Consider the following 93,862-nt stretch of genomic DNA (forward strand, 5'->3'; position numbering starts at 1 on the left):
CACCCGCACCAGCCCGTCCCACCAGCGGTACGCGGCCCCCAGCAGCGCGGCCGCCGCCAGCAGCGTCACCGGGGCCGCGGCCGTCGCGGACCACGCCGAACCGGTCACGCCCAGCGCGCCCCGGACACCCCCGTCGGGCGCCCCGGACCACACCCGGCCCAGCTGCGACACCGGGCCCAGCAGCGACAGCCCGGCCAGCGGCGCCGAGACCAGTACCGCCGCCGTACCCACCGACGCGGCGGCCCAGCCCAGCCCCCGCCCGACCGGCTCCGGCAGCGGCGCGCGCACCGCCGTCAGCAGGGCCGCGCCGCACAGCAGGTACACCGGCACCGACCAGCCCCGGTCCATTCCGGCGCAGAGCACCCCGCCCACCGCGGCCACCCCGCACAGCCCGGCGAGCACCCCGCCCGCCACCGCGAGCCCCCGGGGAGCGCGCCACGCCCCGAAGAGGGCGATCGCCGCCCCCGCGAGCAGCAGTGCGGCCGGCTCCAGCGCGTCCGGCACCGAACGGGCCGCCACCGACTGCGCCAGCGCCACCAGCAGCCCCCAGAGCCCGGTCGTCCAGGCGCCCGCGCAGGCCGTCATCCGGACCGCGTCGCCCCGGCCGCGCACCGCGATCACGCAGTCCAGCGCCGCCGTCCCCAGCAGCGCCCAGCCGAACCCCGAGGCGCCCGCGCCCGCCGACCACGCCCACAGCACCAGCGGCAACTGGGCGGTCACCACGGCCAGCGGCAGGGGCAGCCGCAGCCGTCCGAGAAGCAGTCCGTACCCGCCCCACAGCACCGCGAGCACCGCCGAGGAAGCCGCGGTGAACCCCGCCGCACCGGCCTCCGGCACCGCCACCCGGTGCAGCGCGTAGGCGTCGAGCACCATCAGCAGGCACGCCAGCGCACCGAGCGACTCCGCGGTCGCGGACAGCCCGCGGCGCAGCAGCGCGACGGGGGCGGCGAGCGCCGCGAGCGTCACCGCGCCGAGCACCGCCGAACGCCCGGCGATCCCCATGTGCCCCCAGCTCACCAGGGTGAACGCGATGGCCGCGACGGCCAGCAGGAGACCGCCGAGGGTCAGCAGCACGTTCTGCGCGCCGCCCGGGGCGTTCCCGGCGCGGGCGGCGGGGACCGCGAACGGCGCCGGAGGGGGCGGTCCGAACGGGGCGAAGTGCGGTGCGGGCGGCGCGGCGGGCGGCGTCAGCACGCTCAGCAGCCAGGCCCGGCGGACCAGCAGGTGGGACCGGCGGGCGTCGAGCCGGGCCAGTTCACGGTCGAGGAGCGCCAATTCCTCGGCGGGCGGCGGCACATGTTCCATGGACGTGAGTGTGGCGCCGGCCACGGTTTCGTACATGCGCTCGGATACTCAGTTCCCCGGCTGAGTATCCGCAGACTGGGCCCATGGACTGGAACCACTACCGCTTCATGAGCACCTGGGACCTGCCGGCCCCGCCCGACACCGTGTACGCGATCCTCGAACAGGCCGACCGGTACCCGTGCTGGTGGCCGCAGTTCCGCGCGGTGGCCACGGCCGACGGGGCCACCGGGACCACCCGGATCCGCGCCTTCCTCCCGTACGAACTCGTCGTCACCGTCCGCGAGAGCCACCGCGACCCCCGGGCCCGGGTCGTGGAGGCCGTGCTCGGCGGCGACCTGGTCGGCTGGGCCCGGTGGACGGTGACCGCGCACGGCGGCGGCAGCCGGGCCGTCTACGAGCAGGAGGTCGAGGTGCGCAGGCGGCTGATGCGGCTCCTGGCGGTGCCCGGACGGCCGGTGTTCCGGGCCAACCACGCCCTGATGATGCGCGCCGGACGGCGCGGGCTGCTGGGCAGGCTGGGCGCGGTTTGAACCGGAGCCGCCGAGCCCTGTATGGTTCAACCCGTTCCCGGGCGATTAGCTCAGTGGGAGAGCGCTTCGTTCACACCGAAGAGGTCACTGGTTCGAACCCAGTATCGCCCACACCGGGAGAAGCCGGTCCGTCAGCAGCATCGACGGACCGGCTTCTGCGTGTCCGGATCCGGGTCCGGTCCTGTGCTCGTGGGACGGGCAACCGGACGGCCGGACGGTCCCGGATCCGTCACGCGGCGGTCGGGAGCGCCGGGCGCAGCGGCCACGCCGGGTCCACCGTCTCCGCCGCACCGTTCTTCGCGAACCACGCCTGCAGCCCGCGCGCCTGCGCCGCGTGCCAGACCGCCTGGAGGGTGTGCAGCTCCGACGGGCTCAACCGGTCCAGGCGGGCGGAGAACCGCCGCCCCACCGCCCGTACCAGCTCCAGCGCGGCCGTCGCGTCGGCCTCGGCGTCATGGGCGCCGTCGAGGGCGACGCCGTACAGCGCGCAGAGGTCGGTGAGGGTGCGGCGGCCCTTGCGGTAGCGGTCCAGGTGCTTGTCGAGCACGTACGGATCGAGCACGCACAGCGGGGAGTTCTGCACATACGTCCCCAGCGAGGAGGCGCGGTGGCGCTTCAGCTCGCGGTCCAGCAGGGTCAGGTCGAACGGCGCGTTCATCACGACGAGGGGGCGCCCGGCCGCGCACTGCTCGGCCAGGGCGCGGGCCACCTCCTCCATCACCGGCGCCGGCCAGCGCCCGTGGTGCTGGAGGTGCTCGTCGGTCAGCCCGTGGATCGCGGTCGCCGCGGGCGGCACCGGCACCCCCGGATTGACCAGCCAGCGGGTGACGCGCATCCGGCCGCCCGCCATGTCCTGGACGATGAGGGCGGCCGAAACGATCCGGTCCCCCTCCACGTCGATGCCCGTCGTCTCGGTGTCGAATGCGGCCAGTGGTCCTTCGTACCAGTACGTCATCCCCGAACTCCTCGCAGCCGAACGGCAGATGGTGCTGTTCCTCCGCCCGGTTCGGTGATACCCGCGCCCTTTGCCTGATACGCCGTTTGCGGACCGTCCGGTGCGGTGACAACACAGGTGCGGGACAAGGCAGTTGCCCGTCGTCCCGAGAACCGAGAAACCGGTCGTCACAGCCCGGAAGGCACCCGCAGCCATGGCGCTCGCGAAGCCCGAACCGAGCGGGCTGCTGCCCCAGCGGACCGAACCGCTGCGCGGCGCACTCGCCACCACCGCCTGCATGGAGACGCTCCAGGTGGGTTATCTGCACGCGGTCGCGGCGGCGGCGGGGTGCTCCCTGTCGCAGCCCTTCCCCGACAACGGCATCGACTGGCACGTCAGCCACGGAGCCCCCGGCCATGCCGTGGACGACGAAGTGACCATCAAGGTGCAGCTCAAGTGCACCTATCAGATTCCGCCGCGACCGCCGCGACCGCCGCGACCGCCGGGACCGACGTTCGCGTTCACACTCGACAACGCCCATCTCGTGAAGCTCGCCCGGACCCCCGTGTCGGTCCACAAGATCCTCGTCGTGATGATCGTGCCGCGCAGCCGGGACGACTGGCTGCGGGCCGGGCACGACCGGCTCGACCTGCGGCACTGCTGCTACTGGACCAACCTGGCCGGTCACCCGGTGACCGGGCGGCGGCGGACCACCGTGCGCGTCCCGACCTCACGGATCTTCGACGAGCGGGCGCTCTGCGGGATCATGGCCCGCGTGGGGGCGGGAGGGAGGCCCTGATGCGCCGGCCGACGGACGGGAACCGCGCGGCACCCCCGGTGGGCGTCCCCGACCCCGCCGGGGTCGACCCGGCCGTCCTGGGCGCCCTGCTCGGCCGGCACGGCTGGCTGCGCCGGGGCGGCACCCCGGGACGCTACGGCCGCCGGGCCCCGCCGGGGGCGCGGCGAGCCTCCTGGTCCCCGACACCACCGCCTTCCCCGACAGCGAGGACCTCCTCGCCGAGGCGCTCACCGCGCTCGCCCGCTGCGCGCTGCCCTCCGCCCGCGGGATCCTGCTCTCCCTCGCCGTGCCCAGCGACGAGATCCGCTGGTGGCGGGAGGCCCCCGAACCGGTCGCGGGCGCGACCGCCTGGACCGGCGCGGAACGGCTGCACACCGCCGCGCGGCAGATCCTGCTCGCCGGGGCCCTCGCTGTGCGTTCCACCACCGGCTACCACGGCGCGCGCCACCGCCGCCGGGCGCGGGCCGCGCTCGACGGCGTGCTGGTCGAGCCCGCGCCCGGCGGCCGCGAGCTCGCCGCCTTCGTACCGGTCGCCTCCGGGCGGGCCGTCGCCGTCCGGCTCCACCGGGCCCTGCACGCCACCCGCGAGGCCGTGGACTACCAGCGCGCCACCGGCGGCTTCGAAGCCTTCGACACGGCCGTCGCGGCGGGCGTCAGCCGGGAGCTGACCCAGGCCCTCGTCGCCCTCGTACGGGGCTCGGAGGGGGCGGGCATCACGCTGGACTGGGCGCCCGTCGCCGGACCGCCCGGGGGCTGCCCGGCCCGGCCCGAGCCGGTGGAGTTCTCCCCGGGCGACCTGCCCGCGCTGCGCCGGGCGGGCGCCCGCTACCTCAGGGACGAGCCGCCCGAGACCGTCCGCGTCACCGGCGCCGTCGTCCGGCTGCGGAGGGCCGCGCCGGGCGGCCCCGGGATCGTCCGGCTGCGGGTGCTGGCGGGCGCCGAGGTGCCGCACGTACGGCTGGAACTGGACGAGGAGGCGTACCGGATCGCCGGCCACGCCCACCTGGTGGGGCTGCCGATCCGGGTGGAGGGCAGGCTGGAGAGCCACGACGGGTTCCGCCGGCTGACCCGGACCGCGCAGGTCGTGCCCGTACGGGTCGACGACGCGGAGCGGGACCGGCTGATGAAGTCCCTCCACGAGAACCTCGACTGCTTCGAGGAGGCCTGCGGCGGCGAATGAAGGGGGCGGCCCCGGCCCTTTTCGCACGGGAGGCCGTCGGCTCGGTACGATTCCCCTGGCACGCGCTAGAGGAATGCGGGTGCGCCCCCTGAGTCAGGAGAGACCGGTGTCAGACGTCCGTGTGACCATCCAACGCGATTCCGAGCGGGAAGAGCGCGTGGTGACGACGGGCACTACGGCAGCCGAGCTCTTCGCCGGCGAGCGCACCGTCGTCGCCGCCCGGGTCGCCGGTGAGCTGAAGGACCTCGCGTACGCCGTCGCCGACGGCGAGGTCGTCGAGCCCGTGGAGATCTCCTCCGAGGACGGTCTGAACATCCTGCGGCACTCCACCGCCCATGTGATGGCGCAGGCCGTGCAGCAGCTCTTCCCCGAGGCCAAGCTGGGCATCGGCCCGCCGGTCAAGGACGGCTTCTACTACGACTTCGACGTCGAGAAGCCGTTCACGCCCGAGGATCTCAAGGCCATCGAGAAGAAGATGCAGGAGATCCAGAAGCGCGGCCAGCGTTTCTCCCGCCGGGTCGTCACGGACGAGGACGCCCGCGAGGAGCTGGCCGCCGAGCCGTACAAGCTGGAGCTCATCGGGATCAAGGGCTCCGCCTCCTCGGACGACGGCGCGGACGTCGAGGTGGGCGGCGGCGAGCTGACCATCTACGACAACCTCGACCCGAAGACCGGCGAGCTGTGCTGGAAGGACCTCTGCCGGGGTCCGCACCTGCCGACCACCCGGTTCATCCCGGCGTTCAAGCTGATGCGCAACGCCGCGGCGTACTGGCGCGGCAGCGAGAAGAACCCGATGCTCCAGCGCATCTACGGCACCGCCTGGCCCACCAAGGAAGAGCTGAAGGCGCACCTGGAGTTCCTGGAGGAGGCCGCCAAGCGCGACCACCGCAAGCTCGGCAACGAGCTGGACCTCTTCTCCTTCCCCGACGAGATCGGCCCCGGCCTCGCGGTCTTCCACCCCAAGGGCGGCATCATCCGCCGCGCCATGGAGGACTACTCGCGCCGCCGCCACGAGGAGGAGGGCTACGAGTTCGTCTACTCCCCGCACGCCACCAAGGGCAAGCTCTTCGAGAAGTCCGGCCACCTGGACTGGTACGCGGACGGCATGTACCCCCCCATGCAGCTCGACGACGGGGTGGACTACTACCTCAAGCCGATGAACTGCCCGATGCACAACCTGATCTTCGACGCGCGCGGCCGCTCCTACCGTGAACTCCCGCTGCGCCTCTTCGAGTTCGGCACGGTGTACCGGTACGAGAAGTCCGGCGTGGTGCACGGCCTGACCCGCTCGCGCGGCTTCACGCAGGACGACGCGCACATCTACTGCACCAAGGAGCAGATGGCCGAGGAGCTCGACCGGACGCTCACCTTCGTCCTCAACCTGCTCCGCGACTACGGTCTGACCGACTTCTACCTGGAGCTCTCCACCAAGGACCCGGAGAAGTTCGTCGGCTCCGACGAGATCTGGGAGGAGGCCACCGAGACGCTGCGCCAGGTCGCCGAGAAGCAGGGTCTGCCGCTGGTCCCGGACCCGGGCGGCGCCGCGTTCTACGGCCCGAAGATCTCGGTCCAGTGCAAGGACGCCATCGGCCGCACCTGGCAGATGTCGACCGTGCAGCTCGACTTCAACCTGCCGGAGCGCTTCGACCTGGAGTACACCGGCCCGGACGGCACCAAGCAGCGCCCGGTCATGATCCACCGCGCCCTGTTCGGTTCCATCGAGCGCTTCTTCGCGGTGCTCCTGGAGCACTACGCGGGCGCCTTCCCGGTCTGGCTGGCCCCGGTCCAGGCGGTCGGCATCCCGATCGGCGACGCGCACGTCCCGTACCTCCAGGAGTTCGCGGCCAAGGCCCGCAAGCAGGGGCTCCGGGTCGAGGTCGACGCCTCCTCCGACCGGATGCAGAAGAAGATCCGCAACCAGCAGAAGGCCAAGGTGCCCTTCATGATCATCGCGGGTGACGAGGACATGGCCAACGGTGCCGTCTCCTTCCGCTACCGCGACGGTTCGCAGGAGAACGGCATCCCGGTCGAGGACGCCCTCGCCAAGATCCGCAAGGCCGTGGAGGACCGCGTCCAGGTCTGACCCGACGACGGCCCCGAGGCCCCCGGAGCGCTATCCGCCCTCCGGGGGCCTCGTCTCGTCCTCCCGCCGGAACACCTGCATCAGCCACGACGAGAACGAACCCGTCACCGCCCCGAGCAGTGCCAGCCCGCACAGCATCAGCCCCGACGCCACGGTCCGGCCGCCCGCCGTGACCGGCACCGCGTCCCCGTACCCCACGGTCGTCAGCGTCTCGCAGGCCCACCAGACGGCGTCCCCGAAGGTGTGGATCGTGGTCCCGGGCGCCCGGTGCTCCAGGTGGTAGACGGTCAGCGCGGCGGAGAACCCGAGCAGCAGGGCGGCCGTCCCCGCGTAGCCGATCACCCGGGCGTACAGGCTCAGGCGCGGCTTCTCCCGGCCCTGCTGGACCACCGTGTAGATGTGGATCAGACGCAGCGGCCGCAGCAGCGGAAGCAGCAGCACCAGGGTGTCCAGCCAGTGCACCCGGACGAAACGGTGCCCGAGGCCGCTGAACCGCAGCCGTACCACGTAGTCCGCCGCGAAGACCAGCCAGCAGGCCCCGACCAGGGCGAGGCCGAGATCCCGCAGGGCCCCCAGGCTCTCGGGCGCGAGGACATGGAGCGCGTAGCCGAGCAGGAAGAGCAGCGAGACGCCGAAGAGCGGCACCTCGCTGCGCTGCTCCCAGCGCCGGAGACGGGGCGGGGCGGAGTCGGCGGGCGGGGCGCTCATCGCCTCAGCATCGCCTCGCGACGGTGGGTGCGCCCCCGACGACACGCGCCCGGGGAGTGAAGCAATATGCTGATCCGCATGACGAGTGAGCCGGAACAGCAGATCGGAGTGGGGACGCCCGACGCGTTCCAGCGCCTGTGGACGCCCCACCGGATGGCGTACATCCAGGGGGAGAACAAGCCGACCGGCCCGGAGGCCGGCGACGGCTGTCCGTTCTGCGGCATCCCGTCGGGTTCGGACGAGGACGGGCTCGTCGTCGCCCGCGGGACGCACGTCTACGCGGTGCTGAACCTCTACCCGTACAACGGCGGCCACCTGATGGTGGTGCCCTACCGGCACGTGGCCGACTACACCGAGCTGGACGGGCCGGAGACCATGGAGCTGGCCGACTTCACCAAGCGGGCCATGGTGGCGCTGCGGGCGGCCTCCGGGGCGCACGGATTCAACATCGGCATGAACCAGGGAGCGGTCGCGGGCGCGGGCATCGCGGCCCATCTGCACCAGCACCTGGTGCCGCGCTGGGGCGGGGACACCAACTTCATGCCCGTCGTCGGGCACACGAAGGTGCTGCCGCAGCTGCTCGCGGACACGCGCAAGATGCTGGCCGACGCCTGGCCGGTCGGCTGACGGGACCGGCGTACGAAAGGCCCGGAGGCCTCCCCCCGGGGGGAGGGGGACGGCCTTCGGGCTTTTCGTCGTGCCTGCTACGCGTCGTACAGGTCGGCCTTGCGCGGGCTCGGGTCCTGCACGGCGCCGCTGAGCACCATCGAGCGGTTGTCGAAGCGCTCGGTGTCGACGCCGTTCTCCGAGAGGACCCGCAGCGCGGCGTTGTGCACGGCGCGCAGCACGGGCGTCGCGGCGCGCATCGCGTCGTCCGCCATGAAGCGGTGGCGCCACGGCTGCTCGGCCCAGGCGTGCCGCAGGCCGAAGGGCTCGGGCAGGGCGATCTTCCCGCCCAGGTAGTCCAGCAGCGGCGGATACCAGGTGAGCGGGGCGCGCAGGGCGAGGCGGACCACCTCGCTGGACTCCACCAGCGGCAGCTTGATGTCCCGGGTCTCCCAGAAACGCACCGTCTTGTTGACCGTCTTGGACGGGGCCGAGGGCTTGCTGGTGAAGAGCGAGTGGACCGGGCCGAGCGCGTGTCCGGTCACCTCGATGCGCAGCGTCTCGTGGAGCACCGTGACCGTGATCATCATGGTGATGATCAACTGCCCGTCCCAGAGGACGAACTGGACGCCCAGGTAGTGCCGGTTGCCGCCGCCGAACTGCTGGTGGTTGCAGATCCGCTGTATCTCGTGCGGCTTGACCTGGAAGGTGGCGACGTCCTCACCGGCCGGCCGGGAGACCGAGTCCGCGTTCTCGCCGACGGGGGAGACGATCCAGTGGGTGACCGACGGCTTGGGGAACCCCCCGGTGTTCAGCGGGCCGCGCTCCAGCATCTTGAGCTGGTCGTGGATCGCCCGGATCACGTCCCAGCTGCGGAACTGGTGGAACTCCTTGCCGGGCTCCTTGGAGACGAGCTCCTCGGCCAGCTGCCAGCTCCCCCAGCGGGTCCCCATGCCGAGGATGCCCTTGGGGCCCGCGTAGAAGACCGAGTTGGAGTGCTGCTCGGCGGTGAGCTTCTCCAGGCCCTGGCGGAGCGCCTCGCGGGAGGTCTCGCTGGGGTTCTTCGGCACCGCCTCGGGGATCTTGGCGGTGACGCCGCCGCCGGAGAGCAGCCCCTCCCAGCGGGCCCGCATGTCCTTGGCGGACGCCTCGGCCACCTGCTTGGCGAGATACCAGCCGACGACCGGGGCGACGATGGCCAGCAGGACGTAGATCGCCAGGAAGTTGTGGAGATCCACGTTGACCACGGCGATCAGCGCCACGATCCCGATGATCGGGAGCATGGCGTTGCCCAACGCGGAGAGCACCTTGTCCGAGGTCTTGGCGAGGGAGTCGCGCAGCCGGAACGCGATGATCCACATCAGCATGCCGGGGAGGAAGAGGAGGCCGAACACGGCTGTGATGACGGTGAGTTTGGTGTCGCGGCTCTTGCGGAGACGGGACGCGGCCAGACAGTGCTCGACGACGGTCTGCGGGTCGGTTCCGAAGGACTGGATGAGGGCCTTGCGGGCGCCGCCCAGCATGCGCTCCTGGACGGCGCGGGAGAACGCCTCACCGAAATTCGGCTTGAAGTAGTCGGACTTGAGGAACTTGGAACGGCCCACCTTGACTTCGGACTTGTGCCACTCGTTGTTGGCTTCAAGGATCTTCTCCACCGGGCTGTCCCGGTACGCCGCCGAGGCGAGGGCATTCGTCACCACTGCCTGCCCGCCCGATCCCTGGAGCGGGATCTGCGCTCCGGGAGAGAAATCGAATCCGTCGCTGGCCACTGTCGCCCCCACTCGCCGCCGAGGAACTGCTCCTGCGGCTGTTTCCCAACTGCCGTGCTCGGCACACTTTCTGAGCTGGGACCACAGAGTATCGTCCGGATCGCCACGCCGTCCGCCCCGTGGACAAAGGCGGACGGCGCGGCCGGTTCAGTTGTCGCCGGGGGCGCCCGCCCGCTGGTCCCGGAGGCGTTCGGCGAGGTGCGGGGGCATCGGTTCGTGTCGGGCGTACGCCCGGTCGAACCGGCCGGCGCCATGGGTGAGGGCTCGCAGGTCGACCGCGTACCGGTCGATCTCCAGCTCGGGCACCTCGGCCCGCACCAGGGTGCGGCCCGGCCCGGACTGCTCGGTGCCGACCACCCGGCCGCGCCGCCCGGACAGGTCGCTCATCACCGGCCCCACGTAGTCGTCCGGGACCAGGACCGTGACCTCGGCGACCGGTTCGAGCAGCTGGACACGGGCCGCTGCGGCCGCCTCGCGCAGCGCCAGCGCGCCCGCCGTCTGGAAGGCGGCGTCGGAGGAGTCCACCGAGTGGGCCTTGCCGTCCCGCAGCGTGATCCGTACGTCGACGAGCGGATGGCCGCTCGCCACCCCGCGGGCCGCCTGGGCGCGCACCCCCTTCTCGACGGACTGGACGAATGGGCGGGGCACCGCGCCGCCCACCACCCGGTTCACGAACTCGATGCCCGAGCCCGGGGGCAGCGGCTCCACCTCGATCTCGCAGACGGCGTACTGGCCGTGGCCGCCGGACTGCTTCACATGACGGCCGCGCCCAGCCGACGGGGCGGCGAAGGTCTCGCGGAACGCCACCCGGTGCGGTACGGCGTCGACGTGGACCCCGTAGCGGTTGCGCAGCCGGTCCAGCGCCACGTCCTGGTGGGCCTCGCCGAGACACCACAGGACCACCTGGTGGGTGTCCTGGTTCTGTTCCAGGCGCATGGTCGGGTCCTCGGCGACCAGCCGGGCGAGCCCCTGGGACAGCTTGTCCTCGTCCGCCTTGCCGTGGGCCTCGACGGCGAGCGGCAGCAACGGGTCCGGCACGGTCCAGGGCTCCAGCATCAGCGGCAGGGCCGGGTCGGTCAGGGTGTCCCCGGTCTCGGCGCCGCCGAGCCGGGCGACCCCGACCAGATCGCCCGCCATGCACCTCTCACGCGGACGCTGCTGCTTGCCGAAGGGGGTGGAGAGGGCACCGACCCGCACCTCCGCCTCGTGGAAGGGGAGGGGAGCGTGCCCCGGACCGGTGAGACCGCGGCCGAGCACCTGGACGGTCTCGTCGGCGCGGAGCGTGCCGGAGAAGACCCGGACGAGCGACATCCGGCCGACGTACGGATCGGTGGCCGTCTTGACGACCTCGGCGACCAGCGGGCCGTCCGGATCGCAGACCAGGTCCGGCCGCGCCGCCCCGTGCAGCGGGGTCACCCCGGGCAGCGGGCGCTCCGGCGGGGCCGGGAGGCCGCCGGTGATCAGCTCCAGCAGCTCCACCGAGCCGACGCCCTGGCGGGCCCCCTCGGCGGCCGGGGCCGCTGCGAGCACGGGGTGGAAGGTGCCCCGGGCCACGGCGCGCTCCAGGTCGCCGAGGAGCGTGGCGACGTCCACCGGGGCCCCGTCGAGGTAGCGGTCCATCAGGGTCTCGTCCTCGCTCTCCGCGATGATCCCCTCGATGAGCCGGTCGCGGGCCTTCCGCAGCGTGTCCCGGCGGCCCTCCTCGGGCGGGCGCTCCAGGCGCTCGCCCGAGGAGTAGTCGAGGAACCGTTCGGTGAGGAGCCCGGTGAGCCCGATGAGCGGGGCGTGCCCGTCGGCGCTCTCGGGACCGTGGACGGGCAGATAGAGCGGGAGCACCGCGTCGGGGTCGTCGCCGCCGAAGATCTCCCCGCAGAGCCGGGTCATCGCGTCGAACGGGGTCCGCGCCGTGTCGAGGTGGGTGACGACGACGGCGCGCGGCATCCCGACCGCGGCGCACTCCTCCCACGCGGCGCGGGCGTTGTCCCCCACCGCCTGGGCCTCCTGGGCGGCCGACACGACGAACAGGGCCGCGTCCGCCGCCCGCAGGCCCGCCCGCAGCTCCCCGACGAAATCGGCGTACCCGGGGGTGTCCAGCAGATTGATCCGGTACCCGCCCCACTCGACGGGGACCAGGGAGAGCTGTACGGAGCGCTGCCTGCGGTGCTCGATCTCGTCGTAGTCGGAGACGGTGGCACCGTCCTCGACCCGGCCGGCCCGGTTGACCGCGCCGGCGGTCTGCGCGAGGGCCTCGACGAGGGTGGTCTTGCCCGAGCCGCTGGGGCCGACCAGCACCACGTTCCGTACGGACGAGGGCCGGTCGGCCGCCGTCGCCCTGCCGGCGGCCCCGGTGTGCGCGTGTCCTCTGTCGCCCATGATGCGTACCTCCCGGCTGATGGCGCGGAGCGGGGGAAGATCCGATGCGGAAAGGTCCGGGAGCGCGGTTCCGCCGCGGCGGCCGGACGGAATCCGCGGTAATTCGAGCTTTCCACTCGGACCGGTACGCGTCCATCCAAAGCACCCCGCGGCGCGCGGCCGGGTGCCCGGAGGGTGGAGCCCGGCGGGCGTGACTACGATGGGCCAGCCGGTGGCCGTAGGGGCCGCTCGGCCCACCGACCCTCGGGAAGGCCATGCTGAACAAGTACGCGCGTGCATTTTTTACGCGTGTCCTCACACCGTTCGCCGCACTGCTGCTCCGTCTCGGCGTGAGCCCCGACGCGGTCACTCTCATCGGCACGGCCGGGGTGATGGCAGGTGCGCTGGTCTTCTTCCCCATGGGGGAGTTCTTCTGGGGCACGATCGTCATCACGATCTTCGTCTTCTCCGACCTCGTCGACGGCAACATGGCCCGTCAGGCCGGGATCTCCAGCCGCTGGGGCGCCTTCCTCGACTCGACGCTCGACCGGGTCGCCGACGGAGCGATCTTCGGCGGGTTCGCGCTCTGGTACGCGGGCAACGGCGACGACAACACCCTCTGCGCCGTCGCGATCTTCTGCCTGGCCAGCGGCCAGGTGGTCTCGTACACCAAGGCGCGCGGCGAGTCGATCGGCCTGCCGGTCGCGGTCAACGGTCTCGTCGAGCGCGCCGAGCGGCTGGTGATCTCGCTGGTCGCGGCCGGGCTCGCCGGTCTCCACGCGTTCGGTGTCCCGGGCGTCCAGGTGCTGCTCCCGATCGCGCTGTGGATCGTCGCCGTGGGCAGCCTGATCACGCTCGTGCAGCGGGTCGTCACGGTACGCCGCGAGGCCGCCGAGGCCGATGCCGCCGACGCGGCCGCCGCCCCGGGGAGCGGGACCGCCCGGTGAGCGAGGATCCGGACCACGGGCGCTCCGGCCTGCGGGACCGGCTGACCGACGGGCTCTACGGGCTCGGCTGGACGGCCGTCAAGAAGCTCCCCGAACCGGCCGCCCGCACCCTCTTCCGCACCCTCGCCGACCAGGTCTGGAAGCGGCGCGGCAAGGGCGTGCTGCGACTGGAGTCCAACCTCGCCCGGGTCGTCCCCGACGCGTCCCCGGCCCGGCTGGCCGAGCTCTCCCGCGCCGGAATGCGCTCGTACATGCGCTACTGGATGGAGTCCTTCCGACTGCCCACCTGGAGCCCGGAACGGATCAAGGCCTCCATCGACGTGACCGGCGCGCACCGGCTCACCGACGGCCTCGACGCCGGGCGCGGCGTCATCCTCGCCCTGCCGCACCTGGCCAACTGGGACCTGGCGGGCGCCTGGGTCACCACCGACCTCAAGGTGCCGTTCACCACCGTCGCCGAGCGTCTGAAGCCCGAGACGCTGTACGACCGCTTCGTCGCCTACCGCGAGGGCCTCGGCATGGAGGTCCTGCCGCACAGCGGCGGCGCCGCCTTCGGCACCCTGGCCCGGCGGCTGCGCGCGGGCGGGCTGGTCTGCCTGGTCGCCGACCGCGACCTGTCCGCCTCCGGCGTCGAGGTGACGTTCTTCGGCGACACCGCGCGGATGCCCGCAGGCCCCGCGCTGCTGGCCCAGCAGACCGGCGCGCTGCTGCTCCCCGTGACCCTCGGCTACGACGGCACGCCGGTCATGAAGGGCCGCATCCACGAGCCGGTCGAGGTGCCGGACGCTGGCACCCGCGCCCAGCGGACGTCCTCGATGACCCAGGCGCTGGCCGACGCCTTCGCCGTCGGAATCGCCGACCATCCGGAGGACTGGCACATGCTGCAACGGCTCTGGCTCGCCGATCTGGAGACCCGGGAGGACCCGAGGTGAAGATCGGCATCGTCTGCCCGTACTCCTGGGACGTACCGGGCGGCGTGCAGTTCCACATCCGCGACCTCGCCGAGCACCTGATCCGGCTGGGCCACCGGGTCTCCGTCCTCGCCCCCGCCGACGACGAGACCCCGCTGCCGTCGTACGTGGTGTCGGCGGGCCGCGCCGTGCCCGTCCCGTACAACGGCTCGGTGGCCCGGCTGAACTTCGGCTTCCTGTCGGCGGCCCGGGTGCGCCGCTGGCTCCACGACGGCACCTTCGACGTGATCCACATCCACGAGCCGACCTCGCCCTCGCTCGGGCTGCTCGCCTGCTGGGCCGCCCAGGGGCCGATCGTCGCCACGTTCCACACCTCCAACCCGCGCTCCCGGGCCATGATCGCCGCGTACCCGATCCTCCAGCCCGCCCTGGAGAAGATCAGCGCGCGCATCGCGGTGAGCGAGTACGCCCGCCGCACCCTGGTCGAACACCTCGGCGGCGACGCGGTGGTCATCCCGAACGGGGTCGACGTCGGCTTCTTCGCCGGTGCCGAGCCCCGGGCCGAGTGGCAGGGCGGGACGATCGGGTTCATCGGCCGGATCGACGAGCCCCGCAAGGGCCTGCCCGTCCTGATGCGGGCGCTGCCCGCGATCCTCGCCGCCCGCCCCGGGACCCGGCTGCTGGTCGCGGGCCGGGGGGACGAGGAGGAGGCGGTCGCCCCGCTGCCGAAGGAGATGCGCGAGCGGGTCGAGTTCCTCGGCATGGTGAGCGACGAGGACAAGGCACGGCTGCTGCGCAGCGTCGACGTGTACGTCGCGCCCAACACCGGCGGCGAGAGCTTCGGGATCATCCTGGTCGAGGCGATGTCGGCCGGGGCCCCGGTCCTCGCCAGCGACCTGGACGCCTTCGCGCAGGTGCTGGACCAGGGCGCGGCGGGCGAGCTGTTCGCCAACGAGGACGCGGACGCGCTGGCCGCCGCCGCGATCCGGCTGCTCGGCGACGAGGAGCGGCGCGCCGGCCTGAGCGGGCGGGGCGCCGCGCACGTACGGCGGTTCGACTGGTCGACGGTCGGCGCGGACATCCTCGCGGTGTACGAGACGGTGACGGACGGGGCGGCCTCGGTGGCCGCCGACGAACGCACCGGCCTGCGCGCCCGCTTCGGCCTGACCCGCGAGTAGGAGGCGGGCGCGGGCCGGGGCCTGGGTCGGGGCCGCCCCGGCACGCCGCCCGCGCCCCGGCGGTAGCCTTGCCGCCCGTGATCGAAACCCTCTTCTGGATCGTGGTCGCGGTCGTCGCGACCGGCATGTACCTCAGCTGGACCGCCGGCCGACTGGACCGCCTGCACACCCGGATCGACGCCGCCCGGGCCGCCCTCGACGCGCAGCTCCTGCGCCGCGCCTCGGTGACGCAGGAACTCGCCACGTCCGGCGTCCTCGACCCCGCCGCCTCCATCGTCCTGTACGAGGCCGCGCACGCGGCCCGCCAGGCGGAGGGGGAGCAGCGCGAGGTGGCCGAGAGCGAACTGAGCGCCGCGCTGCGGGCGGTCTTCGGTGAACCGGAGCAGGTGGAGGCCGTCAAGGAGATCCCCGGCGGCGAGGAGACGGCGCTCGAACTGGCCGCCGCCGCCCGCCGCGTCCCGATGGCCCGGCGGTTCCACAACGACGCGGTGCGCGCGGCCCGCGCCCTGCGCCGCCACCGCAAGGTGCGGTGGTTCCGGCTGGCCGGCCACGCGCCCTTCCCCCTGGCCTTCGAGATGGACGACGAACCCCCGACGGCCCTGGCGGACCGACCCGGCAGCTGACCGGACGGCCACTTCCCGCGTGACGGGGGCCACATCGCCGTCCATGCCCGGCCAAAACGATCCACCGGCCCACTATTGGCCCTTGCAGTGGACTGTTCCCGGAGAGTTTGCTCAGGACCGCACCAACCCGTGCGTTTCGGCAACTTTTCTCCCAGTGAGGTCGACCCATGTCCACGCTTCCCGCCACCCCGCAGTCCGCCGACTCCCCGGCCACCGGCACCGCGCGCGTCAAGCGCGGCATGGCCGAGCAGCTCAAGGGCGGCGTGATCATGGACGTCGTCGACGCCGAGCAGGCGAAGATCGCCGAGGACGCGGGCGCGGTGGCCGTCATGGCCCTGGAGCGGGTGCCGGCCGACATCCGCAAGGACGGCGGCGTGGCCCGGATGTCGGACCCGAACATGATCGAGGAGATCATCGGGGCCGTCTCCATCCCGGTCATGGCGAAGTCCCGTATCGGCCACTTCGTCGAGGCCCAGGTGCTCCAGTCCCTCGGCGTCGACTACATCGACGAGTCCGAGGTCCTCACCCCGGCCGACGAGATCAACCACAGCGACAAGTTCGCCTTCACCACCCCGTTCGTCTGCGGCGCCACCAACCTGGGCGAGGCCCTGCGCCGGATCGCCGAGGGTGCGGCCATGATCCGCTCGAAGGGCGAGGCCGGCACCGGCAACGTCGTCGAGGCCGTCCGCCACCTGCGGCAGATCAAGAACGAGATCGCCCGCCTGCGCGGCTACGACAACAACGAGCTGTACGCCGCCGCCAAGGAGCTGCGCGCCCCGTACGAGCTGGTCAAGGAGGTGGCCGAGCTCGGCAAGCTGCCCGTCGTGCTCTTCTCCGCGGGCGGTGTCGCCACCCCGGCCGACGCCGCGCTGATGCGTCAGCTCGGGGCCGAGGGCGTCTTCGTCGGCTCCGGCATCTTCAAGTCCGGCGACCCCGCCAAGCGCGCCGCCGCGATCGTGAAGGCCACCACCTTCTACGACGACCCGAAGGTCATCGCGGACGCCTCCCGGAACCTGGGCGAGGCCATGGTCGGCATCAACTGCGACACCCTGCCCGAGGCCGAGCGCTACGCGAACCGTGGCTGGTAAGCACCGATGAGCGACACCCCTGTGATCGGCGTCCTGGCACTCCAGGGCGACGTACGGGAACACCTGATCGCCCTGGCCTCGGCGGACGCCCTGGCCAGGCCGGTCCGGCGTCCCGAGGAACTCGCCGAGGTGGACGGCCTGGTCATCCCCGGCGGCGAGTCCACCACGATGTCCAAGCTGGCCTCCCTCTTCGGCATGCTGGAACCGCTGCGCGACCGGGTCCGGGACGGCATGCCCGTCTACGGCACCTGCGCCGGGATGATCCTGCTCGCCGACAAGATTCTCGACCCGCGCGCGGGCCAGGAGACGGTCGGCGGGATCGACATGATCGTGCGCCGCAACGCCTTCGGACGGCAGAACGAGTCCTTCGAGGCGGCCGTCGAGGTCGCCGGGATCGAGGGCGGCCCCGTGGAGGGCGTCTTCATCCGCGCCCCCTGGGTGGAGTCGGTCGGCGCCCGCGCCCGGGTGGTCGCCGAGCACGGCGGCCATATCGTCGCGGTACGTCAGGGAAACGCCCTGGCGACGTCCTTCCACCCGGAATTGACCGGGGACCACCGTGTTCACGCGCTGTTCGTGGACATGGTGCGCGCAGTCGGCTGACTCGATCCCGGTAGGATCTCTCGGGTTCGAATCGTTTTGGGTGACGCGAAGGAGAAGGCAGATGTCCGGCCACTCTAAATGGGCTACGACGAAGCACAAGAAGGCCGTGATTGACGCCAAGCGCGGCAAGCTCTTCGCGAAGCTGATCAAGAACATCGAGGTGGCGGCCCGTACCGGCGGCGCCGACCCCGATGGAAACCCGACCCTTGTGGACGCGATCCAGAAGGCGAAGAAGAGCTCCGTCCCGAACAAGAACATCGACTCCGCGGTCAAGCGCGGCGCCGGTCTCGAAGCGGGCGGCGTCGACTACCAGACGATCATGTACGAGGGTTACGGCCCGAACGGTGTCGCGGTGCTCATCGAGTGCCTCACCGACAACCGCAACCGCGCCGCTTCCGACGTACGTGTGGCGATGACCCGCAACGGCGGTTCGATGGCCGACCCCGGGTCGGTCTCGTACCTCTTCAACCGCAAGGGCGTCGTGATCGTCCCCAAGGGCGAGCTGTCCGAGGACGACGTCCTCGGCGCGGTCCTCGACGCGGGCGCCGAGGAGGTCAACGACCTCGGTGACACGTACGAGGTCGTCAGCGAGGCCACCGACATGGTCGCGGTCCGTACCGCGCTCCAGGAGGCCGGCATCGACTACGACTCCGCCGAGGCCAACTTCCTGCCCACCATGCAGGTCGAGCTGGACGAGGAAGGCGCGCGCAAGATCTTCAAGCTGATCGACGCGCTGGAGGACAGCGACGACGTGCAGAACGTCTTCGCCAACTTCGACGTCTCGGACGAAGTCATGGAGAAGGTCGAGGCATAGGCCGAGCTCGGCACAGCCTCCACGTGCGGGCCGACGGGGACACACCCCCGTCGGCCCGTCGCGTTGTCAGTGCCGGCCGATAGCCTGCGGGAACACTTGACCGACCGGTACGGAGGGGGTGCCCCATGAGGGTGCTGGGCGTGGACCCGGGGCTGACCCGGTGCGGTGTCGGCGTCGTCGAGGGCGTCGCCGGCCGCCCGCTGACGATGCGCGGCGTGGGCGTCGTACGGACCCCGCCCGACGCGGAGCTCGGGCACCGGCTGGTCGCCATCGAGCGCGGCATAGAGGAATGGCTCGACGAGCACCGGCCCGAGTACGTCGCCGTGGAGCGGGTCTTCAGCCAGCACAACGTCCGCACGGTGATGGGCACCGCCCAGGCCAGCGCGGTCGCCATGCTCTGCGCCTCGCGCCGCGGCATTCCCGTGGCGCTGCACACCCCCAGCGAGGTGAAGGCCGCCGTCACCGGCACCGGCCGCGCCGACAAGGCACAGGTCGGCGCCATGGTCACCCGGCTGCTCCGGCTCGACGCCCCGCCGAAACCGGCCGACGCGGCCGACGCCCTCGCGCTCGCCATCTGCCACATCTGGCGCGCCCCCGCCGTCAACCGCCTCCAGCAGGCGCACGCGGCCGCCGCCGCGGCCCGCGCCCCCCGCACCCCGGCGGCCCGCCCCGCCGCAGCTCCCGCCCGGAAGGTCTCCCGATGATCGCTTTCGTCAGCGGCCCGGTGGCCGCCCTCGCCCCGACCACGGCCGTGATCGAGGTCGGCGGCATCGGCATGGCCGTCCAGTGCACGCCGAACACCCTCGCAGCCCTCCGGATCGGCCAGGACGCCCGGCTCGCCACCTCGCTCGTCGTACGGGAGGACTCGCTCACCCTCTACGGCTTCGCCGACGACGACGAGCGGCAGGTCTTCGAGCTGCTCCAGACCGCCAGCGGGGTCGGGCCACGGCTCGCCCAGGCGATGCTCGCCACCCACAGCCCGGACGCGCTGCGCACCGCGGTCGCCACCGGCGACGAGAAGGCGCTCACCGCCGTCTCCGGCATCGGCAAGAAGGGCGCCCAGAAACTCCTCCTCGAACTGAAGGACAGACTCGGCGAGCCGGTCGGCGCCCACATCGGCCGCCAGGGCATCGGCACCGCCGTCACCTCCTCCTGGCGCGACCAGCTCCAGGCCGCCCTGATCGGCCTCGGATACGCCACCCGCGAGGCGGACGAAGCGGTCGCCGCCGTCGCACCACAGGCCGAGGCGGCCATCGCCGAGGGCGGCCAGGCCCCTGTGCCGCAACTGCTCCGCGCCGCACTCCAGACCCTCAACCGCGCGCGCTGACCCCAGCGCGCGCCACCCCGACGCCGGGCCGGGCACCGCACGGCACCGAGACATCCGAGGCGGGACAGACCGAATGAACTGGGACGAGACCGGACCCGACACCGACGAGCGGCTCGACGAGCGCCTCGTCCGGGCCGACGCGGACGGCGAGGACACCGCCGTGGAGGCCGCCCTGCGCCCGAAGGACCTGGACGAGTTCGTCGGCCAGGAGAAGGTCCGCGAGCAGCTCGACCTGGTCCTCAAGGCGGCCAGGGCCCGTGGCGCCACCGCCGACCACGTCCTGCTCTCCGGTGCCCCCGGCCTCGGCAAGACCACCCTCTCCATGATCATCGCGGCCGAGATGGGCGCCCCCATCCGGATCACCTCCGGCCCCGCCATCCAGCACGCGGGCGACCTCGCCGCGATCCTCTCCTCCCTCCAGGAGGGTGAAGTCCTCTTCCTCGACGAGATCCACCGCATGTCGCGGCCGGCCGAGGAGATGCTCTACATGGCGATGGAGGACTTCCGGGTCGACGTCATCGTCGGCAAGGGCCCCGGCGCCACCGCCATCCCGCTGGAACTTCCCCCGTTCACCCTGGTCGGCGCCACCACGCGCGCGGGCCTGCTCCCGCCCCCGCTGCGCGACCGCTTCGGCTTCACCGGGCACATGGAGTTCTACGCCCCCGCCGAGCTGGAGCGCGTCATCCACCGCTCCGCCCGCCTCCTCGACGTCGAGACGGACGCGGACGGCGCCGCCGAGATCGCCGGCCGGTCCCGGGGCACCCCCCGTATCGCCAACCGGCTGCTCCGCCGCGTCCGGGACTACGCCCAGGTCAAGGCCGACGGACGGATCGACCGCCCGATCGCCGCCGCGGCCCTCGGGGTGTACGAGGTCGACGCCCGCGGGCTCGACCGGCTCGACCGCGCGGTGCTCGAAGCCCTGCTGAAGCTCTTCGGCGGCGGACCGGTCGGGCTGTCCACCCTCGCGGTCGCCGTGGGGGAGGAGCGTGAGACCGTCGAGGAGGTCGCGGAGCCCTTCCTGGTGCGGGAAGGACTGCTGGCGAGGACGCCGCGCGGGCGCGTCGCGACCCCCGCGGCCTGGGCCCACCTCGGGCTCGTACCCCCGCAGCACGGCGGAAAGGGACAACAGGGCCTGTTCGGGGCGTGATCCGTCACAGGTTCGCCGGAGCCGGAACCACGGACCGGGTTCGGGCGTTGTTCCATCGATGCGGACTCGCTTAGACTCCGCCGATGCCGCCCTTATCAGGTCGGTGTACCCACCCCCGTAGATACAGGCCGCTCCCCGGACGCGGTCGTGCGAAGGAAACTCGTCCCGTGAATCCCGTGACTCTCCTCCCCTTCATCGTGCTCATCGGGGCCATGTTCCTGATGACGCGGTCCGCCAAGAAGAAGCAGGCGGCCGCCGCCCAGATGCGCGACGAGATGCAGCCCGGCACCGGCGTCCGGACGATCGGGGGTATGTACGCCACCGTCAAGGAGCTGCACAACGACACGGTCCTCCTCGAGGTCGCGCCCGGCGTCCACGCCGTCTACGCCAAGAACGCCATCGGCGCCGTCCTCAGCGACGAGGAGTACAACCGCATCGTCCACGGTGACGACGAGAGCGGCCTCGACGGCACGGTCGTCCCGGACGACGCCTCCTCGCTGACCGAGCGTGACGACGACACCCGGATCGACCTCGACAAGAAGGCCGACGAGGACGAGCCGAAGGACGCCGAGGCCGGCAAGAAGTCCGAGGGCAAGGACGACGGCGAGTCCGACGCGAAGTGACCCACGCCCGGGGATGCCGTGAGCCCACCGGCGTCCGGCACTCCCCGGTCCGTGCGATCTTCTGCGGGGGCGGGTCCCCACTACACTTCGTGGCCGCTCGGGTGCGTACCCGGCCCGGGGCGGTTGGACAGGGAGAAACGAGAAGGTGGCAGCACCGAAGAAGAGCCGGGGACCGGCCGGCGGTCAGGGCAGGCCGGGGCGTTCCCTGGCTCTGATCCTGATCGCCATGGTCGCGCTCACCGGCGGGATGTTCCTGGCGGATCAGCCCACCCCGAGGCTGGGCATCGACCTGGCGGGCGGCACCTCGATCACGCTCGAGGCGAAGAGCGAGCCGGGCCAGGAATCGGCGATCAACAAGACCAACATGGACACGGCCGTCCAGATCATGGAGCGCCGTGTCAATGGTCTGGGTGTCTCCGAGGCCGAGGTCCAGACCCAGGGCGATCGCAACATCATCGTCAACATCCCCAAGGGCACGAACTCCGCCCAGGCCCGTGAGCAGGTCGGTACGACCGCCAAGCTCTACTTCCGGCCGGTGCTGACCGTCGCCCAGGGCACGCCCACTCCGACGCCCAGCGCGTCGACCTCCGGCAAGCCCGACCCGTCCACCAGCCCCACCGCCCCCAAGGCGGAGAACGGGAAGGGCTCGGCGAGCCCGGACCCGAGTGCCACCACCCAGGGCCGCGCGGTCACCGGCGGCCTGAAGGCCGACTCCACCCCGGACCCGAAGGCGAGCACCACGCCCAAGGGCGACGCCTCCCCGTCGGCCTCCACCGCCGACCAGGCGGCCGCGGCCGCGCTCCAGAAGAAGTTCGAGGCGCTCGACTGCTCCAGCGCGGCGTCCCGCGCCAAGGCCACCCAGGGCACCAAGCCGACCGAGCCGGTCGTCGCGTGCGGCTCCAAGGAGGAGGGCAGCGCCAAGTACATTCTCGGCCCGGCCGAGGTGTCCGGCACTGAGGTCGACAACGCCAAGGCCGGTTTCGACCAGCAGCGCGGCATGTGGATCGTCAACATGGAGTTCACCAAACAGGGCTCCAAGCAGTTCCAGGCGATCACCAAGAAGCTCTCCTCGCAGCCGTCCCCGCAGAACCAGTTCGCCATCGCCCTGGACGGCGAAGTTGTCTCGGCCCCCCAGGTGAACACCACGCTCAGCGGTAGCGCCGAGATCTCCGGCAGCTTCACCCAGCAGTCCGCCGAGGACCTGGCCAACGTGCTCTCCTACGGCGCGCTCCCGCTCTCGTTCAAGGAGCAGAGCGTCACCACGGTCACCGCCGCGCTCGGCGGTGAGCAGCTCCGCGCCGGTCTGATCGCCGGTGCGATCGGCCTCGCCCTGGTCGTGATCTACCTGGTCGCCTACTACCGGGGCCTGGCGTTCATCGCGCTCCTCAGCCTCCTGGTCTCCGGCATCCTGACCTACACGCTGATGTCGCTGCTCGGCCCGGCCATCGGCTTCGCGCTGAACCTCCCGGCCGTCTGTGGTGCCATCGTGGCCATCGGTATCACCGCGGACTCCTTCATCGTGTACTTCGAGAGGATCCGCGACGAGATCCGCGAGGGCCGCACGCTCCGCCCCGCGGTCGAGCGGGCCTGGCCGCGCGCCCGACGCACCATCCTGGTCTCCGACTTCGTGTCGTTCCTGGCCGCCGCCGTCCTCTTCGTCGTCACCGTCGGAAAGGTGCAGGGCTTCGCCTTCACGCTGGGTCTCACCACCCTGCTCGACGTGGTCGTGGTCTTCTTCTTCACCAAGCCCGTCATGACGATCATGGCCCGCAAGAAGTTCTTCGCGAGCGGTCACCCGTGGTCCGGCCTGGACCCGAAGCGGCTCGGCGCCAAGCCGCCGCTGCGCCGCTCGCGGCGTGCCACCGCCCCCACTTCTGACCCGAAGGAGGCGTGAGATGTCGCGACTCGGCACGCTCGGCGCCCGTCTCTACCGAGGCGAGGTCGGCTACGACTTCATCGGCAAGCGCAAGATCTGGTACGGGATCTCGATCCTGATCACCATCACGGCCATCGTCGGCCTGGCGGTCAGCGGCCTGAACATGGGCATCGAGTTCAAGGGCGGCGCGGTCTTCACCACCCCGAAGACCTCCGCCACCGTCGCCGAGGCCGAGGACCTGGCCACCAAGGCCTCCGGGCACCAGGCCATCGTCCAGAAGCTCGGCAACGGCGGTCTGCGCATCCAGATCACCGAGGTCGACACCGCGAAGTCCGACCAGATCAAGGACACGCTCTCCAAGGACCTCGACGTCCCGGCCGAGAAGATCGCCGCCGACCTGGTCGGCCCCAGCTGGGGCGAGCAGATCGCCAACAAGGCGTGGACCGGGCTCGGCGTCTTCATGGTCCTGGTCGTGATCTACCTGGCCATCGCCTTCGAATGGCGGATGGCCATCGCGGCCCTGGTCGCGCTGATCCACGACATCACCATCACGGTCGGGATCTACGCCCTGGTCGGCTTCGAGGTCACCCCGGGCACCGTGATCGGTCTGCTGACCATCCTCGGCTACTCGCTCTACGACACCGTCGTGGTCTTCGACAGCCTCAAGGAGAGCACGGTCGGGATCACCAAGCAGACCCGCTGGACCTACAGCGAGATCGCCAACCGGTCCATCAACGGCACGCTGGTGCGTTCGATCAACACCACCGTCGTGGCGCTGCTGCCGGTCGCCGGCCTGCTCTTCATCGGTGGCGGTGTCCTCGGCGCGGGCATGCTGAACGACATCTCGCTGTCGCTCTTCGTCGGCCTCGCGGCCGGTGCGTACTCCTCGATCTTCATCGCCACGCCGCTCGTCGCCGACCTCAAGGAACGCGACCCGCAGATGAAGGCCCTGAAGAAGCGGATCCTCGCCAAGCGCGCGGCGGCCGCCGCCAAGGGCGAGTCCGCCGAGGACGAGCCGGAGGACGACGGCTTCCCGCAGGACGCCGCCCCCGCCGCGGCGGTCGTCGGTCAGCGCCAGCAGCCCCCCAGGGGCCACGGCCGGACCCCCGGGAACCGCCGATGACCAGCACCACCGACACCACCCGCGAGCTCCTGCTCAGCCGGATCCGTGACGTCCCCGACTACCCGAAGCCGGGCGTGCTGTTCAAGGACATCACCCCGCTGCTCGCGGACCCGGCGGCCTTCACCGCCCTCACCGACACCCTCGCGGAGCTGTGCGTACGGCACGGCGCCACGAAGGTCGTCGGTCTGGAGGCGCGCGGCTTCATCCTGGCCGCCCCGGTCGCCGTCCGGGCCGGGCTCGGCTTCGTACCGGTCCGGAAGGCGGGCAAGCTCCCCGGGGCGACGCTCAGCCAGTCCTACGAGCTGGAGTACGGCACCGCCGAGATCGAGATCCACGCGGAGGACCTGTCCGCCGACGACCGGATCATGGTCATCGACGACATCCTCGCCACGGGCGGCACGGCAGAGGCCTCACTGGAGCTGATCCGGCGAGCCGGCGCCGAGGTCGCGGGCGTCGCGGTCCTCATGGAGCTCGGCTTCCTGGACGGGCGTGCCCGTCTGGAACAGGGGCTGCGCGGTGCGCCGCTGGAAGTCCTGATCACGGTCTGAGTCGTACGCACCGACACGGCCACGCACGGAACGGGCACCCGGGAACAACCGGGTGCCCGTTCCGCGTTGTCGGGAGTCTCCACGGTCCCCGGGGGAAGAGCGGGCGCAGGCTCGATACGATGGCCTTTCCGGGTACCCGGATCCGCACGAGGAGCACTCTTGCCAGACGAGGCCCAGCCAGTCGCCGCCCCGCAGCCCGACCAGCCCGCGGCGGCCCCAGCCGCGCCCGGGAAGAGGCAGTCCGCGGAGAAGCCGAAGCCGATGCCCGGCAAGGGCCCCGAGGCAGGTCCCGTCGCCCCCGGCCCGCCCGTGCAGCCGGCCGCCGCGGCGCCCCCCGCCGCCTCCGCCCCGAAGCCGCCGTCGAAGCCCGCGGCCAGGCCCGTGCAGCCCACCGCTCCCGCCACCCGCTCCGGCGGCTCGTCCAACCGGGTGAGGGCCCGGCTGGCCCGGCTCGGCGTGCAGCGCTCCAGCCCGTACAACCCGGTGCTCGAACCGCTGCTGCGGATCGTCCGCGGCAACGACCCCAAGATCGAGACGGCCACGCTCCGCCAGATCGAGCGCGCCTACCAGGTCGCCGAGCGCTGGCACCGGGGCCAGAAGCGCAAGAGCGGCGACCCGTACATCACCCACCCGCTCGCCGTGACGACCATCCTCGCCGAGCTTGGCATGGACCCGGCGACCCTGATGGCCGGGCTGCTCCACGACACCGTCGAGGACACCGAGTACGGCCTCGACACCCTGCGCCGCGACTTCGGCGACCAGGTCGCCCTGCTCGTCGACGGCGTCACCAAGCTGGACAAGGTCAAGTTCGGCGAGGCCGCGCAGGCCGAGACCGTACGCAAGATGGTCGTCGCCATGGCCAAGGACCCCCGGGTCCTGGTCATCAAGCTCGCCGACCGCCTGCACAACATGCGCACCATGCGGTACCTCAAGCGGGAGAAGCAGGAGAAGAAGGCCCGCGAGACGCTGGAGATCTACGCCCCGCTGGCGCACCGCCTGGGCATGAACACCATCAAGTGGGAGCTGGAGGACCTCGCCTTCGCGATCCTCTACCCCAAGATGTACGACGAGATCGTGCGCCTGGTGGCCGAGCGCGCCCCCAAGCGCGACGAGTACCTCGCCATAGTGACCGACGAGGTCCAGGCCGATCTGCGCGCCGCCCGGATCAAGGCCACCGTCACCGGCCGGCCGAAGCACTACTACAGCGTCTACCAGAAGATGATCGTGCGGGGCCGGGACTTCGCCGAGATCTACGACCTGGTGGGCATCCGGGTCCTCGTCGACACCGTCCGCGACTGCTACGCGGCGCTCGGCACCGTCCACGCGCGATGGAATCCGGTCCCCGGCCGGTTCAAGGACTACATCGCGATGCCCAAGTTCAACATGTACCAGTCACTGCACACCACGGTGATCGGGCCCAGCGGCAAGCCCGTCGAACTCCAGATCCGCACCTTCGACATGCACCGCCGCGCCGAGTACGGTATCGCCGCGCACTGGAAGTACAAGCAGGAGGCCGTCGCGGGCGCCTCCAAGGTCCGCACCGACGTGCCCAAGAGCCCCGGCAAGGGCGCCCGCCAGGACACCGTCAACGACATGGCCTGGCTGCGCCAGCTCCTGGACTGGCAGAAGGAGACCGAGGACCCCGGCGAGTTCCTGGAGTCGCTCCGCTTCGACCTCTCGCGCAACGAGGTCTTCGTCTTCACGCCCAAGGGCGACGTGATAGCGCTGCCCGCCGGAGCGACCCCGGTCGACTTCGCGTACGCGGTGCACACGGAGGTCGGCCACCGGACCATAGGAGCACGGGTCAACGGCCGGCTCGTCCCGCTCGAATCGACGCTCGACAACGGCGACCTGGTGGAGGTCTTCACCTCCAAGGCGGCCGGAGCCGGACCGTCCCGGGACTGGCTGGGCTTCGTCAAGTCGCCCCGCGCCCGCAACAAGATCCGTGCCTGGTTCTCCAAGGAGCGCCGCGACGAGGCGATCGAGCAGGGCAAGGACGCCATCGCCCGGGCCATGCGCAAGCAGAACCTGCCGATCCAGCGCATCCTGACCGGCGACTCCCTGGTCACCCTCGCCCACGAGATGCGCTACCCCGACATCTCCTCGCTGTACGCGGCGATCGGTGAGGGCCATGTCGCGGCCGCCGGGGTCGTGCAGAAGCTGGTCCAGGCGCTCGGCGGCGAGGACGAGGCCAACGAGGACATCGCCGAGAGCTCGCCGCCCTCCCGCAGCCGTAGTAAGCGGCGCTCCAACGCCGACCCGGGCGTGGTCGTCAAGGGCGTGGAGGACGTCTGGGTCAAGCTGGCCCGCTGCTGCACGCCGGTGCCCGGCGACCCGATCATCGGCTTCGTCACCCGCGGCAGCGGCGTCTCCGTGCACCGCGCCGACTGCGTCAACGTCGACTCGCTGTCGCAGCAGCCGGAGCGGATCCTGGACGTCGAGTGGGCGCCGACCCAGTCCTCGGTCTTCCTGGTCGCCATCCAGGTCGAGGCGCTCGACCGGTCCCGGCTGCTCTCGGACGTGACGCGCGTCCTGTCCGACCAGCACGTCAACATCCTGTCGGCGGCCGTCCAGACCTCCCGGGACCGGGTGGCCACCTCCCGCTTCACCTTCGAGATGGGCGACCCCAAGCACCTCGGCCACGTACTGAAGGCGGTCCGGGGCGTGGAGGGCGTCTACGACGTCTACCGGGTGACCTCGGCCCGCCGGCCGTAGCGGCGGGCCGGTACGGGGCACGGGGCACGGGGCTCCGCCTCGGCCTCGTACCGGCCGTACGGCACGGCACTGCCGCATCCCGCCAGTTGCCGCGCCGCACCCGCCCGGACGCGGAAGGGGCCTTCCCGCGCGAACACGGAAAGGCCCCTCGGGCGTACGTCGGCTCCGCCGACTCAGCCCCCGAACTCCTCCAGGCCCTTGAGCGCCTGGTCCAGCAGCGCCTGACGGCCTTCGAGCTCCTTGGCCAGCTTGTCGGCACGGGCGTTGTTGCCCGAGGCGCGGGCGGCGTCGATCTGCGTACGCAGCTTGTCGACGGCCGCCTGGAGCTGACCGGTCAGCCCCGCGGCGCGGGCACGCGCCTCGGGGTTCGTCCGGCGCCACTCCGCCTCCTCGGCCTCCTGGAGGGCCCGCTCCACCGCGTGCATCCGCCCCTCGACCTTCGGGCGGGCGTCGCGCGGTACGTGACCGATGGCCTCCCAGCGCTCGTTGATGGCCCGGAACGCGGCCCTGGCCGCCTTCAGGTCCTTCACCGGCACCAGACGCTCGGCCTCGACCGCGAGCTCCTCCTTCAGCTTGAGGTTGTCGCCCTGCTCCGCGTCCCGCTCGGCGAAGACCTCGCTGCGGGCGGCGAAGAAGACGTCCTGCGCACCGCGGAAGCGGTTCCACAGGTCGTCCTCGGCCTCGCGCTGGGCGCGGCCCGCCGCCTTCCACGCCGTCATCAGGTCGCGGTAGCGGGCGGCGGTGGCCCCCCAGTCGGTGGAGCCGGAGAGCGACTCCGCCTCGGCGACCAGCTTCTCCTTGGCCTTGCGGGCGTCCTCGCGCTGGGCGTCCAGCGAGGCGAAGTGGGCCTTGCGACGCTTGGAGAACGCCGAGCGGGCGTGCGAGAAGCGGTGCCACAGCTCGTCGTCGGACTTGCGGTCGAGCCGGGGGAGGCCCTTCCACGTGTCGACGAGCGCGCGGAGCCGTTCGCCGGCCGAGCGCCACTGCTCGCTCTGCGCCAGCTCCTCGGCCTCGGCGACCAGGGCCTCCTTGGCGTGCTTCGCCTCGTCGGTCTGCTTCGCCTTCTGGACCTTGCGCTCCTCACGACGCGCCTCGACGGCCGCGACGAGCGCGTCGAGCCGCTTGCGCAGCGCGTCGAGGTCACCCACGGCGTGGTGCTCGTCCACCTGGACACGCAGATGCTCGATGGCGGTCGTCGCGTCCTTCGCCGACAGGTCGGTCGTCTTCACCCGCCGTTCGAGGAGGCCGATCTCGACCGCAATGCCCTCGTACTTGCGCTCGAAGTAGGCCAGAGCCTCCTCGGGGGAACCCGCCTGCCACGATCCGACGACCTGCTCGCCGTCGGCTGTCCGCACGTACACGGTGCCGGTCTCATCGACACGGCCCCACGGGTCGCTGCTCACAGCGTCTCCTCCACCTGATGCCCGCGAGGGGGTTTCACCCCCCTGGCATCGTCCACAGTTTCCTGGGGCGGGCAGCGCCCGCCCTGCACAACGTCAATCTAGGCGACCGGCCGCCCGGCTGTCCGCACTCAGCGCGACCGAAAAAAATCAGTCCCGCACCCGGCGGCGCCGGAGGCGGTCCGGCCGGTCACGACTTGTCGACAGTGGCCTTCGTGATCTTCACTTCCTTCTTCGGCGCGGCGTCGGGCGCACCGCCCACCGCGCCCGCCGCCCCGATCTTCTCCAGGGTCTTCAGCGAGGCGTCGTCCATCGTGCCGAACGGGGTGTAGTTGGGCGGCAGCTTGCTGTCCTTGTAGACCAGGAAGAACTGGCTGCCGCCGGTCTGCGGTCCGGCGTTCGCCATCGCGACCGTACCCGCCGGGTACGTCACCGTGCCGTCCTTGCCGGGCTTGCCCAGACCGTCCAGGTTCTCGTCGGGGATGGTGTATCCGGGGCCGCCCGTGCCGTCGCCCTTGGGATCGCCGCACTGCAGGACGAAGATGCCCTGCGTGGTGAGCCGGTGGCACTTGGTGCCGTCGAAGAAGCCCTTGTCGGCCAGCGACTTGAAGGAGTTCGTGGTGTGCGGCGTCTTCGCCGCCTCCATGGAGAACGAGATGTCGCCCTGGCTCGTTCCCAGCGCCATCGTGTACGCGGCCTTCTTGTCGATCTTCATCGCGGGCTCGGGAGCCTTGCTCTCCTCGCTCGGCGACGGGCTCGCGCTCGCGGCGGCGTCCGCGGTGTCCTTCTTGGTGTCGTCGCCGCTGAGGGCGAGGTAGGAGGCCCCGCCGATGACCGCCACCGCCACGACCGAGGACGCGATGATGATCGTCAGCCGCTTCCTGCGGTTGCGGGCCTCCTCCCGGCGCTGCTGCTGCCGCTGGAACTTGTCCCTGGCGAGCTGCCGTCGCCGCTGATCGCTGCTGACCACCGGGTGATCTCCTTGCTGGGTCGTGGGTTCGGGCCTTGGCTGCCCCGTACCGTATATGGGTTAGCTGTGGAATGAGGAGCGCCGGTAGGCTCTGAACTGCCGCGACCCCCTCCGTCGCGTTCCGCCGTCGGACGACCATTAAGGACGATCGTGCTCATTGCCGGGTTCCCCGCAGGGGCCTGGGGGACCAATTGCTATCTGGTCGCCCCGGCCGCGGGCGAGGAGTGCGTGATCATCGACCCGGGCCACCAGGCCGCCTCCGGAGTCGAGGAGGCGCTGAAGAAGCATCGGCTGAAGCCGGTCGCCGTCGTACTGACCCACGGCCACATCGACCACGTCGCCTCGGTGGTCCCGGTGTGCGGCGCGCACGACGTCCCCGCCTGGATCCACCCCGAGGACCGGTTCATGATGAGCGACCCGGAGAAGGCCCTCGGCCGCTCCATCGGGATGCCGCTCATGGGCGAGCTGACGATCGGGGAGCCGGACGACGTCAAGGAGCTGAGTGACGGTGCCCGTCTGGAGTTGGCCGGGATGGAGTTCTCCGTCGCGCACGCGCCAGGCCATACCAAGGGGTCGGTGACGTTCAGGATGCCCGAGGCCGCGGATGTTCCGCAGGTCCTCTTCTCGGGCGACCTGCTCTTCGCCGGCTCCGTCGGACGCACCGACCTGCCCGGTGGCGACCACGCCGAGCTGCTCGAGTCGCTGGCCCGCGTGTGCCTGCCGCTCGACGACTCGACCGTGGTGCTGTCCGGCCACGGCCCCCAGACGACCATCGGCCGCGAGCGCGTCTCCAATCCGTTCCTGAACGGACTGGACGCGCCCCGACGAGGAATGTGACGAGAAAAACCCCGTGAGCACCTTCAAGGCCCCCAAGGGCACGTACGACCTGACCCCGCCGGACTCCGCCAAGTACCTCGCGGTGCGCGAGGCGATCGCCGCGCCCCTGAAGAACTCCGGCTACGGCTACATCGAGACGCCCGGCTTCGAGGACGTCGCCCTCTTCTCGCGCGGTGTCGGTGAGTCCACCGACATCGTGACCAAGGAGATGTACACCCTCACCACCAAGGGCGGCTCGCAGCTGGCCCTGCGCCCCGAGGGCACCGCCTCGGTGCTCCGCGCCGCGCTGGAGGCCAACCTCCACAAGCTCGGCAACCTGCCGGTGAAGCTCTGGTACTCCGGTTCCTACTACCGCTACGAGCGCCCGCAGAAGGGCCGCTACCGGCACTTCTCGCAGGTCGGCGCCGAGGCGATCGGGGCCGAGGACCCGGCGCTGGACGCCGAGCTGATCATCCTGGCCGACCAGGCATACCGCACGCTGGGCCTGCGGAACTTCCGCATCCTGCTCAACTCGCTGGGCGACAAGGAGTGCCGCCCCGTCTACCGGGACGCCCTCCAGACCTTCCTGCGCGAGCTCGACCTGGACGAGGAGACCCGCCGCCGCATCGAGATCAACCCGCTCCGGGTCCTCGACGACAAGCGGGCCGAGGTGCAGAAGCAGCTGACCGGCGCCCCGGTGCTGCGCGACTACCTGTGCGACGCCTGCAAGGCGTACCACGAGGAGGTGCGCGACCTGCTCTCGGCGGCCGGTGTGGTCTACGAGGACGACGAGAAGCTCGTCCGCGGTCTCGACTACTACACCCGCACCACCTTCGAGTTCGTCCACGACGGGCTCGGCTCGCAGTCCGCGGTGGGCGGCGGCGGCCGCTACGACGGCCTCTCCGAGATGATCGGCGGCCCGGCGCTCCCCTCGGTGGGCTGGGCGCTCGGCGTGGACCGTACGGTGCTCGCGCTGGAGGCCGAGGGCGTCGAGCTCGAACTCCCCGCGACCACCAGCGTCTTCGCGGTACCGCTCGGCGAGGAGGCCCGGCGGGTGCTCTTCGGCGTGGTCACGCAGCTGCGCCGCGACGGTGTCGCGGCGGACTTCGCGTACGGGAACCGGGGCCTCAAGGGCGCGATGAAGAGCGCGAACCGGTCCGGGGCCCGCTTCACGGTCGTCGCGGGCGAGCGCGACCTGGCCGAGGGCGTCGTCCAGCTCAAGGACATGGAGTCCGGCGAGCAGACGCCCGTGGCCCTGGCCGAGGTGGCCGGGGAGATCCGCGGGCGCCTGGGCCGATAGGTCCCGGAGGGGCGGTGACGGGGTTCCGTCGCCGCCCCCTTCGGCGTGTGCGGCCACCCCACCCGGCGTCAACTCGGCGGGAGTGGATTCATTCCAGCGGGTGGAATTGACGGGGAAACGCCAACCGTGGTTTCCCAGAGCCGCGTTGAGGAGGGTGAGCCGCGACTCGGTCCCCGCCAGGAGCCCACTCGGTCCCCGCCAGGAGCCCGGCGCCGGTGCGGGCGCCTCCAACCCCCGCAGCCCGTACCGGCCGTGCGGGCAGCTTTGGGCACACCTTTATGTTCATCGAACGGAAGACCGGTGCCGGGTTGCGGCACAATGACCCGTGCCCAGCAGGCCACTCACTGATGGAACGGCGATATGACGACTGCAACGGTTGACCATCCCTCCTCCGAGCAGGACGAGGACGGCGGCGGGCGGACCATCGGCGGCGGTCGCGCGTTCGCACTGCTCCTGGTGATCACCGGTGCCGCCGGGCTCCTGGCCGCCTGGGTCATCACGATCGACAAGTTCAAGCTGCTGGAGGACCCCAACTTCACGCCGGGGTGCAGCCTGAACCCCGTGGTCGCCTGCGGCAACATCATGAAGAGCGAGCAGGCGGCGGCCTTCGGCTTCCCGAACCCGATGCTCGGCATGGCCACCTACCCCGTGATCATCGGCATCGGCCTGGCCCTGCTCGCCGGTGCCCGGTTCCGCAGCTGGTACTGGCTCGGCATGAACGCCGGAACCCTGTTCGGCGTCGGCTTCTGCACCTGGCTCCAGTACCAGTCGCTCTACAACATCAACTCGCTCTGCCTCTGGTGCTGCCTGGCCTGGGTCGCCACGATCTTCATGTTCTGCTACGTCACCACGCACAACATCAAGCACCGGATCATCCCCGCGCCGAACTGGCTCCGCAACGGCCTCACGGAGTTCCACTGGGTAGTGCCGGTCCTGTGGATCGGGGTCATCGGCATGCTCATCCTGACCCGCTGGTGGGACTTCTGGACCAGCTGACCGGCGGGCCCTCCCCCGATCGCCAGGTCCGGCGGGGATGTCAGTGCCGTGACATAGGCTTCAAGACGTGGAGCCCGACCTTTTCACCGCAGCAGCCGAAGACCGCCAGGAGAAGGACCCGACCGGCAGCCCCCTGGCCGTCCGGATGCGTCCCCGCACCCTCGACGAGGTCGTCGGCCAGCAGCATCTGCTCAAGCCGGGCTCGCCGCTGCGCCGCCTCGTGGGGGAGGGGAACGGCGGCCCGGCCGGCCCGTCGTCCGTGATCCTCTGGGGCCCGCCCGGCATCGGGAAGACGACCCTGGCGTACGTGGTCAGCAAGGCCACCAACAAGCGCTTCGTCGAGCTCTCGGCGATCACCGCGGGCGTCAAGGAGGTGCGGGCCGTCATCGAGGGCGCCCGCCGCGCCACCGGGGGGTACGGCAAGGAGACCGTCCTCTTCCTCGACGAGATCCACCGCTTCTCCAAGGCGCAGCAGGACTCCCTGCTCCCCGCGGTCGAGAACCGCTGGGTCACCCTGATCGCGGCGACCACCGAGAACCCCTACTTCTCGGTCATCTCGCCGCTCCTCTCCCGCTCCCTGCTGCTCACCCTGGAGCCGCTCACCGACGACGACCTGCGCGGGCTGCTCGGCCGGGCGCTGGCCGACGAGCGCGGGCTCGGCGGTGCGGTGACGCTGCCGGAGGACGCCGAATCGCATCTGCTGCGCATCGCGGGCGGTGACGCCCGCCGGGCGCTGACGGCTCTGGAGGCCGCGGCCGGTGCGGCGCTGGACAAGCGGGAGGAGGAGATCAGCCTCCAGACGCTGGAGGAGACCGTCGACCGCGCGGCCGTCACCTACGACCGGGACGGCGACCAGCACTACGACGTGGCGAGCGCGCTCATCAAGTCGATCCGCGGCTCCGACGTGGACGCCGCGCTCCACTACCTGGCCCGGATGATCGAGGCGGGGGAGGACCCCCGGTTCATCGCGCGCCGGCTGATGATCTCGGCCAGCGAGGACATCGGCCTGGCCGACCCCACGGCGCTGCCCACCGCCGTGGCCGCCGCGCAGGCGGTCGCCATGATCGGTTTCCCGGAAGCGGCGCTCACCCTGAGCCACGCCACCATCGCCCTCGCCCTGGCCCCCAAGTCCAACGCGGCGACGCTGGCGATATCCGCCGCCCAGGAGGACGTGCGCAAGGGCCTCGCCGGCCCCGTCCCGGCCCACCTGCGCGACGGCCACTACAAGGGCGCCGCCAAGCTCGGCCACGCCCAGGGCTATGTCTACCCGCACGACGTCCCCGGCGGCATCGCCGCCCAGCAGTACGCGCCGGACGCGGTCCGGGACCGGCACTACTACCGCCCGACGCGCTACGGCGCGGAGGCCCGCTACGCCGACGTGGTCGACCGGGTCCGCGAGCGGCTCGGCCGTACGGGCCCGGGCAAGGAGGCCGGTCCGGCCTCGGGGTGAGGTGGTGCGACGGTCAGCGCGCCGCCGCCTCGAAGAGGGTCCGTACGGCGTGGCTCAGTCCGGCGGCGTCCCGCACCGGCTCGGGGAACTCGAAGCGCGCGTCGTAGTACGGGCCGGCCGGCTCGCACAGCCGCACGCGCAGTCCGTGCCGGTCCATCGCCAGCGGAACGACCGAGGGCAGATGGGCCGGGCAACGGCCCGCCGTCCGCCCGCCCAGCAGTCCGCGCAGACTCCGCAGCTGCTCGCCGTGGGCCGTGGCCAGATGCTGGAGCAGTTCCGCCTCGTGGTCCAGGAACGGGTCGGCGGACGCGTCGCGCAGTTCCTCGGGCCGGACCTCCCCCGTGCCCCACAGGTCGTCCACGTACGCCTCCCCGGTCTCCAGCCGGAGCGTCGTGCGGCCGGGGCCCGAGAGGCCGGGGACGGCGGTCAGCCGGCCGGAGACCCATGCCCGGCCGCGGACGCGGTGCGGGACGGAGACCGGGGCGACGTCCGTGATCTCCAGCACGGCCTCCGGTTCCCCGGCCCGGGCGTGCGTGGCGGCCCGTACGACGGGGGAGCCGGTGGGCAGTTCGAGGAAGACATCGCCCTCCGGTCCCACCGTCCTGGCCAGGGGCGTCAGCTGCTCCCGGGGCAGACGGCGCAGCCCGGGGACGAGCAGTACGGCGGAGCAGGTACTCTGTACGAGAGTTCGTGTGCGCTCGGCTGCTGACGGCATCCGAGTGGTTTCAAGCCCGCTGGGGCGCGGCTGACCACGATCTGATCGGTCCTCCGTCGTATCGGCACCCCGAGGGGTGTCGACGCTGTCAGTGCTGTCCGTGAAGTGACTGGTGTTCCCCGGGCGAGACATGCGATCTCCTCAACTAAGGTGAGCCTAACCTAACCTACGATGGAGGTCTGGAGAACGTGCCTAACCAGTCGCGTCCCAAGGTCAAGAAGAGCCGCGCGCTCGGCATTGCGCTGACGCCGAAGGCCGTCAAGTACTTCGAGGCCCGCCCCTACCCGCCGGGCGAGCACGGCCGCGGCCGCAAGCAGAACTCGGACTACAAGGTCCGTCTGCTGGAGAAGCAGCGTCTTCGCGCCCAGTACGACATCAGCGAGCGCCAGATGGCGCGCGCCTACGACCGCGCCAAGAAGGCCGAGGGCAAGACGGGCGAGGCGCTCGTCGTCGAGCTGGAGCGCCGTCTCGACGCCCTGGTTCTGCGTTCGGGCATCGCCAAGACCATCTACCAGGCCCGTCAGATGGTCGTCCACGGCCACATCGAGGTCAACGGTGGCAAGGTCGACAAGCCGTCCTTCCGCGTGCGTCCCGACGATGTCGTGCAGGTCCGCGAGCGCAGCCGTTCCAAGGTCCCCTTCCAGGTGGCCCGTGAGGGTGGCAACGACACCGACGGCGAGACCCCGCGCTACCTGCAGGTGAACCTGAAGGCCCTGGCCTTCCGCCTTGACCGGGACCCGAACCGCAAGGAAATCCCCGTGATCTGCGACGAGCAGCTCGTCGTCGAGTACTACGCCCGCTGATCCAGGCGTAGTCGTTTCAACGGCGCTCCGGCCCGCTTCCTCCCGATGCACGGGAAGGGGCGGGCCGGAGTGGTTTTCCGGGGGGCGCCACCGCTCCGGGCCGGGGCGCCGGGGGCTGCCGCCGGACCGCGGGGCCGTTCCCCAGCGCCCTGGCCACCGCCGCGTCCGGATCCAGCCGCCCGCCCTCGCGCAGTCCGGACTCGTAGCGGGTGTCCCCCAGCTCCCGGCGGGCCAGCTCCTCGCACCGCGCCCGGACCTGCCCGAAGTGCGCCGAACCGAACAGCGGCAGCCCCACCGAGGGCCAGAGCCGGTCGGCGGCCCCCTGGAGCACCGCCGCCTCCGCCGCGTCGCCCTCCACCACCGTGACCAGCGCCAGCAACTCCAGGGCGAGCACCGAACCGATCAGGTCGTGGAAGGCGCCACTGATCGTCAGTGACTGCCCGAGCAGTTCCCGGGCCCGTGCCGGACGGCCCTGCCGGGCGGCCGCGAAGGCCAGCACGTACCACGCGTACGACCGGGCCCACAGCTCCCCGTGGTCCTCGCACTCCGCCGTGATCTCCTCGCAGATCGCGGCCGCCCCGTCCGGGTCCCCGTCGAACCCGACCGCGGTCGCCAGCTCGACCCGGGCCATCAGCACATTGCTGTTCAGCTCGCCGAGCTCCCCGTAACGGCGCGCCGCGTCGTCCAGCAGCTCCCGCGCCCGGCCCAGGTCGCCGGTGACGAGCGCCAGGCTCCCGAGCCGGTGCGCCGCGTAGGCGAGCGCCACGGCGTCGTCGCCCCGTTCCGCCGCCTCCCGGCACTCCTGCAGCGCGGCGACCGCGCCGACCGGGTCGCCCTGGAGCACCGCCACGTGTCCCAGCACCCACAGCGCCTTCAGCCGCGAGGAGTCGTACGGGGTCTCCTCCTCCAGCACGTGGTCCAGCCAGTGCCGCCCCTCCGAGAGCCGCCCGCAGCACACCCAGAGGAACCACAGCGTGCCGGCCAGATGCTGCGCGAGATGGGCCTCGCCCGGATTCTCCAGCGAGCACTCCAGCGCCCGCCGCAGATTGGGCAGCTCGCTCCCGGCGCGCGCCGCCACCTCGGCCTGCCGGGGGCCGAACCAGTCCAGCTCGCACCAGGTCGCGAGCCCCAGGTACCAGTCCCGGTGGCGCCGACGCAGCCGCTCCGTGTCCTCGGTGGCCGCCAGCCACTCGGCGCCGTACTCCCGCACCGTGTCCAGCATCCGGTAGCGGGTGCCGTGCGCCGAGTCCTCGCGCACCACGACCGACTGCGCCAGCAGCCCGGAGAGCACGTCGAGCATCGCGTCGGCCGGCAGATCGGCCCCGCCGCAGACGTACTCCACGGCCTCCAGGTCGAACGGTCCGGCGAAGACCGAGAGCCGTGCCCAGAGCAGCCGCTGCTCCGGCGCGCACAGCTCGTGGCTCCAGCCGATGGCGGTACGCAGGGTCTGGTGGCGGGCGGGCGCGCTGCGGTTCGAACCGGTGAGCAGCCGGAAGCGGTCGTCCAGACGCTGCAGCAGCTGGACGGTGGACAGGGCGCGCAGCCGTCCGGCGGCCAGCTCCAGGGCGAGCGGGATTCCGTCCAGGCGGCGGCAGAGCTCCCGGGCGGCCTCGCGCTCGTCGTCGGCCGGCCGGGACTCCGGGCGGACCGCGGCGGCCCGCTCCTCGAACAGCAGCACCGCGTCCGCGTCCGACATCGGCGGCAGCGGGAAGACCACCTCCCCGGCCAGCTCCAGCGGCAGCCGCCCGACGGCCAGCACCCGCAGCCCCGGGGCCCGGCGCAGCAGATCCCGCACCAGCGAGGCGCAGGCGTCCACGAGCTGCTCGAAGCCGTCGATCACCAGCAGCAGCCGGCGCGTGGCCAGATGCTCGGCGAGGGTGGCGCGGGGCGCCCTGCCGACATGGCCGGAGAGCCCGAGCGCGTCGACCAGGGCGTGCTCCAGCAGCTCGGGGTCGTGGAGGGTGGTGAGCTCCGCCATCCAGACGCCGTCGCAGTACCGTTTCTCCAGAAGACCGGCGACGCGGACGGCGCAGCGGGTCTTGCCCACCCCGCCGACGCCGACCACCGTGACCAGCCTGGACTCCTCCAGGAGCTGGGCGAGGCGGACGAGTTCGTTCTCCCGTCCGACGAATCTGTTCAGCTCCGCCGGGAGGTTCCCGGGGCCGGTCCGGGCGTGGGGAACGTGGGGGGACGCAACGGGGCGCTGGGGGCGTCGCATGAAACACGCAGAGTACTGGTGCGGAGGCTCTCCGTACAATCTCGTCCGGGTGCCCCTCGACGTTTCCCCGGGTAATGCGGTACGGGGTGCGACCACCGGCGCGATAGGCTCAAGGGACGACGACCGGCCGTGACCACGGCCGTCGCCGGACCGAACAAGAGACAGTACGAAGACAGCGACGACCGAGAGAGCGGTGCACTGTGTCCGGTGGAGAGGTGGCCGGGATCCTGGTGGCCGTCTTCTGGGCGATCCTGGTCTCGTTCCTCGCCGTCGTGCTGGTGAGGCTGGCCCAGACGCTCAGGGCGACGACCAAGCTCGTGGCGGACGTGACCGAGCAGGCCGTTCCGCTGCTCGCCGACGCCTCCGCCACCGTGCGTTCCGCGCAGACCCAGCTCGACAAGGTCGACGCGATCGCGACGGACGTCCAGGAGGTCACGTCGAACGCCTCCGCGCTGTCCACCACGGTCGCCTCGACCTTCGGCGGCCCGCTCGTCAAGGTCGCCGCGTTCGGTTACGGGGTGCGCCGGGCCATCGGCCGCAGGACCGGAGCCGAACCGGAGGCCCCCCGCCGGCAGGTGATCGTCGGCCGCGCGGTGCCGTCCGCGCGCGGCCGGAAGCGCAACGGCAGAAGTTCCCGCGGACCGAAGGACTGACGCAGCATGTTCCGCCGTACGTTCTGGTTCGCCGCAGGTGCCGCCGCCGGTGTCTGGGCCACGGCCAAGGTGAATCAGAAGCTCAAGCAGCTCACCCCCGAGAGCCTCGCGGCGCAGGCCGCCGACCGGGCGATCGAGACGGGACACCGGCTCAAGGACTTCGCTCTGGACGTCCGGGAGTCCATGGTCCGGCGCGAGGCCGAACTGGGCGAGGCGCTGGGGCTGGAGGCACCGGTCGACCAGGACCTTCCGGTCCGGCCGCACCTCGTCGTGACCACCGAACACCGCAAGCTCCCCTATAAGTCGTACAACCGGAATGAGGACCACTGATGGAGTCGGCAGAAATTCGTCGCCGCTGGCTGAGCTTCTTCGAGGAGCGCGGTCACACCGTCGTCCCTTCGGCGTCGCTCATCGCGGACGACCCGACTCTGCTCCTGGTCCCCGCGGGCATGGTCCCCTTCAAGCCGTACTTCCTCGGCGAGGTCAAGCCCCCGGCCCCGCGCGTCACCAGCGTGCAGAAGTGCGTCCGTACGCCGGACATCGAGGAGGTCGGCAAGACCACCCGGCACGGCACGTTCTTCCAGATGTGCGGCAACTTCTCCTTCGGCGACTACTTCAAGGAGGGCGCCATCACGCTCTCCTGGGAGCTGCTCACCAGCTCCGTCGAGGACGGCGGCTTCGGCCTCGACCCCGAGCGGCTGTGGATCACCGTCTACCTCGACGACGACGAGGCCGAGCGGATCTGGCGCGAGAAGGTCGGCGTCCCGGCCGAGCGCATCCAGCGCCTGGGCAAGAAGGACAACTTCTGGTCCATGGGCGTCCCCGGCCCCTGCGGCCCCTGCTCCGAGATCAACTACGACCGCGGCCCCGAGTTCGGCGTCGAGGGCGGCCCGGCCGTCAACGACGAGCGGTACGTGGAGATCTGGAACCTGGTCTTCATGCAGTACGAGCGCGGCGCGGGCGACGGCAAGGAGGACTTCCCGATCCTCGGCGACCTGCCGTCGAAGAACATCGACACCGGCCTCGGCCTGGAACGCCTCGCGATGATCCTGCAGGGCGTGCAGAACATGTACGAGACCGACACCCTGCGCGTCGTCATGGACAAGGCCACCGAGCTGACCGGCGTCCGCTACGGCGCCGAGCACGGCTCGGACGTCTCGCTCCGGGTCGTCGCCGACCACATCCGCACCTCCGTGATGCTCATCGGTGACGGCGTCACCCCGGGCAACGAGGGCCGCGGCTACGTGCTGCGCCGCATCATGCGCCGCGCCGTCCGCAACATGCGCCTGTTGGGCGCCACCGGGCCGGTCGTCAAGGACCTGGTCGACGTCGTGATCGACACGATGGGGCAGCAGTACTCCGAGCTGATCACCGACCGCAAGCGCATCGAGACCGTCGCCCTCGCCGAGGAGGCCGCCTTCCTCAAGGCCCTCAAGGGCGGCACCAACATCCTCGACACCGCCGTCACCGAGACCAAGGCCGCCGGTGGCAGCGTCCTCGCCGGTGACAAGGCGTTCCTGCTCCACGACACCTGGGGCTTCCCGATCGACCTCACCCTGGAGATGGCCGCCGAACAGGGCCTCGCCGTGGACGAGGAGGGCTTCCGCCGCCTGATGAAGGAGCAGCGGGACCGCGCCAAGGCGGACGCCCGCGCCAAGAAGACCGGCCACGCCGACCTGTCCGCGTACCGCGAGGTCGCCGACAGCTCCGGCGCCACCGACTTCACCGGCTACACGACCACCGAGGGGGAGTCGGTCATCGTCGGCCTGCTCGTCGACGGTGTCTCCTCCCCGGCCGCCTCCGAGGGCGACGAGGTCGAGGTCGTCCTCGACCGCACCCCGTTCTACGCCGAGGGCGGCGGCCAGATCGCCGACCAGGGCCGCATCCGGCTCGACACCGGCGCCGTCATCGAGGTCCGCGACGTGCAGAAGCCGGTCCCCGGCGTCCACGTCCACAAGGGTGTCGTCCAGGTCGGCGAGGTCACCGTCGGTGCTCCGGCGTACGCCTCGATCGACGTGAAGCGCCGCCGGGCCATCGCCCGCGCCCACTCCGCCACGCACCTCACCCACCAGGCCCTGCGCGACGCGCTCGGCCCGACGGCCGCCCAGGCCGGTTCCGAGAACCAGCCCGGCCGCTTCCGCTTCGACTTCGGTTCGCCGAACGCCGTCCCCGGCACGGTCATGACCGACGTCGAGCAGAAGATCAACGACGTGCTCGCGCGCGAACTCGACGTCCAGGCCGAGGTCATGTCGATCGACGAGGCCAAGAAGCAGGGCGCCATCGCCGAGTTTGGCGAGAAGTACGGCGAGCGGGTCCGGGTCGTCACCATCGGCGACTTCTCCAAGGAGCTGTGCGGCGGTACGCACGTCCACAACACCGCCCAGCTGGGTCTGGTGAAGCTGCTCGGGGAGTCGTCCATCGGTTCCGGCGTGCGCCGCATCGAGGCCCTGGTCGGCGTCGACGCGTACAACTTCCTCGCCAAGGAGCACACCGTCGTCGCCCAGCTCCAGGAGCTGGTCAAGGGACGCCCGGAGGAGCTGCCCGAGAAGATCGCCGGCATGCTCGGCAAGCTGAAGGACGCCGAGAAGGAGATCGAGAAGTTCCGCGCGGAGAAGGTCCTCCAGGCCGCCGCCGGACTGGCCGAGTCCGCCAAGGACGTACGGGGCGTCGCCCTGGTCACCGGACAGGTGCCCGACGGCACCTCGGCCGACGACCTGCGCCGGCTCGTCCTCGACGTCCGCGGCCGCATCCAGGGCGGCCGGCCGGCCGTCGTCGCCCTGTTCACCACGGCCAACGGCCGTCCGCTGACCGTCATCGCGACCAACGAGGCGGCCCGTGAGCGCGGTCTCAAGGCCGGTGACCTGGTCCGTGCCGCGGCCAAGACCCTCGGCGGCGGTGGCGGCGGCAAGCCGGACGTCGCCCAGGGCGGTGGCCAGGACCCGGAGGCGATCGGCGCCGCCGTGTCCGCCGTCGAGCGCCTCGTCACCGAAACGGCGTGACGCCGGGCATGACGCAGATGCGCCGGGGCCGTCGCCTCGCGATCGACGTCGGGGACGCCCGGATCGGGGTCGCTTCCTGCGACCCCGACGGGATCCTCGCGACGCCGGTGGAGACCGTTCCGGGACGCGACGTCCCGGCGGCCCACCGGCGGCTCGGGCAGATCGTCGAGGAGTACGAGCCGATCGAGATCATCATCGGCCTGCCGAGGTCCCTCGGCGGCGGCGAGGGGCCCGCCGCCGCCAAGATCAGGGTCTTCGCCCAGGAGGTCGCCCGCTCGGCCGCACCCGTTCCGGTGCGATTGGTGGACGAGAGGATGACCACAGTGACGGCGAGCCAAGGGCTCCGCGCTTCGGGCGTGAAGTCCAAGAAAGGGCGATCCGTCATCGACCAGGCTGCCGCTGTGGTGATCCTTCAGAACGCTCTGGAGTCCGAGCGGGCCTCGGGCCGTCCGCCCGGGGAAGCCGTCGAGGTGGTTGGCTGATCGCGATACGGTAACGTTCCGCGCGATGCGGCGGTGTGTCGAACAAATACCGCACAGCAAGAGACGGAACGTCGTCTCGCGGCTCTAGGGGATCGATGACTGAGTATGGCCGGGGCCCCGGCTCCGAACCGTGGCATCCCGAGGACCCCTTGTACGGGGACCAGGGATGGGGAGGACAGCAGCCCGCCCACGGCCAGAACCAGTACGGCGGCCAGCAGCAGTCCTACCCGCACGATCCGTACGCCCAGCAGCCGCACGACCCGTACGCGCAGCAGCAGCCGCAGGCGCACGACCCGTACGCCCAGCAGCAGTACGAACAGCAGCCCGGTTACGGAGTCCCGCAGGACCCGTACGCCCAGCAGGGACACCAGCAGCCCCAGCCCCAGCAGCCCGCTCAGCCGGGCTACGGCGACGGCGGCTGGCAGACCGGGCAGCAGCAGGGTGCGATGCCCTACGCCCCCCAGCCGGCCGACCCGTACGGCGGGGGGCAGGGCGGCTACCCGGAGGCGCACGACTACTACGGCACCCCGGAGGCCTACCCGCCGCCGCAGCCCCCGGGCCGCCGCGAGGCCGCCCCGCAGCAGGAACCGGCGCCGAACCCGGACTGGGACCCCGAGGTCCAGCCGGAGGAGACCCACCCCTTCTTCACGGGCACGGACGAGCGCGACGCCGACGGGGACGACCGGGGTTCCCGCAGGCGCACCCGTGACCAGGACGACGACGGCTACGACGAGGACGGCGACGAGGACGACTCGCGCGTGTCCCGCCGTGGCGGACGCGGCGGCGAGCGCCGCGGCAAGGGCAAGAAGAAGAGCCGCAACGGCTGCGCCTGTCTGGTCGTCTCGCTGGTCCTGGCCGGCGGCCTCGGCGGGATCGTCTACCTCGGCTACGGCTTCTTCAAGGACCGGTACGGCTCGGCGCCCGACTACTCCGGCGCGGGCACCGGCCAGGTCGAGGTCGAGATCGAGAAGGGCGCTTACGGGGCCGACATCGGCAACATCCTGAAGAAGAAGGGCGTCGTCAAGAGCGTCGACGCGTTCGTCGCGGCGCAGAACGAGAACCCCAAGGGCAACTCCATCCAGGCGGGCGTCTACCTGCTCCGCAAGGAAATGTCCGCGGCCGAGGCCGTGAAGATGCTGGTCGACCCGAAGAGCCAGAACCTTCTGGTGATTCCCGAGGGATGGCGCAACGCCGCCGTCTACGAGCTCATCGACAAGAGGCTCGGCCTCAAGAAGGGGACGACCGAGGACATCGCCAAGTCCGACGCGTCGAAACTGGGCCTGCCGGGCTGGGCGGGTAAGAACAAGGACATCAAGGACCCGCTGGAGGGCTTCCTCTTCCCGGCCGCGTATTCGGTCACCAAGGAGACCAAGCCGGAGGCCGTCCTCAAGCAGATGGTCTCCCGCTCCAACGAGGAGTACAAGAAGCTCGACCTCGAAAAAACGGCCAAGAAGTACAAGCTGGACGGCCCCTGGCAGGTTCTCACCGTCGCCAGCCTGGTTCAGGCGGAGGGGCTCACGCACGACGACTTCCGCAAGATGGCCGAGGTTGTCTACAACCGCCTCGAGCCCGACAACATCGTCACCAATCGCAAGCTCCAGTTCGACTCCTCGTTCAACTACCTGAAGAAGCAGAGCAAGATCAAGATCGGGTCGAACGAGGTCCACACCAACCCGGACCCGTACAACACCTATTACCACGCCGGTCTGCCGCCCGGGCCCATCAGCAACCCCGGCGACGAGGCCCTGCGCGCCACGCTCAACCCCACCGGCGACGGGTGGATGTTCTTCATCTCGCTCGACGGCAAGAAGACCCAGTTCACCAAGACGGCCGCCGAGCACGACAAGCTCAACGAGAAGTTCAAGGAACAGCATGGCCTCGGCTGACCGGCGGTGCCGTGCCGCCGTTCTCGGATCGCCCATCGCGCACTCGCTCTCCCCGGTCCTGCACCGGGCCGCCTATGCGGAACTCGGCCTCACCCACTGGACGTACGACCGGTTCGAGATGGTCGAGGACGGTCTGGCCGCATTCATGGCGGGGCTCGACCCGACCTGGGCCGGGCTCTCGCTGACCATGCCGCTGAAGCGGGCGGTCATTCCGCTGCTGGACTCCGTCAGCGCGACCGCGGCCTCGGTGGAGGCCGTCAACACGGTCGTCCTCACCGAGGACGGCCGCCGGACCGGCGACAACACCGATATCCCCGGCATGGTCGCCGCACTGCGCGAACGGGGTGTGGAGAAGGTCGAGTCCGCCGCCGTGCTCGGCGCCGGGGCCACCGCCTCCTCGGCACTCGCCGCGCTGTCCAAGATCTGCGCGGGACCGGTCACGGCATACGTCCGCAGCCCGGAACGGGCCCGGGAGATGCGCGGCTGGGGCGAGCGCCTCGGCGTCGACGTCCGGACCGCCGACTGGGCGGAGGCCGGGCGGGCGCTGAGCGCCCCGCTGGTCGTCGCCACCACCCCCGCCGGAACCACGGACTCCCTGGCCGCCGCCGTGCCGGAGCGGCCCGGCACCCTCTTCGACGTGCTGTACGACCCGTGGCCGACCCGGCTCGCCGCCGACTGGGCGGCGCGGGGCGGCGCAGTGGTCGGAGGTCTCGACCTCTTGGTGCATCAGGCCGTGCTCCAGGTCGAGCAGATGACCGGCCGTGCGCCCGCGCCGCTCCCGGCCATGCGGCTGGCCGGCGAAGCGGCTCTCGCGGGGCGCTGAGGCAGGGGCGGAGCCCGGCGCGGGCCGTCCGTCTGCTGGACCGGCGGGCGGGCCGGGGCCCCGGTCGTGGGAGGATCGGGGCGGCGGGCCAGGGCCGCGCACCCGGTCGCGCCGTCGCAGTTCCAGGCGCGAGCATGAGGAGCACCGTTGAGCAGGTTGCGCTGGCTGACCGCGGGGGAGTCGCACGGCCCCGCACTCGTGGCGACGCTGGAGGGTCTTCCCGCCGGTGTCCCGATCACCACGGAGATGGTGGCGGACGCACTCGCCCGGCGACGACTCGGTTATGGCCGCGGTGCGCGGATGAAGTTCGAGAAGGACGAGGTCACCTTCCTCGGCGGGGTGCGCCACGGACTGACCATGGGCTCCCCGGTCGCCGTGATGGTGGGCAACACCGAGTGGCCCAAGTGGGAGCAGGTCATGGCGGCCGACCCGGTCGACCCCGCCACCCTGGCCGAGCTGGCCCGCAACGCCCCGCTGACCCGCCCGAGGCCCGGCCACGCCGACCTCGCGGGCATGCAGAAGTACGGCTTCGACGAGGCCCGGCCGATCCTGGAGCGCGCCAGCGCCCGGGAGACGGCGGCCCGCGTCGCGCTCGGCACCGTGGCGCGCTCGTACCTCAAGGAGACCACGGGCATCGAGATCGTCAGCCATGTCGTCGAGCTGGCCGCGGCCAAGGCGCCCTACGGCGTCTACCCGACGCCCGCCGACGTCGAGCGGCTCGACGCCGACCCGGTGCGCTGCCTGGACGCCGACACGAGCGAGGCGATGGTCGCGGAGATCGACCAGGCCCACAAGGACGGCGACACCCTCGGCGGCGTCGTCGAGGTCCTGGCGTACGGCGTGCCCGTCGGCCTCGGCTCGCACGTGCACTGGGACCGGCGGCTCGACGCCCGGCTCGCCGCCGCGCTGATGGGCATCCAGGCCATCAAGGGCGTCGAGGTCGGCGACGGCTTCGACCTGGCCCGGGTGCCCGGCTCCCAGGCGCACGACGAGATCCTGGTCACCGAGGACGGCATCAAGCGCGCCTCCGGCCGTTCCGGCGGCACCGAGGGCGGTCTCACCACCGGTGAGCTGCTGCGGGTCCGCGCGGCGATGAAGCCGATCGCGACCGTCCCCCGCGCGCTCGCCACCGTCGACGTCGTCACCGGCGAACCGGCCAAGGCCCACCACCAGCGCTCCGATGTCTGTGCCGTTCCGGCCGCGGGCATCGTCGCCGAGGCGATGGTCGCGCTGGTCCTCGCCGACGCCGTCGCGGAGAAGTTCGGCGGCGACAGCGTCGCCGAGACCCGGCGCAACGTGGAGTCGTACCTCGACCACCTCCACATCCGATGAGCGGCCCGCTGGTCGTCCTCGTCGGCCCCATGGGCGTCGGCAAGTCCACGGTCGGGGAGCTGCTCGCCGGGCTGCTCTCCACCGGTTACCGGGACACCGACGCGGACGTGGTCGCCGTCGCCGGGAAGCCGATCCCGGAGATCTTCTTCGACGAGGGCGAGGAGCACTTCCGCGCGCTGGAGCGGCAGGCGGTGCGCACCGCCCTCGCCGAGCACACCGGCGTCCTCTCCCTCGGCGGCGGCGCGGTGCTCGACGACACCACCCGCGCGCTGCTCGCCGGACACCCCGTCGTCTACCTCTCGATGGACGTCGAGGAGGCCGTGAAGCGCGTCGGGCTGAACACCGCCCGCCCGCTGCTCGCCGTCAACCCGCGCCGGCAGTGGCGCGAGCTGATGGAGGCCCGCCGCCCTCTGTACACCGAGGTGGCGCGGGCGACCGTCGCCACCGACGGACGCACCCCCGACGAGGTCGCCCGCGCGGTCCTCGACGCACTGGAACCGCAGGAACGCGGGGACGGCCCCGCCGCCCCCGGCCAGGAGAAGACATGACCGAGCAGGCCCCCACCCGTATCGCGATCGCCGGCAGCGCGGGCACCGACCCGTACGAGGTGCTGGTCGGCCGGCAGCTGCTGGGCGACCTGCCCACGCTCATCGGCGACCGCGCCAAGCGTGTCGCGGTCCTCCACCCCGAGGCGCTCGCCGAGACCGGCGGGGCGGTCCGCCAGGACCTCGCCGACCAGGGCTACGAGGCCATCGCGATCCAGCTGCCGAACGCCGAGGAGGCCAAGACCGCCGAGGTCGCGGCGTACTGCTGGAAGGCGCTGGGCCAGACCGGCTTCACCCGCACCGACGTGATCGTCGGCGTCGGCGGCGGCGCCACCACCGACGTCGCCGGATTCGTCGCGGCGACCTGGCTGCGCGGGGTGCGCTGGATCGCCGTGCCCACCACCGTGCTCGGCATGGTCGACGCGGCCGTCGGCGGCAAGACCGGCATCAACACCGCCGAGGGCAAGAACCTCGTCGGCGCCTTCCACCCGCCGGCCGGGGTCCTGTGCGACCTCGCCGCGCTGGACTCGCTGCCCGTCCACGACTACGTCAGCGGCATGGCCGAGGTCATCAAGGCCGGATTCATCGCCGACCCCGTCATCCTCGACCTGGTCGAGGCGGACCCGGAGGGCGCCCGTACGCCCACCGGACCGCACACCGCCGAGCTGATCGAACGGGCCATCAGGGTCAAGGCCGAGGTCGTCTCCGGCGACCTCAAGGAGTCCGGGCCGCGCGAGGTCCTCAACTACGGCCACACCCTGGCCCACGCCATCGAGAAGAACGAGCGCTACAAGTGGCGGCACGGCGCGGCCGTCTCGGTCGGCATGGTCTTCGCCGCCGAACTGGGCCGGCTGGCCGGACGCCTCGACGACGCCACCGCCGACCGGCACCGCGCCGTCCTGGCCTCCGTCGGGCTCCCGCTCACCTACCGGGGCGACCAGTGGCCCCGGCTGCTGGAGACCATGAAGGTCGACAAGAAGTCCCGCGGCGACCTGCTGCGCTTCATCGTCCTCGACGGCCTCGGCAAGCCCACCGTCCTGGAGGGCCCCGACCCGGCCGTACTGCTCGCCGCGTACGGGGAGGTGTCGGCGTGACGCGCCGGGTGCTCGTCCTCAACGGGCCGAACCTCGGCCGCCTCGGCTCCCGCGAGCCGGACGTCTACGGAGCCACCTCCTACGCCGGACTCGTCGACGCCTGCCGGAGCCTCGGCAAGGAGCTGGGCTTCGACGTCGAGGTCCGGGAGACCAACGACGAGGGCGAGCTGATCCGCTGGCTCCACGAGGCCGCCGACGGTTCGATTCCGGTCGTTCTCAACCCGGGGGCCTTCACGCACTACTCGTACGGGATGCGGGACGCGGCGGCCCAGCGCACCGCGCCGCTGATCGAGGTGCACATCTCCAACCCGTACGCGCGGGAGGAGTTCCGCCACCACTCCGTGGTCGCACCGGTGGCCACGGGAACCGTCGCCGGGTTCGGCATCGACTCCTACCGCCTCGCCCTGCGCGCCCTGGCGGACGGGCCCGCCGACTGACGGACCGGAGGATTCCCGGCCGTTCGGGCACTGCGGCGGCTTCCCGCCCGTTGTCCCTGTGGCGGCCGGGAACGGTACGGTTGCCGTCCCACCAGCGCCAGTTGACTGTACGAGACGGAGTGGCACCGGATGCAGCACGCAGTGGGGGCCCCGCTGCCGCCGCCCCATCAGGGCCCCGCGGGCGGACCTGGCGGCTGGTCGCACCAGGCCCAGCACCCCGGCCCGCCCCTGCCGGCGGGCCCGCCGCCAGCCGCCCCGCCCGCCCCCGGCGGGTGGAGCGGCCCGGCCCCGCAGCACGCCCCCGGGCCGCCCCCCAGGGAGACCACCGGGCATGTCCAGCTGCCGCCGGGCGGCCCGGTGCCGCTGCCCGCGCCGCCCGCCGAGCCCGGCACCGGCAGCGCGACCCTCGCCGTCCTGCTGATCGGCCCCGCCGGCGCCGGCAAGACCACGGTCGCCAAGCTCTGGGCCAGCCGTCGCCGGGTCCCCACCGCCCATGTGAGCCTCGACGACGTCCGCGAGTGGGTCTGCTCCGGCTTCGCCGACCCGCAGGCCGGGTGGAACGACCACTCCGAGGCGCAGTACCGCCTGGCCCGCCGCACCTGCGGCTTCGCCGCCCGCAACTTCCTCGCCAACGGCATCTCCTGCATCCTCGACGACGCGGTCTTCCCCGACCGGCCGGTCGTCGGCCTCGGGGGCTGGAAGCGCCATGTCGGCCCCGGGCTCCTGCCGGTCGTCCTGCTGCCCGGCCTGGAGATCGTCCTGGAGCGCAACGCCGAGCGCAGCGGCAACCGCCGCCTCTCGGACGAGGAGGTCGCCAGGATCCACGGCAGGATGGCCGGCTGGTACGGCTCCGGGCTCCCGATCATCGACAACTCGACCTACGACGTCGAGACCACCGCCCGGGTCCTGGACGACATCCTCGCCCGGTCCATAGCCTCCCCGCCGAGCTGGTGAATTCCCACCCCCCGGTCGGCTGCGCTGACCGCGCGGGCGCGCGCCCCCGCTCGTAGGCTCGTGGCATGTCAGAGGTGTACGCCGTCCGCCGCGGAGCGCTCCGCGACCGGTGCGCCGCCGCGGGTGCCGCGGCCGCCCTGGTCTCCCGCCCCGCCAACGTCCGCTATCTCGCGGGCGGTGCGCCACCGGGAGCCGTGCTGCTGCTCGGCCCCGGCGAGGACGTGCTGTTCTCGCCGCGCGAACCGGGCGGCGAGCACACCGAGGGGCGGACCGACGACCGGCTGCGGGTGTCGGTGCTGCCCGTCGCGGGCGGGGACCCGGCGGTGGCGGCCGCCGATCTGGCCGGTTCCTCCGGAGCGGAGTCCCTCGCCGTGGAGGAGCACCATCTGACGGTCGCCCGCCACCGCGCCATGGGCTCCGTCGCGCCGAGACTGCGGCTGGCCGACCTCGGGACCGCCGTCGAGCAGCAGCGGGTGGTCAAGGACGAGGAGGAGATCGCCTGTCTGCGGATCGCCGCCGAGATCACCGACCAGGCCCTGGGCGAACTCCTGGAGTCCATCCTGGTCGGCCGCACCGAGCGGCATCTCGCCCTGGAGCTGGAGCGCCGTCTGGTGGACCACGGCGCCGACGGCCCCGCCTTCGCCACCTCGGTGGCCACCGGGCCGAATTCCGGCCGGGGCCGCCACCACCCCTCGGACCGACGGGTCGAGGAAGGGGATTTCCTCTCCGTCTGTCTGGGCGCGAGCTACCGCGGCTACCGTTGCGAGATCGGCCGCACCTTCGTCATCGGGACGGCGCCGGCCGACTGGCAGATCGAGCTCTACGACCTCGTTTTCGCCGCTCAGAGGGCCGGCCGCGAGGCGCTCGTGCCGGGCGCCGCCTACCGGGACGTGGACCACGCGGCCCGGAATCTGCTGGACTCCGCGGGGCACGGCGGGAGCCTGGCGCCCTGGACCGGGCACGGGGTGGGACTCGAAATCGACGAGGACCCGCAGTTGGCACCTGCGGCCATGGGTAAACTGGACGCTTGTGTGCCGGTCACCGTCGAACCGGGGGTCCACCTCCCGGGCCGGGGCGGAGTCCGGATCGATGACACGCTCGTCGTGCGCCCCGAGGCGGACGGCGGACCCGAGCTACTCACCATCACGACCAAGGAGCTGCTCGCGCTCTAGCGCGGATCCTCGGTCGTCCACCAGCTTCAGCCCAGGAGATTCCGCAACCGTGGCTTCCACGAACGACCTCAAGAACGGCATGGTGCTCAAGCTCGACGGAGGCCAGCTCTGGTCCGTCGTCGAGTTCCAGCACGTCAAGCCCGGCAAGGGCCCGGCCTTCGTGCGCACCAAGCTCAAGAACGTGCTCTCCGGCAAGGTCGTCGACAAGACGTTCAACGCCGGTGTGAAGGTCGAAACGGCCACCATCGACCGTCGCGACATGCAGTTCTCCTACATGGACGGCGACTACTTCGTCTTCATGGACATGGAGACCTACGACCAGCTCCACGTGGACCGCAAGGCCGTCGGCGACACCGCCAACTTCCTGATCGAGGGCTTCACCGCCTCCGTGGCGCAGCACGAGGGCGAGGTGCTCTACGTCGAGCTTCCGGCCGCCGTCGAGCTCGTCATCCAGGAGACCGAGCCGGGCGTCCAGGGCGACCGCTCCACCGGTGGCACCAAGCCCGCCACCCTGGAGACCGGCCACCAGATCCAGGTCCCGCTCTTCATCACCACCGGTGAGAAGATCAAGGTCGACACCCGCACCAGCGACTACCTCGGCCGGGTGAACAGCTAACCGTGGCCGCCCGGAACAAGGCCCGCAAGCGCGCCTTCCAGATCCTCTTCGAGGCCGACCAGCGCGGTGAGTCCGTGCTGACGGTCCTCGCGGACTGGGTGCGGCACTCGCGGTCCGACACCCGTCAGCCGCCGGTCGCCGAGTACACGATGGAGCTCGTCGAGGGGTACGCGAAGTACGCGAACCGGATCGACGACCTCATCGTGACGTACGCCGTGGACTGGGAGATCGACCGCATGCCGGTCGCCGACCGGAACATCGTGCGCCTCGGTGCCTACGAGCTGATCTGGGAGGACGGTACGCCGGACGCGGTGGTGATCGACGAGGCGGTCCAGATCGCCAAGGAGTTCTCCACCGATGACTCCCCGTCCTTCGTGAACGGGCTGCTGGCCCGCTTCAAGGACCTCAAGCCGAACCTCCGCCGGGAGCAGTAGCCCGGGGGCGTTCAGCCGACGAAGGGGCCCGCGGTCTCCGTGACCGCGGGCCCCTTCGGCATGCGACGGGCGGGAACGGCGGGCGCGAAAAAACCGTGCCGGCACGGGCACCCGATGGGGTGAACCCGCGCCGGCACGGCGGTGGATCTTCTCTGCGGGCCTCAGCCCTCTTCGTGGGACACGGCGCGGCGCGCGTCCGCGTCCAGCACGCCCCAGCTGATCAACTGCTCCGTGAGCACGGAGGGCGACTGGTCGTAGATCACGGCCAGGGTGCGCAGGTCGTCCTGGCGGATCGACAGCACCTTGCCGTTGTAGTCGCCGCGCTGGCTCTGGATCGTCGCGGCGTAGCGCTGGAGCGGACCGGCCTTCTCCGGCGGCACGTGGGCCAGCCGCTCCAGGTCCAGGACCAGCTTCGGCGGCGGCTCGGCGGCACCGCCGGGCGTCGTACCGGGCAGCAGCTCCTGCACCGGGACCCCGTAGAAGTCCGCGAGCTCAGCGAGGCGCTGCACGGTCACGGCACGGTCGCCGCGCTCGTACGAACCGACCACGACGGCCTTCCAGCGGCCCTGGGACTTCTCCTCCACGCCATGGAGGGAGAGACCCTGCTGGGTGCGGATGGCACGGAGTTTGGCCCCGAGCTGTTTTGCGTATTCGCTGGACATAAAGCTCCCCGGACGCTGGGACGTTGCGCGGCTCCGCCGCGTTGCTGGTAACTCACTGTGAGGTTACGCAGCGTTACTTGGTTGCGTCAAGCTGAAAGGGTGCGGACGGGCATCCCGGGGGTGCCGACAGGGGCCGACGCAAGCCCTGGTAACGTGGATGACGCAATTTCGACGTCCTTTAAGGTCCGTCCCGTGAGGCGGAGAAGGAGGTCCGTTTCTTATGGACGCACAGTACGAAGCCACCGGCAACGCGGCACGCCCCGTTTTGGAGGCCCCGGACATCGCCCGGGTTCTGACCCGTATCGCCCACGAGATCGTCGAACGCGCCAAGGGCGCCGACGACGTGGTGCTCCTCGGCATTCCGACGCGCGGCGTCTTCCTCGCCCGTCGGCTCGCCGAGAAGCTCGAAGAGATCACCGGCGGAAAGATGCCGGTCGGCTCCCTCGACATCACGATGTACCGCGACGACCTGCGGCTGCGCCCGGCGCGCGCCCTGGCCCGCACCGACATCCCCGCTGAGGGCATCGAGGGCCGCCTGGTCGTCCTGGTCGACGACGTCCTCTTCTCGGGTCGCACGATCCGCGCCGCGCTCGACGCCCTGGGCGACATCGGCCGCCCGCGCGCGGTGCAGCTCGCCGTCCTGGTCGACCGGGGCCACCGCGAACTCCCGATCCGCGCCGACTACGTCGGCAAGAACCTCCCCACGTCGCTGCGGGAGACGGTCAAGGTCCTGCTCGCCGAGGAGGACGGCCGGGACGCCGTGCTGCTCGGTGACGGCCGGATCGCCCCCACGGGCGAGCAGTAGCTCCCGCCACCCCCGTACGGCCCGTCGCAGGTCCGTACGGCTGCTCACGCACGCCCGCATGCCTGAACCCTCCATCCGTTCGGAGAACACCCAGATGAAGCGCCACCTCATCTCGGCCGCCGACCTCACCCGCGACGACGCCGTCCTGATCCTCGACACCGCCGAGGAGATGGCCCGGGTCGCCGACCGGCCGATCAAGAAGCTCCCCACCCTCCGCGGCCGTACCGTCGTCAACCTCTTCTTCGAGGACTCGACGCGTACCCGCATCTCCTTCGAGGCCGCGGCCAAGCGCCTGTCGGCCGACGTCATCAACTTCTCCGCGAAGGGTTCGTCCGTCTCCAAGGGCGAATCGCTCAAGGACACCGCGCTGACCCTGGAGGCGATGGGCGCCGACGCCGTCGTCATCCGGCACGGCGCCTCCGGGGCCCCGTACCGCCTCGCCACCTCCGGCTGGATCGACGGTGCCGTCGTCAACGCCGGTGACGGCACCCACGAGCACCCCACCCAGGCCCTCCTGGACGCCTTCACGATCCGCCGCCGGCTGGTCGGGGCCGACAGCGGCCTCGGCCGCGACCTCGAAGGCCGCCGGATCACCATCGTCGGCGACATCCTGCACAGCCGGGTGGCCCGCTCCAACGTCCACCTGCTGAACACCCTGGGCGCCCGGGTCACCCTGGTGGCCCCGCCGACCCTGGTCCCGGTCGGTGTCGAGCAGTGGCCCTGCGAGGTCAGCTACGGCCTCGACGAGGTGCTGCCGAAGTCCGACGCGGTGATGATGCTGCGTGTGCAGCGTGAACGGATGAACGCCGCGTACTTCCCCACCGAGCGCGAGTACTCCCGCCGCTACGGCCTGGACGCCGACCGGATGGCGCGGATGCCCGAGGACGCCATCGTCATGCACCCCGGCCCGATGGTGCGCGGCATGGAGATCACCGCCGAGGTCGCCGACTCCGGCCGGTGCACGGCCGTCGAGCAGGTCGCCAACGGCGTATCCATCCGCATGGCCGTCCTGTACCTGCTGCTCGGCGGGTACGAATCCGCTGCCCCGTCCCGTACCGAGGAGAACAAGTAACCATGAGCAAGACCCTGATCCGCGGCGCGCGCATCCTCGGCGGCGAGCCCCAGGACGTCCTCCTCGACGGCGAGACCGTCGCGGCCGTCGGCACCGGACTCGACGCCACCGGCGCGACCGTCGTCGAGGCCGCCGGGCAGATCCTGCTGCCCGGCCTGGTCGACCTCCACACCCATCTGCGCGAGCCGGGCCGCGAGGACTCCGAGACGGTCCTGACCGGTACGAAGGCGGCCGCGGTCGGCGGCTTCACCGCCGTGCACGCCATGGCCAACACCTTCCCCGTCGCCGACACCGCCGGTGTGGTCGAGCAGGTCTGGCGGCTCGGCCGGGAGTCCGGCTACTGCGACGTCCAGCCGGTCGGCGCCGTCACCGTCGGCCTGGAGGGCAGGAAGCTCGCCGAGCTGGGCGCCATGCACGACTCGGCGGCCGGCGTGAAGGTCTTCTCCGACGACGGCAAGTGCGTCGACGACGCGGTGATCATGCGCCGGGCCCTGGAGTACGTGAAGGCGTTCGACGGCGTCGTCGCCCAGCACGCCCAGGAGCCCCGCCTCACCGAGGGCGCCCAGATGAACGAGGGCGTCGTCTCCGCCGAGCTCGGACTGGGCGGCTGGCCCGCCGTCGCCGAGGAGTCGATCATCGCCCGCGACGTGCTGCTCGCCGCCCACGTCGGCTCCCGGGTGCACATCTGCCACCTCTCGACCGCCGGTTCCGTGGACATCGTCCGCTGGGCCAAGTCCAAGGGCTGGAACGTCACCGCCGAGGTCACCCCGCACCACCTGCTCCTCACCGACGAGCTCGTGCGGACCTACGACCCGGTCTACAAGGTGAACCCGCCGCTGCGCACCGAGGCCGACGTCATGGCGCTGCGCGAGGCGCTCGCCGACGGCACCATCGACTGCGTCGCCACCGACCACGCCCCGCACCCGCACGAGGACAAGGACTGCGAGTGGGCCGCCGCCGCCATGGGCATGGTGGGCCTGGAGACCGCGCTCTCCGTCGTCCAGCAGACGATGGTCGACACCGGGCTGCTCGACTGGGCGGGGGTCGCCGACCGGATGTCGTTCCGTCCGGCCGTCATCGGACGGCTCGACGGACACGGCCGGCCCGTCGCGGCGGGGGAACCCGCCAACCTCACCCTGGTCGATCCGGCTTACCGTGGTGTCGTGGACCCCGCGGGCTTCGCCTCCCGCAGCCGCAACACTCCGTACGAGGGGCGCGAGCTGCCGGGCCGAGTCACCCACACCTTCCTGCGGGGCCGTGCAACGGTCGTCGACGGGAAGCTCGCGTGACATCACTCACCTCTCTCTACCAGCTCGCTGCCGAACGGAAGTCCGCCGAGGTCACCGACTGGTCCGCCCGGATCAGCTGGGTCATCGCACTGGCCGTCCTGATCGCCTTCGTCTACTGGCTGATGCGCCAGGGATGGAAGTGGCGGGGCAGCCTCCAGTCGGACCTGCCGGAACTGCGCACCACCCCGGGAGGGTTCGCGGACGACCAGCCGCTGCTCACCCTGACCGGCCGCTACCACGCCTCCACCACCGCGGGGCAGTGGCTCGACCGGATCGTCGCCCACGGGCTGGGCACCCGCAGCCGGGTGGAGCTCACCCTGACCCGGCGGGGCCTGGACGTGGTCCGCCCCGGTGCCGCCGACTTCTTCGTACCGGCCGAAGCCCTGCGCGAGGCCCGGCTCGACAAGGGCATCGCGGGCAAGGTCCTCCCCGAGGGCGGCCTGCTGATCATCACCTGGGCCCACGGCGACAAGCTGATCGACTCCGGCTTCCGCTCCGACCACTCGGCCGAGCACCGGGCCTGGGTCGAGGCCGTCAACCAACTCACCATCACCGCAACGGAAGGCGCCGCACGATGACGATCTCCACCCGGGGGGCCGCCAAGGCCCCCGCCGTACTCGTCCTGGAGGACGGCCGCACATTCCGCGGCCGTGCCTACGGGGCCGTGGGGGAGACCTTCGGCGAGGCGGTTTTCTCCACCGGCATGACCGGCTACCAGGAGACGCTGACCGACCCCTCCTACCACCGCCAGGTCGTCGTGATGACCGCCCCGCACGTCGGGAACACCGGGGTCAACGACGAGGACCCCGAGTCCGGCCGCATCTGGGTCTCCGGCTACGTCGTCCGCGACCCCGCCCGGACCCCCTCCAACTGGCGCTCGCGCCGCTCCCTCGACGAGGAGCTGGAGCGCCAGGGCGTCGTCGGCATCAGCGGCATCGACACCCGCGCCCTCACCCGCCACCTGCGCGAGCGCGGCGCCATGCGCGTCGGCATCTTCTCCGGCGACGCCGTCGCCGACGAGGCCACGCTGCTGGCCCGGGTCCAGGAGGCCCCCGAGATGGTGGGCGCCGACCTCTCCGCCGAGGTCGCCACCAAGGAGGCGTACGTCGTCCCCGCGATCGGCACCAAGAAGTTCACCGTCGCCGCGATCGACCTCGGCATCAAGGGCATGACCCCGCACCGGATGGCCGAGCGCGGCATCGAGGTGCACGTGCTGCCCGCCACCGCCACCCTGGAGGACGTCTACGCGGTCGGGCCCGACGGCGTGTTCTTCTCCAACGGCCCCGGCGACCCGGCCACCGCCGACCACCCGGTCTCCGTCATGCGCGGCGTCCTGGAGCGGAAGACCCCGCTCTTCGGCATCTGCTTCGGCAACCAGATCCTGGGCCGCGCCCTCGGCTTCGGCACCTACAAGCTGAAGTACGGCCACCGCGGCATCAACCAGCCCGTGCAGGACCGCACGACCGGCAAGGTCGAGGTCACCGCGCACAACCACGGCTTCGCCGTCGACGCCCCGCTCGACAAGGTGTCCGACACCGACTTCGGCCGCGCCGAGGTCTCCCACGTCTGCCTGAACGACCAGGTCGTCGAAGGACTCCAGCTGCTCGACCAGCCGGCCTTCAGCGTCCAGTACCACCCCGAGGCGGCAGCGGGCCCGCACGACGCCGCGTACCTCTTCGACCGCTTCGTATCCCTGATGGAGGGCCAGCGTGCCTAAGCGCTCCGATATCCAGTCCGTCCTGGTCATCGGCTCCGGCCCGATCGTCATCGGCCAGGCCGCCGAGTTCGACTACTCCGGCACCCAGGCCTGCCGCGTCCTCAAGGCCGAGGGCCTGCGCGTCATCCTGGTCAACTCCAACCCGGCGACGATCATGACCGACCCGGAGATCGCCGACGCCACGTACGTCGAGCCGATCACCCCCGAGTTCGTCGAGAAGATCATCGCCAAGGAGCGCCCCGACGCGCTGCTCCCCACCCTGGGCGGCCAGACCGCGCTCAACACCGCGATCTCCATGCACGAGAACGGTGTCCTGGAGAAGTACGGCGTCGAGCTGATCGGCGCCAACGTCGAGGCCATCAACAAGGGCGAGGACCGCGACCTCTTCAAGGGCGTCGTCGAGGCCGTCAAGGAGAAGATCGGGTACGGCGAGTCCGCCCGCTCGGTCATCTGCCACTCCATGGACGACGTCCTCGCCGGTGTCGAGATGCTCGGCGGCTACCCCGTCGTGGTCCGCCCCTCCTTCACCATGGGCGGCGCCGGCTCCGGCTTCGCCCACGACGAGGCGGAGCTGCGCCGCATCGCCGGCCAGGGCCTCACGCTCTCCCCGACCACCGAGGTGCTCCTGGAGGAGTCCATCCTCGGCTGGAAGGAGTACGAGCTGGAGCTGATGCGCGACAGGAACGACAACGTCGTGGTCGTCTGCTCCATCGAGAACTTCGACCCGATGGGCGTCCACACCGGCGACTCGATCACCGTCGCCCCGGCGATGACGCTCACCGACCGCGAGTACCAGCGGCTGCGCGACGTCGGCATCGCGATCATCCGCGAGGTCGGCGTCGACACCGGCGGCTGCAACATCCAGTTCGCGATCGACCCGAAGGACGGCCGGGTCATCGTCATCGAGATGAACCCGCGCGTCTCCCGCTCCTCGGCGCTGGCCTCCAAGGCCACCGGCTTCCCGATCGCCAAGATCGCCGCCAAGCTGGCCGTCGGCTACACGCTCGACGAGATCCCCAACGACATCACCGAGAAGACCCCGGCCTCCTTCGAGCCCACCCTCGACTACGTGGTCGTCAAGGCCCCGCGGTTCGCCTTCGAGAAGTTCCCGTCCGCCGACTCCACCCTCACCACCACCATGAAGTCGGTGGGCGAGGCCATGGCGATCGGCCGGAACTTCACCGAGGCGCTCCAGAAGGCGCTCCGCTCGCTGGAGAAGAAGGGCTCGCAGTTCGCCTTCACCGGCGAGCCGGGCGACAAGACCGAGCTGCTGGCCGAGGCCGTCCGTCCGACCGACGGCCGGATCAACACCGTCATGCAGGCGATCCGGGCCGGAGCCACCCAGGAGGAGGTCTTCGAAGCGACGAAGATCGACCCCTGGTTCGTCGACCAGCTCTTCCTGATCAAGGAGATCGCCGACGAGATCGCCACCGCCGACGAGCTGGGCGCCGAACTGCTCGCCGAGGCCAAGCGGCACGGCTTCTCCGACGCCCAGATCGCCGACATCCGCAGCCTGCGCGAGGACGTCGTGCGCGAGGTGCGGCACGCGCTGGGCATCCGCCCGGTCTACAAGACGGTCGACACCTGCGCCGCCGAGTTCGCCGCGAAGACGCCGTACTTCTACTCCAGCTACGACGAGGAGACCGAGGTCGCGCCGCGCACCAGGCCCGCGGTGATCATCCTCGGCTCCGGCCCCAACCGCATCGGCCAGGGCATCGAGTTCGACTACTCCTGCGTCCACGCCTCCTTCGCGCTGAGCGACGCGGGCTACGAGACCGTGATGGTCAACTGCAACCCGGAGACCGTCTCCACCGACTACGACACCTCCGACCGCCTGTACTTCGAGCCGCTGACGCTGGAGGACGTGCTGGAGATCGTCCACGCGGAGACCCTCGCCGGCCCGGTCGCGGGCGTCGTCGTCCAGCTCGGCGGCCAGACCCCGCTCGGCCTCTCCCAGGCGCTCAAGGACAACGGCGTGCCGGTCGTCGGCACGTCCCCGGAGGCGATCCACGCCGCCGAGGACCGCGGCGCCTTCGGCCGGGTCCTCGCCGAGGCCGGACTCCCGGCCCCGAAGCACGGCACCGCCACCACCTTCGACGGGGCCAAGGCCATCGCCGACGAGATCGGCTACCCCGTTCTCGTCCGCCCCAGCTACGTGCTCGGCGGCCGGGGCATGGAGATCGTGTACGACGAGGCGCGGCTCTCCTCGTACATCGCCGAGTCCACCGAGATCAGCCCCACCCGGCCGGTCCTGGTCGACCGCTTCCTCGACGACGCGATCGAGATCGACGTCGACGCGCTCTACGACGGCACCGACCTGTACCTCGGCGGCGTCATGGAGCACATCGAGGAGGCCGGTATCCACTCCGGCGACTCCGCCTGCGCGCTGCCCCCGATCACGCTCGGCGGCCACGACATCAAGCGGCTGCGGGTCTCCACCGAGGCCATCGCCAAGGGCGTCGGCGTCCGCGGGCTGATCAACATCCAGTTCGCGCTCTCCGGCGACATCCTCTACGTGCTGGAGGCCAACCCGCGCGCCTCGCGCACCGTCCCCTTCACCTCGAAGGCGACCGCGGTGCCGCTGGCCAAGGCCGCCGCCCGCATCTCGCTCGGCGCCACCATCGCCGAGCTGCGCGCCGAGGGCCTGCTCCCGGCCAACGGCGACGGCGGCACCCTGCCGATGGACGCGCCGATCTCCGTCAAGGAGGCCGTCATGCCGTGGTCGCGCTTCCGCGACATCCACGGCCGCGGTGTCGACACCGTCCTCGGCCCGGAGATGCGCTCCACCGGCGAGGTCATGGGCATCGACTCCGTCTTCGGCACGGCGTACGCCAAGTCGCAGGCGGGCGCCTACGGGCCGCTGCCGACCAAGGGCCGCGCCTTCATCTCGGTGGCCAACCGGGACAAGCGCTCGATGATCTTCCCGGCGCGCGAGCTCGTCGCCCACGGCTTCGAGCTGCTCGCCACCTCCGGCACCGCCGAGGTCCTCAAGCGCAACGGCATCAACGCCACCGTCGTACGCAAGCAGTCCGAGGGCCCCGGCCCGCAGGGCGAGAAGACCATCGTCCAGCTCATCCACGACGGCGAGGTCGACCTCATCGTCAACACGCCGTACGGCACCGGCGGCCGCCTCGACGGCTACGAGATCCGCACCGCGGCCGTGGCCCGGTCCGTGCCCTGCCTGACGACGGTCCAGGCGCTCGCCGCCGCCGTCCAGGGCATCGACGCGCTCACCCACGGAGGCGTCGGCGTCGGTTCGCTCCAGGAACACGCCCGACACCTGACCGCGGCCCGCGACTAGCACACCGGCAGACGGGGGGACATCGGCAACGGTGTCCCCCCTCTCCACGAGGACACTTGCGATGTACAAGCTCTTCTTCCGGCTGTTCTTCAAGCGGATGGACGCCGAGCAGGCCCACCACCTGGCCTTCCGATGGATCCGCCTGGCCGTCCGCGTCCCGGTGCTGCGCACCTTCGTCGCCGCCGCGCTCGCGCCCCGCTACAAGGAGCTGCGTACCGAGGCGCTCGGCCTGCGGATGCACGGCCCCTTCGGCCTCGCCGCCGGCTTCGACAAGAACGCCGTCGCGATCGACGGCATGGCGATGCTCGGCTTCGACCACGTCGAGATCGGCACCGTCACCGGCGAACCGCAGCCCGGCAACCCCAGGAAGCGCCTCTTCCGCCTCGTCGCGGACCGCGCGCTGATCAACCGCATGGGCTTCAACAACGAGGGCTCCGCCGCCGTCGCGGCGCGGCTGGCGGCCCGCAGGCCGGTCTTCCGGACCACGGTCGGCGTCAACATCGGCAAGACCAAGGTCGTGCCGGAGGCCGAGGCCGCCGCCGACTACGTGAAGTCGACCGAGCGGCTCGCCGCCCACGCCGACTACCTCGTCGTCAACGTCTCCTCGCCCAACACGCCCGGCCTGCGCAACCTCCAGGCCACCGAGGCACTGCGGCCGCTGCTCGCCGCCGTGCGCGAGGCCGCCGACCGCACCGTCACCCACCGGCGCGTCCCGCTCCTCGTCAAGATCGCCCCGGACCTCGCCGACGAGGACGTCGACGCGGTCGCCGACCTCGCGGTCGAGCTGGGCCTGGACGGCATCATCGCCACCAACACCACCATCGCCCGCGAGGGCCTCGGCCTGACGTCCCCGCCCGCCCTGACCGGCGAGACCGGCGGGCTCTCCGGAGCGCCCCTCAAGGCCCGCTCCCTGGAGGTCCTCGGCCGCCTCCACGCCCGTGTCGGCGACCGGACCACCCTGATCGGCGTCGGCGGCGTCGAGAACGCCGAGGACGCCTGGCAGCGCATCCTCGCCGGCGCCACCCTCGTCCAGGGCTACAGCGCCTTCATCTACGAGGGCCCGTTCTACGCCCGGTCGATCCACAAGGGCCTGGCCGCACGGCTGGCCGCCTCCCCGTACGCCACCCTCGCCGAGGCCGTCGGCGCAGCAACCAGGAAGGCCACCGCATGAGCCCCGAACCGTTCGGCGCGCGCCTGCGCCGCGCCATGGACACCCGTGGCCCGCTCTGCGTCGGCATCGACCCGCACGCCTCGCTGCTCACCGGCTGGGGCCTGGCCGACGACGTCGCCGGGCTGGAGCGCTTCACCCGTACGGTCGTCGAGGCCCTGGCCGACCGGGTGGCGGTGCTCAAGCCGCAGTCCGCGTTCTTCGAGCGCTTCGGGTCGCGCGGCATCGCCGTCCTGGAGAAGGCGGTCGCGGAGGCGCGGGCGGCCGGCGCGCTGGTGCTGATGGACGCCAAGCGGGGCGACATCGGCTCCACGATGGGCGCCTACGCGGCGACCTACCTGGACCCGGCCTCGCCGCTCTTCTCGGACGCCGTCACCGTCTCGCCGTACCTCGGCTTCGGTTCGCTGCGCCCGGCGCTCGACGCGGCCGCCGCCTCCGGCGCCGGGGTCTTCGTGCTCGCCCTCACCTCCAACCCGGAGGGCGCCGAGGTGCAGCGGGCCACCGCCGCCGACGGCCGCCCGCTGGCCCAGCTGATGCTCGACCGGATGGCCGAGGAGAACGCCGGGGCGCGGCCGCTCGGCTCGGTCGGCGCGGTGGTCGGCGCCACCCTCGGGGACGCCGGGGTGGACCTGGCGATCAACGGCCCGCTGCTCGCCCCCGGGATCGGGGCGCAGGGCGCGACCCCCGCGGACCTGCCCGGGGTCTTCGGCGACGCGGTGGGCAACGTCGTGCCCAGTGTGAGCCGGGGCGTACTGCGCGCGGGACCGGACGCGGCGGGGCTGCGCGGGGCCGCCGAACGGCTGACGGACGAGATCCGAACGGCCCTGGCGGGCCGTTGACGGCACCCTGTAACAGGCTGTTGACCAACTCCTGACCAAAAAACTCGGTTGTTATGCCTGGATTGTCCTGGTCGGGCAAGGCTGACCAGGACTTTTCGTTGGTTCTCGCTGACTCGGGCGGCCCTGGCCGCTAGTCTCCGTCGAGAGCCGACGTACACGAGTGGTCCGTCGCTCACCTGGTGTGGGGCATCCAGCTTCCTCACCGGTCCGTATCCGACAGATCGACATCCGAGGTGACGTAGGCGTGGCTCTTCCGCCCCTTACCCCTGAACAGCGCGCAGCCGCGCTCGAAAAGGCCGCCGCGGCTCGCCGGGAGCGGGCCGAGGTCAAGAATCGACTGAAGCACTCCGGCGCCTCCCTCCACGAGGTCATCAAGCAGGGCCAGGAGAACGACGTCATCGGCAAGATGAAGGTCTCGGCCCTCCTGGAGTCCCTGCCGGGCGTGGGCAAGGTCCGCGCCAAGCAGATCATGGAGCGGCTCGGCATCTCCGAGAGCCGCCGGGTCCGTGGTCTCGGCTCCAACCAGATCGCGTCCCTGGAGCGGGAGTTCGGCGGCAGCCCCGCCTGACGTTCTCAGGCACCCCTGAGAACCTGGATAATCGCTCCATGGCTGCAACATCCCGGGGGACGTCCCCCGTACCCCCGGACGTACGTCCGCGGCTGACCGTGCTCTCCGGCCCCTCCGGGGTCGGCAAGAGCACGGTCGTCGCCCATATGCGCAAGGTCCACCCCGAGGTCTGGCTCTCGGTGTCGGCGACGACCCGCAAGCCGCGCCCCGGCGAGCGCAACGGCGTCCACTACTTCTTCGTGGACGACGAGGAGTTCGACAAGCTGATCGCCAACGGCGAGCTGCTGGAGTGGGCCGAGTTCGCGGGCAACCGCTACGGCACGCCCCGCCGCGCCGTGCTCGACCGCCTGGAGGCGGGCGAGCCGGTGCTGCTGGAGATCGACCTCCAGGGCGCCCGGCTGGTCCGGCAGTCGATGCCGGACGCCCAGCTGGTCTTCCTGGCACCGCCGAGCTGGGAGGAGCTGGTCCGCCGGCTCACCGGCCGGGGGACGGAGGCACCCGAGGTGATCGAGCGCCGGCTCGCCGCCGCCCGGGTCGAGCTGGCCGCCGAGGCCGAGTTCGACACGACGCTGGTCAACACCTCCGTCGAGGACGTGGCGCGCGAGCTGCTAGCCTTGATGCTGGAGGTTTCCGGCCGCAGTGCCGACAGCGACTGAACGAGCACTGAAACAAACCCGAACAGACGCTGGCACACACTGACGCGGATCTCCGCACCGTCAAAGGTTTCTTTGATTCTCACCCCCCTTCGGAAGGCAGAGAGTGTCCTCTTCCATCACCACGCCCGAGGGCATCATCAACCCGCCGATTGATGAGCTCCTTGAGGCCACCGACTCGAAGTACAGCCTCGTGATCTACGCCGCCAAGCGCGCGCGCCAGATCAACGCGTACTACTCGCAGCTCGGCGAGGGCCTCCTGGAGTACGTCGGTCCGCTCGTCGACACCCATGTGCACGAGAAGCCGCTCTCGATCGCGCTCCGCGAGATCAACGCGGGCCTGCTCACCTCCGAGGCCATCGAGGGCCCCGCGCAGTAAGCAGGTACCACGTCCTCACTCCGGGCCCGGCAGCCACTGGCTGCCGGGCCCGAGGTGTGTCCGGGGCGCTCTCGGCCGGACGGCCGGGGTGAGGCAGCATGGGGGTGTTCGTATCCGAGTGCGGGGAGACGCAGTGGACAAGCCGAAGGTCGTTCTGGGGGTCAGCGGGGGCATCGCCGCGTACAAGGCGTGCGAGCTGCTGCGCCGGCTGACCGAATCCGGTCACGACGTCCGGGTGGTGCCGACCGCTTCGGCGCTGCACTTCGTGGGGGCCGCCACCTGGTCGGCGCTCTCCGGCCACCCGGTCTCCACCGAGGTCTGGGACGACGTCCACCAGGTGCCGCACGTCCGGATCGGGCAGGAGGCCGACCTGGTGGTCGTCGCCCCCGCCACCGCGGACACGCTCGCCCGGGCGGCCCACGGCCTCGCCGACGACCTGCTCACCAACACGCTCCTCACCGCCCGCTGTCCGGTCGTCTTCGCGCCCGCCATGCACACCGAGATGTGGGAGCACCCCGCCACCCGGGAGAACGTCGCCACCCTGCGGCGCCGGGGCGCCGTCGTCATCGAGCCCGCCGTCGGCCGGCTCACCGGCGTCGACACCGGCAAGGGCCGGCTGCCCGACCCCGGGGAGATCTTCGAGGTCTGCCGCCGGGTCCTGGCCCGGGGCCCGGTCGGGCCCGACCTGGCCGGCCGCCACGTGGTGATCAGCGCGGGCGGTACGCGCGAGCCCCTCGACCCGGTCCGCTACCTCGGCAACCGCTCCTCCGGCAAGCAGGGCTACGCCCTGGCCCGCACCGCCCTGGCCCGTGGCGCCCGGGTGACGCTGATCGAGGCCAACACCGGGCTGCCCGACCCGGCCGGCGCCGACGTGCTGCGTGTGGGGACCGCCGTCCAGCTGCGCGAGGCCGTGCTGAAGGCCGCCGCCGACGCCGACGTGGTCGTGATGGCCGCGGCGGTCGCCGACTTCCGCCCCGCCGAGTACGCCCAGGGGAAGATCAAGAAGAAGGACGGGCAGGAGCCCGCCCCCGTCGCCCTGGTCCGCAACCCCGACATCCTCGCCGAGGTGTCCGCCGAGCGCGCCCGGCCGGGGCAGATCGTCGTGGGCTTCGCCGCCGAGACCGACGACGTCCTCGCCAACGGCCGGGAGAAGCTCCGCCGCAAGGGCTGCGACCTCCTGGTCGTCAACGAGGTGGGGGAGCGCCGGACCTTCGGCTCCGAGGAGAACGAGGCGGTGGTGCTCGCGGCCGACGGTGGCGAGACCCAGGTGCCGCACGGACCCAAGGAAGCGCTTGCCGACACGGTCTGGGACCTCGTGTCGCCGCGACTCGGATGAAATTTTTTTATTTCGTGCGAGAGCGCGCGAATGCCTTGGAAAATGGGGGTAAAAGCCCGTTCCCCAAAGGGATTCCTCCCACGTCGGAGGGGAGTGTGGCGGGTCACAGATGGCTCAAAGAGCGAGACGTACTGTCCGCCGGACGAATACGACCGATAAACTGGCTCCGGATTGTGCCGGGCGCAGCTCCCGGCGGTCCGCCCAATGATTCAGCCAGCAGCCGCTGCAACCCCAGGGAGCGATGTGTCCCGCCGTCTCTTCACCTCGGAGTCCGTCACCGAGGGCCACCCCGACAAGATCGCCGACCAGATCAGCGACACCATTCTCGACGCGCTGCTCCGCGAGGACCCGCGGTCCCGCGTCGCCGTCGAGACCTTGATCACCACGGGTCTGGTCCATGTGGCGGGTGAGGTCACCACCAAGGCCTACGCCGACATCCCGACGCTTGTCCGCAACAAGGTCCTGGAGATCGGCTACGACTCCTCGAAGAAGGGCTTCGACGGGGCCTCCTGCGGCGTCTCGGTCTCCATCGGGGCGCAGTCGCCCGACATCGCGCAGGGCGTCGACACGGCGTACGAGCAGCGGGTCGAGGGCGACGAGGACGAGCTCGACAAGCAGGGCGCCGGCGACCAGGGCCTGATGTTCGGCTACGCCTGCGACGAGACGCCCGAGCTGATGCCGCTTCCGATCCACCTGGCGCACCGGCTCTCCCGCCGGCTCTCCGAGGTCCGCAAGAACGGGACCATCCCGTACCTGCGCCCGGACGGCAAGACCCAGGTCACCATCGAGTACGACGGTGACAAGGCCGTCCGCCTCGACACGGTCGTGGTCTCCTCGCAGCACGCCAGCGACATCGACCTCGACTCGCTGCTCGCGCCCGACATCCGTGAGTTCGTCGTCGAGCACGTGCTCGGGCAGCTCATCGAGGACGGCATCAAGCTGGACACCGACGGCTACCGGCTCCTGGTCAACCCGACCGGGCGCTTCGAGATCGGCGGCCCGATGGGCGACGCCGGACTGACCGGCCGCAAGATCATCATCGACACGTACGGCGGCATGGCCCGGCACGGCGGCGGTGCCTTCTCGGGCAAGGACCCGTCGAAGGTGGACCGCTCGGCCGCGTACGCCATGCGCTGGGTCGCCAAGAACGTCGTCGCCGCGGGCCTCGCCGCCCGCTGCGAGGTCCAGGTCGCCTACGCGATCGGCAAGGCCGAGCCGGTCGGCCTCTTCGTCGAGACCTTCGGCACCGCCGCCGTCGACACCGAGAAGATCGAGCACGCCATCGGCGAGGTCTTCGACCTCCGCCCGGCCGCGATCATCCGCGACCTCGACCTGCTCCGCCCGATCTACGCCCAGACCGCGGCCTACGGCCACTTCGGCCGGGAGCTGCCCGACTTCACCTGGGAGCGCACCGACCGCGTGGACGCGCTGCGCGCGGCGGCCGGGCTGTAGCCAGCCGCCGTCCCGTCCGTACGCCGGGGCCCGGACACCGCACGAGGTGTCCGGGCCCCGGCGTGTTCGGCCCCGGACTCCTCCGATGGGGCCGCTGTCGGTGCCCTCTGGTAGGAATTTGGCTGTGAGCAGCGAGAACGAGCGGCCGAAGGACCCCGGTGCCGGGGCCCCGGAGCAGCTTGCGCTGATCCGGGAGACGGTGCGCAGGGCCGAGGTGCCCCGTGCCAAGCCGCGCACCTGGCGCGGCGCCCCGCTCGCCAAGGAACTGCCGGTCGCCCGGGTGGTGGTCAACAAGGGCGCCCTCCATCTCGACCAGTACTTCGACTACGCGGTGCCCGAGGAACTGGACGCCCAGGCGAGGCCCGGGGTGCGGGTGCGGGTCCGGTTCGGGGCCGGGGGACGTCAGGTCCGGGGCGGGCGGCGCGAGGGCGGCGGGCTGGTCGACGGCTTCCTGATCGAGCGGCGTGCCGAGTCGGACTACCAGGGCGCGCTCGCCGCGCTCGCCTATGTCGTGTCGCCCGAGCCGGTGCTGGGGCCGGAGCTGCTGGCCCTCGCCCGCGCCGTCGCCGACCGGTACGCGGGCAGCCTCGCCGATGTCCTCCAGCTCGCCGTGCCGCCGCGCAACGGGCGGGCCGAGTCGAAGCCCTCGCCCGCGCCGCTGCCGCCGCCGCCCGCGCCGTCGGCGGGGAGCTGGCAGCGGTACGCGCAGGGCCCGGCGTTCCTGCGGGCGCTGGCGGAGGGCGGTGCGCCCCGGGCCGTCTGGACGGCGCTGCCGGGGCCCCACTGGCCCGAGGAGATCGCCCGCGCCATGGCCGCCACCCTCGCGTCCGGGCGTGGCGCCCTGCTCGTCGTGCCCGACGGCCGGGCCGCCGCCCGGGTGGACGCCGCGCTCACCGGGCTGCTCGGCGCGGGCCACCACGCCCTGCTCACCGCCGATTCCGGACCGGAGAAGCGGTACCGCGAGTGGCTCGCCGTCCGGCGCGGCTCGGTACGGGCGGTCGTCGGCACCCGGGCGGCGATGTTCGCCCCGGTCGCCGACCTCGGCCTGGTCGCCGTCTGGGACGACGGGGACGCCAGCCACAGCGACGACAACGCCCCCTTCCCCCACGTGCGCGAAGTGCTGGAACTGCGCGCCGCGCACAGCCGGTGCGCCTTCCTCCTCGGCTCCATGAGCTGCACGGTGGAGGCCGCGCAGCTCGTGGAGAGCGGCTGGGCCCTGCCCCTGCGCGCCGACCGCGAGCAGCTCCGGGCCGCCGCCCCCCTGGTCCGTACGGTCGACGACGGGGAGCTGGCCCGGGACGGGGCGGCCCGGGCGGCCCGACTGCCCAGCCTGGCCTGGCAGACGGTCCGGGACGGGCTGCGCCGGGGCCCGGTCCTGGTCCAGGTGCCCCGGCGCGGCTACGCGCCCCGGCTGGCCTGCGAGCGCTGCCGCGAGCCCGCCCGGTGCCGTCACTGCGCCGGGCCGCTCCAGGCCCCGGACGAGCGGGACCTCGACTGCGCCTGGTGCGGGCGGCCCGAGACCGCCTGGCACTGCCCGGCCTGCGGCTCCGGCCGGCTGCGCGCCCGGATCGTCGGTGCCCGGCGGACCGCCGAGGAGCTGGGCCGGGCCTTCCCCGCCGTGCCGGTGCGGACCTCCGGCCGCGACCACGTCCTCGACGCGGTGCCGGACGCGCCCGCGCTGGTCGTCAGCACCCCGGGCGCCGAGCCGGTGGCCGAGGGCGGTTACGCGGCGGCGCTGCTGCTGGACGGATGGGCGATGGCCGGCCGCCCCGATCTGCGGGCCGGCGAGGAGGCGCTGCGGCGGTGGACGGCGGCCGCCGCGCTGGTACGCGGGCAGCCGGAGGGCGGCACGGTGGTGGTCGTCGCCGAGCCGACGCTACGGCCGGTGCAGGCGCTGGTGCGCTGGGACCCGGTGGGGCACGCCCGCCGCGAGCTGGCGGACCGGGCCGAGCTGGGCTTTCCGCCGGTGTCCCGGATGGCCTCGGTGACCGGTACGCCGGAGGCGCTGGCCGGATTCCTCGCGGCGGCCGAGCTGCCGCCGGAGGCCGAGACGCTGGGCCCGGTCCCGGTGGCCACCGCCGCGCCCGGCCGGCCCCGCAGACCCGGTCAGGCGCCGCCGGGGGAGTCCTGGGAGCGGGTCCTGCTCCGTGTGCCGCCGGGCAGCGGCGCGGCGCTGGCGCACGCCCTGAAGGCCGCTCAGGCGGCACGGCTGTCCCGGGGCGGCGACCGGGTCCGGATCAGGGTCGACCCGCCGGACATCGGCTGACGGCCGGGGCACGGGAAGCCCCCGGGCATGGGGCTGCCCCGCCACGCGGGACTCGCGCGGCGGGGCAGCGGACGGACGGGGGTGGCGGTCAGCCGTTGCGTGGGCCGGGGAAGGCGCCCGGGCGCAGGTCCTCGCGCAGTGACGGGCGGTCCGTCGACGGCTGCGGCGGCATGGACCGGGCCGCGGGCACGGCGGGCAGCGCCGACGGACCACCGGAGCCCGGGACGGGCAGCCCGCGCGGCACGGCGGTCTCCCCGGCGGTCTCGGCCGCCCCCGGCTGCCGGGCGTTGCGGCGCGCTCCGTAGCGGCGGTGCACCGCCTGCTTGGTGACCCCGAGCGCGGAGCCCACCGCGTCCCAGGAGAAGCCCAGCGAGCGGTCGAAGTCGACCGCGGCGGTGACCAGCGTCTCGACGCTGTCGCGCAGTTCCTGCGCCAGCCTGACGGTGGGGGCCGGGGCCCTGCCGTAGACGACGAAGCCCGTGGACGGGCCGGAGCGGCGCGGACGGTAGACGTTGCCCAGTTGGGCGGTGAGCGTACGCAGCGCGTCCACCTGCCGCCGGACCCGCTCGATGTCCCGCACCAACAGATGCAGACTGGCCCTCGCTTGGGCGTCGTGGGTTGCGTGGTCGGCCATGAAGAAGCCTCTCGAACCGGCGTTGAAAGGGATCGGGCCGCACCAGGGCGGCTCGCTTCGGTCAATCTCTCTTGACCAACGCCCGAGCTGTGGTTCTGGTCACGCTTCAGGGGCGCGTACGCCCTTCAAAGGGGCGCGCGGGCATGCGTACGCCCCCTGGCGCCCCGCCCCATAGACTTGTGCGCTGCTCGTCACCGCACTTCGGCCCGAGAGGCAGTCAGCCACCCATGAAGCTCGTCTTCGCAGGCACCCCCGAGGTCGCCGTACCCGCCCTGGACGCCCTGATCGCCTCCGACCGGCACGAGGTGGCCGCCGTCGTGACCAGGCCCGACGCACCCGCCGGGCGGGGCCGCCGTCTGGTCGCCAGCCCGGTCGCCGAGCGGGCCGAGGAGGCGGGCATCGAGGTGCTCAAGCCCGCCCGCCCGCGCGACGAGGACTTCCTGGCCCGGCTGCGGGAGATCGCCCCGGACTGCTGCCCGGTCGTCGCCTACGGGGCGCTGCTGCCCAAGGAGGCGCTCGCCGTGCCCGCCCGCGGCTGGGTCAACCTGCATTTCTCGCTGCTGCCCGCCTGGCGCGGCGCGGCCCCGGTGCAGCACGCGGTGATGGCCGGGGACGAGCTGACCGGCGCGTCGACCTTCCTGATCGAGGAGGGGCTCGACTCCGGACCGGTCTACGGCGTCCTCACCGAGGAGGTGCGCCCCACCGACACCAGCGGCGACCTGCTCACCCGGCTGGCGTTCGCCGGCGCGGGGCTGCTCGCGGCGACGATGGACGGCATCGAGGACGGCACCCTGCACGCCGTGGAGCAGCCGGCCGACGGCGTCACCCTCGCCCCGAAGATCACCGTGGAGGACGCCCGGATCCAGTGGTCGGCGCCCGCGCTCCGGGTCGACCGGGTGGTACGCGGCTGCACGCCCGCCCCCGGCGCGTGGACCCTGTTCCGCGGCGAGCGGCTCAAGCTGATCCAGGCCGTCCCCGTCCTCGACCGCACCGACCTCGCCCCCGGCGAGATCTCCGCCGCCAAGAACAACGTGTACGTGGGCACCGGATCGCACGCCGTCGAACTGCTCTGGGTCCAGCCGCAGGGCAAGAAGCCGATGCGCGCCGCGGACTGGGCGCGCGGGGTGCGGATCGTCCACGGCGAGCTGCTGGGGAGCTGAGGCGGATCCCGTCCCGGGGCGGCGGTGTAAGGGCTGGCCCGTAACCCCTGGCGGGCGTGCGACGACCGTCACGGCGCCTCGCCGCGTTGTCGGAACGCCCGCATACGTCCCGTATGCGGGCGTCCCTCCGCCCCGCTATGCACCGCGTCCGACGCCGCACACCGATCCACCAGGGATGTCGGGACAGCCCTTAGGCTGGGAGGGTTCGTCCCCTCACCTTCAGCGGAGCACCTTTCACGTGAACGACCAGCAGCGTCGCCGTCCCGCCAAGCCCCATCGCCGACCCAAGAAGGATCCGGTCCGCTTCCTCGCCTTCGAGGCCCTGCGGGCGGTCGACGAACGCGACGCGTACGCCAACCTCGTCCTGCCCCCGCTGCTGAAGAAGGCCCGCGCCAAGGGCGACTTCGACCACCGGGACGCGGCCCTGGCGACCGAGCTGGTCTACGGCACGCTGCGCCGCCAGGGAACGTACGACGCGATCGTCGCGGCCTGCATCGACCGGCCGCTGCGCGAGGTCGACCCGCCGGTCCTGGACGTGCTGAACATGGGCGTGCACCAGCTCCTCGGCACCCGCATCCCCACCCACGCGGCGGTCTCCGCCAGTGTGGAGCTGGCCCGGGTGGTGCTCGGCGAGGGGCGCGCCAAGTTCGTCAACGCGGTGCTGCGCAAGGTCGCCGCGGACGATCTCGACGGCTGGGTGGCCAAGGTCGCCCCGCCCTACGAGGAGGACGCCGAGGACCACCTCGCGGTCGTGCACTCGCACCCGCGCTGGATCGTCTCGGCGCTCTGGGACGCGCTGGGCGGCGGCCGGGCCGGTATCGAGGACCTCCTGGAGGCGGACAACGAGCGCCCCGAGGTCACCCTGGTCGCCCGCCCCGGCCGTGCCACCACCGGGGAGCTGCTCGACGCGCTCGGCGAGGAGAACGGTCTGCCCGGCCGCTGGTCGCCGTATGCCGTGCGGATGGCCGAGGGCGGCGAACCCGGCGCGCTGGAGGCGGTGCGCGAGGGCCGGGCCGGGGTCCAGGACGAGGGCAGCCAGCTGGTGGCCGCCGCGCTGGCCGCCGCACCGCTGGAGGGCGGCGACAGCCGCTGGCTCGACGGCTGCGCGGGCCCCGGCGGCAAGGCCGCCCTGCTCGCCGCGCTGGCCGCGGACCGGGGCGCCACCCTGCTCGCCGCCGAGAAGCAGCCGCACCGGGCCCGGCTCGTCGAGCGCGCCCTGGCCGGGAACCCCGGCCCGTACCAGGTGATCACCGCCGACGGCACCCGGCCGCCGTGGCGCCCCGGCAGCTTCGACCGGGTGCTGATGGACGTGCCGTGCTCGGGGCTCGGTGCCCTGCGCCGCCGCCCGGAGGCGCGCTGGCGCCGCCGCAAGGAGGACCTGGAGCAGTTCGCCCCGCTGCAACGCGGCCTGCTCCGCGAGGCGTTGAAGGCGGTCCGGGTCGGCGGCGTGGTCGGCTACGCGACCTGCTCGCCGCATCTCGCGGAGACCCGGACGGTGGTCGAGGACGTGCTCAGGGGCCGCGGCGGCGCCGGGGCCGTGGAGGCCGAGTGGATCGACGCCCGCCCGCTGATGCCGGACGTCCCCGCGCTGGGCGACGGCCCCGACGTCCAGCTCTGGCCGCACCTGCACGGCACGGACGCGATGTACCTGGCCCTGCTGCGACGCACCGCCTGACCGACGAGAGGCCATGGGCACCCCGGTGAACCCCGAAGCACTGTCGGTCCTCGGCATCCCGCTCCCGGCCGGACGGACGATCACGTCCGACGAGGGGGACGGGGACGAGCGGCCGCTCTGGCTCGCCGACGTACCGGCCACCGCCGGCCTGTGGGCGCGGGTGCACGCCGAGCACCCGCGCACCGGGCTCTGGCCGCTGCTGCTCGCCCCGCTGGAGCCGGACGACGACGGGCTGTTCCGCCCCTGGGGATCGGGCGAGGTCTACCCGGAGGACATGTCCGACCCGGCCGGCCACGACCCGGCCGGGCTGCTCGCGGCGTGGTGGGCGGCGCACACGGCCGTCGACGCGGACGACCCGCTCCCGGCGGCGGAGCGGGCCGCCGTCACGGCTCCCTTCGAGGAGTGGCCGGGCCTCGCGCCGGGCCGGGAGGCGGCGGGGGCCGACCGGTCGGCGGCCGGGTTCGCGGAGGCGTTCCTGGCCGAGTGCCCGTCGGCCCGGCTGGGGCTGGTCACCGCCGCCTCCGGGGCCGGGGCCCTCGCCGCCGCGGGCTGGTCCGGTCCGCTCAACCAGGACGACGACACCGGGAAGTTCTCCGCGGTCGTCCTCGACTGGGAGCGCCGGTTCGGGGTCCGCGTCGTCGGGGTCGGCTTCGCCACCCTGCACCTCTCGGTCGCCGCTCCGCCGACGACCCCCGAGGAGGCACTCGCGGTGGCGGTCGAGCACTTCGCGTTCTGCCCGGACACCGTCTGGCAGGGCCGGCGGCCGTACACCCTGGCCGCGTACGCCGGGCGGATCGTCGGGGCCGACCGGTGGGACTTCTGGTGGGACTGACCGGCCCGATCCGTACGAGCCCGCCCGAAACGCCCCCACCGGGCGGCCGGAACCCCATGATCACGCGAACTGTAATGATCCCGTGAGGCTTTGGCCCGCACCGAGGCGGGGAAGTGGCGCGGAACATGGCAGGCTTGGGGCATGGCCCAGATCAACCCCAGCATCCTGTCCGCCGACTTCGCCCGTCTCGCCGAGGAGGCCGAGGCCGTCAGGAGCGCGGACTGGCTCCACGTCGATGTGATGGACAACCACTTCGTGCCCAATCTGACCCTCGGTGTGCCGATCGTCGAATCGCTCGCCCGGGCCACGGACACCCCGCTGGACTGCCATCTGATGATCGAGGCCCCGGACCGCTGGGCCCCGGCCTACGTCGAGGCGGGCGCCGGTTCCGTCACCTTCCACGCCGAGGCCGCGGCGGCCCCGGTGCGCCTCGCGCGGGAGATCCGCGCCAAGGGGGCCCGGGCGTCCATGGCGCTCAAGCCCGCGACGCCGATCGAGCCGTACGAGGACCTGCTCCCCGAGCTGGACATGCTGCTGATCATGACGGTGGAGCCGGGCTTCGGCGGCCAGGCGTTCCTGGACATCATGCTGCCGAAGATCCGCCGCACCCGGGAGCTGATCTCCAAGCACGGGCTCGAACTCTGGCTCCAGGTCGACGGCGGGGTCTCCGCGTCCACCATCGAACGGTGCGCCGAGGCCGGTGCCGACGTCTTCGTCGCGGGTTCGGCGGTGTACGGGGCCGAGGACCCGGACGAGGCGGTGCGCGCGCTGCGCGCCCGGGCGGAGCGGGCCACGGCCTCGGCGGCCTGGGCGTGCGGCCACTGACACCTGCGCGGGAGCGCGGCCACCGGCCCGGGGGCGGGCGGGCCAAGAGCAGATGAACGCGGTCCCACGGGGCCGATCAGGGGGCGCCGGATCTGACAGGATGAACGGCGTATCGAGAGTGTGAACAGCAGTGAGGAGAGCGCGGTGTCTGCAATGTCGGCGGGCCGGTCCGCCCTGCGGATGGGGCCCGCGGAGCTGGTGCAGGCGGCGGCCATGGCCCGCCGCTTCTACCTCGAGGGAAAGTCGAAGATCCAGATCGCCGAGGAGTTCGGCGTCAGCCGCTTCAAGGTGGCCCGGGTCCTGGAGACGGCGCTGGAGCGCGATCTCGTACGCATCGAGATCCGCGTCCCCGCCGAGCTGGACGCCGAGCGCTCCGACGCGCTCCGGGCCCGCTACGGGCTGCGCCACGCGGTCGTCGTCGAATCGCCGGCCGAGGAGCAGGACGACGCACCGGATCCGGAGAACCTGGGCGAGGTCGCGGCCGATCTGCTCGGCGAACTGGTGAACGAGGGCGATGTGCTGGGGCTGGCCTGGGGCCGCTCCACCATCCACATGGCAGCGGCGCTCGACCGGCTGCCGCCGTGCACGGTCGTGCAGCTCACCGGGGTGTACGACGCGGGGACGGCGGAGCGCGGCTCCGTCGAGGCGGTCCGGCGGGCCGCCCAGGTCGCCGGCGGCGAGGCCCACCCCATCTATGCGCCGATGCTGCTGCCGGACCCGGCCACGGCCGCGGCCCTGCGCCACCAGACGGGCATCGCCCGCGCCTTCGAGTACTTCGACAAGGTGACCGTCGCGGCGGTCTCCATCGGTTCCTGGGAGCCGGGTATCTCGACCGTCCACGACATGCTCTCCGACCAGGAGCGGGCGCACTACGCCTCGCTCGGTGTCGCGGCGGAGATGTCGGCGCACCTCTTCGACACCGAGGGACGGCGGGTCGGCCGGGACCTGGGGGAGCGGTGCATCACGGTCGAGGCCGACCGGCTGCGCCGGATCCCCGAGGTGGTGGCGATCGCGGGCGGTCAGCGCAAGGCCGCGGCGATCGGGGCGGTGCTGCGCTCCGGACTGGTCACCAGCCTGGTGACGGACACGGCCGCGGCGGACTATCTGCTGACCGAGTCGGCGGCCCCGCTGCGCCCGGCGCTGGAGCGCGCCGACCCGGACGGCGACTGACCGGCCCCGGACACGGTTCCGCCCGGACGGCGCGCCTGCCGTCCGGGCGGAACCGTGTCCGGGCGGTTCAGTCCTGGGCCATGCCCAGCACCCGTGCCTCCAGGTACTCCTGCGGCTCCTTGTACTGGCTCACGTCGGCCGGGTTGTAGCGCGGGGTCTGCCGCGACCAGTCGAGGTTGCCGCGCATCCAGCTGCGCATGCCGTCGAGATACGGCCGGAGCATCCAGGACAGCTGCGGATAGGCGGACAGCAGCTCGGCCTCGGCGGTGAGGAAGCGCTCCGTCTCGGCCGTGATCTCCGCGCAGACGTGCTCCAGGGCCTGCCGCTCGTCGTGGCCGCGGTGGTGCCGGACCAGGTGGACGAGGTTGTGGATCTCGCCGAGCACCTGTTCCTTCTCGTACGAGTACACGTCGTTGGCCCAGCACACGACGTTGCACGAGGCTTCCAGCGCGGTGATGAACCGGGGGTCGTTGTGGATCGACTCGGGCGCCTCGATGCCGGCCACGATCTCTATCAGGTCCATGCAGACATGTATCGCACCGGTGTGGCGCCGCTTGGCGATATAGGTCTCCTCGGACGGCACCGTGCCCGAGGCGCGGTTCCCCGCCTCCCAGGTGGTGGTGGTCGTGAGGTAGGTGGTGAGGTGCCAGCCGAAGCGGGCGCGCCAGTGCGGGGCGGCCATCGGCGTCGTGCGTTCCCACAGATCGGCCAGGGCGGTCACGGCCGCCGGGAGCTCGCCCTCGGGCAGGGTGCCGGGGGTGTCGCTGCGGATGACGTCCCGCATCATCTCGACCACGTCCCGCACCCGTTCCGGGCTGCGGCCGAGGTGTCCGTCGTCGAGCTGGTCGTCGACGAGGAAGAGCCAGACGAACCAGTCGGCCACCAGGTCGAGGTTCTTGCTGTCGGCGGTCGGGTACACCATCCCGACGAACGCGCCGAAGTCCGCCTGGACGAAGCGGGCCCTGGCCGAATCGCGGTGCACCAGACCGGTGTCGCGGGTCCACTCCTCCAGATGGACTCTGGTGTGCGGCACGTTCGGGTTGGTGAGCTGGGGGAACGGGCAGTAGATGTCCGGCAGTTCGCTCTCCACGAGTGGGTCGTGATCCTCTCCGGTCGTACGTATGACGGAAGTTGTGGCTCTTCCGGCTGTTCCTCCGGGGCGTTGGTGAGACCCACGGGACCTGCGGATTTGAAGCTACCGGACCCCTTGTCACCAGGTCCAGGGCAGACGATCGGGGATTGATCCGGGCGACTTCGGGTAAGGTCCGCGGGCAAGACGGACGGATTCCGTCCGTCCGGGACTCCCGCCGGACCTCTTTCGGAGGAACGTACCAACGCGGGTGCTCTTTGTTGTGCCATTGTGGACGCGACCTGCGGCGATTCGTGTGAAAAAATGAGCGTTATGCGTTTTCTTGAGCCCGGTACTGGTCGTTACACAGAGTCCCCCGCGGTCCCCTACGACCTCACGTACGACGACGTCTTCATGGTCCCGGGCCGTTCGGCAGTCGGTTCCCGCCAGGGCGTCGACCTCTCCTCGCCCGACGGCACCGGCACCACCATCCCGCTCGTCGTGGCGAACATGACGGCCATCGCGGGCCGCCGGATGGCCGAAACGGTCGCCCGGCGCGGCGGGCTCGTCGTCATCCCGCAGGACATCCCGATCGAGGTCGTCACCGACGTCATCACCTGGGTGAAGTCGCGGCACCTGGTCCTCGACACCCCGATCGTGCTCGCCCCCGGCCAGACGGTCGCCGACGCCCTGTCGCTGCTGCCGAAGCGCGCGCACGGCGCGGGCGTCGTCGTCGACGACGAGCGCCGGCCGGTCGGTGTCGTCACCGAGCACGACCTGGCCGGTGTGGACCGCTTCACCCAGCTCACCGAGGTCATGTCCAAGGACCTGGTGCTGCTCGACGCGGACATCGACCCGCGGGACGCGTTCAACAGGCTGGACGGCGCCAACCGCAAGCTCGCCCCCGCCGTCGACGCGGAGGGCCGGCTCGTCGGCCTCCTCACCCGCAAGGCCGCGCTGCGCGCCACCCTGTACACCCCGGCCACCGACGCCGAGGGCCGGCTGCGGATCGCCGCCGCCGTAGGGATCAACGGGGACGTCGCGGGCAAGGCCAAGCAGCTGCTGGACGCGGGCGTCGACACGCTCGTCGTGGACACCGCCCACGGCCACCAGGAGTCCATGATCAACGCGGTCCGGGCGGTCCGCGCGCTCGACCCCTCGGTCCCGATCGTGGCGGGCAACATCGTCGCCGCCGAGGGTGTGCGCGACCTCATCGAGGCGGGCGCCGACATCATCAAGGTGGGCGTGGGCCCCGGCGCCATGTGCACCACCCGGATGATGACCGGCGTGGGACGGCCGCAGTTCTCGGCCGTCCTGGAGTGCGCCGCCGAGGCGAAGAAGTACGGCAAGCACGTCTGGGCCGACGGCGGCGTCCGCCACCCCCGCGATGTCGCCATGGCGCTCGCCGCGGGCGCGTCCAACGTGATGATCGGCTCCTGGTTCGCCGGTACGTACGAGTCGCCCGGCGACCTCCAGCAGGCCGCCGACGGCCGCTTCTACAAGGAGTCCTTCGGCATGGCGTCGGCGCGCGCCGTGAAGAACCGCACCTCGGACGAGTCCGCCTACGACCGGGCCCGCAAGGCGCTCTTCGAGGAGGGCATCTCCACCTCGCGGATGTTCCTCGACCCGGCCCGGCCCGGCGTCGAGGACCTGATCGACTCGATCATCGCGGGCGTCCGCTCCTCCTGCACCTACGCCGGGGCGGCCTCCCTCGCCGAGTTCGCCGAGAAGGCGGTCGTCGGGGTGCAGAGCGCCGCCGGATACGCCGAGGGCAAGCCGCTGCACGCCAGCTGGAGTTGATCCTCCCCGTCCTTCCACACCGGTGCCCCGCCGGGCCGTTCGCGCCCGGCGGGGCACCGGCGTTTTCGGGGTCCGGACGGCGGCTGTCCGGATCGCGGCGGCAACCGGCCTAGGACCTGTCTTCAAACTGCCGCCTGCCGTGCGGCGCCCGGCACGCACGCTCGCCGCGTTGTCGGGGTCACCCCGATACATCCAGTATCGGAGCGACCCTCCGCCTTGCGATCGCACGCACCGGACACCGCACGGCCCGGCCTCCGGCCGGACGACGGCAGTTTGAAGACAGGTCCTAGCACCGTCAACCGCGGTGGAATGTAAGTAACATGAACACCAATCAGTTGCCCGTTCCTCTGTGGTAAGGGATCCCATGTCCTTCTTCTCCGATCTGGCCCAGCAGTACATCGACGGGGAATGGAGGCAGGGCAAGGGCTCCTGGGACATCATCGACTTCAACCCGTACGACGGTGAGAAGCTCGCCTCGATCACCGTCGCCACGGCCGAGGAGGTCGACCAGGCGTACCGCGGTGCGCAGGAGGCCCAGCGGGCCTGGGGCGAGACCAACCCGTACGCCCGGCGCACGGTGCTGGAGCGGGCGCTGCGCATCGTCGAGGAGCGCGAGGCGGAGATCAGCGACGCGATCGTCGCGGAGCTGGGCGGCACCCGGCTGAAGGCCGCCTTCGAACTGCACCTCGCCAAGGAGTTCCTGCGCGAGTCGGTCCAGCTGGCGCTGCGGCCCACCGGGCAGATCCTGCCCTCGCCGACCGAGGGCAAGGAGAACCGCGTCTACCGGGTGCCGGTCGGCGTCGTCGGCGTCATCAGCCCCTTCAACTTCCCCTTCCTGCTCTCGCTGAAGTCGGTCGCCCCGGCCCTGGCGCTCGGCAACGCCGTGGTGCTCAAGCCGCACCAGAACACCCCGGTCTGCGGCGGCACGCTGGTGGCGAAGGTGTTCGAGGACGCCGGGCTGCCGGCCGGGCTGCTGAACGTCGTGGTCACCGACATCGCCGAGATCGGCGACGCCCTGCTGGAGCACCCCGTGCCGCAGGTCATCTCCTTCACCGGCTCCGACAAGGTGGGGCGGCACGTCGCCACGGTCTGCGCGGCCCAGCTCAAGAGCGCCGTGCTGGAGCTCGGCGGCAACAGCGCGCTGATCGTCCTGGACGACGCCGATCTGGACTACGCCGTGGACGCGGCCGTCTTCAGCCGGTTCGTCCACCAGGGCCAGGTCTGCATGGCTGCCAACCGCATCCTGGTCGACCGGGCGGTGGAGAAGGAGTTCACCGAGAAGTTCGTCGCCAAGGTGGCCTCGCTGCCGGTCGGCGACCCGGCCGACCCGGCCACCGTCATCGGCCCGCTGATCAACTCCTCGCAGGCCGAGGCCGTCTCCGCGGTCGTCGAGCAGGCCGTGGCCGCCGGTGCGACGGCGCTGCTGCACGGCCCGACCGAGGGCAACCTGGTGAGCCCGTCCGTGCTGACCGGACTGGCCGCCGACGCGCCCGTCCTCTCCCAGGAGATCTTCGGCCCGGTCGCCCTGCTCATCCCCTTCGACGGCGAGGACGAGGCCGTCCGGATCGCCAACGACACCCCGTACGGCCTGAGCGGCGCGGTGCACACCGGGGACGTCGAGCGCGGCGTCCGGGTCGGCCGGCGCATCCACACCGGCATGATCCACATCAACGACGGCACGGTCCACGACGAGCCGATCGTCCCCTTCGGCGGCGAGAAGAGCTCCGGCCTCGGCCGGCTCAACGGCGACGCCATGGTCGAGGCGTTCACCACGCAGAAGTGGATCTCGGTGCAGCACGGCCGCTCCGGCTTCCCCTTCTGACCGGCGGCCCCGGCCGCGCCCGGCCGGGGCGCGGCCGTGGTCTACTTCGGGGGCGGCCCGCGCCGCCCCCGGAACCGGCCATCGCAGAGAAGTGAACCGCCCGACGTGCGCCTGAACGACCTCGACGAACGCATCGTCCACGCCCTCGCCGAAGACGCCCGGCGCTCCTACGCCGACATCGGCGCCAAGATCGGCCTGTCCGCCCCCGCGGTGAAACGCCGCGTGGACCGGCTGCGCGCCGAGGGCGCCATCACCGGCTTCACGGTCCGGGTGGACCCGGCGGCGCTGGGCTGGGAGACCGAGGGCTTCATCGAGATCTACTGCAGCCGCAACACCTCGCCGGAGGCGATCAGACAGGGCCTGGAGCGCTACCCGGAGATCGCCTCGGCGTCCACGGTGACCGGCGAGGCCGACGCGATCGTGCAGGTCTTCGCCGCGGACATGCGCCACTTCGAGCAGGTCCTGGAACGGATCGCGGGCGAGCCGTACGTGGAGCGGACCAAGTCCGTCCTGGTGCTCTCGCCGCTGCTGCGCCGCTACTCCGCCGGCGCCCCCGAACAGGCCCGGAGCACGGGCCCGGCGTGAGAGCCGGATCACCTCGGTGACCTGCGAGGACGCCATGTGCAACGAATCGCCGCCCAGGGGCTTCGGCGCGCAATGGATCGACGGTGGACGCGCAACACTCGCGCCTTGTCCGGTGCGAGCGGCGGCCCGTACCGTCGATACGTCCCCGCCCGCCCGTATCGCCCGAGGTCACACATGCCGCCGTTGCGCACCGCCCTGCTCCAGAGCTCCGGATGTCCCGGGCGGGTCGACCGGAACATCGACGCCCTCGACGCGGCCGCGCGGCGGGCGGCCGGGGCCGGTGCCCGGCTGCTGGTCTGCCCCGAACTCTTCCTGACCGGATACGCGATCGGCGCCGACGTGCCGCTGCTGGCCGAGCCCGCCGACGGGCCGTCCGCCCGGCGGGTCGGCGAGATCGCCGCCCGGCACGGGCTCGCCGTCCTCTACGGCTACCCGGAGCTCGCGGACGAGAAGATCTACAACGCCGCCCGGCTGATCGGCCCGGACGGCGCCCCGCTCGCGAACTACCGCAAGACCCACCTCTTCGGCGACTTCGAGCAGAAGTGGTTCACCCCGGGCCGGCAGCCCGTCGTCCAGGCCGAACTGGACGGCGTCCGGATCGGCATCCTGATCTGCTACGACGTCGAGTTCCCGGAGAACGTCCGCGCCCACGCCCTGGCCGGCACCGATCTGCTGCTGGTGCCGACCGCGCTGATGCACCCCTTCCCGTTCGTCGCCGAATCCCTGGTGCCGGTCCGCGCCTTCGAGAGCCAGATCTACGTGGCGTACACCAACCGGACCGGCCAGGAGGGCGGGTACGAGTTCGTCGGGCTGAGCTGCCTGGCGGGCCCCGACGGCACCGTCCGCACCCGGGCCGGGCGCGGCGAGGAACTCGTCGTCGGCGAGGTGGACCCGGCGTTCCTGCGCGCCTCGCGCGCCGCCAACCCGTATCTGCGGGACCGCCGTCCGGGCCTCTACCGCCCGCTGGTCTGAGCCCGCCCCGCGACCGTTCCACCCCTCACCCGCGCAAGGAGTCCGTACCCCATGACGTCCACGGTGCCCAACGCCGTCCAGCACACCGACGCCACCGAGCCGATCACCATGTTCGGACCGGACTTCCCCTACGCCTACGACGACTTCCTGGCCCACCCCGCGGGCATCGGCCAGATACCCGCCACCGCGCACGGCACCGAGGTCGCCGTCATCGGCGGCGGACTCTCCGGGATCGTCGCCGCCTACGAGCTGATGAAGATGGGCCTCAAGCCCGTCGTCTACGAGGCGGACCGGATCGGCGGACGGCTGCGCACCGTCGGCTTCGCGGGCTGCTCCGCCGCAGGCGAAGAAGGGGCCCTCACCGCGGAGATGGGCGCGATGCGCTTCCCGCCGTCCTCCACCGCGCTCCAGCACTACATCGACCTGGTCGGCCTCACGACCAGGCCGTTCCCCAACCCGCTCGCCGAGGCCACCCCGTCGACCGTCGTCGACCTCAAGGGGGAGTCGCACTACGCGCGGACCATCGACGACCTGCCGCAGGTCTACCGCGATGTGATGGACGCCTGGAACCGCTGCCTGGAGGAGGGCGCCGACTTCTCCGACATGAACCGGGCGATGCGCGAACGCGACGTGCCGCGCATCCGGGAGATCTGGTCCGAGCTGGTCCGCAGGCTCGACAACCAGACCTTCTACGGCTTCCTCTGCGACTCCGACGCCTTCGCGTCGTTCCGGCACCGGGAGATCTTCGGCCAGGTCGGCTTCGGCACCGGAGGCTGGGACACCGACTTCCCCAACTCCATCCTGGAGATCCTCCGCGTCGTCTACACCGAGGCCGACGACCACCACCGGGGCATCGTCGGCGGCAGCCAGCAGCTCCCGCTGCGGCTCTGGGAACGCGAACCGCGGAAGATCGTCCACTGGCCCGCCGGTACGTCGCTCTCCTCGCTGCACGACGGCGAGCCGCGGGGCGCGGTGACCCGGCTGCACCGCACCGCGGGCAACCGGATCACCGTCACCGACGCCACCGGCTCCATCCGCACCTACCCGGCCGCGATCTTCACCGGCCAGTCCTGGCTGCTGCTGTCGAAGATCGACTGCGACGACGCGCTCTTCCCGATCGACCACTGGACAGCGATGGAGCGCACCCACTACATGGAGTCGTCCAAGCTCTTCGTCCCGGTCGACCGCCCGTTCTGGCTGGACAAGGACCCGGCCACCGGCCGCGACACCATGTCCATGACGCTCACCGACCGGATGACCCGGGGCACGTACCTGCTGGACGACGGACCCGACCGGCCCGCCGTCATCTGCCTCTCCTACACCTGGTGCGACGACAGCCTGAAGTGGCTGCCGCTCTCCCCGCACGAGCGCATGGAGGTCATGCTCAAGTCGCTCGGCGAGATCTACCCGGGCGTCGACATCCGGGGGCACGTCATCGGCGACCCGGTGACGGTCTCCTGGGAGAACGAGCCCTGGTTCATGGGCGCGTTCAAGGCCAACCTGCCCGGCCACTACCGCTACCAGCGGCGGCTGTTCACCCACTTCATGCAGGACCGGCTGCCCGCCGACCGGCGGGGCCTGTTCCTCGCCGGCGACGACATCTCCTGGACGGCCGGCTGGGCCGAGGGCGCCGTGCAGACCGCGCTCAACGCCGTCTGGGGCGTGATGGCCCAGTTCGGCGGCGCGACCGACCCCACCAACCCCGGCCCCGGCGACGTCTTCGACGACATCGCCCCGGTCGAGCTCCCGGAGGACTGAGCCCTACGCGGGCCGGCAGACGCTGCGCTGCCGGCCCAGGCCGGAGATCTCGACCTCCATCACGTCGTCCGGGCCCAGGTAGGGGAAGCGGCCGGAGAGCGCCACGCCCTGCGGGGTACCGGTGTTGATGACGTCACCGGGCTCCAGCACCAGGTACTGCGACAGGTGGTGCACCAGATGCGCCACGCCGAAGATCATGTCCGCGGTGCGGGAGTCCTGCCGGGGCTCGCCGTTGACATGGCTGCGCAGCCGCAGGTCCTGCGGGTCGCCGGCCTCGTCGGCGGTCACCAGCACCGGACCCAGCGGGTTGAACGTGGCGCAGCTCTTCCCCTTGGACCACTGGCCGCCCGACTCCTCCAGCTGGAAGGCCCGTTCGGAGACGTCGTTGCTGACGGCGTAGCCCGCGATGTGCGCGGCCGCGTCGGCGGGGGAGTCCAGGTAGGAGGCGCGCCGCCCGATGACGACGGCCAGCTCCACCTCCCAGTCCGTCTTCTTCGAGCCGCGCGGGATCAGCACGTCGTCGTACGGGCCGACCACGGTGTTCGGCGACTTGTAGAAGAGGATCGGCTGCTCGGGCGGTTCGGCCCCGGACTCGGCGGCGTGCGCCGCGTAGTTCTGGCCGATGCAGAGCAGTGCGGAGGGGCGGGCCACCGGGGCGCCGATCCGCTCGCCGGTGATGTCGGTCTCCGGGAGCGCCGACACGTCGGGCACCAGGCCCGGGTCGTCCGCGAGGGCGGCGAGGAACGCGCCGTCGATGTCGCCGGTGATGCCGGACAGGTCGTAGTGGCGGCCTTCGGGGCCGACGAGGACCGGGCGTTCGTGGCCGGGCTCGCCGATGCGCATCAGTCGCATGTGCGGGGTTCTCCTGACGGGTACGGGGGAGGTCGGGGGCGGGGTCAGTGCAGGCGGGCGAGGGCCTCGGCGGTGACCGCGTGGAGCGGCGGCCGCCCGGCGAGCAGCCGCAGCACCTCGTCGGCGGCGCTCGCCCCGAGCCGCTGGCGGCACTCGACGGTGCCCGCCGCCTGGTGCGGGGTGAGCAGGACGTTGGGCAGGGCACGGAAGGGGTGGTCCGCCGGCAGCGGCTCCGCGTCGAAGACGTCGATGGCCGCGTCCAGCCGGCCCGTGGCCAGCTCGGCCAGGAGCGCGTCCTCGTCGACCAGCCACGACCGGGCGGTGTTCACCAGCCCGGCCCCGTCCGGCATCAGCGCCAGTCGGTCCGCGCCGAGCATCCGGTGCGTCGCCTCGGTCACCGGGGCGTGCACGGCCACGATCCGGCTGCGCCGCAGCAGGGTCTCCAGGGGCACCGGCTCCACCCCGAGCTCCCGGGCGTCCGCCGCGGAGAGGTACGGGTCGGTGACGGACACCCGCGCCCCCATGGCCCGCGCCAGGGCGATGTAGGCGCGGCCGGTGCGGGAGGCGCCGATCACCCCGATGTCGCTGCCGTGGATCTCGTGGCGCGGCGGGGCCTCGCTCGCGGCCGCCCAGTCGGCCCCGCCGCGCAGGGCGTGGTCGAAGCGGTGGACGCGGTGGAGCAGCGCGAGGGTGAACGCCAGGGCCACCTCGGCGACCGGGCGGGCCATCGCGTCCCCCGCCTGGGTGACCAGGACGCCCCGCTCGAACACCTCCTCGGCGACGTAGGGGGCGACCGCCGAACCGGTGTGCGCCACCAGCTCCAGCCGGCCGGCCGACGCCAGGAGCCCGGCGTCCACCTTCGGCGCCCCCCAGGCGGTGATCAGCGCCCGGGCCCCGGGCAGCGCGGCCGCGACCGCCGCCCGGTCGCGGTGGTCGTCCGGGACCACCAGCTCCGCCGCCCGCCCCAGCTCCGCCCACACCTCGGCGGTGAAGAGCTGCGCCCGCAGCCCCGGCGGTACGGCGACGACCACTCGGGGGCGGCCGGAGGGATCAGGAGAGCCAGTCATCGAGGTGCTCCGCGACGAAGGCGTCGTCGGTCAGCCAGGGGTAGGCGGCGGCCACCCGGTCGATCTCCTCGGCCTGCCCGGGGGAGAGCGTCTCGGCCGGGTCCAGACAGCGGATGTTCGCCAGCAGGCCCTGGCGGCGCAGCACCTCGTGGACCCCGGCGATGCAGCCGCGGAACGCGCCGCGCACGTCGAAGACCGCGCTGTTGGCGTCGGTCAGCTCGGGGCGCCGGGCCAGGCAGCGGACCATCGCCGCGTGGTCCCCGCCGCGCGCCCGGCGGACGTCCTCCAGGAGCGTGACCGCGGAGCCCGTCCACACCGCCCACTGGCCCAGCAGCCCGCCCGCGAACCAGCGCGGCGCGCCGCCGGCCGTCTCGTACGGGGTGAGCAGGTCGCCGATGATGTCGTCGTCGTTGCCGGTGTACAGCGCCACCTCGGCGGCGCGGTCGGCGGTGGCGACGGCCCGGATCACGTCGGCGGTGCGGTACCGGTCGAACGGGGCGATCTTCACGGCGACCGTGTTCGGCAGATCGGTGAACGAGGACCAGAAGCGCGGCGACAGGTACCGGCCGCCGACGGCCTCCTGGAGGTAGAAGCCGATCACCGGCAGGACCTCGCCGACCGCCCGCGCCCGCTCCAGCAGGCCCTTCTCGTCGGCGCCGGGCACGGCCGGGCTGAGCAGCACCGCGTCGTACCCCAGCTCGGCCGCGGTCTCCGCCTCCGCCACCGCCTGCGCGGTGTAGCCGCAGGCCCCGGCGACCTTGACGAACGGGCGGCCGGCCTCGGCGTCGATCGTCTCGGCGGCCAGTTCCAGCACCGGCCGGAACAGGCCGACCGAGGGCTCGCGGATCTCGAACTGGGTGGTGTGGACGGCGACGGCGGCGCCGCCCGCGCCGGAGGCCAGGTAGTAGCGGGTCAGCGCGCGCTGGCGGCGCTCGTCGAAGGAGCCGTCGTCGTGCAGGGCGAGCGGGTGGGCGGGGATCACCGCACCCTGGGCGAGGGCGTCGAGGGCGGGGGTCCGCACGGGGGAGGGAGTGGACATGGGGTGGATCAGAACCTTCCGTCGCGGACCTGGAACTTGGTGGGCTTGCCGGAGAGCGGCAGCCCGCGGCGCAGCCAGTCGGCCTGCCACTCGACGAGGGTGCGCAGCGTCACGTCCGGGTAGCCGAACAGGGCGTGGCAGCGGCTCGCGTCGGAGAGCAGCGCGGTCGGCGCCTCCTGGCCGGCGAGGACCGGCTCGGTGCCGAACTCCTCGCCGAACCACTGGGCGAGGCGGCGTACGGACGCGGTCTCGGGGCCGGTGAGGTTGAGGGTGAACGCCTCGCCGTCGGTGGCGTGCAGCAGCGAGCGCAGGGCGACCTCGTTGGCGTATCCCTGCCACACCACGTTGGCGTGACCGGTCGTCACGTCGACGGGCTCGCCGGTGTGCACCCGGTGCGCGATGTCGGCGAGGACGCCGTAGCGCAGGTCGACCGCGTAGTTGAGCCGGATGTTGGCGACCCGGGTGCCCCGGGTCAGTGCCGCGTGGCCGAAGATCCGCTCCCGGCCCAGGCACGACATGGCGTACTCGCCGACCGGGCCGACCGGGTCGGACTCGGTGCAGCCGCCGGAGGCGACCGGCACCAGCGGGTAGACGTTCCCGGTGGAGAACGCGGCGATCCGCGCGTCCGACCAGCGGCGTGCCACCCGGTCCGGCATGGCGGCGTTGACCGCCCAGGCGTGCGAGGGGGCGCCGGCGGAGCCGAACTTGGCGCCGACCATGAAGACGACGTTCCCGGCGTCGGGCAGCGCCGCCAGGTCGGCGGCCGGGTCCATCAGGTCGAAGGCGACGGTGCGTACCCCGGCGGCCTCCAGCTCCTCGGCGGCGGTCCGGTCCGACCAGCGGGAGACCGCGTACACGGTCACGTCCGCGCGGCCCGCGGCGTCCAGCGCGCGCCGGGCGAGCCGGCAGAGGCTGGGGCCCATCTTGCCGCCCGCGCCGAGCACCAGCAGATCGCCTTCGAGGCGGCCGAGGTCGGCGACGAGCGCGGGGGAGGGGGTGGCGAGCCGCTCTTCGAGCGCGGCCTCATCGGTGAACATGAGTGACTATCCCTTGATTCCGGACGCGGTGACGCCCTCGGTGAAGTAGCGCTGGCCCACCATGTACGCGGCGAAGATGGGCACGAACGCGATGACGGAGCCGGAGAGCACCACGTTGAGCGGCACGTTCTGCTGCTGGAGCGAGGCGATGCCGACCGTCAGGGTGCGCATGTCGGTGGACTGGCCGATGACCAGCGGCCACAGGAAGTCGTTCCAGTGCCACAGGAAGACGAAGACGCCGAGCGTGGCGAGGATCGGCTTCAGCAGCGGCAGCACGATCCGGTAGAAGATCTGCCACTCGTTGCAGCCGTCGAGCCGGGCCGCCTCGAACAGCTCGTCCGGCAGCCCCTGGATGAACTGCCGCATCAGGAACACCGCCTGGGCGTTGGCCAGGGTCGGCACGATCAGACCCCAGTACGTGTCCACGCCGCCCAGCTTCGCGATCATCGCGAAGGTCGGGATCATCGTGACGTGGTACGGCACCATCACCATCGACAGGAACGACCAGAACATCGTCTCCCGGCCCGGGAAGCGCTTCTTGGCGAAGGCGTATCCGGCGAGCGAGGCGAGCAGCAGCACGCCGATGACCGAGACGACCGAGTAGAGCAGCGTGTTGACCAGCCAGCGCGGCACGTCCTGGGCGTTCATGACGGTGTCGTACGCCTCGCCGCTGAGCGGCCACGGCACCAGGCTGCCGGGGAACTCGACGGCGGCGGACGGCTTCAGGGAGAGCACGACCATCGCGTAGAACGGGAAGATCGTGACGAGCGCGGCCACCGTCAGCAGGACGGCGCGCCCGATCCGGCCGGCCCGGGTGGGCCGCATGCCGTGCGGGACGGTCTCCCGGTCGGCGAGCTTGCGCAGCCTGCGTTCGGCGCGGCGGGCGGCCCGGTCCGGGGTCTTCGGGGCCGGCGCGGCGGGCGGGGCCTCCGGGGTGGCGGGTGCTGCGGTCATGGTCACTGGTCCTTCCCGATCACGAGCCGCTGGATCACCGCGACCACCACGGTCAGCGCGAAGAGCGCGACGCCGATGGCGGAGGCGTAACCCAGGTCGAAGTACTTGAAGCCCGCGTCGTAGAGCTGGAAGACGAGCGTGTAGCTGGCGTTGGCGGGGCCGCCGCCGGTCATCGTGTAGACCGCGTCGAAGACCTGGAAGGAGGCCGTCGTCTCGATCACGGCGAGGAAGAACAGCGCGGGCTTGAGCTGCGGCAGCACGATGTACCGGAACCGCTGCCAGGCCCCCGCCCCGTCGGTGAGGGCCGCCTCCTCCAGCTCCCGGGGGATGTCCTGCATCCGGGCCAGCAGGATCAGCATCCCGTAGCCGAACCGGGACCAGACGCCCACCACCGCGAGCGCGGGCAGCACCAGCACGTCGTCGGAGAGCCAGGAGCCCTCGGACATCCCGAACCAGCCCATCAGGGTGGACCAGGGGCCGCCGGTCGAGAAGATCCAGACGAAGACGGTGGCGGCGAGCACCAGCGAGGTGACCACCGGCAGGAAGAACACCGAGCGGAAGAACTTGGCGCCGCGGAACGCGCGGCGGGTGATCAGGGCCAGCGACACCGAGGCGATCAGCGTGCCCGGCACCGCGAGGACCGTGTAGAGCACGGTGACCTTCAGCGCCTGCCAGAACAGCGGGTCGTCCCAGAGCCGGGTGAAGTTGTCCAGCCCGATGAAGCTGCCGCCCCCGGTGAGGGTGTAGTCGGTGAAGCTCATCAGCACCCCGGCGATGCCCGGACCGAACCGGAACGCCAGGAAGAGCAGGAAGCAGGGGAGGACGAAGAGCAGGCCGATCCGGGCCTCGCGGCGCGCCTGCGGCCCGCTGCGACGGCCCCGGCGGGTGGGTTCCGCGACGACTGCCACGGGGATCTCCTTGCGGTACGGGGGAATTGCGGGGGGTCGGGGTGGGGTGCCCCGGGGTGGGTGCGGGGGCCGGTCCGGGTGCGGCCGGACCGGCCCCCGCACCGGCCTTTAGCGGCCGAGCATCGCCTGGGCGGCCTTCTGCGCGGCGTTCAGCGCCTCCTGCGGGCTCTTTTTGCCCAGCAGCGCCGCCTGGATCTCCGGGGCGAGGACGCCCTGGACCTCGCGCGCCTTGTCGTGCAGCGGGCCCACGGTCATGCTCGGCAGGGTGGCGCCGACGGCCGCCTGGAGGGCGTTGCCGGGGTAGAGGTCGCCGGCGGACTTGCGGGCCGGGAAGTAGCCCGCCTCCTTCTCCAGGCCGGCCGCGTTCTTCGCCTCGGCGACGAAGTTCAGCCAGTCGCCGGTGTTCTTCTTGTCGGCGCCCTTGAGCATCGAGAGCGCGCCGACCGTGCCGTAGCCGACCGACTCGACGTCCTTCAGCGGCGGCTGGACGACGATGTTCTCCTTGCCCCAGAACGGTTCCACGTCGGTCGGGGTGTTCTGCCAGGTGCAGGCCACCTTGCCCTTGGCGGTCGGGGTCTGCTCCAGCTTGGGCGTGGTGGTGACCAGGTCCTTGTCGGTGTAGCCGCCGTCGACGAGCTTCTTCAGGTACGTCAGGGCCTTGACGCCGGCCGCGTCGTTGAAGGTGACGGTCTTGCCGTCCTCGGAGAAGACGTCGCCGCCCGCCTGCCACAGCAGCGGGTAGAACGTCGAGTTCAGGGTCTGCTGGGTGTCGCCGCTGTAGCTGGTGGCGTAGTAGCCCTTCGCCTTCAGCTTGGGGGCGAGCGCCTCCAGGTCCGACCAGCTCGTCGGGTAGTTCTTCTCGCCGATCGCGGTGAACACCCGCTTGTCGCAGATCAGCGGGTTGGCGCTGGTCAGCACCGGGACGCCGAGCGCCTTGCCGTCGGCGGTGACGGAGGTCAGCGCGAAGTCGGTGTAGTCCGACTTGGCGTCGGCCGGCATGTACTCGTCGGCCGGGACGATGCTCTTGGCGTACTTCGGCAGCTGGTCGGGGATGAGGTAGACCGCGTCCGGGCCCTTGCCGGAGGCGATCGCGGTGGCCAGGGCGGTGTCTCGGTTGGCCCAGGGGAAGGTCTCCACCTTCACCTCGACGCCCTCGTGGTCCTTCTCGAACGCCTTGATCAGACCGTCCCAGTAGGCCTTGTTCTTGGCCTCGTCGAAGATGACCGGGTAGGTCCACATGGTGACGGTGTTGCCGTCGCCGTCGCTGCTGGAACAGCCGGCCAGCACCCCGGCGGCGAGCGCGGTGGCCACCACGGGGGCGGCGACGGCGCGGACTCTGGAACGGCGGGTGAGGAGACGGGACATGAGGTGGTCCTCCGAGGACGTGAGGGTGGGGCGGGGAAGAGGGGGAGTCACTGCGCCGGAACCGTCTGGACGGTGCCGGTGTGCCGGGCGCGTTCGGCGGCGAAGGCCGCGAGATGGCTGCCGAGCGAGGTGGCCGGACCGGAGCGGACCGCCCCGGCGTCACCGGTGGCGACGGCGGTGACGAACGCCTCGACGAGCGCGGCGTCCCCGCCACCGTGCCCGTCCGCCGCGTTCGAACCGGACGCGCCGAGTTCATGGACGGTGGTGGCGCCGGTCCGGAAGTCCTGCACCGTGACCCGCTCGCCGTCGCCGATCAGCCAGCCGTGCGAGCCGAAGATCCGGGTCTGGCGATGGGTCTGCTCGGTGAACGCCACCATCTGGAAGGTCGCGGTCACCCCGCCGGTCAGCGTCATGGCCAGGACCTGGTGGTCGACCACGTCGTTGTCGCTCCGGTACGCGCAGACCCCGTACGGGCCCTCGCGCAGCGCCTGGACGAGACCGGCCTCGTCCTTCGCCCCGGTGACATGGGTGACCGGCCAGACCGCGCCCTTCTCGCGCAGCGTCGGCATGTACAGCTTCAGCGCGCTGTACGGGCAGCCGTCCTCGACCGCACAGTCGAGGCAGCGTTCGGCGGATCCGGCCGGGGCGTTCTCCGGGCGGAAGTGCTTCAGCCCGCCGAAGCTGGACACCTGCTCGATCCGGCCGCCCATGACGTAGGTGATCCAGTCGAGGTCGTGGCAGGACTTGGCGAGCAGCATCGGGGAGGAGTCCTTCTCGCTGCGCCACGGTCCGCGCACATAGCTGTGCGCGTAGTGCCACCAGCCGACCGGCTCCAGGTGGTCGAGGGAGACCAGCTGCCCGAGCACACCGGAGTCCACGACCTCCTTCACCAGGTCGGTGTACGGGGTGTACCGCATGACGTGGCACACCGCGAAGAGGACCCCGGCCCGCTCGACCCCCTCGACGATCCGCCGGGTCTCCTCCTCGGTCGGGGCGAGGGGCTTCTCGGTGAGGATCGCGTATCCGGCCTCGGCCAGGGCCAGTACCGGTTCCAGGTGGAAGCGGTCCTGGGTGGCGACGACGACGGCGTCGGCGATCCGGTTCTCGACCAGCGGGCGCCAGTCGTCGAACTCGACGGGGGCGCCGGCGGCGGCCCGCGCCGCGGGGCGGGGGTCGGCGACGGCGACCAGTTCGGCGCGCTCGGGGTGCGCCTTGATCCACTCGGCGTACGTCAGTCCGCGGTTGCCGGCGCCGACGAGCGCGACCCGTACGGGCCGGCCGGTGATCGGGGTATGCGTGGACACGGGGAATCCCTGGTGCTCGATGGGGTGAGTCAGATGCGCAGCGTGGCCGCGCTGTGGGCGACGCGCTCGCCCTCGTCCGGCATCGCGGTCCGCTCGGTGCCGTCCTCGACACAGCCGGTGTGCAGCAGGTGGCCGCCTCCGGTGAAGGCCGCGGGCCGCAGTTCGAGCCGGCCGCCGGTGAAGGTGGAGCCGGTGGCCCGGTAGCGGTTGGTGCCCTCGGTGACCAGGACGTGGGCGGTGCCCTTGGGGGCGGTCGAGTCGAGACCGGACAGCTGCCAGTCGACGGTGCGTCCGCCGCCGGTGCGCGCGAGCAGGGCGCCGTCCTTGTTGGTGCCCTTGAGCAGGGTGCCGTCGACGCGCAGCCGCTGGTCCTTGTCGGAGGCCAGCTTGATCCCGGTGTCGCGGAGTTCGCCGCCCAGCACGGTGACGTCGGTGTGCTTGACGGTGACGGGGGCGGTGTCCTTGGAGCCGGTGAGCACGCACTGGTCCAGGACGAGCGGCCCGGTGCCGTTGAACACCGCGCCGTCGACGCCCTTCAGCGTGGAGCGCTGGACGGTCAGCGGGGCGGTGACGTTGGCCTGGGTGATCTCCGCGCCGGCCGCGAAGGCGAACGAGGAGTCCGCGATCACATTGGGCCGGGCCGACAGGTCCGAGGCCCGGGAGACGATCAGCGGACCGGTGGCGGTGCAGCCGCGCATCTGGACACCGTCGGCGTTGACCCAGAGCATCCCTGAGCCGGAGAGCGACTTCTTGCCGATGACCAGCACGTCCTCCAGGGTCAGATCGGTGATCTTGACCCGGGCCACGAACCAGGAGCAGGCGTGCCGGCGTACGGTGATCCGCTTCGCCCGGCCGCCCCAGGCGGCACCGGAGTTGGCGAAGGTCATCAGACCGGAGTTGCCGGTGTAGACCAGGTCGTGCTCGAACTGGCCGTGCGTCACGAACGGGCCCTCGTCGTCGCCGTCACCGTGGCAGTTGGTGACGTAGCAGTAGGCCGACGCCGTGAAGTCGTTGAGGTGGCGGGCGTTGGAGGTGTGGCAGTCCTCGACGTGCCCGTACAGGCAGTAGATCTGCTGGGTGAGGTAGCCCGCACCGCCGTAGGTGACCGACTTGGGGTTGGTCAGCGAGCACTGCTCGGTGCGGTAGTAGGTGCACCAGCGGCGCATCACGACCGGCCAGAAGGTGCCGATCGCCTCGATGCCGGAGACGTCGCAGCGCACCGCGTACTCGTAGGCGACCGGGTGCGAGCCGGTCATCTCGTCGTCGCCCCAGCCCTCGAAGACCATGTTGCGGACGTGGGCGCGGTCGACGGGCTCGACGCGGGTCCAGGTCAGGGTGCGGCCCGCGGCCAGGTCCCAGCCGATCTGGTAGTTGACCCGGATGCGCTGTCCGTCGACGACGTCGGTGACCTGGACGAGCCGCTGGATCTCCTTCTCGTACTTCCCCGCCAGGGCGTTGATCTCCACCGCCCACCACTGGCCGACGGCGAACTTCGAGGAGTCACCGACCTCGAAGAGGTCCGACAGGTCCGGCATCGCCGCGCCCAGGGTGTGGCTGAGGGTGGTGTCGGTGACGGTGCCGCGGAAGGAGAGGACGGCGCCGAAGGGGTTGTCGTGGGTGTTCTTCTCGATGTTCTCGGTGCGTAT

The 93,862-nt window shown here is 72.0% G+C and carries 83 protein-coding genes, 1 tRNA gene and 1 pseudogene (1 of these 85 running past the window's edge); 64 read left to right on the forward strand and 21 right to left on the reverse strand.

Annotation, left to right across the window (positions count from 1 at the left end; all coding sequences use genetic code 11):
• Positions 1 to 1,305 carry the 5' portion of an SCO7613 C-terminal domain-containing membrane protein gene (locus ACF08W_RS13755; protein WP_392279333.1) on the reverse strand. 1,176 nt of this gene lie to the left of the window's left edge, so 1,305 of the gene's 2,481 nt are visible here — the first part of the coding sequence; its start codon is at positions 1,303 to 1,305; the stop codon falls past the left edge of the window.
• 83 nt (positions 1,306 to 1,388) lie between these two features.
• Here ACF08W_RS13755 and ACF08W_RS13760 point away from each other — a divergent pair, with 83 nt between their 5' ends.
• Complete coding sequence (locus tag ACF08W_RS13760; RefSeq protein ID WP_385210818.1) at positions 1,389 to 1,835, forward strand: SRPBCC family protein; 447 nt, start codon at positions 1,389 to 1,391, stop codon at positions 1,833 to 1,835.
• A 39-nt stretch (positions 1,836 to 1,874) separates the two neighbouring features.
• Positions 1,875 to 1,946 (forward strand) — tRNA-Val (locus tag ACF08W_RS13765).
• A 118-nt stretch (positions 1,947 to 2,064) separates the two neighbouring features.
• On the opposite strand, the gene ACF08W_RS13770 is transcribed toward ACF08W_RS13765, so the two are convergent.
• Positions 2,065 to 2,790, reverse strand: coding sequence for a 3'-5' exonuclease (locus ACF08W_RS13770; RefSeq protein WP_385210821.1), 726 nt, complete (start codon positions 2,788 to 2,790; stop codon positions 2,065 to 2,067).
• Between the two features lie 193 nt (positions 2,791 to 2,983).
• Between ACF08W_RS13770 and ACF08W_RS13775 the strand changes: the two genes are divergently transcribed.
• The 3 genes and pseudogenes from ACF08W_RS13775 to thrS all read left to right on the forward strand — a co-directional run bounded on the left by ACF08W_RS13775 (position 2,984) and on the right by thrS (position 6,831).
• A complete protein-coding gene (locus tag ACF08W_RS13775; RefSeq protein WP_392279334.1) occupies positions 2,984 to 3,568 on the forward strand; it encodes a DUF4365 domain-containing protein in 585 nt (194 codons plus the stop codon).
• A pseudogene (locus ACF08W_RS13780) lies at positions 3,568 to 4,748 on the forward strand (hypothetical protein). Before ACF08W_RS13775 ends, ACF08W_RS13780 begins: the two are co-directional and overlap by 1 nt.
• Before the next feature lie 106 nt (positions 4,749 to 4,854).
• Entirely contained in the window at positions 4,855 to 6,831 is a 1,977-nt protein-coding gene (gene thrS, locus ACF08W_RS13785) for a threonine--tRNA ligase (protein ID WP_352277458.1), read from the forward strand.
• A gap of 30 nt (positions 6,832 to 6,861) precedes the next feature.
• Here the strand turns inward: thrS and ACF08W_RS13790 are convergent, their stop codons facing one another.
• A complete protein-coding gene (locus ACF08W_RS13790) occupies positions 6,862 to 7,539 on the reverse strand; it encodes a potassium channel family protein (RefSeq protein WP_392279335.1) in 678 nt (225 codons plus the stop codon).
• Positions 7,540 to 7,605: 66 nt separating this feature from the next.
• Between ACF08W_RS13790 and ACF08W_RS13795 the strand changes: the two genes are divergently transcribed.
• Entirely contained in the window at positions 7,606 to 8,166 is a 561-nt protein-coding gene (locus ACF08W_RS13795; RefSeq protein ID WP_352277456.1) for an HIT domain-containing protein, read from the forward strand.
• A gap of 77 nt (positions 8,167 to 8,243) precedes the next feature.
• On the opposite strand, the gene ACF08W_RS13800 is transcribed toward ACF08W_RS13795, so the two are convergent.
• Both ACF08W_RS13800 and ACF08W_RS13805 read right to left on the reverse strand, forming a co-directional pair.
• On the reverse strand, positions 8,244 to 9,914 hold the full coding sequence (locus tag ACF08W_RS13800; protein WP_385210831.1) for a hypothetical protein: 1,671 nt from the start codon (positions 9,912 to 9,914) through the stop codon (positions 8,244 to 8,246).
• Between the two features lie 147 nt (positions 9,915 to 10,061).
• On the reverse strand, positions 10,062 to 12,287 hold the full coding sequence (locus ACF08W_RS13805) for an elongation factor G-like protein EF-G2 (protein WP_392279336.1): 2,226 nt from the start codon (positions 12,285 to 12,287) through the stop codon (positions 10,062 to 10,064).
• 254 nt (positions 12,288 to 12,541) lie between these two features.
• On the opposite strand from ACF08W_RS13805, the gene pgsA reads away from it, so the two are divergent.
• The 15 genes from pgsA (at position 12,542) to ACF08W_RS13880 (ending at position 27,786) form a co-directional block, all read left to right on the forward strand.
• The gene (gene pgsA / locus ACF08W_RS13810) at positions 12,542 to 13,213 is read left to right on the forward strand and encodes a phosphatidylinositol phosphate synthase (RefSeq protein WP_352277453.1); all 672 of its coding nucleotides are present in this window, start codon (positions 12,542 to 12,544) and stop codon (positions 13,211 to 13,213) included.
• Entirely contained in the window at positions 13,210 to 14,145 is a 936-nt protein-coding gene (locus ACF08W_RS13815) for a phosphatidylinositol mannoside acyltransferase (protein WP_392279337.1), read from the forward strand. Before pgsA ends, ACF08W_RS13815 begins: the two co-directional genes overlap by 4 nt.
• Positions 14,142 to 15,302 carry a glycosyltransferase family 4 protein gene (locus ACF08W_RS13820; RefSeq protein ID WP_392279338.1) on the forward strand — a complete coding sequence of 387 codons (1,161 nt, stop codon included), beginning with the start codon at positions 14,142 to 14,144 and terminating at the stop codon, positions 15,300 to 15,302. Before ACF08W_RS13815 ends, ACF08W_RS13820 begins: the two co-directional genes overlap by 4 nt.
• 77 nt (positions 15,303 to 15,379) lie before the next feature.
• Positions 15,380 to 15,925 (forward strand): hypothetical protein, encoded by a 546-nt coding sequence (locus ACF08W_RS13825; protein ID WP_352277449.1) that lies wholly within the window; start codon positions 15,380 to 15,382, stop codon positions 15,923 to 15,925.
• A gap of 167 nt (positions 15,926 to 16,092) precedes the next feature.
• A complete protein-coding gene (gene pdxS, locus ACF08W_RS13830; RefSeq protein WP_352277448.1) occupies positions 16,093 to 17,013 on the forward strand; it encodes a pyridoxal 5'-phosphate synthase lyase subunit PdxS in 921 nt (306 codons plus the stop codon).
• A 6-nt stretch (positions 17,014 to 17,019) separates the two neighbouring features.
• Positions 17,020 to 17,613: a pyridoxal 5'-phosphate synthase glutaminase subunit PdxT gene (gene pdxT, locus ACF08W_RS13835; protein WP_352277446.1), complete on the forward strand. Its 594-nt coding sequence runs from the start codon at positions 17,020 to 17,022 to the stop codon at positions 17,611 to 17,613.
• 61 nt (positions 17,614 to 17,674) lie between these two features.
• Positions 17,675 to 18,427, forward strand: coding sequence for a YebC/PmpR family DNA-binding transcriptional regulator (locus ACF08W_RS13840; RefSeq protein ID WP_352277445.1), 753 nt, complete (start codon positions 17,675 to 17,677; stop codon positions 18,425 to 18,427).
• Between the two features lie 125 nt (positions 18,428 to 18,552).
• A complete protein-coding gene (gene ruvC, locus ACF08W_RS13845; RefSeq protein ID WP_385210843.1) occupies positions 18,553 to 19,131 on the forward strand; it encodes a crossover junction endodeoxyribonuclease RuvC in 579 nt (192 codons plus the stop codon).
• Positions 19,128 to 19,754 carry a Holliday junction branch migration protein RuvA gene (gene ruvA / locus ACF08W_RS13850; protein ID WP_385210846.1) on the forward strand — a complete coding sequence of 209 codons (627 nt, stop codon included), beginning with the start codon at positions 19,128 to 19,130 and terminating at the stop codon, positions 19,752 to 19,754. The genes ruvC and ruvA overlap by 4 nt, the downstream gene beginning before the upstream one ends.
• Before the next feature lie 73 nt (positions 19,755 to 19,827).
• Entirely contained in the window at positions 19,828 to 20,901 is a 1,074-nt protein-coding gene (gene ruvB, locus ACF08W_RS13855) for a Holliday junction branch migration DNA helicase RuvB (RefSeq protein ID WP_392279339.1), read from the forward strand.
• A 167-nt stretch (positions 20,902 to 21,068) separates the two neighbouring features.
• Positions 21,069 to 21,524 (forward strand): preprotein translocase subunit YajC, encoded by a 456-nt coding sequence (gene yajC, locus ACF08W_RS13860; protein ID WP_392279340.1) that lies wholly within the window; start codon positions 21,069 to 21,071, stop codon positions 21,522 to 21,524.
• 145 nt (positions 21,525 to 21,669) lie between these two features.
• A complete protein-coding gene (gene secD, locus ACF08W_RS13865) occupies positions 21,670 to 23,418 on the forward strand; it encodes a protein translocase subunit SecD (RefSeq protein ID WP_392279341.1) in 1,749 nt (582 codons plus the stop codon).
• Position 23,419: 1 nt separating this feature from the next.
• Positions 23,420 to 24,523, forward strand: a complete 1,104-nt coding sequence (gene secF / locus ACF08W_RS13870) for a protein translocase subunit SecF (protein WP_392279342.1) — start codon at positions 23,420 to 23,422, stop codon at positions 24,521 to 24,523.
• Positions 24,520 to 25,071, forward strand: coding sequence for an adenine phosphoribosyltransferase (locus ACF08W_RS13875; RefSeq protein ID WP_385210858.1), 552 nt, complete (start codon positions 24,520 to 24,522; stop codon positions 25,069 to 25,071). Before secF ends, ACF08W_RS13875 begins: the two co-directional genes overlap by 4 nt.
• Positions 25,072 to 25,230: 159 nt before the next feature.
• Entirely contained in the window at positions 25,231 to 27,786 is a 2,556-nt protein-coding gene (locus tag ACF08W_RS13880; RefSeq protein WP_385210863.1) for a RelA/SpoT family protein, read from the forward strand.
• Positions 27,787 to 27,959: 173 nt separating this feature from the next.
• Here the strand turns inward: ACF08W_RS13880 and ACF08W_RS13885 are convergent, their stop codons facing one another.
• Positions 27,960 to 29,189: a DUF349 domain-containing protein gene (locus tag ACF08W_RS13885; protein ID WP_352277431.1), complete on the reverse strand. Its 1,230-nt coding sequence runs from the start codon at positions 29,187 to 29,189 to the stop codon at positions 27,960 to 27,962.
• Positions 29,190 to 29,376: 187 nt separating this feature from the next.
• Entirely contained in the window at positions 29,377 to 30,156 is a 780-nt protein-coding gene (locus ACF08W_RS13890) for a peptidylprolyl isomerase (RefSeq protein WP_352277430.1), read from the reverse strand.
• Positions 30,157 to 30,306: 150 nt separating this feature from the next.
• Between ACF08W_RS13890 and ACF08W_RS13895 the strand changes: the two genes are divergently transcribed.
• From ACF08W_RS13895 to ACF08W_RS13910, 4 genes are all read left to right on the forward strand, one after another.
• Positions 30,307 to 30,993, forward strand: a complete 687-nt coding sequence (locus tag ACF08W_RS13895; protein WP_352277428.1) for an MBL fold metallo-hydrolase — start codon at positions 30,307 to 30,309, stop codon at positions 30,991 to 30,993.
• 13 nt (positions 30,994 to 31,006) lie between these two features.
• Complete coding sequence (gene hisS / locus ACF08W_RS13900) at positions 31,007 to 32,272, forward strand: histidine--tRNA ligase (protein ID WP_352277427.1); 1,266 nt, start codon at positions 31,007 to 31,009, stop codon at positions 32,270 to 32,272.
• Between the two features lie 360 nt (positions 32,273 to 32,632).
• Positions 32,633 to 33,268 carry a vitamin K epoxide reductase family protein gene (locus ACF08W_RS13905; RefSeq protein WP_392279343.1) on the forward strand — a complete coding sequence of 212 codons (636 nt, stop codon included), beginning with the start codon at positions 32,633 to 32,635 and terminating at the stop codon, positions 33,266 to 33,268.
• A 67-nt stretch (positions 33,269 to 33,335) separates the two neighbouring features.
• Positions 33,336 to 34,718, forward strand: coding sequence for a replication-associated recombination protein A (locus ACF08W_RS13910; RefSeq protein WP_352277424.1), 1,383 nt, complete (start codon positions 33,336 to 33,338; stop codon positions 34,716 to 34,718).
• Positions 34,719 to 34,731: 13 nt separating this feature from the next.
• On the opposite strand, the gene ACF08W_RS13915 is transcribed toward ACF08W_RS13910, so the two are convergent.
• Positions 34,732 to 35,433, reverse strand: a complete 702-nt coding sequence (locus tag ACF08W_RS13915; protein ID WP_392279344.1) for a DUF2470 domain-containing protein — start codon at positions 35,431 to 35,433, stop codon at positions 34,732 to 34,734.
• Positions 35,434 to 35,621: 188 nt separating this feature from the next.
• On the opposite strand from ACF08W_RS13915, the gene rpsD reads away from it, so the two are divergent.
• Complete coding sequence (gene rpsD, locus ACF08W_RS13920; protein WP_352277422.1) at positions 35,622 to 36,236, forward strand: 30S ribosomal protein S4; 615 nt, start codon at positions 35,622 to 35,624, stop codon at positions 36,234 to 36,236.
• Between the two features lie 16 nt (positions 36,237 to 36,252).
• On the opposite strand, the gene ACF08W_RS13925 is transcribed toward rpsD, so the two are convergent.
• The gene (locus ACF08W_RS13925) at positions 36,253 to 38,454 is read right to left on the reverse strand and encodes an ATP-binding protein (RefSeq protein ID WP_392279345.1); all 2,202 of its coding nucleotides are present in this window, start codon (positions 38,452 to 38,454) and stop codon (positions 36,253 to 36,255) included.
• Positions 38,455 to 38,669: 215 nt separating this feature from the next.
• Here ACF08W_RS13925 and ACF08W_RS13930 point away from each other — a divergent pair, with 215 nt between their 5' ends.
• The 14 genes from ACF08W_RS13930 (at position 38,670) to nusB (ending at position 51,881) form a co-directional block, all read left to right on the forward strand.
• Positions 38,670 to 39,107 carry a DUF948 domain-containing protein gene (locus ACF08W_RS13930; RefSeq protein WP_352277601.1) on the forward strand — a complete coding sequence of 146 codons (438 nt, stop codon included), beginning with the start codon at positions 38,670 to 38,672 and terminating at the stop codon, positions 39,105 to 39,107.
• Between the two features lie 6 nt (positions 39,108 to 39,113).
• Positions 39,114 to 39,437 (forward strand): hypothetical protein, encoded by a 324-nt coding sequence (locus ACF08W_RS13935; protein WP_352277418.1) that lies wholly within the window; start codon positions 39,114 to 39,116, stop codon positions 39,435 to 39,437.
• Complete coding sequence (alaS, locus tag ACF08W_RS13940) at positions 39,437 to 42,106, forward strand: alanine--tRNA ligase (protein ID WP_392279346.1); 2,670 nt, start codon at positions 39,437 to 39,439, stop codon at positions 42,104 to 42,106. The genes ACF08W_RS13935 and alaS overlap by 1 nt, the downstream gene beginning before the upstream one ends.
• A gap of 8 nt (positions 42,107 to 42,114) precedes the next feature.
• Positions 42,115 to 42,588, forward strand: coding sequence for a Holliday junction resolvase RuvX (ruvX, locus tag ACF08W_RS13945; protein ID WP_352277415.1), 474 nt, complete (start codon positions 42,115 to 42,117; stop codon positions 42,586 to 42,588).
• 95 nt (positions 42,589 to 42,683) lie between these two features.
• Complete coding sequence (gene mltG, locus ACF08W_RS13950; RefSeq protein ID WP_392279347.1) at positions 42,684 to 44,474, forward strand: endolytic transglycosylase MltG; 1,791 nt, start codon at positions 42,684 to 42,686, stop codon at positions 44,472 to 44,474.
• Positions 44,461 to 45,297, forward strand: a complete 837-nt coding sequence (locus ACF08W_RS13955; RefSeq protein WP_392279348.1) for a shikimate dehydrogenase — start codon at positions 44,461 to 44,463, stop codon at positions 45,295 to 45,297. The genes mltG and ACF08W_RS13955 overlap by 14 nt, the downstream gene beginning before the upstream one ends.
• A gap of 147 nt (positions 45,298 to 45,444) precedes the next feature.
• Entirely contained in the window at positions 45,445 to 46,629 is a 1,185-nt protein-coding gene (gene aroC / locus ACF08W_RS13960; RefSeq protein ID WP_392279349.1) for a chorismate synthase, read from the forward strand.
• Positions 46,626 to 47,177, forward strand: a complete 552-nt coding sequence (locus tag ACF08W_RS13965) for a shikimate kinase (protein WP_352277411.1) — start codon at positions 46,626 to 46,628, stop codon at positions 47,175 to 47,177. Before aroC ends, ACF08W_RS13965 begins: the two co-directional genes overlap by 4 nt.
• On the forward strand, positions 47,174 to 48,268 hold the full coding sequence (gene aroB / locus ACF08W_RS13970; protein ID WP_392279350.1) for a 3-dehydroquinate synthase: 1,095 nt from the start codon (positions 47,174 to 47,176) through the stop codon (positions 48,266 to 48,268). Before ACF08W_RS13965 ends, aroB begins: the two co-directional genes overlap by 4 nt.
• On the forward strand, positions 48,265 to 48,705 hold the full coding sequence (aroQ, locus tag ACF08W_RS13975) for a type II 3-dehydroquinate dehydratase (RefSeq protein WP_352277408.1): 441 nt from the start codon (positions 48,265 to 48,267) through the stop codon (positions 48,703 to 48,705). The genes aroB and aroQ overlap by 4 nt, the downstream gene beginning before the upstream one ends.
• A gap of 129 nt (positions 48,706 to 48,834) precedes the next feature.
• The gene (locus ACF08W_RS13980) at positions 48,835 to 49,659 is read left to right on the forward strand and encodes a Pro-rich N-terminal domain-containing protein (RefSeq protein ID WP_385210897.1); all 825 of its coding nucleotides are present in this window, start codon (positions 48,835 to 48,837) and stop codon (positions 49,657 to 49,659) included.
• 65 nt (positions 49,660 to 49,724) lie between these two features.
• Positions 49,725 to 50,831, forward strand: coding sequence for a M24 family metallopeptidase (locus ACF08W_RS13985; RefSeq protein WP_352277405.1), 1,107 nt, complete (start codon positions 49,725 to 49,727; stop codon positions 50,829 to 50,831).
• Between the two features lie 49 nt (positions 50,832 to 50,880).
• The gene (gene efp / locus ACF08W_RS13990; protein ID WP_352277403.1) at positions 50,881 to 51,447 is read left to right on the forward strand and encodes an elongation factor P; all 567 of its coding nucleotides are present in this window, start codon (positions 50,881 to 50,883) and stop codon (positions 51,445 to 51,447) included.
• 2 nt (positions 51,448 to 51,449) lie between these two features.
• Entirely contained in the window at positions 51,450 to 51,881 is a 432-nt protein-coding gene (gene nusB, locus ACF08W_RS13995) for a transcription antitermination factor NusB (RefSeq protein ID WP_352277401.1), read from the forward strand.
• 161 nt (positions 51,882 to 52,042) lie between these two features.
• Here nusB and bldD read toward each other — a convergent pair whose 3' ends face one another.
• Positions 52,043 to 52,543 carry a transcriptional regulator BldD gene (gene bldD / locus ACF08W_RS14000; RefSeq protein ID WP_326696507.1) on the reverse strand — a complete coding sequence of 167 codons (501 nt, stop codon included), beginning with the start codon at positions 52,541 to 52,543 and terminating at the stop codon, positions 52,043 to 52,045.
• A 220-nt stretch (positions 52,544 to 52,763) separates the two neighbouring features.
• Here bldD and pyrR point away from each other — a divergent pair, with 220 nt between their 5' ends.
• The 14 genes from pyrR to ACF08W_RS14070 all read left to right on the forward strand — a co-directional run bounded on the left by pyrR (position 52,764) and on the right by ACF08W_RS14070 (position 69,388).
• The gene (pyrR, locus tag ACF08W_RS14005; RefSeq protein WP_385210903.1) at positions 52,764 to 53,348 is read left to right on the forward strand and encodes a bifunctional pyr operon transcriptional regulator/uracil phosphoribosyltransferase PyrR; all 585 of its coding nucleotides are present in this window, start codon (positions 52,764 to 52,766) and stop codon (positions 53,346 to 53,348) included.
• 94 nt (positions 53,349 to 53,442) lie between these two features.
• Positions 53,443 to 54,420: an aspartate carbamoyltransferase catalytic subunit gene (locus ACF08W_RS14010; protein WP_392279369.1), complete on the forward strand. Its 978-nt coding sequence runs from the start codon at positions 53,443 to 53,445 to the stop codon at positions 54,418 to 54,420.
• A 2-nt stretch (positions 54,421 to 54,422) separates the two neighbouring features.
• Positions 54,423 to 55,709 carry a dihydroorotase gene (locus ACF08W_RS14015; RefSeq protein WP_385210905.1) on the forward strand — a complete coding sequence of 429 codons (1,287 nt, stop codon included), beginning with the start codon at positions 54,423 to 54,425 and terminating at the stop codon, positions 55,707 to 55,709.
• Entirely contained in the window at positions 55,706 to 56,287 is a 582-nt protein-coding gene (locus tag ACF08W_RS14020) for a hypothetical protein (RefSeq protein ID WP_392279351.1), read from the forward strand. Before ACF08W_RS14015 ends, ACF08W_RS14020 begins: the two co-directional genes overlap by 4 nt.
• Positions 56,284 to 57,426 (forward strand): glutamine-hydrolyzing carbamoyl-phosphate synthase small subunit, encoded by a 1,143-nt coding sequence (carA, locus tag ACF08W_RS14025; RefSeq protein ID WP_352277396.1) that lies wholly within the window; start codon positions 56,284 to 56,286, stop codon positions 57,424 to 57,426. The genes ACF08W_RS14020 and carA overlap by 4 nt, the downstream gene beginning before the upstream one ends.
• Positions 57,419 to 60,727: a carbamoyl-phosphate synthase large subunit gene (gene carB, locus ACF08W_RS14030; protein ID WP_392279352.1), complete on the forward strand. Its 3,309-nt coding sequence runs from the start codon at positions 57,419 to 57,421 to the stop codon at positions 60,725 to 60,727. The genes carA and carB overlap by 8 nt, the downstream gene beginning before the upstream one ends.
• A 61-nt stretch (positions 60,728 to 60,788) precedes the next feature.
• Positions 60,789 to 61,898, forward strand: coding sequence for a quinone-dependent dihydroorotate dehydrogenase (locus tag ACF08W_RS14035; RefSeq protein ID WP_392279353.1), 1,110 nt, complete (start codon positions 60,789 to 60,791; stop codon positions 61,896 to 61,898).
• On the forward strand, positions 61,895 to 62,734 hold the full coding sequence (pyrF, locus tag ACF08W_RS14040; RefSeq protein WP_385210913.1) for an orotidine-5'-phosphate decarboxylase: 840 nt from the start codon (positions 61,895 to 61,897) through the stop codon (positions 62,732 to 62,734). The genes ACF08W_RS14035 and pyrF overlap by 4 nt, the downstream gene beginning before the upstream one ends.
• A 244-nt stretch (positions 62,735 to 62,978) precedes the next feature.
• Positions 62,979 to 63,302: an integration host factor gene (locus ACF08W_RS14045; protein ID WP_003970367.1), complete on the forward strand. Its 324-nt coding sequence runs from the start codon at positions 62,979 to 62,981 to the stop codon at positions 63,300 to 63,302.
• Positions 63,303 to 63,340: 38 nt separating this feature from the next.
• Positions 63,341 to 63,958 (forward strand): guanylate kinase, encoded by a 618-nt coding sequence (gene gmk / locus ACF08W_RS14050; RefSeq protein WP_352277390.1) that lies wholly within the window; start codon positions 63,341 to 63,343, stop codon positions 63,956 to 63,958.
• A gap of 103 nt (positions 63,959 to 64,061) precedes the next feature.
• Complete coding sequence (gene rpoZ / locus ACF08W_RS14055) at positions 64,062 to 64,334, forward strand: DNA-directed RNA polymerase subunit omega (RefSeq protein WP_003970369.1); 273 nt, start codon at positions 64,062 to 64,064, stop codon at positions 64,332 to 64,334.
• 133 nt (positions 64,335 to 64,467) lie between these two features.
• The gene (coaBC, locus tag ACF08W_RS14060) at positions 64,468 to 65,670 is read left to right on the forward strand and encodes a bifunctional phosphopantothenoylcysteine decarboxylase/phosphopantothenate--cysteine ligase CoaBC (protein ID WP_352277389.1); all 1,203 of its coding nucleotides are present in this window, start codon (positions 64,468 to 64,470) and stop codon (positions 65,668 to 65,670) included.
• Between the two features lie 243 nt (positions 65,671 to 65,913).
• Positions 65,914 to 67,122 (forward strand): methionine adenosyltransferase, encoded by a 1,209-nt coding sequence (gene metK, locus ACF08W_RS14065; protein WP_352277388.1) that lies wholly within the window; start codon positions 65,914 to 65,916, stop codon positions 67,120 to 67,122.
• A 124-nt stretch (positions 67,123 to 67,246) separates the two neighbouring features.
• Positions 67,247 to 69,388: a primosomal protein N' gene (locus ACF08W_RS14070; protein ID WP_392279354.1), complete on the forward strand. Its 2,142-nt coding sequence runs from the start codon at positions 67,247 to 67,249 to the stop codon at positions 69,386 to 69,388.
• 88 nt (positions 69,389 to 69,476) lie between these two features.
• On the opposite strand, the gene ACF08W_RS14075 is transcribed toward ACF08W_RS14070, so the two are convergent.
• Positions 69,477 to 70,022 (reverse strand): hypothetical protein, encoded by a 546-nt coding sequence (locus tag ACF08W_RS14075; RefSeq protein WP_352277386.1) that lies wholly within the window; start codon positions 70,020 to 70,022, stop codon positions 69,477 to 69,479.
• A gap of 227 nt (positions 70,023 to 70,249) precedes the next feature.
• Between ACF08W_RS14075 and fmt the strand changes: the two genes are divergently transcribed.
• From fmt to ACF08W_RS14100, 5 genes are all read left to right on the forward strand, one after another.
• Positions 70,250 to 71,182: a methionyl-tRNA formyltransferase gene (gene fmt, locus ACF08W_RS14080; RefSeq protein WP_352277384.1), complete on the forward strand. Its 933-nt coding sequence runs from the start codon at positions 70,250 to 70,252 to the stop codon at positions 71,180 to 71,182.
• Between the two features lie 238 nt (positions 71,183 to 71,420).
• A complete protein-coding gene (locus tag ACF08W_RS14085) occupies positions 71,421 to 72,857 on the forward strand; it encodes a transcription antitermination factor NusB (RefSeq protein WP_352277382.1) in 1,437 nt (478 codons plus the stop codon).
• Between the two features lie 13 nt (positions 72,858 to 72,870).
• Entirely contained in the window at positions 72,871 to 73,689 is an 819-nt protein-coding gene (locus ACF08W_RS14090; protein ID WP_392279355.1) for a DUF4253 domain-containing protein, read from the forward strand.
• Between the two features lie 141 nt (positions 73,690 to 73,830).
• Positions 73,831 to 74,514: a ribulose-phosphate 3-epimerase gene (gene rpe / locus ACF08W_RS14095; protein ID WP_352277380.1), complete on the forward strand. Its 684-nt coding sequence runs from the start codon at positions 73,831 to 73,833 to the stop codon at positions 74,512 to 74,514.
• Between the two features lie 153 nt (positions 74,515 to 74,667).
• On the forward strand, positions 74,668 to 75,684 hold the full coding sequence (locus tag ACF08W_RS14100; RefSeq protein ID WP_352277599.1) for a sugar-binding domain-containing protein: 1,017 nt from the start codon (positions 74,668 to 74,670) through the stop codon (positions 75,682 to 75,684).
• 67 nt (positions 75,685 to 75,751) lie between these two features.
• On the opposite strand, the gene ACF08W_RS14105 is transcribed toward ACF08W_RS14100, so the two are convergent.
• Positions 75,752 to 76,774, reverse strand: a complete 1,023-nt coding sequence (locus ACF08W_RS14105; RefSeq protein WP_392279356.1) for a terpene cyclase — start codon at positions 76,772 to 76,774, stop codon at positions 75,752 to 75,754.
• Between the two features lie 312 nt (positions 76,775 to 77,086).
• Between ACF08W_RS14105 and ACF08W_RS14110 the strand changes: the two genes are divergently transcribed.
• The 5 genes from ACF08W_RS14110 to ACF08W_RS14130 all read left to right on the forward strand — a co-directional run bounded on the left by ACF08W_RS14110 (position 77,087) and on the right by ACF08W_RS14130 (position 83,690).
• Positions 77,087 to 78,553, forward strand: coding sequence for a GuaB1 family IMP dehydrogenase-related protein (locus tag ACF08W_RS14110; protein WP_392279357.1), 1,467 nt, complete (start codon positions 77,087 to 77,089; stop codon positions 78,551 to 78,553).
• A gap of 364 nt (positions 78,554 to 78,917) precedes the next feature.
• On the forward strand, positions 78,918 to 80,375 hold the full coding sequence (locus ACF08W_RS14115; RefSeq protein WP_392279358.1) for an aldehyde dehydrogenase family protein: 1,458 nt from the start codon (positions 78,918 to 78,920) through the stop codon (positions 80,373 to 80,375).
• Positions 80,376 to 80,480: 105 nt separating this feature from the next.
• On the forward strand, positions 80,481 to 80,960 hold the full coding sequence (locus tag ACF08W_RS14120) for an Lrp/AsnC family transcriptional regulator (RefSeq protein WP_385210939.1): 480 nt from the start codon (positions 80,481 to 80,483) through the stop codon (positions 80,958 to 80,960).
• Between the two features lie 174 nt (positions 80,961 to 81,134).
• On the forward strand, positions 81,135 to 81,932 hold the full coding sequence (locus ACF08W_RS14125) for a carbon-nitrogen hydrolase family protein (RefSeq protein WP_385210942.1): 798 nt from the start codon (positions 81,135 to 81,137) through the stop codon (positions 81,930 to 81,932).
• A gap of 51 nt (positions 81,933 to 81,983) precedes the next feature.
• Positions 81,984 to 83,690 (forward strand): flavin monoamine oxidase family protein, encoded by a 1,707-nt coding sequence (locus tag ACF08W_RS14130; protein ID WP_392279359.1) that lies wholly within the window; start codon positions 81,984 to 81,986, stop codon positions 83,688 to 83,690.
• Between the two features lie 3 nt (positions 83,691 to 83,693).
• Here ACF08W_RS14130 and ACF08W_RS14135 read toward each other — a convergent pair whose 3' ends face one another.
• The 9 genes from ACF08W_RS14135 to ACF08W_RS14175 all read right to left on the reverse strand — a co-directional run.
• A complete protein-coding gene (locus tag ACF08W_RS14135; RefSeq protein ID WP_352277369.1) occupies positions 83,694 to 84,542 on the reverse strand; it encodes a fumarylacetoacetate hydrolase family protein in 849 nt (282 codons plus the stop codon).
• A 44-nt stretch (positions 84,543 to 84,586) separates the two neighbouring features.
• Positions 84,587 to 85,609, reverse strand: a complete 1,023-nt coding sequence (locus ACF08W_RS14140; protein WP_392279360.1) for a hydroxyacid dehydrogenase — start codon at positions 85,607 to 85,609, stop codon at positions 84,587 to 84,589.
• A complete protein-coding gene (locus tag ACF08W_RS14145; RefSeq protein ID WP_385210951.1) occupies positions 85,593 to 86,648 on the reverse strand; it encodes a dihydrodipicolinate synthase family protein in 1,056 nt (351 codons plus the stop codon). Before ACF08W_RS14145 ends, ACF08W_RS14140 begins: the two co-directional genes overlap by 17 nt.
• A gap of 8 nt (positions 86,649 to 86,656) precedes the next feature.
• Positions 86,657 to 87,685, reverse strand: a complete 1,029-nt coding sequence (locus ACF08W_RS14150; RefSeq protein WP_352277366.1) for an NAD-dependent epimerase/dehydratase family protein — start codon at positions 87,683 to 87,685, stop codon at positions 86,657 to 86,659.
• 6 nt (positions 87,686 to 87,691) lie between these two features.
• Positions 87,692 to 88,639, reverse strand: a complete 948-nt coding sequence (locus ACF08W_RS14155) for a carbohydrate ABC transporter permease (RefSeq protein WP_392279361.1) — start codon at positions 88,637 to 88,639, stop codon at positions 87,692 to 87,694.
• 2 nt (positions 88,640 to 88,641) lie between these two features.
• Positions 88,642 to 89,547, reverse strand: coding sequence for a sugar ABC transporter permease (locus ACF08W_RS14160; protein ID WP_352277363.1), 906 nt, complete (start codon positions 89,545 to 89,547; stop codon positions 88,642 to 88,644).
• 108 nt (positions 89,548 to 89,655) lie between these two features.
• A complete protein-coding gene (locus ACF08W_RS14165; protein WP_352277362.1) occupies positions 89,656 to 90,912 on the reverse strand; it encodes an extracellular solute-binding protein in 1,257 nt (418 codons plus the stop codon).
• Positions 90,913 to 90,959: 47 nt separating this feature from the next.
• On the reverse strand, positions 90,960 to 92,216 hold the full coding sequence (locus tag ACF08W_RS14170) for a Gfo/Idh/MocA family protein (protein WP_392279362.1): 1,257 nt from the start codon (positions 92,214 to 92,216) through the stop codon (positions 90,960 to 90,962).
• Positions 92,217 to 92,245: 29 nt separating this feature from the next.
• The coding region (locus ACF08W_RS14175) for a peptidase C14 (protein WP_392279363.1) at positions 92,246 to 93,862 on the reverse strand (1,617 nt) is incomplete at its 5' end.

The organism is Streptomyces sp. NPDC015144 (assembly GCF_043079735.1).
GTDB lineage: Bacteria > Actinomycetota > Actinomycetes > Streptomycetales > Streptomycetaceae > Streptomyces.

Bases quoted from the DNA above. Each gene is read 5' to 3' on its own strand.
- ACF08W_RS13760 (WP_385210818.1), top strand. From the start codon at position 1,389: ATGGACTGGAACCACTACCGCTTCATGAGCACCTGGGACCTGCCGGCC.
- ACF08W_RS13770 (WP_385210821.1), bottom strand. From the start codon at position 2,790: ATGACGTACTGGTACGAAGGACCACTGGCCGCATTCGACACCGAGACG.
- ACF08W_RS13775 (WP_392279334.1), top strand. From the start codon at position 2,984: ATGGCGCTCGCGAAGCCCGAACCGAGCGGGCTGCTGCCCCAGCGGACC.
- ACF08W_RS13790 (WP_392279335.1), bottom strand. From the start codon at position 7,539: ATGAGCGCCCCGCCCGCCGACTCCGCCCCGCCCCGTCTCCGGCGCTGG.
- ACF08W_RS13795 (WP_352277456.1), top strand. From the start codon at position 7,606: ATGCTGATCCGCATGACGAGTGAGCCGGAACAGCAGATCGGAGTGGGG.
- ACF08W_RS13805 (WP_392279336.1), bottom strand. From the start codon at position 12,287: ATGGGCGACAGAGGACACGCGCACACCGGGGCCGCCGGCAGGGCGACG.
- pgsA (WP_352277453.1), top strand. From the start codon at position 12,542: ATGCTGAACAAGTACGCGCGTGCATTTTTTACGCGTGTCCTCACACCG.
- pdxS (WP_352277448.1), top strand. From the start codon at position 16,093: ATGTCCACGCTTCCCGCCACCCCGCAGTCCGCCGACTCCCCGGCCACC.
- pdxT (WP_352277446.1), top strand. From the start codon at position 17,020: ATGAGCGACACCCCTGTGATCGGCGTCCTGGCACTCCAGGGCGACGTA.
- ACF08W_RS13840 (WP_352277445.1), top strand. From the start codon at position 17,675: ATGTCCGGCCACTCTAAATGGGCTACGACGAAGCACAAGAAGGCCGTG.
- ruvC (WP_385210843.1), top strand. From the start codon at position 18,553: ATGAGGGTGCTGGGCGTGGACCCGGGGCTGACCCGGTGCGGTGTCGGC.
- ruvA (WP_385210846.1), top strand. From the start codon at position 19,128: ATGATCGCTTTCGTCAGCGGCCCGGTGGCCGCCCTCGCCCCGACCACG.
- ruvB (WP_392279339.1), top strand. From the start codon at position 19,828: ATGAACTGGGACGAGACCGGACCCGACACCGACGAGCGGCTCGACGAG.
- secF (WP_392279342.1), top strand. From the start codon at position 23,420: ATGTCGCGACTCGGCACGCTCGGCGCCCGTCTCTACCGAGGCGAGGTC.
- ACF08W_RS13875 (WP_385210858.1), top strand. From the start codon at position 24,520: ATGACCAGCACCACCGACACCACCCGCGAGCTCCTGCTCAGCCGGATC.
- ACF08W_RS13905 (WP_392279343.1), top strand. From the start codon at position 32,633: ATGACGACTGCAACGGTTGACCATCCCTCCTCCGAGCAGGACGAGGAC.
- ACF08W_RS13915 (WP_392279344.1), bottom strand. From the start codon at position 35,433: ATGCCGTCAGCAGCCGAGCGCACACGAACTCTCGTACAGAGTACCTGC.
- ACF08W_RS13925 (WP_392279345.1), bottom strand. From the start codon at position 38,454: ATGCGACGCCCCCAGCGCCCCGTTGCGTCCCCCCACGTTCCCCACGCC.
- ACF08W_RS13935 (WP_352277418.1), top strand. From the start codon at position 39,114: ATGTTCCGCCGTACGTTCTGGTTCGCCGCAGGTGCCGCCGCCGGTGTC.
- alaS (WP_392279346.1), top strand. From the start codon at position 39,437: ATGGAGTCGGCAGAAATTCGTCGCCGCTGGCTGAGCTTCTTCGAGGAG.
- ruvX (WP_352277415.1), top strand. From the start codon at position 42,115: ATGACGCAGATGCGCCGGGGCCGTCGCCTCGCGATCGACGTCGGGGAC.
- mltG (WP_392279347.1), top strand. From the start codon at position 42,684: ATGACTGAGTATGGCCGGGGCCCCGGCTCCGAACCGTGGCATCCCGAG.
- ACF08W_RS13955 (WP_392279348.1), top strand. From the start codon at position 44,461: ATGGCCTCGGCTGACCGGCGGTGCCGTGCCGCCGTTCTCGGATCGCCC.
- ACF08W_RS13965 (WP_352277411.1), top strand. From the start codon at position 46,626: ATGAGCGGCCCGCTGGTCGTCCTCGTCGGCCCCATGGGCGTCGGCAAG.
- aroB (WP_392279350.1), top strand. From the start codon at position 47,174: ATGACCGAGCAGGCCCCCACCCGTATCGCGATCGCCGGCAGCGCGGGC.
- ACF08W_RS13980 (WP_385210897.1), top strand. From the start codon at position 48,835: ATGCAGCACGCAGTGGGGGCCCCGCTGCCGCCGCCCCATCAGGGCCCC.
- ACF08W_RS13985 (WP_352277405.1), top strand. From the start codon at position 49,725: ATGTCAGAGGTGTACGCCGTCCGCCGCGGAGCGCTCCGCGACCGGTGC.
- bldD (WP_326696507.1), bottom strand. From the start codon at position 52,543: ATGTCCAGCGAATACGCAAAACAGCTCGGGGCCAAACTCCGTGCCATC.
- pyrR (WP_385210903.1), top strand. From the start codon at position 52,764: ATGGACGCACAGTACGAAGCCACCGGCAACGCGGCACGCCCCGTTTTG.
- ACF08W_RS14010 (WP_392279369.1), top strand. From the start codon at position 53,443: ATGAAGCGCCACCTCATCTCGGCCGCCGACCTCACCCGCGACGACGCC.
- ACF08W_RS14015 (WP_385210905.1), top strand. From the start codon at position 54,423: ATGAGCAAGACCCTGATCCGCGGCGCGCGCATCCTCGGCGGCGAGCCC.
- carA (WP_352277396.1), top strand. From the start codon at position 56,284: ATGACGATCTCCACCCGGGGGGCCGCCAAGGCCCCCGCCGTACTCGTC.
- ACF08W_RS14035 (WP_392279353.1), top strand. From the start codon at position 60,789: ATGTACAAGCTCTTCTTCCGGCTGTTCTTCAAGCGGATGGACGCCGAG.
- pyrF (WP_385210913.1), top strand. From the start codon at position 61,895: ATGAGCCCCGAACCGTTCGGCGCGCGCCTGCGCCGCGCCATGGACACC.
- gmk (WP_352277390.1), top strand. From the start codon at position 63,341: ATGGCTGCAACATCCCGGGGGACGTCCCCCGTACCCCCGGACGTACGT.
- ACF08W_RS14075 (WP_352277386.1), bottom strand. From the start codon at position 70,022: ATGGCCGACCACGCAACCCACGACGCCCAAGCGAGGGCCAGTCTGCAT.
- fmt (WP_352277384.1), top strand. From the start codon at position 70,250: ATGAAGCTCGTCTTCGCAGGCACCCCCGAGGTCGCCGTACCCGCCCTG.
- ACF08W_RS14090 (WP_392279355.1), top strand. From the start codon at position 72,871: ATGGGCACCCCGGTGAACCCCGAAGCACTGTCGGTCCTCGGCATCCCG.
- rpe (WP_352277380.1), top strand. From the start codon at position 73,831: ATGGCCCAGATCAACCCCAGCATCCTGTCCGCCGACTTCGCCCGTCTC.
- ACF08W_RS14100 (WP_352277599.1), top strand. From the start codon at position 74,668: ATGTCGGCGGGCCGGTCCGCCCTGCGGATGGGGCCCGCGGAGCTGGTG.
- ACF08W_RS14110 (WP_392279357.1), top strand. From the start codon at position 77,087: ATGCGTTTTCTTGAGCCCGGTACTGGTCGTTACACAGAGTCCCCCGCG.
- ACF08W_RS14115 (WP_392279358.1), top strand. From the start codon at position 78,918: ATGTCCTTCTTCTCCGATCTGGCCCAGCAGTACATCGACGGGGAATGG.
- ACF08W_RS14125 (WP_385210942.1), top strand. From the start codon at position 81,135: ATGCCGCCGTTGCGCACCGCCCTGCTCCAGAGCTCCGGATGTCCCGGG.
- ACF08W_RS14130 (WP_392279359.1), top strand. From the start codon at position 81,984: ATGACGTCCACGGTGCCCAACGCCGTCCAGCACACCGACGCCACCGAG.
- ACF08W_RS14135 (WP_352277369.1), bottom strand. From the start codon at position 84,542: ATGCGACTGATGCGCATCGGCGAGCCCGGCCACGAACGCCCGGTCCTC.
- ACF08W_RS14140 (WP_392279360.1), bottom strand. From the start codon at position 85,609: ATGACTGGCTCTCCTGATCCCTCCGGCCGCCCCCGAGTGGTCGTCGCC.
- ACF08W_RS14145 (WP_385210951.1), bottom strand. From the start codon at position 86,648: ATGTCCACTCCCTCCCCCGTGCGGACCCCCGCCCTCGACGCCCTCGCC.
- ACF08W_RS14150 (WP_352277366.1), bottom strand. From the start codon at position 87,685: ATGTTCACCGATGAGGCCGCGCTCGAAGAGCGGCTCGCCACCCCCTCC.
- ACF08W_RS14155 (WP_392279361.1), bottom strand. From the start codon at position 88,639: ATGACCGCAGCACCCGCCACCCCGGAGGCCCCGCCCGCCGCGCCGGCC.
- ACF08W_RS14165 (WP_352277362.1), bottom strand. From the start codon at position 90,912: ATGTCCCGTCTCCTCACCCGCCGTTCCAGAGTCCGCGCCGTCGCCGCC.